Below are 115343 nucleotides of genomic sequence, written 5' to 3'. Positions count from 1 at the left end.
GTGATACATGTCGGCAGTCGCAAAGCCGGCGGCCAATGCGGAGGGTGCGGCGATGGAAAGCCGCGAGGCGGCGGTGTGTTCGCTGCTGGTCTCCCGTGGGCGGCTGAAGGAGTCGGATTTCGCCCGTGCGCGCCGCCTCCACGAAGAATCCCCCGACGGCACGTTGACCGCGCTGATGGCGCGCCTGGGTCTGGTGTCCGAGCGCGATCTGGCCGAAGCGTGGTCGGAGTTGCTGCACACGCCACTGCTGGCGGCGCGCGATGCGCCGGAGATGCCGCCGGCGGAGCTGGATGTGTCGGTGCGCTTTCTCAAGCAGCAGCACGTGGTGCCGGTGCGGGTGGGGGAGGAGGGGTTGGGGCTGGTGGTGTCCGATCCGGCCGATCCGTACCCGTTGCAGGCGATGCAGCTGGCGGCGGGGCGTCCGGTGGTGATGCGCATTGGACTGCGCTCGGAGATCGATGACCTGATCGAGCGTTACTACGGTTCGGGCCGGTCGGCGATGGGCACCATCGTGGAGAATCTCGACGGCAGCGCCGCCGTGGAAGACGACGTGGAGCATCTGCGCGACCTCGCTTCCGAGGCGCCGGTGATTCGCCTGGTCAATCTCATTCTCCAGCGCGCGGTGGAACAGCGCGCGTCGGACGTGCATATCGAGCCGTTCGAAAATCGCCTGAAGGTGCGTTACCGCATCGATGGCGTGCTGCATGAGGTGGAAGCGCCGCCATCGAGTTCGACGGCCGCCGTGATTTCCCGCGTGAAGATCATGGCCAAGCTCAATATCGCCGAGCGGCGGTTGCCGCAGGATGGTCGCATCCAGCTGCGCGTGCAGGGCAAGGAATTGGATCTGCGCGTGTCGACGGTGCCGACCAGCTTCGGCGAGTCGGTGGTGATGCGTATCCTCGATCGCGAATCGGTGGTTTTTGACTTTGCCTCGCTCGGTTTTACCGACAACTTCCAGCAGCGCTTTGTCGATGTGCTGGAACGGCCGCACGGCATTCTGCTCGTGACCGGCCCGACCGGTTCGGGCAAGACCACCACGCTGTACACCGCGCTGTCGCAGATCAATACGCCGGACGTGAAGATCATCACCGTCGAAGATCCGGTGGAATACCAGATCGAAGGCATCAACCAGATCCAGGTGAAGCCGCAGATCGGGCTGGATTTCGCCGGGGCGCTGCGCTCCATCGTGCGCCAGGATCCGGATGTGATCATGATCGGCGAAATGCGCGACCTGGAAACCTGCCGCATCGCGATCCAGTCTGCATTGACCGGCCACTTGGTGTTGTCGACCTTGCACACCAACAGCGCCGCGGGCGGTATCACGCGTCTGCTCGACATGGGCGTGGAGGATTACCTGCTCGGTTCCACCGTCAACGGCATCCTGGCGCAGCGACTGGTGCGCCGGCTCGATCCGGAAACGGCGATTCCCTATGACGCACTGCCGGAAGTGATCGAGCAGTTCGAGTTGCACAAGTACACCAACGAGCGCCCGATCCGCTTGTGGAAGCCGGGCACCAGCGCGGCCAATCCCACCGGATATCGCGGCCGTCGCGCCATCATGGAATTCCTGGTGATGACCGATCCGCTGCGCCGCCTGGTGATGCAGCGCGCGGATGCGGGCGAGATCGAGAAGCTCGCGCGCAGCGAGGGCATGCGCACCATGTACGAGGACGGCATCGCCAAGGCCGTGGCCGGCGTGACCACCCTCGAGGAGGTGTTGCGTGTTACGCAGGAAGGTTGATGCGGCGGTGACGCCATGACCCAATTCCGCTACCGCGCCGTCAGCGCCGCCGGCGAAGTGCTGCAAGGCCAGATGGAAGCGGCCAGCCTCGAGGAGGTGGTGAGCCGGCTGCAGGATCAGGGCCACACGCCGCTCGATGCGCGCGCTGCCGACAGCGGTGCGGCGGGCGGCGGCATGGCCGGCTGGTTCAAGCGTGGTGCGTTCACCGGCGATCAGTTGGCGCAGTTCACGCATCAATTGGCGACGTTGCTCGGTGCGGGGCAACCGCTGGATCGCGCGCTCGGCATCCTGATGGATCTGCCCGAGGGCGCCAGCGCCAAGCAGTTGATTGAGCGCGTGCGCGATCGCGTGCGCGGCGGCACGCCGCTCTCGCAGGCGTTGGACGATGAGCACAGCGTATTCCCCAAGCTCTACATCAGCCTGGTGCGCGCCGGTGAAGCGGGCGGTTCGCTGGAAGACACGCTGCGTCGCCTGGCCGATTATCTCGAACGCTCGCAGCAGCTGCGCGGCAGCATCATCAACGCGCTGATCTATCCCGCGTTCCTGATGGTCGGCGTGCTCGGCTCGCTGCTGTTGCTGCTCGCTTACGTGGTGCCGCAGTTCGTGCCGATCTTCGAAGACATGCAAGTGCCGATTCCGCTGATCACGCAGATCGTGCTGGCGGTGGGCGGCACCTTGCAGACATGGTGGTGGGCCATCGCCATCCTGATCATTCTCGGCGTGTTGATCGCGCGCTCGCGCCTGCGCGACCCGGCCGCGCTGCTGGCCTGGCACACGCGCCTGCTCACCATGAAAGTGATCGGCCCGCTGATGCTCAAGGTGCAGACCGCACGCATCGCGCGCACGCTCGGCACTCTGCTGAAGAACGGCGTGCCGTTGCTTACCTCGCTGGGCATTGCGCGGCAGGTCACCGGCAACAAGGCGTTGGATCTCGCGCTGGCGCAAGCGTCCGAGCAAGTGAAAGAGGGCGCCGGTTTGTCCTTCGCGCTCGCCCAATCGCAGCGCTTCCCGCGCCTCGCGCTGCAGATGGTGCAGGTGGGCGAGGAGGCGGGCCAGCTCGACACCATGCTGCTCAAGGTGGCCGACACCTTCGAGCTGGAAAGCCGCCGCGCCATCGATCGATTGCTCGCGGCGCTGGTGCCCGCGCTCACCATCGTGATGACGGTGTTGGTAGCCGTCATCATGGCGGCCATCCTGCTGCCCATGCTCGATCTCACCAGCCACATTCAGTAATCGACTTTCGAACGACGATGAGGATTCCCATGCGACAGAAGACACACGGCCGTCACGCGGCGCGCGGTTTCACCCTGCTGGAAATGCTGGCGGTGATCGTGCTGATCGGCATCATCGGTGCCGTAGTGGTGACCCAGGTCGGCAAGAACGTGGACAAGGGCAAGTACGGCGCGGGCAAGGCGCAGCTCACCACGCTGAGCCAGAAGATCGAAAACTACGCGCTCGACAACGGCGCGCCGCCGCAGCAACTGCAGGACCTGATGGTGAAGCCCGCGAACGCGCGCAACTGGCAAGGCCCGTACGCGAAGGAATCGGAACTGCATGATCCGTGGGGCCATGAGTTTGGCTACAAGGCCCCGGGCGATCACGGCGCCTTCGATCTCATTTTCTACGGCCAGGACGGCAAGCCCGGCGGCGATGGTTACAGCGCCGACGTGGGCAACTGGCAGTAACGCATGACAAGGAAGCCGCCACGCATCGCACGGCATCGCACCTCGTGTGCGGTGACCAGCGTGCGCGGCTTCACGCTGCTCGAAATGCTTGCCGTGATCCTGTTGATCGGCATCGCGGCGGCCGCCGTGGCCGTGTCGGTCACGCAAGGCCTGGCGAGTGCACGCGTCAACGCCGCCAGCGGCGAACTGGCCGCCGCGCTGCGCGGCGTGCGCACCCAGGCCATCGTGCACGGCAACGAACACACCTTCGACGTCGACACGCGTCACAACACCTATCGCGCCGACAACGGCCCCTCGGTGCGCCTGCCCTCGGGCATGACGCTGGGCATCACCAGCGCCAAGGAAGACCAGGTCGACAGCACCACCGGCCGCATCCGCTTCTTCCCCGACGGCAGCTCCACCGGCGGCCACATCACGCTGCAGCGCGATCGACGCCAGTGGCGCGTGAATGTGTCGTGGCTGACCGGCGCGGTCAGCGTGGCGGATGTGAGTGCGAAGCGATGAAAGGGCGGGCGCGCGGGTTCAGTTTGCTGGAAGTCGTGGCGGCGACGCTGTTGCTCGCCATTGCGTTCACGGCATTATTGAAAGTGGCGGGTGGTTCCATCCAGCTCACGCGCAATGCCGACGACCACAGCCAGGCCGCGATGTGGGCGCGCTCGCTGCTGGATACGGTGGACATCACCACGCCGCTGCAAGCGGGGCGCACGGAAGGACGCTTCGACGACAACTATCGCTGGCGTCTGGTGGTGACGCCGTGGAATCCCGCGCCAACCGGACAGAACGTCGCCGTCCGCGTGATGAAGCTCGACCTTGACGTGATCTGGGGGCCATCGTTGCGCGAGCGTTCCGCGCATTTCAGCACTTTGCGCGTGCTCGGCCCGGTGAAGACGTCATGACGCCGTTTCCAGCCCATGGTGCACGTGGCTTCACGCTGCTGGAAGTACTGGGCGCCCTCGCGCTGTTCGCGCTGCTGTTGCTGGGCGTCTATTCGGGCGTGCGCACGGCCACGCACACGGTGCGTTCGGGCGAAGCCTCGATCGAGCGCATGGATGAAGTACGTTCGGCACAACAGTTCCTGCGCCGCGAAATCGCGCAGGCGCGTGCGGTGCCGCTGGAACGTACCGACAAGGGTGATCCGCTCTATTTCAAGGGCGACGCGCACGAATTTCGCTTCGTGGCGCCGCTGCCGGGTTATCTCGGCAAGCTGGGGCCGCAGCTGCAGCAGTTGAAGCTGGTGTCCAATGGCGATGGCACCTCGCGGCTCGAAGCGAGTTTCGCGGTGATGCCGCCTGATGGCAGCGCGCCCAAGCCGTTGGGTGAGCCCGAGGTGTTGGTGGATCGCATCCGCGAAGGCAAGTTCAGCTATCGCGCGCCGGATACGCAGGATCACGCCGGTCAATGGGGCGACAGCTGGGACGATACGCGTGCCATGCCGCGCATCGTGCGTGTCGCCTTGCAACTGGATGGCGGCACCAGCTGGCCCTTGCTGGATGCGCCGCTGCGTGTCGATGTAACAGCAGTGCAAGGGCAGGCCGTCGATCTGCTGCAGGGCCTGCAGCGACGGAACGTGCAATGAGCGCGGCCGTGCATCGCCAGCGTGGCGTCGCCCTGCTCGTGGTGCTGTGGGCGTGCACCTTGCTCGCCATTCTGGTGGGCGGCTATGCGGTATTGGCGCGCACAGAAGGTCTGCAGGCGCGGTATCAGTTTGCGCAAACCCAGGCGCACTACGCCGCCGAAGCCGGCGTGATGCGCGCGATCTATGCCCTGGAGGATCCGCAGCCGGACCAGCGCTGGGTGTCCGATGGGCGTGCCTATCCGTTTGCCTTCAACGATGCCAAGGTCACCATCAGCATCATCAGCGAGACGGGCAAGGTCGATCTCAACGCCGCCTCGCCCGATGTGCTGCAGAACCTGTTTCGCGCGGCCGGCATGTCCGACATGGATGCGCAATCACTGGCGCGCAATATCGTGGACTGGCGCAGCTTCTCCTATTCACCGCCGGGCACGGTGCCCAATGCCGCCTACGCCAATGCCGGGCTGGACTATGGTCCCCGGCATGGGCCGTTCGGCACCGTCGAGGAATTGCAGATGGTGCTGGGCATGAATCCCAAGGTGTATCGCGCGGTGGCCTCGCAGGTCACGTTGTGGTCGGGCCGTCCCACGCCCGATCCGGCGAGTGCACCGCCGCTGGCGTTGGCCGCCATTCCCGGCATGACGCCGCAACAGGCACAGGCCATCGCGGCATCGCGCTCGGCCGGTCCACAACAGCCGGGCCTAGCTGCTATACAGGGAGTGACGCATAGTATTCGCGCGGAGGCCACGCTGGCCGACGGTACGCGTGCGATCCTGCGCGCCACGGTGCGGATACAGGGCATACGCCCGGGCGCACTGCCGTATACCGTGCTGCGTTGGCAGGAGGGAGAGGGCGAGTGAATACGACAACGCAGCCGCTGCAGTTGCAGTTCGACCGCGCGCGTCGCGCATGGCGTGGTTCGCCCATGCCGCGCTTCTTCGCGTGGTGGGGCGGCGAGCTGCTGGCCTTGCTCCCGGCGAGCTGGCGCAGCCGTTTTGGCGGGGGCCTGGCGTGGCACCTGCTGCAACTCGACGGCGAGGAGTGGACCCTGCGCAAGGCCGGTGGGGCTCAGGAGCTGGCGCGCTGGAACGCTCAGCTCGATCCTGCCAGCCAACAGGTGGCGATGGCCGATGCACTGCGCGGCGTGGACACCGAAGACTTGCGCATGGCCTTGTGCCTGAACCCTGCGGACGTGCTTCGCCCGCGCCTGAACCTGCCGTTGGCGGCGCGCGACAATCTGCAGCAGATCGGTGCGTTCGAGATGGATCGGCAAACACCTTTCCGTGTCGAACAAGTGCGCTACGACGTGCGCGAAGTGCGCGTACCGGCGCCGCCGGGACGCTTCGCTGCGGAACTGGTCGTGGTGCCTCGTCATACGCTCGATCCCGTGCTGGCGAAACTGGCCGCATCGGGCCTTCAGGTGGATGCGGTCGACGTGTCGCTCGGTGCGGACCGTCTCGGCGCGAACCTGTTGCCCGCGGAACTCGCCTCTCGCCGCACGCATCCGCGGCAACGCTTGAATCTCGCGCTGGGCGCGGCGGCCATCATCTTGCTGTTGCTGTCGCTGATGCAGTTCCTGCACAACCGCGAGGCCGCACTGGAACAGATGCGCAGCGAGGTGGAAGGCATGCGTGCGGATGCGCAGCAGGTGTCCGCCTTGCGCCAGCAGTTGCAGGACAACGCCGGCGCCGCCGGTTTCCTCGCGGAACGCAAACTGCATAAAGTGTCTGCGCTCGGCGTGCTGCAGGACATCAGTCAGCGCCTGCCCACGACGGCGTGGCTGGAGCGTCTGAGCATCGACAACAGCGGGCAGGTCGGTTTCCAGGGGCAGAGCCCGCAGGCGGCGCGCCTGGTGGATGCGCTCAAGGGTTCGCCTGTCATCACCGATGCGAACTTCCAGGGCACGATTCAGGTGGACCCTTCCACCGGCAAGGAGCGCTTCTACATGGTCGCGCAACTGCGCAAGCCCGCCGAAGCCAAATCCAAGGCACCGGCCACGGCAGGAAGCGCCCCATGAAGCTGACCACCCTCAAGCCCCGCGAGAGCCGCATCGCCGCGGTGCTGTTGCTGTTGGTGGTGCTGGTGATCGCGTATTTCGCGCTGCTGCACTGGTGGTTCGTGGCGCCGTTGCAGGCGATCCACAGCGAGATGGACGACCTGCGCGACACGCATGCGCGCTACGCCGCGGCCATTGCCGAGAAGCCGCAGCTGCAACAACGCATCGCGGCGATGGGTGCGGGGCAGGCGGCCAGTCATGCGTTTTTGCCGGAAGACGATCCGAACGCCGCCGCCGCGGGCTTGATGCAGCGCGTGGTCGATGCGGTGGCCGCGCATCCGCAAGGCGGCGCGTGCGATGTCACGCAGAAGATGCCGGTGACCAATCCCCCCGCCGCGCCCGATGAGCCGTATCGCAAGGTGGCGGTGAGCATCAGCCTGCGCTGCGATGTGCAGCCGCTGGCCGAGACGCTGCACGATCTGGAGCAGGGCACGCCGTATCTGTTCGTGGATGACCTGAGCATCTACCGCAACCCGGTGGCCGCGATGCAGCAGGCCGCGGCGCCGCTGGAAGTGCAGTTCACCTTGTCCGGCTACGTGCGCCAGCCGCGCGCGAGCAGCGATGCCCAAGGCGGTGCGCCATGAACGCTGCCGCGCAACGTCGCCTGACGCCGCTGCTCGGCGGAGTGGCCGTGCTGTTCGGCGCGCTGCTGTTGGTGTTGCTGGTGGGCGTGGGACGCGGCGTGTCGTGGGGCCCGCAGCGCGCCGCCGCGACGTTGCCGCCCGCGCACGATCAAGGCCTGCCGCCGCCGGTGCCGCTCGCGCAGTTCTCCGCCGTGTGGACGCAGCCGCTCTTCAGCAACGACCGCAAGCCGTCGCTGCATGCAGCGGCAGGTGGTGCGAGCCTGGGCGACATGCAGCTCACCGGCATCATCCTCACGCCGCCGCTGCACATGGCACTCCTGCGCGACAAGAGCGGCGAGCACGAGGTGCGCGTGCGCCAGGGCGATGCGCTGCCCGATGGCAGCTGGCGTCTGGTGGATCTGCGTCCGCGCTCGGCCGTGTTCGAATCGAGCAGCGGCCGCACCGAGTTGCAGTTGCCCGCCGGTGCGCCGATAGATATTCCCAAGGCGGAAGGCAACGCGCCGCCGCCGGCACCGCCGGCGCCCGCCATGGCCGTGGGCCCCGTGCCCGCGCCGCAGAACGGGCCGATGTTCAACGCCGCCAATCCAACCAACACACCCAATCCGGCCTTGCAGTCGCCCAACGCGGTGGACGCGCAGGCCGATCGCATCCGCTTGTTGAAAGAAGCCATCCAGAAGCGCCGCGCCCAACAGCAGGCGGCGACCCCCGAGGGAGCCCATTAACGCCATGTCCATCCAGCGCACGTCGCGGTTGACCCGCATCAGTACGCTCACCCTGGCCCTGTGGCTGGCCGGTTGCCAGACGCTGCCGCCGCCGGCCAAGGACGACGGTGCCTTGCAGCGCGAAGCGATGGCGGGCACCGAGAAGCCGGTGCCGGCGCCATTGCCGCTCAACACGCGCAGCGCCGCGCTCGACCAGAACGCCACGCAGAAGCCGCAGCTCAGCGAAGGCAGCGGCCAGTTCGTGCGCACCACCGGCTTGGCGCAACCGCGCAAGGTCGCCAGCGGCGATGGCGCGGTCACCTTCAACTTCGAAAACCAGCCGGTGCAGGCGGTGGTGAAGGCGATCCTGGGTGATCTGCTCAAGCAGAACTACACCATCGTGCCGGGCGTGCAGGGCAACGTGTCCTTCTCCACCTCCGAACCGGTGGACAGCAGCCAGGCCATCCCCATCTTGGAAACGCTGCTGTCGTGGACCAACAACGCTCTGGTGATGCGCGATGGCCAGTACGTGGTGATGCCGGCGAAGGACGCGGTGGCCGGCAACCTCGTGCCCAGCCTCAACGCGGTAGCGCCGCAGGGCGGCCTGCAGGCGCGGCTGTATCCGCTGCGCTACATCTCCGCCGGCGAGATGCAGAAACTGATCAAGCCGTTCGCGCGTACCGATGCGGTGCTGCTGGCCGATCCCTCGCGCAACCTCATCGTGCTCTCCGGCACGCCGGCCGAACTGGACAACTACCAGCGCACCATCCACACCTTCGACGTGGACTGGCTGCGCGGCATGTCGGTGGGCGTGTTCTCGCTGCAACACGCCAACGTGGGCGAGCTTGGGCCACAACTCGACCAGATGTTCGGCCCCAAGGGCGACACGCCACTCGCTGGCATGGTGCGTTTCCTGCCAATCGAACGCACCAACGCCATCGTGGTGATCAGCAGCCAGCCCACCTACCTGCAGGAAGTGGGCGACTGGATCACCAAGATCGATCGCGGCGGCGGCAACGAACCGGAGTTGTTCGTGTACGACGTGCGCAACATCAAGGCGTCCGATCTCGCGCAATACCTGGGCCAGATCTACACCAAGGGCGGCGGTGGCGGCGGCGATGCGGGCAGGGTCGGGCCGGGTCTCAACGGCGCCACCTTGGGCACCGACAACGCTAACGGCAACGCCAGCGGCCTGGGCAGCACGGCCGGCAGCTTCGGCAGCTCGCCCACCGTCAATGGCGTGGGCGGTGGCTTTGGTAGCGCGGGCGGTTTCGGCAACAACGGCACGGCCGGTGGTTTTGGTAGCACCGGAACGACGGGCACCACTTCCGGCTTCGGCAACACCGGCACCAGCGGTGGTGCGGCCGGCGGCATGTCGTCGTTCGGCAGCAACACCAATGGCAACAACACCAACGCGGGCCAGCAGTACGTGTCCGAAGACGGCTCCATCCGCATCGGCTCGGTGGATGCGAACAACCAGCTGCTCGTGCGTGCGCGTCCCTCGCAGTGGAAGGAAATCGAGCAGGCCATCAAGCGGCTCGACAACGTGCCGCTGCAGGTGCAGATCGAGATGCGCATTTTGGAAGTCGATCTCACCGGCGAGCTGGAGTTTGGCGTGCAGTGGTACCTGCAAGGCCTGGCCGGCAGCACGCCGACGTATGACAGCAACGGCAACGTCAACGGCGCCACCAATATCCCGCCCGGCGCGCATCGCCAGATCTCGGTGGGCTCCGGCGGCAACCAATACCAGGGCGAACCGCTGTTCTATTCGTTCCTGAGCAGCAACGGCAAATTCCAGGTGGCCATCCGCGCGCTGGAAACCAACGGCAACACGAAGACGTTGTCCGCACCGTCGCTGGTCGTGCTGAACAACCAGGTCGCACACATCCAGGTGGGCGATCAGGTGCCGATCAATCAGACGTCCATCGTTCCCGGCCTGGGCACCACCACCACCACGTCCACCGCCAGCAGCGTGAGTTATCTGCCCACCGGCGTGATCCTCGACGTGCAGCCGCGCGTGAATCCCGGTGGCCTGGTGTATCTCAACGTGCAGCAGCAGGTGAGCAACACCACCGGCGCGGCCAACTCGCAAGGCAACTTCACCATCCAGCAGCGCGCCGTGGGCACGCAGATCGCCGTGCAGAGTGGCCAGACCGTGCTGCTCGGCGGCCTGATCCAGCAGAACGAAAACAACACCGACACCGGCGTCCCCGGCCTCAACCGCATCCCCATCCTCGGCCGCCTGTTCGGCACCACCAGCCACAACCGCAACCGCACCGAACTCATCGTGCTCATCACCCCGCGCGTGATCACCAGCAGCGAAGAGGCCAAGCAGGTGACGGATGAGTATCAGCGGAAGTTTGAGTCGCTGGCGCCGTTGCGTGCGGCGGGCGCCGCTGCGGGTGCACCTGCGGGGGCGACGAATACGACGGTGCATCCGTAAGCTGCGCCTCTTCTCCCTCTCCCCTTTTCGAGGAGAGGGCTGGGGTGAGGGGACAATCTCGCCAAGCCGCTCCAAAGAGGGAGGCTTTTTTTCCCCGCTCGCCATCCCCAAAGACAGCCCGCGAGTCCCTTCCCTTCTCCCCGGTATCATCTCCGCGATGAGTACCTCGCCTTCCTTTCCCATCACCCCGCTCCTGCCCGAGATCGCCGCCTCTCTCGCGGCACACCCACGTCTCGTGCTCGAAGCGCCGCCCGGTGCCGGCAAGACCACGCAAGTTCCGCTGGCCTTGCTCAATGAACCATGGCTTGCTGGCAGCAAGATCCTGATGCTGGAGCCGCGCCGTATCGCTGCGCGCGCGGCCGCGCAGTTCATGGCGAAGCAGATGGGCGAGGAGGTGGGGCAGACGGTCGGCTATCGCATCCGTTTCGAGGCGAAAGTCAGCGCGGCGACGCGCATCGAGGTGGTGACAGAAGGCATCCTCACGCGCCTGATCCAGGACGATCCCGAGCTCACCGGCATCGGCGCCATCCTGTTCGATGAATTCCACGAACGTCATCTCGCCGGCGATCTTGGTGCGGCGCTCGCGCTCGATGTGCAGGGCACCTTGCGTCCCGAGTTGCGCATCGTGGTGATGTCCGCCACGCTCGATGGCGAACGCATTGCACAGTGGCTCGATGCGCCGCGCATCAGCAGCCCTGGCCGCAGTTTTCCGGTGCGCGTGGAATATCCCGCTGCACGCACGCAGGAAACGACCGAACATCAACTCGCGCGCATCGTACGGCAGGCGCTGGAAGAGAACGAAGGCGACGTGCTCGCGTTTCTTCCGGGACGTCGCGAGATCGCCCGCACGCAAGCCACGCTCGAATCGTCACTGGACGAGAACATCGCCATCGTCGCGTTGCATGGCGAACTCTCGATGGCCGAACAGCAGGCGGCGCTGAGTCCGGCCGAGCACGGCACGCGCCGCGTGGTGCTCGCCACCAATGTGGCCGAATCCAGCGTCACGCTGCCGGGCATTCGCGCAGTGGTGGACAGCGGCCTCGCGCGCGAACCGCGCTTCGATCCGAATTCGGGATTCACGCGACTGGAAACGGTGAACATCTCGCAGGCCTCGGCCGATCAGCGCGCCGGTCGCGCGGGTCGCGTCGCCGAAGGCACGGCGTATCGCCTGTGGCCGCAGAGCAAGCGGCTGGATGTATCGCGCACGGCGGAAATCGCGCAGGCCGAACTGTCCGGTCTCGCGCTGGAACTTGCTGCGTGGGGCATCACCGCGGAGAGCGGGAATCATCTGCCTTGGCTCGATGCGCCACCCGCCGGCGCGCTTGCGCAGGCGCGTGAACTATTGGTGCAGCTGGGCGCGCTCGCGGTGGACGGACGCATCACGGCGCTCGGACGCGAGATGCTCGAACTCGGCGCAACGCCGCGGCTGGGTGCGGCGGCGTTGCGCGCCGAGCCCGAACTGCGTTCACTGGTGGCCGACCTGCTGGCCTTGATGGAGGCGCGTTCCCCTTTGCGTGGCGAGCAGGCGCGTAGCGATGACTTCCGCGCACGCGTCAGTGCGCTGCATGTATGGCGTGATCGCCACACCGCCGGTGCGCGGGGCGGTGCAGATGCCGGCGCGCTCGCTGCCATCGAGCAGGCGAGCAAAGGCTGGCGTCGTCGTCTCGACATGCGTTCGGCCGCCACCGGTGTGCCGGACAGTCATGCCGTGGGCGATCTGCTGCTGCATGCCTTTCCCGATCGCGTGGCGCGTCGCGACGACAGCAATCCGCTGCGCTACACGCTGGCCAACGGCCGTGGTGCGCGCCTGCACGAAAACACGGCCCTGCTGGGGGAGCCGTGGCTGGTGGCGCTCGATGTCCGCTTCGAAGCGCGCGACAGCCTGATCCTTGCGGCCGCGCCCATCGATCCGCGCGTGCTGGAGCGCGACTATCCCGCGCAGTTCAAGCGCGAACGCGCCCTGCGCTGGAACGACGAACGCAATGCCGTCGAAGCCTTCGACGAACATCGCTACGCCAATATCGTGCTCGAACGCCGCAGCGTGCCCGTGAAGCCCGAAGACGCGTTGCCCGCCTTGCTTGCCGCCGTGCGTGCAAAAGGCATCGACGCACTGCCGTGGAGCGAGAACGCGCGGCGCCTGCGCGCTCGCATGCAGGCCTTGCGCGGATGGATGCCGGAACTCGGTCTGCCCGATATCTCCGACGCCGCCTTGCTGGACTCGATGGAGCAATGGCTCGCACCATACCTCGATGGCAAACGCCGCCTCGATGCCTTGAGCGCAGAAGAACTCTCGCAAGCACTCGGCACCTTGTTCGACTATGAGCAGCGCCGGCAGCTCGATGCCAACGTGCCCGAAAGCCTGACGGTGCCCAGTGGCATGACGCGCCGCCTGGAATACGCCGAAGGCGAAGCGCCCGTGCTCGCAGTGAAGCTGCAGGAACTGTTTGGACTTGCCGACACGCCGCGCGTGGCGAACGGGCGCATCCCGGTCACGCTGCACCTGCTTTCACCCGCCGGGCGTCCCATCCAGGTCACGCAGGACCTCAAGGGCTTCTGGGAGCGCACGTATCCCGAAGTGAAGAAGGAACTGAAGGGCAGGTACCCGCGTCATCCGTGGCCGGATGATCCATGGACGGCCGTTCCCACGCATCGCGCCAAGCCGCGCGGCACATAAAAAAGGCTGCCGACCTCATGGTGCGGCAGCCTCTTTTATCGATGAGCTTGAGTATCGATCAGCGACCGATCTCGCGCAGGCGCTTGCCGCTCATCAGGTTGCGTTCGATCTGCTCCAGCGTCACGCCCTTGGTCTCGGGCACCAGCCAGAACGTGAGCAGGATGAACACCGCGTTGAGCGCGGCATAGAGCCAGAAGGTGTTCGCGTTGCCGATGCCGTTGAGCAGGCTGAGGAAGCTGATGCCGACGAGGTAGTTGCAGGCCCAGTTGGTGAAGGTGGAACAGGCGATGCCGAAGTCGCGGCCCTTGAGCGGCTGGATCTCCGAGCACAGCGTCCAGATCAGCGGGCCGGCGGACATGGCGAAGCCGACGATGAAGGTCAGCAGCATCGCCACGGTGAAGATCTGCGCGCCCTGATCGTGGATGCCGTTGTGCATCATCAGGCCGACCACGCCCAGGCCAACGGCCATCACGGTAAAACCGGTGTAGAGGATGGGCTTGCGGCCCCAGCGGTCGATCAGCGCAATGGCAATGAAGGTGGCGAGTACGTTGGTGAGCCCAACGAGCGCGGTGAACCACATCTGTGCCGACGTGTCGTAGCCCATTTCCTTGAAGATGCGCGGCGCGTAGTACATCACCACGTTCATGCCAGTGAACTGCTGCATCAGCTGCAGCAGCACGCCCAGCCATACCGAGCGACGGAAATTGCGGTTCTCGGTGAACATGTGCCAGCCGCGCTGCGGCGTCTTGAGCTGCTCTTCGATGTCGGCTGCTTCACGCGCCACCACGGCGCTGTCGCCGCGAAGGCGCTGCAGAACCTCGATCGCTTCGTCGCGACGGCCGCGCATCATCAGCCAGCGCGGACTGTCGGGCAGGAACATCACACCAAACAGGAACAGCGCGCCGGGAATGGCGATGATGCCGAGCATCCAGCGCCATGCGCCGCTGTAGCTCAACGCGGTATCGGAGAGGAACGCCACCAGGATGCCGGTGGTGATCATCAGCTGATAGGTGGAAATCATGGCGCCGCGAATGTGTTCGGGTGCGACTTCGGCCAGGTACAGCGGTGCGGTGAACGTGGCCAGGCCGATGGCGAGGCCCAGCACCACGCGCGCGGCGATCAGCGTTTCCGGCGACCATGCCGCGCCCGACAGCAACGAGCCCAGCACGAACAGCACGGCGCCGAGGATCAGCGAGCGCTTGCGTCCCAGCGTGGCCGACAACCAGCCCGCGCCCACCGCGCCCACGGCGGCGCCGAACATCATCGAGCTGACGATCCATTCGATGGTGTGGTCGCTGACCTTGTATTCGGCCTGGATGAATTGCGTGGCCCCGGAGATCACGCCGATGTCGAGACCGAACATGAGTCCGGCCAGCGCGGCGAGTACACAGGTGAAGATGACGGTGGCCTTCGATTGCGCCGAGGATGGCGCGATGACTTGGGCATTCATTGAAAAACTCCCCCGCAGGCGGTGATGATGCTTCTATGGGCGTTCGTGGTGAGGCCGCTATCCCTCAAGCGGCGGCGATGACGTGTGGCGGCGGACCCGCGAAGCGCGGTTCCGGCATGCCACGAAAACCCGCATCGGCGAAGAACAATGCACCGGCGTAGGGCTGCGAAGCAAGCGCGGCGTCGTCCAGTCCGATGCGCGCGCTGGTGATGTAGAGCGTGGAGAAATCGGTGCCGCCAAAGGCGGGCTTGGTCGGCTGCGATGTCGGTACGTCGATGATGTGATCGAGCTGGCCCTGCGCCGTGTAACGTACCACGCGACCCAATCCCCATTGGGCATTCCACAGGCCACCATCGCGGTCGACGGCGGAGCCATCAGGCTCGCCGCGCGAATCGTCCAGTGTCACGAAGGTACGGATGTTGGAGACATTGTCGCCGTAATCGCAGCACTGGATGGCGCGCGACGGCGAGTCGCAGAAATACATGGTGTTGCCGTCGGGACTGAACGCCACGCTGTTGCTGATCGCCACGCCCGGCAAAGGCAGGCGCTCCAGCGACAGGTCGTGGTTCAACCGATAGAAACCGCCCACCGGCTGCTTGGGACCCGTGGCAGGTTCATGCAGCGTGCCGAACACGAAGCGCCCCTGGCGATCGCATGCGCCGTCGTTGAGTCGTGTGGCCAGATCGGCCTCCACGTCGGTCACGGGAACCATCGCTTGGGTGGACGGGTGGAAGAAGGCGAGGCGCGAGGCGAGGCCGAGCAGCAACCAGCCGTCTGCCTCGCACAAGGCGAAACTCGCCAGCCGTTCCGGCATCGTCCACTGATGCAGTGCGCCGTCGTGCGGACGGTAACGCCACAATGCGGACGCGAGGATGTCGGTCCAGTACAGCACCTGTCCACGATCGCACCACGTCACGCCTTCGCCCAGCGTGTTGTGCACCTGCATGGCCACTGCGGCGCGCGCATTCATACCCAACCTCCATCGACGATGAAATCCTGTCCGGTGCACATGCGGCTGTCGTCGGCAGCAAGGAACAAGGCCGCGCGCGCCAGATCATCCGCCATCAGGTAGCCGGGCATGCATTGCACGCGCGCAATCTCCGCTTCGCCGTCGGCGTCGAGCCAGAGACGGCGCTGTTTTTCCGTGATCACCCAGCCGGGCACCAGCGCGTTGATGCGGATGCCGTCGCGACCCAGCTCGCGCGCCAGCCCGTTGACCAGGCCATGCACGGCGGCCTTGGCCATCGCATACATCGGGTAGCCTGCGTTCTTCTTCATCCAGCCGGTGGAACCCAGGCAGATCACCGAGCCGCCGCCGAGCGAACGCATGTCGTCGCGCACGGCCTGCGTGGCGAAATACTGGTGGCGAAGATTGATCGCCATGCTCTGGTCGAACTCGGCCGCCGTGGTGCTGCCGAAGGTATGGCGCACGTCGTTGGCCGCGTTGTTCACCAGCACGCCGATCGGTCCGTGTACGTCGCGGGCCGTGGCGATGGCGGCTTCCAATGCATCGAGTTGGGTGACGTCGCAGCGCACGAACAGCGGGCGATGCGGGCAGGTCTCGAGGCCTCGCACGAGCTGCTCGCCGCTCGCTTGATCGATGTCGATGAACGACACGCGCGCACCCTGTTTCGCGAAATGCTCCACGAATGCCGCGCCGATGCCGGTGGCGCCGCCGGAGATGAAGACATGGCGCTCGGCCAGGCTGGGGTAGGTTGCAAACGTCATGCTCACCACTCCGCCACGCTGCCGTCGGCATGGCGCCAGATCGGATTGCGCCAGCGATGGCCCACCGCTGCACGTTCCGCCACGTAAGCCTCGTTCACCGAGATGCCCAGGCCCGCACCATTGGGAATGGCGACGAAGCCATCCTTGTATGCAAACACGTTGCGGTCCGTCACGTAGTCGAGCAGATCGTTGCCGGCGTTGTAGTGGATGCCCAGGCTCTGTTCCTGGATGAAGGCGTTGTGGCACACCGCATCGAGCTGCAGGTTGGCCGCGAGCGCGATGGGGCCGAGCGGGCAGTGCAAGGCCAGCGCCACGTCGTAGGCTTCAGCCATCGCCGCGATCTTGCGCGTTTCGGTGATGCCGCCCGCGTGCGAGGGATCGGGCTGGATGATGTCCACGCCGCCCATCTGCAACACGCGCTTGAAGTCGTAGCGTGTATACAGGCGCTCGCCGAGTGCGATGGGGGCGGGCGAAATCGCCGCCAGTTCCGGCAGCGCTTCGAGGTGATCCGACAGCACCGGCTCCTCGATGAACATCAGCTTGAACGGTGCCAGCTCGCGCATCAGCACTTTCGCCATCGGCTTGTGCACGCGGCCGTGGAAATCCAGACCGATGCCCACGTGCGGTCCCACCGCATCGCGAATGGCCTGCACGTTCTCCAGCACCTGCTCGACCTTGTCGTAGGTGTCGACGTATTGCAGTTCTTCCGTGGCATTCATCTTCACGGCGGTGAAGCCGCGCGCCACGGCTTCCTTGGCAGCGCGTGCCGTATCAGCCGGACGATCGCCGCCGATCCACGAATACACGCGGATGCGATCGCGCACCGGGCCGCCGAGCAACTGATGCACGGGCTGGTTGAGATCCTTGCCCTTGATGTCCCACAGCGCCTGGTCGATGCCGGCAATCGCGCTCATCAGCACCGGGCCGCCGCGATAGAAGCCGCCGCGATACATCACGTTCCACAGGTCTTCGATGTGGCGCGGGTCCTTGCCGATCAGGTAATCGGACAACTCGTCGACAGCAGCCGCGACGGTGTGCGCGCGACCTTCGACGATGGGCTCGCCCCAGCCGACGATGCCTGCATCGGTGTCGATGCGCAGGAACAGCCAGCGTGGAGGAACGAGGAAGGTAGTGAGACGGGTGATCTTCATGCATGCGATCCTTTGGCATCGGAGTGGCGGCGCCAGGCGTCGGCGAACGCGCGTGCGCGCGTCGCGACATCACTGGCGGGGCGACCGGGTGCGTAGAGAGCGGAGCCGATGCCGAAGCCGCCGGCGCCAGCCGCCAGCCATGGCTCCATGTTGTCGGGCGCGATGCCGCCCACGGGCAGCACCGCGAGATCCTTGGGCAACACCGCGCGCCATGCCTTGAGCACGGCGGGGCTGGCTTGCTCGGCAGGAAAGAGCTTGAGCGCGTCGGCGCCTGCCGCGAGCGCCGCGAACGCTTCCGTGGGGGTGGCGACACCCGGAACACAATGGAGGCCGGCCTGCTTGGCCGCGCGAATCACGTTGACGTCGGCATGAGGCATCACGATCAGGCGGCCACCCGCGTCGGCCACGTTCCCGACGTGGGCGGGATCGAGCACGGTGCCTGCGCCAACCAGATAATCATCCCCCAGCGCATCAACGAGACGGCGGATGCTCTCGAATGGCTGCGGCGAATTGAGTGGCACTTCGAGCATGCGAAAACCGGCGTCGACCAGCACGCGACCGATCTCGACGGATTCGTCGGGCGTCAGTCCGCGCAGGATGGCGACCAGGGGAAGGGGATCGAGCCAGGACTTCATGAATTCATGCCGTTGCTTGCGTGGAGATCAGGCCGGCCGCATCGGCGATGCGCCAGAGGCCGTGGGACGTGGTGGCGTCCGGTGCCTGGTGAATGGTGAGCCCGAAGATCGAGGCGGCCCTGAGATAGCGATCGCACAACGCGCCTTCGCCCACCATGTGTATGCTCGATGAGGCATCGGCCCAACCGGCGGCCACCGCGATGCGCAGTTCGTCGCCGATGAGTAGGCCGGAGAGATAGTCGGTCACGGAGGCCGGCGGCAAGGATCCATCGAGCATCAGGCTGCGCGCCGAGAACAGGCGCGACAGCGCGCCGGCCGCGCCGCTCTCGCGAGCGGCATCAACGCCACGGCGAAACGCCTGCTCGTCATCGACCGCGGGCGGCAAGGCGGCGCCGAGTATCGAATGCTGGGTCAGCAGTGCGAACAGTTCGCCCGTCATCACCGTGGCAAAACCAGTGACATGGCCGTCACGCAGCGATACCCATTTGCTGTGCGTGCCCGGCAGCAGCAGACAGCCGCGGCGCGCGACATCCGGCGCCTGTGCCAGCACGCCGACCACCTGTGTTTCCTCGCCACGCATCACATCGGGACGCGAGGGATCACGCAGGCCGGGCACGAGATGCAGCGTTCGTCCGGCGGCGTTCAAGGCGGTCAGCGCACCGGCAAGGCGATCGACGCTGGTGGGCGTATCGAGATACGGCACTTCCAGCCAACCATGGCGACTGCCGACCATGCCGCAGGCCAGCACCGGCAGCTCAGGCCAGTGCTCGACCGCCTGCGCGAACGCCGCAGGAAAGCCGCCTTCGGGAAGATGGCGTATGCCGTAGGGCAGTGCGCGTTTCTCCAGGACCTGGCCCTGATCGTCATAGCGGTAGGCCCGCAGCTGCGTGCTACCCCAATCCAGGCCGATGAGACCCTTGGTCACGCGCTGGCCTTCTTGCGCGCCTTGCTGCGGCTGCGCTGCAGATTGGTCTGCGAGTCCGCGATCATCGCCTGCATGGTCTTGCGCGCCACTTCCGGCTGCTTGCGCTTGATCGCCTCGAACACTTTCTGGTGATAGGGCAGCGAGTACTTGAAGTCGCCGGCGCTGCGGGCGGACAAGGTGAAGAACGTGCCAAGCGCGGTTTCGATCACCGAGAACAACGACTGCATCAGCTCGTTGCCGGTGGCATGCAGCACGGCATCGTGGAACATCAGGTCGGCCGTGGACCATTCGTCCAGGGTCTGTGCGGCATCCATGGCGTTGTACGCCTCTTCGATGTGCGCCAGCTGCACGGTGGTGCGACGCCGTGCGGCAGCGGCGGCAGCGGCGGGCTCGATGATCTCGCGCATCTCCACCAGCTTGTCGACGAAATCGTCGGTGGGCATGGAGGCGCAGCGCCAGGCCAGCACGTCGGCATCCAGCTGGTTCCAGTAACGCTCCTCCAGCACGCGGGCGCCCACGCCGGTACGCGACTCGATCAAACCCTTGGCCGACAGCACCTTCAGCGCCTCACGCAGCGCGGTGCGGCTGACCTGCAGGCTTTCGGCCAGGGTTTCCTCGCGCGGCAGGACGTCGCCGGGCTTCACCTTGCCACTGACGATGCGCTGCCCGAGTTCGTGCATGACGTGCCCGTACAGGCTGCGAACTGCGATCGGCTTCTTCATGAAATCCTCTGCCCCTTGCTGCTGGCGATGAGCGGTCCGTGCATTCGGGCATATAGGTAGCGCCCGATCCGATTGTCATACAAACGGACTATAAGCAACTTGTTCCATCCGTGCCAAGGTGTTTTTGCATGGATTTTTTCCCGCGTGAGCCGCGACCTTGTAGGCGCAGGCGGGAACATGCGATGACGCAATGCGGAATGTGCGCCTCTGCGCCGTGCTTCGTGCATGGGTGCGGTTGTACCGGCGCACCGCATGAAAGCGCCGTTTTGCGTTTTTGCGACGCTGCCACTTCGTGCGATGCCGCAACGCACCAGGGAAATTTTTCGTGCCGATGAACACTTGCACGATAATCATACAATGTGTTTGCATGCGGCCCATCGTGATACGCCGAAGGGGACACCAGGGACATGCAGCGTGCAGGTTTGATGGCTTCGATTCTTGGCCTGGCGACATCGTCGATGGTTGCGCATGCAGCGGATGCAAAGCGCGAAACCTTCGGCAGCCTGCCTGATGGCACGACCGTGGATGCGGTGGTGCTGAGCAATGCGCACGGCATGCAGGCGCGCATCATCGCGCTCGGTGCGAGCATCCAGTCGCTCGCCACGCCCGACCGCAACGGCAAGAGCGCAAACATCGCGCTGGGCTACGCCTCGCTGGCCGACTACGTGGGCAATCCGCAGTATTTCGGTGCCACCGTGGGCCGCTATGCCAACCGTATCGCCAAGGGCAAGTTCACGCTGGATGGCCACGCCTACAGCGTGCCGGTGAACAACGGCGTCAATTCGCTGCATGGCGGCAGCAAGGGCTTCGACAAGGTGCTGTGGACCGTCGCCGACGTGAAGCACGACGCAGACAAGGCCAGCGTCACGCTCAGCTACGTGAGCCCCGATGGCGACATGGGTTATCCGGGCAAGCTCACCGTCACGGCCACCTACACGCTCGATGAAGAGAACCGCCTTTCCATCGACTACCGCGCGACCACCGACAAGACCACCATCGTCAACCTGAGCAATCACGCCTATTGGAATCTTTCCGGCGAAGGCTCGGGCAGCGTGATGGAGCAGCGCCTCACCCTTGCCGGCGATGCCTATCTGCCGGTGGATGCGGGTTCGATTCCCACAGGGGAAATCCGCAAGGTCGCCGGTACGCCATTCGATTTCCGCCAGGCCAAGCCGATCGGCCGCGACATCCGCACCAACGATGCGCAGCTGCTCAACGGGCGCGGCTATGACCACAACTGGGTGATCAGCAAGGACGAGGCTCCTTCGCTGCGCATGGTGGCGCGCGTGGAAGATCCGGTGTCCGGTCGCGTGCTGACGCTCAAGTCGAGCAAGCCTGGCTTGCAGTTCTACTCGGGGAATTTCCTCGATGGCACCACCGTGGGCACGGGCGGGCACGTCTATCGCCAGGGCGATGCGTTCGTGCTGGAACCGCAGCTCTATCCGGACACGCCAAACAAGGCGTCATTCGGTTCGGCACGGCTGGAGCCGGGCCACGAGTACCGCAACCTGATCGTGTACGAATTCACCACCGAGTCGGCGCGCGGAGCGCACTGACCCATCGAGCATTCGAATCGAGGGCGCCCGAGAGGGCGCTCGTAGGGTCGCTTTGTCTTCAGAACAAGGTGGCCGCGCAACCAAAGCGTCGCCTGCATGAGGCGCGGCGCCACCGAGGGAGAGCTGATGAAGTACGCATTGTTGGCAGTGGCCATGGGCCTGGCGACCACGTTTGCCGTGCCGGTCCACGCGCGCGACACATCGGAACGCTGGACGCCCGCCGAAGCCAAGGCCTGGTACGCCAAGCAGCAGTGGCCACTGGGCAGCAACTACCTTCCGGCAAACGCCATCAACCAACTGGAGATGTGGCAGGCCGATACATTCGATCCGGCGCGCATCGACGAGGAATTCGGCTGGGCGCAGCAGGCGGGCATGACGACCATGCGCGTGTTCCTGCACGACTTGCTGTGGCAGCAGGATGCGGCGGGCTTCAAGAAGCGCATCGACACCTTTCTCGCCATTGCCGACAAGCACGGCATCAAGCCGATCTTCGTGCTGTTCGATTCGTGCTGGGATCCGGAGCCGAAACTCGGCCCGCAGCATCCGCCGATTCCTGGCGTGCACAACTCCGGCTGGGTGCAGAGCCCGGGCGTGGCAATGACCGATCCCGGCCAGTATCCGCGCCTCGAGCAATACGTGAAGGACATCGTGGGAAGCTTCGCCAAGGACAAGCGCATCCTGGCATGGGACGTGTGGAACGAACCCGATAACCCGGGCGGCGGCAACTACGACGCCAAGGAGCCGAAGGACAAGGAAGGCCACGTCGCCAAGCTGTTGCCGCAGGTGTTCGCCTGGGCACGCAGCGCCGCGCCGGTACAGCCGCTCACCAGTGGCCTGTGGCATCACGACGACTGGGCCGATCCGGCCAGGCTCAACGCGGTGGAGCGCACGCAGGTCGAGCAGTCCGACGTGATCAGCTTCCATGACTACAGCTGGCCGGAAACCTTTGCCGGTCGCGTGAAGCAGCTGCAGACGTATGGACGTCCGTTGATCTGCACCGAGTACATGGCGCGCGGCAACGGTTCCACCATCGACGGCATCCTGCCCATTGCCAAGAAGGCCGACGTAGGCATGGTCAACTGGGGCTTCGTGGTCGGCAAGTCGCAGACCAACATGCCGTGGGATTCGTGGCAGCGCCCGTACACCATGGCCCCGCCCACGCTGTGGTTCCACGACCTTTTCTACGCCGATGGCAAGCCGTATCGCCAGCGCGAGATCGACATCCTTCGTTCGCTGTCGCACGCGCCGCGTGGCGCGGTGCCGGCGGATGCCCTGACGTTTCCGATGCAAGCGGTCGGTGCCGGCCGCTGAGGCGGCGCCGTCTTTCCCACCTTCAAGCGCCGTCGCGGAGAACGACGGCGTCCTGAATAACGATGCCGCCGGCGCAGCCGGCGGGCCATGACCTCTGAGGGGAGGCTTTCCATGATTCGCACACAGATCCACAAGACCTTGTTGGCGGCCGCCATTGCGGCCTCGTTCGGCGTTGCCCACGCCGCCGACGTGCCGCCTGCACCAGCCGACGCACCGCAGACGACGGACACCACCGCCAATCCGCCTGCCAACGCACCCAAGAAGGCGACCGCCACCGATGCGCAGCAGAAGGACGCGGTGAACCTGTCCGGCGTGGTGGTGACACCGCTGCGCGAAAGCTTGCAGAGCGCGCAAGCGCTGAAGCAGGACTCGCGCATGATCACCGACTCGATCGTGGCCGAAGACATCGGCAAGCTGCCCGACAACAGCGTGGCCGATGCATTGCAGCGCATTACTGGCGTGCAGGTGGCGCAGGGCTTCCAGGGCGAAACCAGTTCGGTGGTGATCCGCGGTCTGCCCAATGTGATCACTACGCTCAATGGCCGCGAAATCTTCAGCGGCGTGGGCCGCGCATTCGCTTTCCAGAACCTGCCGGCCACGGCGGTGAAGACTGTGCAGGTCTACAAGACCAGCGAGGCGAGCCTGCCTGATGGCGGCATTGCCGGCCTGGTCGATATGCAACTGTTCCGTCCGTTCGACTTCGATGGCGCCAAGGTGGCCGCGTCGGTCAACGAGACGCACAGCAAATACGGTGGCCACACCGACCCCACCGGCAGTTTGCTGCTCAGCGATCGCTGGAAGACCGATATCGGTGAATTCGGCGCACTGGTGAACGTGGGTTACGACCGTCAGCACTACGCTTACAACGCCGTGTGGGACGACTTTCCGAAGGTGTTGACCGACGGTTCCGGCACGCCGGTGCGTACCTCCAGCGGCAACCTGATTTCCGCGCCGAATGGTTTCGGCGCCGACTACAACATCGGTGATCGCACGCGCCAGGAATTCAACTACGCGTTGCAGTGGAAGCCCAACGACAGCACCGAGGTCTACGTCGAAGGCCTCTACGACTGGGATTCGGACAACTACAACCAGCCGTTCTTCTTCAGCTTCCCGGTGGGCTCGGTCGATCCGCAGAACATCAAGGTCACCAACAACTGCTATGCCAATCAGTTGACGGGTTCGACGTACTACGGCCAGACCATCTGCGATGCCGCCAGCGGCAGCTGGACCGGCAACACCTACGCCGCCACCAGCACACAGGCGCACCAGGAATGGGGCCATGACATCCAGAACTCGATCGGCGCGAAGTGGCACGGCGATCGCCTGAACCTGTCGACGGACCTGTCGTTCAACTCGTCCTCGTTCCACGAGCAGACGTTCATTGTCGACACCTTCCTCAAGGCGCCCATCACCACCATCTGGAACGGTGCGCAGAACTGGCAACTGGCCGGCAATCCGGCGAACGATCCGTCGAACTACTACCTCAACGGCCTGTTCCAGACGTGGAACAACCAGCGCGGCAAGCAGACAGCATGGCGTGGCGACGGCAACTACGACATCAACGGCAGCTTCTTCCAGTATGTGGATTTCGGCCTGCGCTACTCGGACCACAAGGCGCAGTACAACGGCAGCGTCGAAATCTCCACGCCGCCGCCGGGTGGCACGGGCGACATCTCGCTCAACCCCAATCCCGCCAACCAGGTGATTGCGCGTTTCCCCAGCGGCTACTTCTGCAGCCAGCCGACCACCAATGCCATTCCGGTGCCGTGGCTCAGCGGTTGCTTCAACTACCTCACCAACAACGCCGATGCCATCCGCACGCTTTACGGTTTGCCGACCGGCCTGGCCGCGGAAAATCCGGGCCGCTTCTACCATATCGACGAGAAGTCGTACGCCGGCTACTTCCAGTTCGGCTATGGCAACGAACTGTGGGGCATGCCGTTCGATGGCTTGATGGGCATGCGCATCGAGCGTGTGAAGCGCAACCTGGATGCGTTCTCGTATGACGCTTCAACCAACGTCTATACGCCGCTCAACGACAGCACCAGTTCGCCCGTCTACCTGCCCAACCTGAGCTTCAACCTGCACATCAAGGACAACTTGCAGTTGCGCCTGGTGGCGGCCAAGACGCTGACGTATCCGGATTTCGGCCAGCTCAACCCGTCGCTGTCGCTCAACCCGGGCACGATCAACCGCGCAGGCGTGGCGAGCAGCGGCAACCCGGACCTGAAGCCGATCCGTTCGAACAACTACGATGCCGCGCTGGAGTACTACTTCGCGCCAGCCAGCTACGTCAGCGGCAGCCTGTTCTATCGCGATATCAACGGCTACATCCAGAACTACGTCACCGACGTGACCATCGGTGGCCAGCCGTATCAGCTCAACTCGCCGCAGAGTGCCGGTTCGGGCCATCTCGACGGCGCGGAAGTGGCATACCAGCAGTTCTTCGACTTCCTGCCGGAACCGTGGAACGGTCTGGGCGTGCAGCTCAACTACACCTACATTGAAGGCTCCACGCGCTCGCCGCAGTTCATCGGCGGCCCAGTGGTCACCTCGCCGCTGCAGAACGTGTCGAAGAACAACGGCAATGCCGTGCTGATGTACGAGAAGTACGGCTGGTCCGCACGACTGGCGTACAACTACCGCAGCCGCTTCATCGACGGTTTCAACCAGCCCACGGTGGCTGGCGTGAACGACGAGATCAAGCCGGCCAACCAGGTGGACTTCTCGCTGGGCTACGACATCAACCGTTACTTCACCGTGGTGTTCAACGCCACCAACATCTTCGGCGCGAACCTGCATCAGTACTGGGGCGATGGCGATACGCGCCCGCGCGACATCCGCTACCAGGACCGCACCTACGGCCTGGGCGTGCGCTTCAAGATGTAAGTCTCTTCCCCTTGGCGGGAGCGGTGGTGACATGCCGTTTCCCGCCTCTTTTTGGGAGGCAACTCGACAAGCGCCACGGCAGGCGTGAACAGGGAATCCACGTATGAGTCGCTCGATATTCGCTTTGTCCACCCTGGCCCTTTGCATCGCCGCCGCCATGCCAGGCTCGGCGGTGGCGCAGGACAGTCCCGACCCGGCGGTCGGTACGCATCTGGCCGATGCGTCCGGCTACGTGTCGATCACGCGCATCGAGCACGGTTCGCCGGAAGACATGGGGCGTCTGCTGATGGCGTTCGAACAGGACGGCATGGCGGGCATTCCGCTGTGGGAAAGCCGCGACGGCGGCGACCACTGGCGTTTCCTGATGAACGTCACCGACCAGACGCATGCCGGCGACAAGCACTGGCAGCTGCGCTGGCAACCGCACATCACGGAGTTGCAGCGCACGAGCGGCGATCTTCCCGCCGGCACGCTGGTGCTCTCGGCCAATGCCACCGGCAACGATGCCAAGGGCCATGTCGCCGAGGAAGACCTGCAGGTCTACACCTCCACCGATGCCGGCAAGACGTGGCGCTATCGCAGCTCCGTCGTCAAAGGCGGCGGGCATCCGGAGGACAAGGACAACAAGGGCGTGTGGGAAACCAACATCCACGTGCTCGACGACGGCCGCATGGTGGCCTACTACTCCACCGAGCAACACAAGGCCGATGGCTACAACCAAGCGCTGGCGCACAAGGTGTCCGACGATGGCGGCAAGCGCTGGGGCAAGGAAGTGCTGGACGTCGCCATTCCCGGCGGCGTGCAACGCCCGGGCATGGCCGTCGTTACCCGATTGGGCGATGGTCGCTATGCGATGACCTACGAGAACATCGATGGCCCGAACAACGGCCAGGTGTTCATCAAGTTCAGCCGCGACGGACTCGACTGGGGCGACCCGCAACGTCATGGCGAGCCGGTGATGACGCTCTCCGGTTTCTGGCCGGCCGCCTGTCCGGTGGTGACGTGGTTCCCGCTCGGCAGTCCGGAAGGCGTGATCGTGGTGTCTGCCGAACGCGGTGGTGGCGGCGCGGAAGAGGGCGGTCGCGACCTGTACTGGAACAACGCTTCCGGTCGCGGCCCCTGGTGGGAAGTGCGCGCGCCGGTGCAGAAGCGCACGGGCAACATCCACGCCGGCTGGACGCAGGCGCTGCTGCTGCGCGATGACGGCCGCATGCTGCATGTCACGACATCGTCGTCGCCCGAGGCACCCACCAGCGTGCAGCACAACGAGATCCTCTATAACTCGACGGCGCTGAACTTCAACCGCTATGAAGCCGAGGATGCGCAATTCACCGGCGCTGTTGCCGTACCGGATCGCAAGGCTTCCAACCTGCGCAAGGCGCGACTGGGCGCAGGCACGGAAGGCCGTTTGCGTTTCGTGGTGAACAGCAATGGCGGGCAGCATGCGCTGGTGCTGCGGTTTGCCGATCTCGGGCTCGCATCGCAGCCGTCCATCGTCGTCAATGGTGCACGCGCGACGAACGCCAGCATCACCAGGACGGATGACGGCTGGCAGCTGGAGCAGCTGTCCGCATCGCTGTTGCCGGGTTTCAACACCATCGATGTGGACGGTGGCGCGCACGTGGTCGATGTCGACTATCTGCAGATCGATGGCGACGCCGCCACGGCGGGCAAGCCGTGATGACGTGTCGCCGCGTGAACCCGATGCTCGCCGTCGTTGCCGGTGTCTTGCTGGCCACGATGGCGCAAGCGCAGACGCCTGCCACCATGCATCCGCTGTTGCCTTCCGGCCCGGATCCGTGGGTCACGCAACGCGATGGCGTCTATTACTACACGAGCACCGAAGGCGATCGCATTTCGCTGCGCAAGACCACCGATATGACGCGCCTCGCCGATGCTTCGCCCGTGGTGGTGTGGCGTCCGCCGGCCGTAGGTGCGAATTCCCATTCGATCTGGGCGCCGGAACTGCATTTCCTCGACGGCAAGTGGTACCTCTACTACTCCGCATCCGACAAGGCGCATGACGATGATGCGCATCGCCATGTGTGGGTGCTGGAGAATGCCTCTTCCGATCCCACGCAAGGCGAGTGGATCGACAAGGGCATGTTGAAGACGCACCTCGCCGGCATCGATGGCACGGTGTTCGATCATGCCGGCAAACGCTACTTCGTCTACTCCGCGTACGTGGGCGACCGCAGCGATCTGATCATCGCGCCGATGAGCAATCCCTGGACGCTGGGCGAACCGCAGGTGGATATCGCGCAACCCACCCATGCATGGGAAATGCAGGGCGGCCGCAAGATTCTCGAAGCGCCGGAATTCATCGAAGGACCGAAGGGCGAGGTGTTTCTTACCTATTCCGCCAGCGCCTGTTGGTCTGATGGCTATTCACTCGGCCTGCTGAGTGCGAAGGCCAACGCGAACCTGCTCGATCCTGCATCGTGGCGCAAATCACCCACGCAAGCGCTGAGCAGTTCGGCGGCGCGCGGGTTCTATGCGCCAGGCCATAACGGCTTTTTCAAATCGCCCGATGGCAAGCGCGACTGGATCATCTTCCACGCCAACGGCGGACCGGATTGGAAATGCACGGCGCGTCGCGCGCCGTACATCATGCCGTTCTCGTGGAAGGCGAACGGCGAGCCGGATTTCGCGAGCGGCAAGTGATGTGCCGCGAAGGGTAGCCGCGCCCTGGGCGCGGCACCTGTCTGCTTACTTGCCTTCCGGAACAAGGTTGGCGAGCTTGCCCTTCTTGTCGAACTGGCAGGTGAAATTCTTCTTGCCATCCATGCCGGCGTCGGCAATGCCGGCGATCGTGTAGCCGGAATCAGCGGCCTGGATCGGTTGCAGCTGGACGTAGTCGTTCTTCACGTCGAATTTCTTTGCCGCGGCATCCAGGCAGCGAGTGGTCAGCTTGCCGGGATTAGGGCGATCGGAAGCGAAGGCGTGCGAACTCAGGACTAACGTGAGGGACGCGGCCAGGAACAGGGCAGAGTGGCGCATGTATCTATCTCCTACGAGGCCAAAGGTATGGCCTCGTCGAGTGTGCCTTGCATTTCCTTGCGGCAGGATGAATCGCCATCGTCGCGCATTGACACGATCACGATCGCGTCAATGCGATGTCAATCCACTCCGAGATTGAAGAGCGCGCGCTGCTCCGAACCTTTTCACCACTCCGCTACGCTGCCATCGGCATGGCGCCAGATCGGATTGCGCCAGCGATGGCCCACCGCTGCACGTTCCGCCACGTAAGCCTCGTTCACCGAGATGCCCAGGCCCGCACCATTGGGAATGGCGACGAAGCCATCCTTGTATGCAAACACGTTGCGGTCCGTCACGTAGTCGAGCAGATCGTTGCCGGCGTTGTAGTGGATGCCCAGGCTTTGTTCCTGGATGAAGGCGTTGTGGCACACCGCATCGAGCTGCAGGTTCGCGGCGAGCGCGATCGGGCCGAGTGGGCAATGCAGGGCCAGCGCCACGTCGTAGGCTTCAGCCATCGCCGCGATCTTGCGCGTCTCGGTGATGCCGCCCGCGTGCGAGGGATCGGGCTGGATGATGTCCACGCCGCCCATCTGCAACACGCGCTTGAAGTCGTAGCGCGTGTACAAGCGCTCGCCAAGCGCAATCGGTGCCGGCGAAATCGCCGCCAGTTCCGGCAGCGCTTCGAGATGATCCGACAGCACCGGTTCCTCGATGAACATCAGCTTGAACGGTGCCAACTCGCGCATCAGCACTTTCGCCATCGGCTTGTGCACGCGGCCGTGGAAATCCAGGCCGATGCCCACGTGCGGTCCCACCGCATCGCGAATGGCCTGCACGTTCTCCAGCACCTGCTCGACCTTGTCGTAGGTGTCGACGTATTGCAGTTCTTCCGTGGCATTCATCTTCACGGCGGTGAAGCCGCGCGCCACGGCTTCCTTGGCCGCGCGTGCCGTATCAGCCGGACGATCGCCGCCAATCCACGAATACACGCGGATGCGATCGCGCACCGGGCCGCCGAGCAACTGGTGCACGGGCTGGTTGAGATCCTTGCCCTTGATGTCCCACAGCGCCTGGTCGATGCCGGCAATCGCGCTCATCAGCACCGGACCGCCGCGATAGAAGCCGCCGCGATACATCACGTTCCACAGGTCTTCGATGTGGCGCGGGTCCTTGCCGATCAGGTAATCGGACAACTCGTCGACAGCAGCAGCCACGGTGTGCGCGCGACCTTCGACGATGGGCTCACCCCAGCCGACGATGCCTGCATCGGTGTCGATGCGCAGGAACAGCCAGCGTGGAGGAGCGAGGTAAGTGGTGAGGCGCGTGATCTTCATGGGGTGGAATGTCCTTGATGATGACGGGGCCACGCGCGGACAAACGCCTGCGCGGCGGCGCCGACCGTGGCCGCGTCCTGGCCGGGTTTGTACAGCGCAGAGCCCAGGCCGAAACCGGTTGCGCCAGCGTCGAGATAAACCTGCATGCCGTCAGGCGTGATGCCGCCCACGGGTAGTAGCGGTGTGCTGGCGGGAATCACAGCGCGCCATGCCCGCAACACCGCGGGAGTGATCAGTTCGGCAGGGAAGGCCTTGAGTCCATCGGCGCCGGCCGCGAGCGCAGCGAACGCCTCGGTGGGCGTGGACACGCCGGGCAGGCAGAACAGGCCGGCGCGCTTGGCTGCCGAAATGACGGCGGTGTCGGCGTGCGGCATGACGATCACGCGACCGCCGGCAGCGGCGACATCTTCCACCGCTGCGGGCGTGAGCACGGTGCCCGCGCCGATCAGGCAACGTTCGCCCAGCGCCGCGGACAGCAAGCGGATGCTCTCCAGCGGCTGCGGTGAATTGAGCGGCACTTCGATGATGCGCAGGCCAGCGTCGGCAACGGCGGTGCCGATGGCCTCCGCTTCGTCAGGACGAAGGCCACGCAGGATGGCCACCAGCGGCAACGGATCAAGCCAGTCGCGGAACAGCATCAGTGAGTCACTCCTACAAGGGAAGCGTCGGTTTCCAGCAGCTTCGCCGCGGTGGCGAGACGCCATAGGCCGCATGCGGCGGCGTCCTGTGCTGCATCGACAAGATGCACGCCAAACGATGCGGCGGCGCAGTGGTAACGCGCGCGCTGTGCGGCGTCGCCGATCAGCAGCGGCGGCACATCCGTGCGCAGCCAGCCTTGCGCGGCGGCGATGCGCCATTCCTCGCCAATCATCAGGCCGGACAGATAGGACGGCACCGAGGCCGGTGCGAGTCGACCGTCGAGTACCAGCGTGCGCGCGGAAAACAGGCGCGACAGCACACCGGATGCCGCACTGTCGCGGGCGGCATGTACGCCGGCATCGAAGGCGTCGACGTCATCGTCGCTGCCGGCAGCATCGGATACGCCGGCGCCGAGAATCGAATGGTGCCGCAGCAGCGCGAACAGTTCGCCCGTCATGAGCGTGGCCACGCGCGTCACGCGGCCGTCGCGCGTGGTCACCCATTTGCTGTGGGTGCCAGGCAGCACCAGCGTGCGTTCGCCGATGTCGTCATCGGCCAGCGCGCCGAGTATCTGGGTTTCCTCGCCGCGCATCACGTCGGGGCCATGGGCGTCGCGCACACCGGGCACGATGTGCAGCAGACGGCCTTCGCCGGTGTCCACTGCGCGGATGCCGGCGACGAGCGCATCGAGATGGGCGGGCACGTCGACGTAAGGCACTTCACGCCAGCCCTGGCGACTGCCGACCATGCCGGAGGCGATCAGCGGCAGTTCCGTCGGCCAGCCGGCCAATACATCGTTCAATGCCGCGCCGAAGCCGCCCTCGGGAAGCTGGCGGATGCCCCAGGCACGATGGCGCTGCTCGAGGACCATGCCATCGGCATCGAACAGGAAGGCACGCAGGCTGGAGGTGCCCCAGTCGAGGCCGATCAATCGCATCATGGACTCAGTTCTCCGACGCGCGGCCCTTCTGCATGTTGGCCCGCGATTCCTCCACCACGGCCAACATCGCGAGGCGCGCCGCTTCGGGGTCGCTGCGACGGATCGCTTCGAGCACCTTGCCATGGGCCGGCAACGCGGCCTTGAAGTTCTTGGCGGTGCGCGCCGACAGCACGAAGAACGTACTGAGCGCGCTTTCGATCACCGTGAACAGCGAGATCATCAATTCGTTGTTGGTGGCGTTGAGTACGGCCTCATGGAAGGCGAGGTCGGCGGCCGCCCAGGCTTCCAGGTCGACGGCGGCGTCCATCGCCGCATAGGCCTCGTCGATGTGCCGCAACTGTTCGTAAGTGCGCTGTTTCGCAGCGGCGGCCGCAGCGCCCGGTTCGACCAGTTCGCGCATCTCGGCAAGCTTTCGCACGAAGTCTTCGGTGGGCATCAACTCGCAGCGCCAGGCCAGCACGTCGGCGTCCAACTGTTGCCACGCGCGCGCATCGCGCACGCGGGTGCCGACCTTGGTGCGCGATTCCACCAGCCCCTTTGCGGAGAGCACCTTCATCCCTTCGCGCAACGCGGTGCGGCTCACCTTGAGCTGCTCTGCCAGAAGCTCCTCGCGCGGCAGCAACTCGCCGGGCTTGAGGCTGCCGCCAATGATGCGCTGGCCGAGTTCATGCACCACGAGGTCGTAGAGGCTGCGGGTCGTCGGCGTTGCGCCCTTGGGGTGGCGCGCGCGGGCAGAGGAAGGCGGAGTGGAGCGTCTGGTCATGGAATGCGCCTTGGCGTGGCAGTCGACTAATTATCGTACAAGAAGCGTCATGGCAGAGACTTTCGACCGACGTCATTCACGGCTATATAGTAGTATAAATTGAGTTGAGTGCAAAATAATTTTCGGCTCGAAGTGGTGCGTCGCCGCATGACCTACTTGAGCATCTCATCGTCATATTCCAGCCATTACATGGCTTTGCACGTTACTTGTCGTGCCTTGAATGTTGCGGTGCGCTAAGACTGGCGCTCGGATTGGTCCGTCAATCCGTATTGTCAATCATCATACCATATGCTCATATGCCGATCCGCGCCAACGATCCCCCGGGGCTGGCGCAGCGCATGCGGCTCCCTTTGGCGACGCCGCGCGATGACGATGACCGCCGCGATGACGCGGTGGCACGGCGACCAAACAAGAACAGCGTCTTTGGGAGAGGAAGACATCATGCAGACGAGAAAGCTCACGGTGGGTATCCGCAGTGCGTTGTTGTGCGCCGTCGGCGCCGCATGCGGTTTGGCGGGGACCGATCTTTACGCGCAGACGGCGACGTCCGACGCGGCAGGCGCGCCGGCAGCGTCGGCCACGCAGGGTGGTGACGCTGCCTCCACCGATGCACAGAAGAACGTCAAGAACCTCAATGCCGTGCAGGTGACCGGCCAGCTGGAGTCGCTGTTGCGCGCGCAGGAAACCAAGCGCGACGACATCGGCGTGGTCGATTCGGTGTCGGCGGCGGAAGCGGGCCAGTTCCCGGATCAGAACGTGGCCGACGCGCTGCAGCGCGTGCCTGGCGTGTCGGTGAATCGCGGCGGCGGCGAATCCTCGCAGATCACCGTGCGCGGCTTCGGTCCGCAGTTCGTCAACGTGCTGGTGAACGGCCGCGACATGGCATCGTCCTCGACCGACCGCGCGTTCGACTTCGACGTGCTGCCGGTGGAATTGCTGCAACAGGCCGTGGTGCACAAGACCGGCACGGCCGACCTCGACGAGGGCGGCATCGGCGGCACCGTGAACCTGGTGACGGCGCAGCCCTTCGACTTCAATGGTTTTCATGCCTCCGCCAGCGCGGGCGGCGTGAACGACGACTCGGTTGGCGGCAAGGTGACGCCCAAGGTGTCGGGCATCATCGGCGACACCAATGCCGACCATACCTTCGGCTGGCTGGTTTCGGCGGTGTACTACAAGCGCGACCACTCGACCCAGTCGGTGGATACGTCCGGTTGGATGCACATGGGTTTCCCGTGGGTGAACCCGAACTACACGGACGTCTATCTGCCGCAGAGTCTGCAAGGCTCGGTGACTGATGAGAAGCGCACCCGCCGCGCACTCAGCGGCGCGATCGACTGGAAGCCGATCGACGACCTCGCCGTGAAGTTGGACGGGCTGTACTCCGAGTACAAGGTGGACTACAGCTACAACGCCTTCGGCCTGTACACCAACCCATACGTCATCGACTCGATCACGCCCGGCGCGAACAACACCGCCCAGCACTTCAGCGAGAACGCGACGGGCGGCATGTCGAACGATTACATCAAGGAAGGCAACCCGCGCGACTCGAAGAACCTGCAGTTCGGAGCCAACCTGAACTACCAGATCGACAAGGACACGCAGATCGACCTCGACTCCTCCGTCTCGCGCGCGTGGAACAAGCAGTCGGCGAATGGCTATTTCGTGGTGATCGGTACGCGTAACCTCGGCGTCAATCCGACCTGGACCAACAACGGCGACAGCCAGTTGCCCAGCTACACGGATTTCGTCTCGCCCACCAACGTCAATGATCTGCATGCCCACGTCACCAACCAGGGTACGCAGAGCCCGAACGTGAGCAACGACATCTTCGAGAATCGCCTGCACCTTTCGCACACGTTCCAGGAAGGCGTGCTGTCGCGGCTGGACTTTGGCGTGGAGCAATCGTCGCAGACCAAGATGATGGACACGTACAACACGCCCAACAGCTTCGGCTGCGCGGAATACTGCGGCTACGTGGCCACCATCCCGGCCTCGGCGATCGGCGCCCATGTGCAGAACTTCGGCTCGCTGGTCGGCGGCGTTTCGCCGGGCTTCCCCGGGCAGTGGATCGACTACGACGTCAACAAGCTGTTCGCTTATCTCGCCACGCCCGCCGCGTACAACCAGTTGCCGAACCCGGACGCCTTCAAGGCGCAGTTGGATGCCAACGGTGGCGGCTTCACCGCGATCCCCGATCCGCAGAAGTACAGCCGCATCCACGAACTGGTGCGCGCGGCCTATGTGATGGGCACGCTGGACGGCAACATGGGCGAGATGCCGTGGGAACTGAACCTGGGCGTGCGTTACACCAAGACCGACACGACGTCGGAGGCGTATTCGGTGCCGCTGGTGTCGCTGGTGGTGAACCCGAACGACCCCACCAACGCGATTCCGACCTACGGTGCGATCTCGCCGATCAGTGCGCACGGCAGCTACAACAACTGGCTGCCGTCGGCGAACTTCCGACTGAACCTGCGTGACGATTTGATCTTCCGCGCCGCAGCGTCCAAGACGCTCACGCGTCCTGACCTGAGCAATCTGTCGGCGGCGGTGGGTTATGACTTCCGTCCCACCGACCAGACCATCACCAAGGGCAATGCGGAGCTGAAGCCGTATCTCTCCAAGAACTTCGACATGGGCCTGGAGTGGTACTTTGCCGACACCAGCTACGTGGCGCTGGATGGTTTCTACAAGAAGGTGGACAACTTCAGCACGCTGGTGACCAGCACCACCTCGCTGCTCGGCTTCCCGTTCCTGCTGACCGAACCGGTGAACCTCAACAGCGCCACCATCAAGGGCGCGGAGTTCACTTTCAACTACCAGTTCACCCATCTGCCTTCGCCGTTCGACGGCCTGGGTGTGGCGACCAACTACACCTACGTGACCAGCAGCGCATCGGCCAGCGCCAGCCAGATCAGCACCACCGGCAAGTTCGCCATCCCCGGCATCGGCAATTCGTCCAACGCCAGCCTGTTCTACACCAAGGGACCGGTGGAATTGCGACTGGCGTACAACTGGCGCCAGGCTTACCTGAGCTCCATCGCCGGTGCGCAGGGCCAGCCGACCACCGTCAAGGCTTACGGGCAGCTCGACTTCAGCGGAAACTACCACTTGAACAAGAATGTCTCGTTCTACCTGCAGGCGACCAACCTCAACAACGAGAAGATCTACCAGTACCAGGTGTACCTCGATCGCGAGAGCTACGCCGAAGCCGATGGCCGCACGATTTCCGCCGGCGTGCACATCGACTGGAACTGAGACGTTTGAACCGCGGTTCGCTGCGCATGCATGGATGCGCGCAGCAAGCCGTTTCGCGCGGCCGCGTTCGTGAGGACGCGGCCGTTCGTATCATGGGGGCATGGGCATGATCGAATGGAACAGTGCGGCGTTGGCGGTGGGCATCCGCCCGTCGTTCGGCGGCGGCATGGCGTATCTCGATGCGTGGCACGACGGCGCCCGCCTTTCGCTGATGCGTCCGTTGCGTGCACCGGCCATGTCGGATGATGCGTTCGAGCCGAACCGGCTGGCGTGTTATCCGCTGGTGCCGTGGAGCAACCGTATCGATCACGGCGGCTTCGCGATGGACGGTGCGCGCGTGGCGCTGGCACCGAACCGCAACGATGATCCGTATCCCATCCATGGCACAGGCTGGCAGCGCGCATGGCAGGTCGAGCAACAAGCGTCGGAAGACGTCGTGCTCGCGCTCGACGATGCGACACCCGGCGCCTACGCCTATCGGGCGCAGCAGCGCTACACCTTGCAAGGCGATACGCTGCGCGTGGCACTTTCGGTACGCAACGATGGCGATGCGGCACTGCCGTTCGGGCTCGGCTTGCATCCGTTCTTCCTGCATCACGGTGGCGCGCGTCTGCGCGCGTCGGCCACGCAGGTGTGGCTCAACGACGGCCATTCGCCGATGCCGGTCGAACGCGCCGCGGTGCCGGCGACCTGGGACTTCCGCGATGGCCGCGCCCTGCCAGGCGAAGAGCTCAATCACTGTTTCGTGGGATGGGATGGTCAGGCGACGATCGAATGGCCGGGCCTGGGATTGGCGCTGGACATCGCCGCCGACATGGACGCTTTCATCCTCTATACGCCGGTGGGTGCCGACTTCTTCTGCTTCGAGCCAGTGGACCACTGCATCGATGCCGTGCATCGTCCGGGTGGTGCGCTGGCCAACGGTATGACGCGGCTGGCGCCGGGCGAGCGGCTGATGCGGCACGTCGCGTTTCGCGTGCGCCCGTTGGCGGTGGATGCCTCGCCCCTTTCTCCTTTCGCTCCCTGATGTCACGAGGTCGAACTCCATGAATGCAAGCGCCTACGACTTCACTGCAACCGGCCAGCCGCGGCTGCAGGGCAAGCGCGCGTTGATCACCGGCGCGGGCAGCGGTATCGGCAGCGCCATCGCCGAACTGTTTGCACGTGAAGGCGCGGATCTTGTTCTGCTCGATCTCACCGCTGCGCCGGCGAAGGCGGTCGGCGAACGGTTGATGGAAACGACCGGGCGGCGCGTCATGGCGGTCGGTGCGGACGTATCGTCATCCACGCAGGTGGATGCGGCCTTTGCCGAAGCGCTGGATGCCTTTGGCGGTTTGGACATCCTGATCAACTGCGCCGGCGTCAACGTGTTCGGCGATCCGCTGCAGACCAGCGAGCAGGATTGGCGGCGCTGCCTGGACACCAACCTCACGGGCGCGTGGCACTGCATTCGTGCAGCGCTGCCGTCGATGCTGGCGGCGAGCTACGGCCACATCGTCAACATCGCCTCGGTGCATGGACACAAGATCATTCCCGGTGCGTTTCCGTATCCCGTGGCCAAGCATGGGCTGATCGGATTGACGCGTTCACTGGGCATTGAATACGCCGCGCGCGGCATCCGCGTGAACTCGATCTCGCCGGGCCTGATCATGACGCCGGCGGCCGAGCGCTATTTCCAGTCGTGTCCCGACCCGGAAGCAGAGCGCCGCCACCAGGCAGAACTGCTGCCGTGCAAACGCATCGGCCGACCGGAGGAGGTTGCCTATGCGGCGCTGTTCCTCGCTGGCGACGAGGCGCGCTTCATCAACGCCACGGACGTGCTGATTGACGGCGGTCGCAGCCAGATCTACCACGACTGAGCGCTGGAGCCGTCGAGCGTCGACGGCTCAATCAGATCGACCGGTCAAGCGCGCTTCCATCGCTTCCAACGCGACACCGGCTGTTTCCGGCACGCGTCGCAGGATGAATATGAAGCCGGCCGCGCAGATCAAACCATAGATCCAGAAGCTGCCGGCCGGCCCCAGGCGCGCGTTGAGCCAGGGGAAGGTGTAGGTCAGCACGAAGCACGCGGTCCACAGCGAGAACACGCCCAGTGCCACCGCCTGCGCGCGAATGCGGTCGGGGAAGATTTCGGCGAGCAACACCCAGGTCACCGGCGCCAGCGTGGTGGCGTATACCGCGATGGCGGCCAACACCAGTATCAGCACCGGCAGGCCCATCACGTGCAATGCGTAGGCGCCGCCAATCAGCGCATAGATGATCGCCAGCGCGCTTGCGCCCACCAGCATCAGGCGGCGGCGTCCCCAGCTGTCGACCAGGCGCAGCGCAAGCACGGTGAACAGCAGATTCACCGTGCCGGTGGCGACGATGGATTTCAGCGCATCGTTCACGTCGAAGCCGGCGGAGGCGAAGATGTCCTGCGCGTAGTTGAAGATCACATTGATGCCGCACCACTGCTGGAACACTGCGAGCACCACGCCGATCAGCAGGATCGGCCGCACGTCCGGCGCCCACAGCGACGGACGTCGTGCATCGCTGGTGGGGTGTTCGTGATGCGAGGCGCGTATCGCAGCCAGCACATCGCGCGCGTAGTCGACGCCGCCAATGCGTTCGAGCACCGTCGCAGCCTGCGCGTCGCGCCCGCGGCGACTCAGCCAGCGCGGCGATTCGGGTATCGTCAATGACAGCAGCAGGAAGAACACGGCAGGCACGCCGCCGGACAGGAACATCCAGCGCCAGCCGTGCTGCACGTTCCACGACTGCAGCAGCGTCGCGGCATCCATGCCCGGCGGCACCGGGCGCGCGATCCACAGGTTGACCAATTGCGCGAGCAACACGCCGATCACGATGGTGAGCTGGTTGATGGCAACCAGCCGACCGCGAACGGCGGTCGGGCTGACTTCGGCGATATACATCGGCGACAAGCCGGATGCCAGGCCGATGCCGATACCGCCGACGATGCGGAACACGGCGAACACCGAGGCATCGTTCGCTGCCGCGGCGCCGATCGCGCTGGCCACGAACAGTACGGAAGCGATGATCAACGAAGGGCGTCGGCCCAGGCGGTCGGCGAGCATGCCCGCGCACATCGCGCCAACAATGCAACCGATCAAGGCCGAACTCATCAGCCAGCCGGACATGGCCGGGTTGTGCACGCCGAAGTACGTCTCGTAGAACGTCTTGGCGCCGCCGATCACCACCCAGTCGTAGCCGAACAGCAGGCCGCCGAGCGCCGCCACCAGACAGATAAGCCAGAGGTAGGCCGTGGGTGCCGCAGCGACACGGTCAGGCAGCGCGCCTGGCATCGAGAGATCGTTGTGCATGGGAACATCGGCTCCGCGGGTTGGGCGTGCGCCCGGAGGGGCGCGGCGCTCGTGTGATGAGCGATCAAATTGTCATACAAGTAGGCAAAATATCAACCTGTATGCCTATTTTCACGCTGCAGCACACATTGCTATTTGTACGACAATATGTTTGCATCCCCGGCTAGATCCGTTCGGCCCGATGCGCGCCGAACCTCCATGCAGATCGCCGCACGCGGCAACAGCGGCCATTGAGAGGAACCTGCCAGGTGATGCGACATTCCAGGGGCAAGAGGTGCGCTGCGGTGCTGGCGCTGGGTTTGTTGTTCGGCACAGTTGCCCCGCTGCCCTTGGCAGCCGCGCCTGCTGCAAGCAAGGCAGCGAGCGTCGCACCACGGATTCGCTACGACGCCGCGCACCAACTGTTCCGCATCGATGCGGGGCAGGTCACCTATGCCTTCGGTGTTGACGCTGACGGCATGTTGCAGACCGTCTACTGGGGCGCGCGGCTGGCGACGGATGATCCGCTGGGTGCGGCGCGCGTATCGCCGGGCCACTCCTCGTTCGATTCGCCAGGCAGCACGTCGCCGCAGGAATATGCCGGCTGGGGCGGGCGCATCACCATCGAGCCCGACCTCAAGGCGCATTTCGCCGACGGCAATCGCGACCTGGTGCTGCACTACGCAAGCCATCGCATCGACGGCGACGCGCTCGACGTCGAACTGCGCGATATCCGCCTCGACGTATCGGTGTGGCTGCGTTATACGGTCGATCCGGTCACGGGCATCATCGGCCGCTCCGCGCGCATCGAGAACCATACCGCGCAAGCCATGACCGTCGACCAGGCGTCGGCTGCCAGCTGGAACCTGCCCGCAGGCGATGACTACTCGCTGCGCTACCTCACCGGCAGCTGGGCGCGCGAATGGCGACTGCAGACGCGCGCGATCGTGCCGGGCGCCACCGAGCTCGGCAGTCGACGCGGCACCACCGGCGACCAGAACAATCCATGGTTCGCCATCGAGCGCGGCGGGCAATGGAATGAAGAGCACGGCGAGGTGTGGTTCGGCGCGCTGGCCTGGAGCGGTTCGTGGCACATCCGCGTCGATCAGGACGTGCTGCACCAGGTGCGCGTCACGGGTGGCTACAACCCGTTCGATTTCGCCTATCGCCTGGCGCCGGGACAAACGCTGCAGACGCCGGTGTTCTACGCAGGCTACACGTCCGATGGCATCGGCGAGGCATCGCGACTGATGCACCGCTTCGAGATGAATACCGTGCTGCCCCAGCGCGCCGACACCAAGCTGCGGCCGGTGTTGTACAACTCGTGGGAGGCCACCGAGTTCAAGGTCGACGAGGCGGGGCAGGAGAAGCTGGCCGAAGCGGCGGCCAAGCTCGGCGTCGAGCGTTTCGTCGTCGACGACGGCTGGTTCGGCGCGCGCAACAGCGATCATGCGGGCCTCGGCGACTGGACGGTCAATCGCGAGAAATTTCCGCATGGCCTCAAGCCGCTGATCGACAAGGTGCAGGGACTGGGCATGAGCTTCGGGCTGTGGGTCGAGCCGGAGATGATCAACCCCGACAGCGACCTCTATCGCGCGCATCCGGATTGGGCGCTGCATTTCAACGACCGCCCGCGCAGCGAAGGCCGCAACCAGCTCGTGCTCAACCTTGCGCGCAAGGACGTGGCCGATTACGTGTACGGCGTGCTCGATCGCCTGCTGTCGGAGAACAAGATCCAGTTCCTCAAGTGGGATTACAACCGCAACTGGACCGAACCGGGCTGGCCGGATGTTGCGCCGGAAGAACAACAGAAGGTCTACGTCGCCTTCATCGACAACCTGTACGACATCATCAGGCGATTGCGCGCGAAGCATCCGGGCGTGGAGATCGAATCGTGTTCCGGCGGCGGTGCGCGCGTGGACCTGGGCATCATGGGGTTGACCGACGAAGTGTGGCCTTCTGACAACACCGATCCCTCCGACCGCTTGTCGATCCAGGACGGCTTCACCTATGCCTACGCGCCCGGCGTGATGATGGCCTGGGTCACCGGCTCGCCGAACTGGGTGAACAATCGCAAGAGCTCGCTGGATTTTCGCTTCCTGTCCTCCATGCAGGGCGGACTGGGCATTGGCGCGAACATCCTCGAATGGACGCCGGAAGAAAACGCCACCGCGCAACGCTACGTGGCCGAGTACAAGCGCATTCGTTCAACGGTACAGCGTGGCCGGTTGTATCGCCTGCTGTCGCCGCGCGACGAGGCACGACAGTCGGCCACCGAATCGGTGTCGTCCGATGGCACGCAGGCCGTGCTGTTCGCCTTCCAGCGACAAGGCTACGAAGCCGAGCGATACCCCACGCTACGCCTGCGCGGGCTGGACCCGAAGGCACGCTACCGCTATCGCCTGATCCACGGCGAAGCCGCCGAAGGCACACCCGTCGAGGCCAGTGGTGCGTACTGGATGAACCAGGGCATCGATCTGAAGATCCAAGGCGATCTGCAGGCAGCCGGCGTGGTGTTCGAGCGGGTGAGGGCGTGATGAGCCGTTGCGCTCGCGAGAGGCGATGGCAAGGCGTGCGATAGCGAGTACCCACGCGCCCGGTTTGATCGCTGCTGGCGCGCGTGGCACCCTCACACTTCATCCCCGGACGGCTGGCCGTCCGAAGACCATGGAGTGATCATGCCCCGCACGTTCCTCGCCTTCGCGCTCGCCGCGAGCCTCACCACCGCCGCGCTGGCCGCGGTTCCTACTACCGAACAGGCGGGCCTTGCGCAGATACGCGAAAGCGACCTGCGTGCGGACATCACCTTTCTCGCTTCGGATGCGTTGCAAGGGCGACTCTCGCTGCAGCCGGGCGATGATGCGTCCGTGCAATGGATCGCTTCGGAATTTGCGAAGGCCGGATTGAAGCCCGCGGCCACCGATGCGCAGGGGCAACCCAGCTTCCTGCAGACCGTGCCGCTGATCGAATACCGGCCGGACGCGAAGGCCACGCTGCTCACGCTCAAGCGCGGCGGCAAGAACACCGAGTGGAAAGATCCGGAAGTGTCTGGTTCGTTCCCGACCGATCAGGACGTCTCGGCTCCGGTCGTGTTCGCCGGCTACGGCATCACCGCGCCGGAACTCGGCTATGACGACTACGCCGGCCTCGACGTGAAAGGCAAGGTGGTCGTGGTGTTCGACCACGAGCCGCAGGAGACCGATCCCAAGTCGATCTTCAACGGTACCGGCAACACGCGTTACGCCACCGGGTACGTGAAAGCGCTGAACGCGCAGGCGCATGGCGCGGTGGCGGTGCTGCTGGCGCCCGAACCCGCTCACAACCATCCCTCGCAACTGGAAGTGCGCAAGCGCATCGGGCATCAAGCCGAACACGCCGCCAACCCGATTCCCGCGCAGGCGCTTGCAGACAGCCCCGTGCATATCCCCAGCATGGTCATCTCCGCCGAGGTGGAAGAGGCGCTGCTGAGCACCAGTGGGAGCACGCCGAAGGCATTGCAGTCGGGCATCGATGCGGATCTCAAGCCGCGCTCGCAGGCGCTGCCCGATACCTCGATCAGCCTGCACCTGAAGAACAGTTCACGCCGCGAAGCCACCACGTGGAATGCCGTGGGCCTGCTCGAAGGCAGCGATCCGAAGCTGGCGCCCGAGACCATCATCATCAGCGCGCATCACGATCACGACGGCCAGGCCGGCGACAAGATCTGGCACGGTGCCGATGACAACGCGTCGGGCACGGTGGGTGTGGTGACGCTTGCGCGCGCATTTGCAGCGAACCCCACCAAACCGAAGCGCTCGATCCTGTTCGCGGTGTTCGCCGCGGAAGAACGCGGCCTGTTGGGCGCGTATTACCTCGCCGCGCATCCGCTGCGTCCACTCGACACCACGCGCGCGATGATCAACTTCGACATGATCGGCCGCGATGAAAAGCCCAGTCCGCAAACCGAAGGGCTGATCACTATTCCCGCCGATACCGGCAACCGCCTCAACCTGATCGGCGCGGCATACAGCCCGGATTATCAGAAGACCGTGGTCAAGGCGAACGGCGACGTGGGCCTGGTGCTGGACGATCGATTCGATCACGAGTACGCGCTGAACGTGTTCTTCCGCTCCGACCAGTTCCCGTTCGTGCTGCACAACGTGCCGGCCTTCTGGTGGTTCACCGGCTTCCATCCGGATTACCACCACCCGAGCGATACGGCCGAGAAGATCGACTATCCGAAGATGGCCAAGATCCTCAAGCTCGCCTACCTCAGCACGTGGCAGTTCGCCAACGAAGCCACGCCGCCGCGCTTCGTGTCGCATCCGGGCAGCCAGAACACGCCGTAAGCACACTGGGCCCTCGCACGAAAACACCCCGGCATGCCGGGGTGTTTTCGTTTACGGGGTGAACGACACGCGCTGCTGCGCGCGATCGATCAACGCCTTCTCGATGGCGGGCCAGCGGTCATGCGCGGTGCCGTGCTCGCCCAGTTGCGCGGCGGTGAAGCCGGTAGGCGCGAGATCCTCGCCGTAGATCACCATCAGCTCCTTGCGCTTCTCGGCATCGGGCAGATGCACGAGGCGCACATACATCGCGTTGGCCGGGCGGTGATAACCCTTGGCCGCGAGCAGGCGGCGCTGGTGGTCGCCATCGGAGTCCTTCTCGGCCGGTTGCTGCGCGTTCTGCACCCAGGTGTCGAGATAGAAATCCAGGCCGTTGATGGTGATGTGCCGCGAGCCCGAGTAATCGTGATGCATGTCAGGACGCTCGGGTACGTAAGCCTCGAACTGCACCCAGTACAGGCGCTGGATATGTTTGTCGGGCGTGGCATCCACGAAGACGTGCATCTCGCAATCGTCGAAGCCCAGCAGCATCCAGCGATCCGAACCCACGTACGTCGCCGTGGCCGGCAGATCGATGCGAATCTTCGGATCGTGCGTCGAAGTGACGGTCGTGCCGCGCACCGTACGCTCCGGTTCCGCCGCGTGTGCTGGCAGCACACAGGCCAGTGCCAGCGACAGCGTTGCCATGGTTTTCCACATGATTCACCTCATCGTTCCGTGTCGGGATCCAGCAGGACGTGCGATGACGGCATCGCCGCATCCCAGCATGAGGTTGTGTGGCAACAAGCGTGCCATAGACCGGATGGCGGGTACATGGCGTGGGGCGGGTATGGCAATCGATCAAAGCGCTGTCCGCGGACGCGCAGCGGACGTCCGTGCGTATGATCAGCCCTTGCCCGCGCTCGTTTGCTTGGCCAACTGTTCGCAGTTGTTGCCGTAGGTACGCAGATCCTTGCGCACCGCATCGAGCGGCATCCAGAAACCGTAGCGCACCGCGCCGCCGCGGTCGGCCAGCCACGCGGCCATCAGGTGGGCCGACAGCAGCTGGTTGAGCTGCGCCATGGGCAGCGGCTGGCTGACCACCACCGACTGCTCCACGGCCGATGCATTCACGCGGTCGCCGCTGTTGATGGGCTGGTCGTTGATCTCGAAGTACGAATGCGTGGCGCGTGCCACCATCTGGCGGGCGCGATCAGCGCCGATGGCGTAGTACGCGGTGATCGTGAGCCCATCGGGGCGACACTGCAGGGTGATGCGATGCTCGCCTTCGCGCGTCATCTGCGTGACCGAGATGGAAGCGACGCTGGTGATCGGGCTGTTGACCGCCGTGGGCAACAGGCGCCCGTTGTTCGAGAGACCGTTGGCCAGCATCTGATCGGCGTTGAGCCAGGTCACTTCACCGCCGGGCGTGGTGCCGAAGACCTGCGGGTTCACGCCCATATCATGGAGATAGGCGGCGACATCGGTAGCCGGCGTCACCGTGGTGGGCAGCGGCTGCGCACCGAAGCGATCGCTGCCGGTCGGCGCCCAGCGAAACAGGCCGCCCGCATAGGCGTACGCGCAGGCATTCACGCACTGCGACGACTTGGGCACCACGGGCTGGCGCGCGGTCTTGCGCGGCGAGCCAAGATGCGTGGTCATGTTGCCCGCGCGAAACAGGCGGCCCAGCGCGATGCCTGCCGCCACATCGCCACCGGGCGAGTTGAGATAGATGTCGCTGTTCGGCGGAATCTTGCGCGACTGGATCATCGACTGCACGCGCTGCGCGGCGCCGGCATCGATGGGGCCATACAGATACACCTGCGGCACCTTCGCCACCGAGATGGTCATGCGGTCATCGTTGACCTGCACGGCGAGCTGTTCGCTTCCGGCCGTTTGCGAGCTGTTGCGCGACGGGCTTTCGCCATGCGCCTGCCATGGGCTGACGCCGGCCAGCAACACGCTGGCCAGCAGGATCGATCGGCGAAACGGGAATCGGACGTGGCGCTGAGTGGAAACGGCTTGCACGCGTTGGATCCTGCAACAGAAGGCGGCAAGTGTGCGTCAAGCCGGATGTCCCGCGGGTGAAGAGGGTGTAAGGCGGTGTCCGTACGGCCCGGACAACCCGGACGTCCGGCCCGTTGTCCGCGGACGCTGGGACCAGTGTCCATCGTGTGCGCAAGTACCTGATATCGCGCGCGTCCACCGCGTAACGTGGCTTGGCATGCCGCTTGCTCTCAAGAGGTAACGGTCACGCACAGCGTGCGTGCTGTCCATGTTGCGTCCGCGGGAGCAGAGGGCTACGCGGATCGCCGAAAAGAACACCAGCCAGGAGAGCTGACTTGAATATCTTGCGTGCGTCCTTGTTCGTCACGTTGTTTCTCGCGATCGGCACGCCGGTCGATCGCGTTCGCGCCGACGATGCGCCGGCCAAGACGGCGGTGGCCACCACGCCGGACAAGTCGATGATCTCGCGCGACGAGGTTCGCCGCATCCTCGACAGCAATCGCATGATCCTCACGCCACAGGGCGTCGACGAGAAGATCAAGCTGCACATCAACGGCATCGACCAGTGGATTTCCGTGCGCGGCAAGGATCGCCGCAATCCCATCCTGCTGTTCCTGCACGGTGGCCCGGCCTCGCCGGCGATGCCCGAGGGTTACACCTTCCAGACGCCATGGGAGGATTACTTCACCGTCGTGCAGTGGGACCAGCGCGGCTCGGGCAAGACCTATCGCGCGAATACCGAAGCGGCGATGGCGCCGGGCATGACGGTGGACGGCATGACCGACGATGCGGCGCAGGTCGCCCAGTACCTGCGCGAACACTACAACAAGAAGAAGATCTTCCTGCTCGGCCATTCGTGGGGCACCGTGCTCGGCGTGCATCTCGCACAGCTGCATCCGGATTGGTTCTACGCGTACATCTCGGTGGGCCAGGTGGTGAACGGCAGGCGCAACGAGGCCATTGGCTATACCTACGCGCTGGGCCGCGCCAGGGCCGAGAACAACACCAAGGCCATCGCCGAACTGGAATCCATCGGGCCGTATCCGGGCGACACCAAGCTCACCATCGATCGCATCGGTGTGCGCGGCAAATGGGAGATGTACTACGGCGGCCTGGCCTGGCGCCGCAAGGATTTCCAGTTCGACGTGGATGCGGAAGAACTGTCACCCGATTACACGCGCGAAGACCTCGACGCCATCGACAAGGGCAGCCTGTTCTCGCTCCATCACCTGCTCGATCCGCTGCTCGACGTGAACTTCGACAACGTCACGCACTTCGCCTGTCCGGTGATCGTCTATGCGGGCGCGCATGACTACACCACGCCACACGAAACTGCCGAAAAGTGGTTCGGCGATCTGCAGGCGCCGTCCAAGCACTTGGTGATCTTCGCCGACTCGGCACACATGATCATGCAGGAACAGCCTGGCCGCTTCCTCGTGCACCTGGTGGACGATGCACTGCCGCTGGCGCAGAAGGTGGGTGATGCGGCGCCGGCGGAGGTGACGCGCGATCACTGAACGCAGCAACGAAAGAGGCATCGTGCGGAGTGCGCACGACGCCTCTTTCACCTGTGAGCCTGATCAGGTTCCAGCGTGCTTGGCCGCTTCCTCGATCAGCGCGGCCACTTCCTTCGGATGCGATTCGTACACGGAGTGGCTGGCGCCCTTGATCTCGATGGTGTGGCTGCCGGCGCGCTTGGCGTACATGCGTTCCAGGTCCGGGTTGATGATGCGGTCGGACGTGGCCACGGCGTACCAGCTCGGCTTGTCCTTCCATGCCGGATGGCCGGCCGGTGCGGCGAAAACGGAGGCTGCGGTCAGTTCCTGCGCATTCGCTTCGAACTGGGCCTGCTGCGGCGGCAGGTCGGCGGCGAAGTCGGCGGGGTAATGGGCCGGGTCGAGATAGAGGAAACCATCGGCCGTCTTCTTGATGTCGGTGGTCTGGCTGGTAGCGCTGGGGAACTTCTTGCCATTCGCCACTTCCGTTTCGCCCTGATCGAGCGCGTGGGCGGCGATGTAGACCAAGCCGACCACCTTCGGGTCGTTGCCGACATCGGTCACCAGCGCACCGCCGTAACTGTGGCCGACGAGAATGGTGGGACCATCCTGCATGTCCACGATGCGTTTCACTGCTGTCACATCGTCGCTGAATGATGTGAGCGGATGCTCGGCGACGGAGACGTGATAACCATCTTTCACGAGGATGTCATAGACCGGCTTCCAGCCATTGCCGTTGACCCATGCACCATGCACGAGGACGATGTTGTGCACCGGCTCGGCGGCCAGTACGGGAGCGGTGGCAACGACACCGAGCAGCAGGGCGGCGGCCAGCAGATTGCGATGGAAAGAGCGCTTGTTCACAAGGATGTCCTCTCGACGGGGAAGTGGGGTTGGCGCCAGGGCGTCATCGAATGCAGGGGGATTGCGAGGCTTCGGAGAGCCGGCGGCAATGACGACGTTTCCCCGATGGACAAAGCCTAGCCCAGACGAAGGCGGTGATTTATGAAGTTTCCAGCGACCATTGAGAGGCTTAGTCGATGAGACCGTTGCCCACCGAACTCCTGCGCAGTTTCGTCATGGTGGCGCAGACGGCCAGCTTCACGGCCGCATCCGAACACCTGTGCCTGTCACAATCGACCGTCAGCCAGCACATTCGCCGGCTGGAGGACCTGGTCGGCGTGCCTTTGTTCGAGCGCGACACGCGCAACGTGCGGCTGTCGCAGCAGGGCGATGCCTTGCATCGTTACGCCGTGCGCATTCTCGAACTGATGGACGAGGCGATGACCACCGTCTGCGGTCCGCCGTTGAACGGTACCGTGAGGCTTGGACTTCCCGAGGATTTCGCTTCCTCGCGACTCGCCGGTGCACTGGGAAGTTTCGTGCGGCGTAATCCCGATGTGGATCTCGTCATCCGTACGGGGTTGAGCGGCGACCTGTTTCGCGAACTCGACGAGAACAAGCACGATCTCGTCTTCGCCAAGCGCCTCAGCGGCAGCCAGCGCGGCTATGTGGTGAAGAGCGAACCGCTGTACTGGTGCGGCAGCGCGTCATCGTCGCTGCGTGGTGATGCACCGTTGCTTCCTTTGGCCGTCCATCCGGAACCGAGCATCACGCGTTCTCGCATCTTCGAGGCGCTGAAGACGGCCAACCGTTCCTATCGCGTCGTGGTGGTCAGCAGCAGCATCATGGTGATCCAGGCTGCAGTGATGGCTGGCTTGGGCGTGAGCGCCTTCACCGGCTATGCCATGCCCGAGGGCATCGTGCGCCTTGACGATGATCTGCCGCCGCTGGGCGTGCTCGACTACGTGATCGATCGGCAGGTGTCGATCTCGCAGGCCGCCCAGGCGCTGGAGCGCGTGCTGGCGGATGCGGCGAAGGAGTTTTGAGCAAGCCTTCGCCGCCGCTGTTCAATCGAGATGCCGGTGGAAGAATTCGTAGGTGCGGTTGTTCGCGAGTGCAGCGGCTTGCGCATCGTAGTGCGTGCCGGTGTGGCGGGCGAACGCGTGGCTGCAGCCGGGATAGCTGTAGATGGTCACGTTGTCCTTGTGCGCAAACGCAGCCTTGATCTGCGCTTGTGCGGGCTTGGAGATGAATTCGTCTTCCTCGCCCAGATGCATCATCAACGGCGCCTTGATGGCCGGCGCTTCGGCCAGATACTTCTCGGTACCGCCGCCGTAATACTCCACGCCCGCATCCACACCTGAGCGCGCGGCGGTGAGGAAGGTCATCAGGCCACCCAGGCAGTAGCCCATCACGCCGACCTTGCCGGTGCATCCTTCCAGGTTGCGCGCCGCGGCGACCACGGCAGCGACGTCACGCGCGCCGGCATCGAAATCGTAGGCTGCGTATAACGACAGGCCTTTTTTCCAGTCCGATTCCGACCATTCGTTCAAATCCAGTCCCGGCTCCATGCGCCAGAACAGGTCAGGGCACACGGCGATGAAGCCTTGTTCCGCCAGTTCGCGGCAGGATTGGCGAAGGTCGTTGTTGATGCCGAAGATTTCCTGCAGCACCACCACAGCGGGTGCAGGCGTTTTGTCGGGATAGTCGATGTAGAGGCGAAAGCTGCCCTCGTCGGTGGAAAGAGTGTGGTACTCGCCCATGGGATTCTCCGGGAGTGAGTCGCCCTGCCGATGCGGCAGGGCGACGTGGGCCTGGCCATCAGGCGATGGCGCGAACCCTGAAGGACTTCGTCGCACGCACGGCCAGCACGATGAAGACGATCAGCACGACCAGTTGCGTGGCACCGAACAGCTTCTGGCGAAGGTCTGGCGGCAGGCTGCTGAGTACCGACCACTTCGCGAAGATCTGCGCGACCAGCACGAACACCAGGAAGTACTCGCTGATGACGATGCCGATGGGGAACTGCGCGGTCCAGAAGCCGGAGCGGCCGATGGAACGGCGCGCCATGATGGTCCAGGCCAGCACGATCAACGCAATGATGCCCACGATGATGGCGGGCGTGACGCCATGAAACGGAAAGAAGAAACCCGTGACGGTGGTGATCACGGCTGTCCAGAGGAAGGTCGTGATCGCGCCCGAGCGATAGCGGCCGATCATCAGGTCGCGAATGGCCCAAAGGCCTGCAACGATCGCCACCAGACTGATCAAGGTGTGGAAAGCGGTGAGCCAACCCAGTGCGGTATTCATGCATGCGCTCCGTTGTAGTGTCGCGGGAACAAACGTGGGCGCGGCTCGCGCTGGGGCGATGCGTCGCGATGCCGGCCATAGGCTATTGCACTGTTGCTGTGCTGCGAGGTCCGGCGCCCCTTCGCCGGTGAACGGCGTTGTGGCCGCACCCATCTACTATGCGCCCGGTCTCGGCGCCGCCTCAACCGGCCATTGGTATATCCGTGGCGCCCGGCTGCTCGGCGGAACGCGCAAGCGCCCCGGGATGGTGGCCCTGGCACAGTCCCGCGGCCATGGACAGTTCTTGTAAAGCGCCGGGCGCAAAGGGCATATTGGCTGGGCAGCAGTTCGCCGTTGGGAGAAGTCATGCGGGTCCGCCTCGAAGATGTAGCGCGCGCGACGGGTGTCTCGCCAAAAACGGTTTCCCGCGTCCTCAACGAAGAATCCTCGGTGAAGGAATCCACCCGCCAGAAGGTGCTGGCGGCGATGGAATCGATGAATTACCGCCCCAGCCCCGCGGCACGCGGGCTGGCCGGCAGCCGCTCGTTCCTGGTTGCCATGCTTTATGACAACAACGACAACCCGGCCTCGACCTATCTGGCCGAGGTGCAGGACGGCGTGCTCGATGCGTGCGATGCGCACCGCTACAGCATGATGGCCTGCCCGCTGCGCATGCGCGGGCAGGATTTCATCCGCCGCGTGGATGCGCTGGTGTTCGATCACCACATCGAAGGCGTGATCATGACGCCGCCGCTCACCGACTACGCGCCGCTGCTGCAGCGTTTGAAGGAGCACGGCGTGCCGCATTCGAGCATTTCGCCGGTGCATCGCGAAGCGTCCATCGGCGTGTGCATGGACGAGCAACAGGCGGCGAAGGCGATGGTGATGCATCTGGTGGAGCTGGGCCATCGCCGCATCGCGCACATCGTGGGCATCGCCAACCACGGCGCCAGCCGCTGGCGCATGGCCGGCTACAAGGATGCGCTGGCAGCCGCCGGGTTGCCGTTCGATCCGCAATACGTGGTGCAGGGCGAATTCTCGTTCGGTTCGGGCGTGCTCGCTGCGCGCGAACTGTTTGCGCTGCCCGAGTTGCCCACTGCCATCTTCGCTGCCAACGACGACATGGCCGCCGGCGTGATGTGGGCAGCCAACGAGCGCGGGCTGAAAGTGCCGCGCGATCTCTCCGTCTGCGGCTTCGACGACACGCCGCTGGCCACGCAGCTGTGGCCGCCGCTGACCACGGTGCGCCAGCCCAGCCGTGACATGGGCAAGCTGGCGGCGCTGCAGCTGATGGAAGTGCTGCGCGGCCGTGGGCCTGGCCTGCTGGTGCAGGTGCCGTACGCGCTGCAGCTGCGCGAATCGACGGCGGCAGCGCCGTAAGTTCTCTAGAAACTTCATTTCTCGCCAACTCTTCCCGCCACGCCACCGTCATTCACGCGAAGGCGGGAATCCAGCGCCTTTCCGCGGCGCCCAAAAGGCACTGGATTCCCGCCTTCGCGGGAACGACGGGAAGGAGCGCCGGATGATGGGGCCAGCCCAGGCTGCTCAGAGCTCGCCGCAGTTCCCCGCTTAAATTCGGCCGAGTGTCTCTGCTTAAGCAATTGTTTTAATTGAAATCTTCGCAAGATCGTTGAGTTTGCGGCCCGGCTACCGGGCTTGTTGCATCGCGAATTGACAGCGCTGTCATTTCTGTCAGGCTCCGGACCGACTGGCTCCAAGGGGGAGCCATCCCCCCTGTCTGATGGAGAGAGCCGTGCGGGCTTCCGTTCGTCGTTTGCGTTGTGTTCCGACCGTTCTTGCCGTGGCTCTGGCGTGCACCGTGGGTGTGGCCTGCGCCGACGATGCGTCGACCGTGCACCCCGATAGCTGGCCGCGCGCCACCTGGCCGTTCCCCAAGGACGCAGTGCTGGAACAACGCGTCGCCGCGTTGATGGCGAAGATGACGGTGGAGGAAAAGGTGGGTCAGTTGATCCAGGCCGACATCCTCAGCGTGACGCCGGACGATGTGCGCAAGTATCGCCTCGGCGCCATCCTCGCCGGCGGCAATTCCAAGCCCAACGGACAACTCACCGCCACCGTGGCGCAATGGCAGGCGCTGTCCGATGCGTTCTATCGCGCGTCGATGGATACGAGCAGCGGCCATCAAGCGATCCCGCTGCTGTTCGGCATCGACGCCGTGCACGGCCACAACAACGCCGTCGGCGCCACGTTGTTCCCGCAGAATTCGGCGCTGGGCAGCGCGCACGATCCGGAACTGATCCGCCAGATCGGCGAAGCGACCGCGGCCGAAACGCGCGCCACTGGCATCAACTGGAGTTTCGCGCCCACGCTCGCTGTGCCGCAGGACGTGCGCTGGGGTCGTTCGTACGAAGGTTATTCGCAGGACCCGAAACTCGTGGCGCAATACGCCACTGCGATGGTGGAAGGCCTGCAGGGCAAGGTGGGCACGCCGCAGTTTCTCGATGGCGCGCACGTGCTCGCCTCCGCCAAGCATTTCATCGCCGATGGCGGCACCAAGAACGGCAAGGACCAGGGCGATGCGCAGGTCAGTGAAGCGACGCTGCGTGAAATCCACGCGGCGGGTTATCCGCCGGCCATCGATGCAGGCGTGCAGACCGTGATGGCGTCGTTCTCGAGCTGGAACGGCACCAAGATGTCCGGCAACAAGGCGCTGATCACCGACGTGCTCAAGCAGCGCATGGATTTCCAGGGCCTGGTGGTGGGCGACTGGAACTCGCACGGGCAAGTGCCGGGCTGCGCGAACGACGATTGCCCGGCGTCGTTCAACGCCGGCCTCGACATGCTGATGGCGCCGGACAGCTGGCGCGGCCTGTATGAGCACACGCTGGCCGAAGTGAAGTCGGGCGTGATTCCACAGGCGCGACTGGACGACGCGGTGGCGCGCATCCTGCGCGTGAAATTCCGCGCGGGGTTGTTCGACCAGGGCGCGCCGTCGACGCAGCCCATCGCGCAGAAGGCGGCCGATGTCGTCGGCAGTCCGGCCCATCGCGCCATCGCACGTCGTGCGGTGCGCGAATCGCTGGTGCTGTTGAAGAACAACGGCGGCGTGCTGCCGCTGGATCCGCGCAAGCACATCCTCATTGCCGGCGATGGCGCCGACAACATTTCGCGCCAGAGCGGCGGTTGGACGCTCAACTGGCAGGGCACGGGCTTGAAGAACGAGAACTTCCCCGGCGCGCAGTCCATCGGCGCCGGATTCGTGGAGCAGGTGAAAGCGGCAGGCGGCTCAGCCGAGATCGAAACGGACGGCCATTTCACTACCAAGCCGGACGTGGCCGTGGTGGTGTTCGGCGAAGATCCTTACGCGGAATTTCAGGGTGACATTCCCAACCTGCTGTTCCATCCGGGCGACGATCATGAACTGGAATTGATTCGCCGCCTGCGCGGCCAGGGCATTCCCGTGGTGGCCGTATTCCTCAGTGGTCGTCCGCTGTGGATGAATCGCGAGATCAATGCGGCCGATGCCTTCGTCGCCGCGTGGCTGCCAGGCAGCGAAGGTGGCGGCGTCGCGGACGTGCTGTTGCGCAAGCGCGACGGCAGCATCGGCAACGACGTGCATGGCAAGCTGGCCTATGCGTGGCCGAGCACGGCCGTGGTGGGACAGGGCAAGCCGCAGTTCGCGCTGGGCTACGGCCTCACGTATGCCGATCACGCGCAAGTGACCAAACTTTCTGAGACATCGGGCATCAGCGGCGAGCAGATTCCGGTGGGCAACTATCTCGATCGCGGCAAGGCCGTGCACGGCTACACGTTCACGCTGATCGGTGCGCGTGGCGCGTCCATCACGGGCGATGTGTCGCCGGCCACCACGACGGACGGCGCGTTGCACATGGCGGCGCTCGACTACAAGGCGCAGGAAGATGCACGCCGCTTCACCTGGGCTGCGGACAACGCGCAGCTCGCCATCCATGCACGCGCGCCGCTCGATCTCGATCGCGAAACCAACGGCGACGTGTTGTTGGTGACCACGCTGCGCGTCGATGCGCTGCCGACACAGGATGTGTGGGTGGGCATGGCATGCGGTGCGCATTGCCAGGGCCATGTGTCGCTGGGCAAGACGCTGGCGACGTTGCCGCGGGGACAGTGGACGCGCGTGGGTGTGCCGTTGAAATGCCTGCGCACCGCGGGCGCCGACATGCATCACATCGACCAGCCGTTTGCGTGGGGCGCCGGCAAAGGCACGGACATCGCCATCGCCCGCGTAGCCCTGGGAACGGATGTCGATCAGGTGGTCGAGTGCGCCAAGTGAGCGAAGCAGGACAACCGGCAGCCGGGCGCTCGCGCGGCCGGGTGAGGTTGGCCCCGGTGAGGTTCGAGAGAGGGGGCGCGTCAGCGATAACCAAGCCCCGGCGGCTGAACTGCCATTTGCCTTTGCATCAAAAACGGTGGTTCGGCTGGTCGCGTCACCAGGCAAAAGTGAGCTGCAGCAAGGGTTGCGAAGGCTTTTTGGACTTGCTGCCACGCGTCAAGCTTCTACCGGGCAACCGTTCTATGATCCACATGACAGCGCTGTCATCAACCTAAATGACAGCGCTGTCATCGGGGAAGCCAACAAACCAGTCGCCGTCGAGGGCGGTGACGAACAACAATCCGAATGAATTGAGGGGAAGCCAAATGAAGTTGCGCTATTCGGCGTTGTACATCGCCATGTCCCTGGTACTTGCGCCCGGCGCAGTGCTGGCGGCGGATCAGGATGCAGCGCCGCAGAGCGCGCCTTCGCAAAATGCCACGCCGCCTGCCGAGCGTAAGGTGAAGCAGCTCGACGCGATCGAGGTGAGTGCGACCAAGAGCGAGACGCTGCTGCAGAAGACGCCGGTGGCGGTGAGCGCGATCACGCCCGATACGCTCGACAAAGAGCGCGTGATGACTGTGCAGGATCTCACCAAGCTCGTGCCGGGCCTGCAGGGCACCAGCCAGGGCGACCACGGCGTGGTCACGCTGACCTTGCGCGGCATCGGCAACGACAGCGCGAAAACCGAATACGCCGATCCGGAAGTGGCCACCTTCGTCGATGGCGTGTATGCGCCGCGCGCCGAAGCGGCCTCCGGCCTGCTGCTGGACATGGATGGCGTCGAAGTACTGCGCGGCCCGCAGGGCACGCTGTGGGGTCGCAACTCCACCGCGGGCGCAATCAGCTTCCAGACGGCCAAACCCGATATCACCGCGGGCTTCTACGGCAATGCGCAGGTGGAAGCGGGCAACTTCAACCAGCTGGGTGCGCGCGCCGCGTTCAACCTGCCGATCAGCAGCACCTTCGCCATGCGCGTGGCCGTGGTGCACGAGCAGCACGATGGTTACGTCGATTACCAGAATCCGTCGAGCGAACTGCCCAGCGTGGCGCAGCAGCAGGCGGCGTACCTTGCCTCGCCCGCGTCGGGCGGCACGCTGACCAATTTCAAGCCGATCGATCCCAGCCAGTACGTGCAGGGCGGCAAGAAGTACAACTCGCAGGATCAGTCCGCCGCGCGCGTGAGCGCGTTGTGGCAGCCCAGCGATTCGTTCAAGTGGAACCTCTCCTACGAGTACTTCCTTGATCGCGGCACGCCGGACCTCAGCCTGATGCAGACGCCGCGTCAGGGCCAGGATTTCTGGTCCGCGCTGATCGACACGGCGCCGTACCTGGACCGCACGTCCAAGACGGTGCGCAGCCGCATGGACTGGAACATCAACGAGGGCATGGAGCTGAGCTATATCGCCGGCTACAACCGCTACTCGGGCAAGAGCGACTTCGACCAGGACGTGGGCGTCAGCGTGCCCACCAGCTTCACCACCAACGGCGTGTATCAGGACGACCGCACCAACTACTCCAACTACGAAAGCTGGAGCCAGGAAGTGGACCTGAAGTCCACCGGCCCGCAGACCGTGGACTGGATCGTGGGCGCGTACTACGGCTACGAAGACAACAACATCCGCTTCGACATCCCCATCATGAACGGCACCAAGTACGGTTCCGTGAACTGGCAGGGTTCCTTCATCCAGCCGAAGGAAACGGTGGAGTCGTATGCGCTGTTCGGCCAGGCCACGTGGCACATCAGCGATCACTGGCGCCTGACCGGTGGTGCGCGCTGGTCGCATGACGACAAGGAAAACAAGGGCGGCATCAACTGGGGTTGGAACTACGATCCCACCGTGCCGCAGCTGCCGATCTCGCCGGGCGTGTATCCGGATCCGTCCAACGGCTTCAGCATCTCGCAGCGAAACACCGCCAAGTACAGCAAGAGCAAGCCGACCTGGCTGGTGCGCGTGGATACGGACGTCGGCGCCAACGGCCTGCTGTACGCCAGCGTGTCCACCGGCTACAAGTCCGGCGGCACGCAGGACGCGGGCACGCTGTACAAGCCCGAGACGCTGACCAACTATGAAATCGGCAGCAAGTTCAGCTTCCTCGATGGCCGCATGACGTGGAACTCGGCCATCTATTACGAAGACTTCAAGAACTTCCAGCTGTCTGCGCCTATCGTCTATCCGGACGGCAACCACGGCCTGGGCTTCTCCAACGTGGGCGGCAGCACCAAGGTGTTCGGCATCGAATCGGAGCTGGCGTATCAGACCAAGGACGACCGCGCCAACCTGATCTTCTCGGCCATTCCGAAGAAGGAACTCGGCACGCTGGTCTACGCGGGCAGCAACGACTACCAGGGCCTGCCCGCGTGTCCGCCGGCGTCCAACCTAGCCAACTGCGCGAACGTCACCGGCAACGACTTGCCGCACGCGCCGAACGTCTCGCTCACCGCGATCTACGAGCATGACTTCCATCTCGGCAACGGTGGCCGCCTCACGCCGCGCATCAGCGCGCAGTACCAGAGTTCGCAGTGGCTGAGCTACTTCAACCTCGGCGAAGGCGACCAGCAGAAGGCGTACACGCGCGGCGATCTCTCGCTGCGCTACACCGAGCCGGGCGACAAGTGGTGGGTCAATGCGTACGTGCAGAACATCTCCGATGGAAAGATCCGCACCAGCGCCGGCCGCTTCCTGATGTCCGATGGCTCGCTGCAGTACGTGTCGCAGTACCTCGCGCCGCGCACCTACGGCCTGCAGTTCGGCGTCTGGTTCTGATGACGTAGGGCGGCCCCATGACGAACACGCCGCCCGTGGTTTGCCGTTCTTCAGGCGATGCTCCCGGGAGCATCGCCGCCTCTCCCCTTGAATGGCTTTTTTGCCGGGTCCGCGTGGGGCGGCCCGGCAGTTCTTTCTTACTATCGTCTGCGGTTGCATCGCCGCGACGCGCTGGCGATCCCGCCAGCCGGGAGACACCATGGCTCGTCTGAAGAAAGTGCTGATCGTGGGCGGCGGCACCGCCGGCTGGCTCGCTGCGTGCTACCTCGCCAAGGCGGTGAACGCCGTCGATCCGGATGGCGTGCAGGTGCACCTGGTGGAATCGCCGGACATCGGCCTGCTCGGCGTGGGCGAGGCGACGTTTCCCTCCATTCGCGGCACGCTCTCGGCCATCGGCCTGGACGAGCGACGTTTTCTCGTGGGCGCCACGGCGACCTACAAGCAAGGCATCCACTATCGCCATTGGGTGCGCCCGCCCGGTACGCCTGGTGCGGATCACTTCTTTCATCCGTTCAATGCACCGAGCCAGCGCCCTGGTGGCCCGGAGTTGTTGCCATACTGGCTGCTCGGCGCCGCGCCGGAAGGCATGCCGTTCGCCGATGCGGTGTCGATGCAGACCACGCTGGTCGATCACTCGCGCGGACCCAAGCGTTTCAAGGACCCCGATTACCAGGGGCCGATGAACCACGCTTTCCATTTCGATGCCGCGTGCTTTGCGCGCGTGCTCGCCGAACACGGCCAGGAAACGCTGGGCGTGAAACGCCACATCGCCACGGTGGAGCGCACGGAGCTCGATGAGCACGGCGCCATCGCCCGCGTGGTGACGAAGGAGCTCGGTGATCTCACGGCGGATCTCTACGTCGACTGCACCGGCCTCAAGGGCATGCTGATCGGCAACGTGATGCAATCGCCGTTCCGCAGTCGCGCCGACGTGCTGTTCGCGGATCGCGCCGTGGCCATCCAGGTGCCATACGAAAAGCCCGATTCACCGATTCCTTCGTACACCATTTCCACCGCGCAGGAAGCCGGCTGGATCTGGGATATCGGCTTGCAGAAGCGTCGCGGCGCGGGCTACGTGTATTCCTCGCGACACACCGACGTCGAGCGCGCCGAAGCGGTATTCCGCAAGTATCTCGGCCCGGCTGCCGACGACCTCAAGGCGTTCCACATCAAGTTCGAAACCGGTTATCGCCCGGAACACTGGCGCAAGAACTGCGTGGCAGTCGGCCTGGCCGGCGGTTTCGTGGAGCCGCTGGAATCCACCGGCATCGCGCTGATCGAGCTGGCGACCTATCTGCTCACGCACCTGTTGCCAAGCGACACGGACGCGATGGAACTGGCGGCGCGCCACTTCAACGAGATGATGATCGCGCGCTATGACCGCATCATCGACTTTATCAAGATGCACTACTGCCTCAGCCAGCGGCGCGATTCCCAGTTCTGGATCGACAACACCGATTCGGCCAGCATCCCGCGGACGCTGCAGGACAAGCTGGCGCAATGGAAGCAGCGACCGCCGCATCGCCTGGACTTCGTCAGCGACCTGGAGATGTTCCTCGTCTCCAGCTGGCAATACGTGCTCTACGGCATGGAGTTCAAGACAGACTTGTCGGCCATGCGCAGCGCCTACCCGCGCGTGGACGAAGCGCGACAGGAATTCCGCAACATCCAGCTCGCCGCGTCGCAGGCGCTGCACGATCTGCCCGACCACCGCGCGCTGGTGGAGCAGATGTGCCGCGAGTATCGCGAGCGTGCGGGGCTCGAGGGCGCGGTCGCGTAGTAGCGGAGCGACCGCGGTTCAATGCAAGCACGCCAGCGCCGCAGCAGGGCGCTGGCGTGCACTGGCTCATCGCCCGTAGTGAACGTCGCCGATGGCGTGGTCCACGGCCGCTTCGGCCTGATCCACGTGCATCAAGGCGCGATGCTTCAGCTCGCGCGACTGCGGGTCATCTTCTTCGCGATCAATGTCGTTGTGCACCTTGGCCAGCAGCTGCGCGGCCTGGTGCAGGCGTCCCGGCTGATCCATGCCCGTATCCACGGGCGGATGATCATCGAGATTCTTGCCGTCGTCATACGCAGCGTGTTTGATCTCGCCGATCGCGCGATCAATTTCCGAGATGGCGATATCTTCCTGGCTGCTCACCGCAGCATCGCCCGGGCGATGCGAGAGCATCCAGCGCGCCGCGCGCAAATCGGACAGCGCGTGCAGGTAAGCCGGGTGGCGACCCGGCATATCGGCGTGGGCAGCCAACGGCAACAACACGGCCAGACTGGTCGTCAACATCATGCGCTTGTACAGCAATTTCATGCGGCCCTCTTGGGTTGGAAAGTGGCCGCATTATTCGGTGATGCCGCTTGCGCAGGCCTTGCTTGAAGAACCTGCGTTTAGCCAGCGGTTGGCGATGCGCGAGACGTGCTCAGGGCAGCGTGGCGACGCCGGCCGTGCCGAACGTGCGGATGGTTTCGTCGATGGCGAAATCCACGGCATTGATTGACGCGTCACCGCGATAACGATCCCAATCCCGCTCCATCGCGCGCAGTAGCACGCGCCGCGGCGTGTCGCCGCTGTCGTTGGGTGAATGATCGGCGCCGCTCCCATAGGTTGCGGGAAGCTTCGCTTGCATGAGCAGGCACAGCGCCTCCTCGATGTCGTAGGACGTACCGCCGTGCGCATAGATCAGGCTGATCGCTTGCGCAGCCTTCGCGCGCTTCTTCCAATCGTCGGCGTGGCCACTCAGCATCATGTGCGTGCCGTCGTAGCCCACCACCGCGGGCAAACTCGCATCCTTCATGGTGGCAAACATGATGGGAGGATTCTGCATATTTCCACCGAGCGGGCCGAGCGCGATCACCGCGACCTTCACGGCGGAATAGGGAAAGCGCAGGCGCGTGAGGCCTTCCAACCGCTCGACGTTGTGTGCCTTCGCCTCTTGGGCCTTCCAGGCGGCAATGGTCTCCTGCTCCTTGGGTTCCACCTCTCGCTTCCAGTACGCCATGAACGCGGGGAAGTGCGACTCGCCCTGCTTGAGTGCGGCGACCAGGGCGGTGCTGTTGTCGTAGGTGTAGGCAAGCCGGTACAGGTCGGCATAGCTGCGGATGTCCGACACCATCGCGTACCCGGGGAGGAAGCCGCCGGTGTTTAGCTCTTTGACGTCGCCCAGCGGCACGGACGCGCGCAAGTCAGGGAAGTTCGCATTGTCACGATGCAACAGATAGAACAGAAAGTCCGCATAGGGCGAAGCGACGAAATCCAGCGTCGGAGTCATCCGGGGCGCATCGGTCGCTGGCGTCGCCTGGACGGCGCCCGCGATCAGCATCAGAACGACGGCGAGAAAACCAAGCGTGTTGCCAGCTTTGCGTGCGCGCATGTCAGTCCCTCATTGGCGTGGCAGTACGACAACCCCTGGAGCCAGGCACATCCATCCGACCGGATTCGTTCGATCCGGTCAGAGTCGCGAATACCAGAGGCATCGCGTCCATCCTTCTGAGTTCAGGCGACGCAACAAAGGGGGACGTCGTCGCCAGATGGCTGCATCAAACCCCAGTCGTTCGCGGGTGACAAGGGGGCGATATCGGCCACGCATTACGCGCTGTGCGCGGACGCGTGGCGAACCGCTGCGCCGGCATCACACGTATCGATCGGCCAACGCATCGGTGGCGTTCACCAGCACGTCCACGATTGCCGGATCAGCCGCGCTGTGTCCTGCGAGCACGATATGAAACGCTGCTTCGGGCCACGCCGTGGCCAGATCGTGCGCGCTCTTCACCGGACAGATGATGTCGTAGCGGCCGTGCACGATGGTGGTTGGAATGTGGCGCACGCGATCGACATCGCGCAGCAGCTGGTCCGGTTCGAGGAACACCTTGTGACGAAAATAGTGTGCTTCCGCACGCGACACGCTGACGGCGACATGCGGCTCGCCCTGCGTGCTCGGCTCGTCGGGGTCGTGCAGCAGCGTGGTGCTGCCGCCTTCCCAGTCGCCCCAGGCCATGGCGGCGGCGACGCGCACGGTTTCGTCGTCGCTGTCCAGGCGACGCCAGTAGGCTTCCACCATGTTGTCGCGTTCGTTCTCGGGAATATGAGCGACGTAGCGTTCCCAGCGCTCCGGAAAGATCCAGCGCGCGCCGCCATCGAGTTCGTTGAACCAGCGCAGCTCGCCCGGACGACCGAGGAAGATGCCGCGCAACACCATCCCCAGCACGCGTTCCGGATGCTTCTGCGCATAAGCAAGCGCCAGCGTCGAGCCCCACGATCCACCGAACACCACCCAGCGTTCGATGCCGAAGTGCTCGCGGATCGCTTCGATATCGCTCACCAGATGCCAGGTGGTGTTGTCACGCAACTCCGCATGCGGCGTCGACTTGCCTGCGCCGCGCTGATCGAACAGCACGATGCGATAACGCGCGGGATCGAAGAAGCGGCGGTGATACGGCGACACGCCCGCACCCGGCCCGCCGTGCAGGAATATCACCGGCAGGCCATTCGGATTGCCGCATTCCTCGATGTGCAGCTCGTGGATGTCGTCCACGCGCAGCCGCTGGGTGCGATAGGGCTCGATCTCGGGGTATAGCTCGCGCATGCTCGTGTCTCCTGGCGATGCGGCGAGCATAGCGAGAGCGAAGGCCAACGGAACAGCGCCCTCGTGAAACGTTTTCCACAAGGGCGTTTGCCAGCTGTTCTTCAGGACGTGGGACGACAGCCTGCGCTGCAGGCCAGGTAGGCCGCGCCATGGGGATAGTCGATGGTCATGCGGAAGTGCCGGTACACGTTCGCGCCAAGTGCGCCAGCGACAGGACCGTCCATCATGTTGAGCCAGTTGCCTGGCCGTGCAGTGAAATTGGCGTCCGGCCGCTCGGTGAACCACACCGGCCCCACGTCCCATCCGGCGACCACGAGATGCGGCACTTCGATAAGGCGTGCGCCTTTGCCAGGGCCACGCGAGCCCAGATCGTCACCGTCGTTCACCACGCGCCAGGCCGGGTGCTGGCCATGCCAGCGTTCGAGCTGGCTGGTCGTGATGTACGACGTGACGCCGAAGCCACTCGCCGTCACCTCCGTGCCGGCGATCTTGCCGGCTTCAGTGGGATGCGCGGTGGCGCCTGTATCGAGCAGCAGATCCAGTGGCTTGCCATCGACCTGCACGCTGATGCGCGCAAAGCCGCTCCGTGGCGTGCCTTTGGAGTTGCGCAGCATGCCGAGCGTGGCGCGATGCATATCCGCACTCGATCGCCAGTCGCTCGCTTCCCGCCACAGCTTTTGCGCCGGATAGTCGAACGTCCAAATCTGGCCGGGCAGATAGCCCGAACCAAGCAGACCGTCCATCGAATCGGCCGGTTCTTCGCTGGTGATGACCGCAGGCGCATGGCAAGGCGTAGCGCTGCGAGTGGGCAGCCCCTGGCCTTCGCGATAGTCGAGCGTCGTGACGACTTCAAGAGACTCGTCATCCACCGTGCAAGGCCTGGATGTCAGCGCAGCACGCGTGACGCCCGCCTTGAACATCACGAACCAGCCACCGCTACCGCCGCCACCGGTATCGACCAGCAATCGCAGCACATGCCCATTGGCGAGCGTAGGCGTCGCATAGAAATGCCCCGCCTCATACGTCGCAGGCACTTCCACTCGCTGCTGTGCGTTGGCCGTTGCGCTTGCAACGGCCAACATCACACCGAAAGAAACTGCGTGCTTCGCCATGCCACATCCTTGTGCAATGAATGGATGGCTGGATCGTAGCGGATCAGAGCTTGTAGTTGAGACCGAACATCACCGTGCGTCCCCAGGTGTTGTAGTCGAGCGGACGGCCGACTTCCACGCCGTTCGGCAGTCCGGAGATCTGCGCGGTCTTGTACGCCGAGTTGGTGAGGTTGTAGACCTGCAGCAACACCGACAAACCGTTCCAGTTGCCCTGGGTGAAGTTGTAGCCGGCCTGGAAATCCGTCTGCTTGTCGGCCAGTATCTTCTGATAGCCCAACTGGTCGAACAGCGCGATGGCTTCGCCGGTGAACGACGAGCGATAGCGTTCGGAAATGCGGAACGACCAGCCGTACTTCTCATAGTAGAACGCCAGGTTTGCCACCTTGCGCGAGAGGCCCGGCAGGGTGGAAGGCGCGCCGGGAATCGAGCTCACCGAACTCACCGGCACGGTGCTGTTGGTCAGCGAGAAATTCGCCTGCATGCCGAAGCCGTCGAGCGGACGGGCGATCAGTGCGCCTTCGAGCGCACCGGACAATTCCAGGCCTTCCATGCGGCCGCCGGTGCCGTTTTCCGGCGTGGTGAACGAGCCGATGTTGCTGGTTGGTACCAGCGTGGGATCGTTGTTGACGTACTTGGAGAAGTCGTAGTCGAGCACGGTCTGGTTGTAGATGTAGTTCAACAGGTTCTTGTTGAACACCGCCACGGCCACATAGCTGGACTTGCCGAAATACTTCTCCCACGACAGGTCGGTGCCCACCGCCACATAGGGCTTGAGCTCGGGATTGCCGCCGCTGCCGGTCCACAGCACCTGGCCGGCCGCGGGGCCGTCGGTGACCTGGTACACGCCGGCGGAGGTGGCGACTTTTTCATCGTCGATACGTCCGCGCGTCATGGTCTTGGCGAAACCGAAACGCAGGTATTGCTGGTCGGCGATTTCGGCCGCCAGATTCAGGCTGGGCAGCACATTGTTGTACGTGGTGCCGCCGCTGATGTTGCCCACCAGCGTGTTGCCGTTGGTCTGCAGCGCGGTGGACGATTGGTCGGTGTGCACGAACTGCACGCCCACGTTGCCGCGCAGCGGCACGCTGCCCAGCATGGTGTCGATGTTGAACTTCACGTACGCCACCGGCACTTTTTCCTCGACGCTGTAATTGCGCGCCCAGTCGCCCTGGCCGTTGCCATCGGTGAGATAGAACTGGTTGTTCAACGCCGCCAGCACGTTGTAGTTGAGGATGGGCCCGATGCCGCCGTAGTTGATCGAGGTGGGGCCGTACAGATAGCCCGGATTCACCGGCGCGGCATAACCCGGCTGATAGGTGCTGCCAGTGGAGCCGTTGCCGTTGAGCCACGCGAATTGGACGTCCGCCGACTTGGTCTTCTTGCGGTCGGAGTAGTTCACGCCCACGTCAACGGTGCTGAAGATCCAGCCCACCGGATGCGAGACTTGCAAGCGAATGGCCTTGATCCTGTCGTTCTGGTGATCGAACTCCTGGCGGCCGTTGTAACCGTAACCATCGGGGTCGGTGAACTGGATGCCCGAGGGATCGGCCAGGTTCACGCCGGCGTTGAAGTCCGGGAACCCATAGTTGAGCGGCGTGGCGAACTGCACCGTGGTGGTGCCCTGGTCGGGAATGCCGGCGAACAGGTAGGCGTCGTGCAGATCCTTCTTGGCGCTGGAATAGGACAGGTCCGCCACACCCTGCCAACCGCCGCCGAATTCGAACTGGTTGTTCCAGCCCACCGAGAACAGCTTGTCGTGTTCCTTGGTGTATTCGTTCTGCAGGATGGGACGGATGCCGTCCATGGTGCCGGTGGTGACCACCGGATACGGCTGCGACGGCACCACGCCCACGTTGCTGTAGACGGCAGGGCCGGCGTTGTCGTACGGGCCGCTGGCCCACTGCACGCCGTTGGTGGTCTTCTTCTCGTTGAAGGTGGAGTAGTAGGTGTCCAGCGTGCCGTGGTACCAGTCGTTCGGCGCCCATTCGAGCACGGCCATCAGGCCGTTGCGCAACTGGTTCTCCGACTGCGCGCGCAGCTGCATGCCTTCCTGCGAGAGCACGCCGTCGGGCAGGCCTGGCGAATGCGGTCCGCCCCACGCATCTTCAATGCTGCCCGGACCGTTGTTGAGGCTCCACCACCACGCCTGGTACTGCTTCTCCTGGATCGGCGAATCGAGTTGCGCAAAACCGATGGCCAGGCCCAGCGTGTGATCGAGGAACTGGTCGACGTACGAAAAACTCGCGCGATGGCCCAGGTCGCCCACGCCCGAGCCCGGATTGTTCTTGCCGTTGGTGGTGTACTCGCCGCGCAGGTTGGCCACGATGGTGCGCGTGGAAAGATCCAGCGGCTTGAGCGTGTGCAGGTCCACCGTGCCAGACAGGCCTTGGCCGATCAGGCTCGCGTCGGGCGTCTTGTATACCGCCGCGCCGCTGATGAGTTCGGCCGGATACTGGTCGTATTCCACGCCGCGGTTTTCGCCGATGGTGGCCTGTTCGCGACCGTTGAGCGTGGTGCCGGCAAAATCGGGCGCCAGGCCGCGAATGGAAATCTGGTTCGCGCGGCCATCCACGCGTTGCGTGGCCAGGCCGGGCAGGCGCGCCAGGCTTTCGGCGATGCTCGCATCGGGCAGCTTGCCGATGTCTTCGGCGGAGATGGCCTCGATGATGTTGTCCGAATTCATCTTGGCCTTGATCGAATTCTCGATGCTGCCCGCGATGCCGGTGACGGTGATGGCGTCGAGCGTGGCGGCGCGATCCTCCGATTTCGGCAACGGGTTCTGCTCGGACTTCGCCGGCTTCTTCGCTGGCGTGGCCTGCGGCGTGGACGATGTGTCTTGCGCCTGCTGTGCGCGAGCCGGCTGCGCACTCGCCAGGGCGAGCAGCGCCGTGGCGCAGGCGATGGCGAGCGGGCGCTTGGCCCCGTTGATGCGTGTAATGAGAACCTGCGAGCGGCGACCGTTCATGCCCTTCCCCATGTGTCGTTATTGGAATGGCTGTGCTCCCCAGCACAGCAGGCGGAAACGCACCTCGCCTGACCGGCAAATTCTTGCGGTCACGCGATTGGGCGGTAGGTTTCTGCGTGGGGCGGGAGCATGAGCGAGAGAAATTGCTGCGTCATCATGCGACGCAGCAAGCTCGGTCATGTTGCTGAAGGAGGGCGCGCCTCTCGTTCAGCGTGTTGGACAAAGCGTGATCACTTTCCCGGCGAGGACGTGCACCCGGCGATGATGGGCGCGGCGTTCGGGTCGGCCATCAAGTCGTAGAGATCGCCGTGGTTGCCCTTGGTCCACCACGCGTAGTGGCCGGCGACGTACTTCACGCCGGACCCGGCCAGCGTGTCGACGAACAACATCGCCTTGTCCTTCACCAGCAGCAGGGCAAAGCTCTGTCCGCCCTGCGTGTTGTAGTAGGTGACCTTCAGCGACTTGCCGCCCTGGCACTGGTAGTTGCGCACCAGCGTGGCATCGATCGGAACCTCAGGCACGTTCAGCGCGTCGGCCATGGCGACCGTCGCGGCCAGCGATGCCATCGCTCCCATGGCCGCGCGCGCGGCATGACGATGCAGTGTGTTCATGGCTTACTTCACCTCGTCGTAGACGTATTCGTGCTGGTCGTCGCGCAGCACCAGCTTGCGCCTGTCGGCCGTCCCGGCGACCACGAATTCGAAACCGTCGGTACCCGGCGAGATGGTGACGAACGACAGCGAACCATCGTCGTTCCGGCGCGACGCCACCTCGCTGTGCCACGCGCCAAAATTGAATACCGCGTTCTTGCCGTTGCGATCCACCTGGATGCTGCCCACCGACGGATTGCGGTAGTCGTTCGCCAGCTTCGCCACCTCCGCCGGGTCGGCCGGCACGGTGAGGCGTTTGCGCTCGGCGGCAATCTGCGCCTTGAGGCGTTTGACGCCGGCATCGATGTCGCCCTGCGCCAGCGGCTTGCCGTCGAACAACACTTCCAGCAGGCGCCGCTGGAACGGCCCGCGAATGAACACGCCGGCATCGGCGTTGGTGAGGATCACCGCGCCCACGCCTTGCTCCGGCAGCCACATCATGTCCGAGTGAAAGCCGGCCAGGTCGCCGCCGTGATGCACCACCGGCACGCCCCAGGTGTGATCCACCATCAGGCCCATGCCGTAAGTGGCGGTGGTGCCCAGCGCTACGTTGGGCTTGCGGCGTTCGAGCAAGGCCTGGGTCGAGACATAGCGCTCGCCGTCAGGCAGCACGCCGTTGGCCAGCTCCATCTGCACGTAGCGCAGCATGTCGCTCACTGCGCTCCACGCCGCGCCCGCGGGGCGCGCGGCGCGAATCGAATCGTTGATGCCCATGCCGGCGACGGCGGTGTGGCCATCCACATCCAGGCCATGCGGCGTGGCATGGTTGCCGAGTAGCGCGCGGTCGTAGTCGAAGGTGGTGATCTTCATGCCGAGCGGATCGAACACCTGCTTCTGCATCGCCAGGTCGTAGGCCGCGCCCAGTTCCATATCCGGATACAGCACGTGGCCGCCGATGTAGCCCGCGGCCGCCGCCATCAGGTTGGAATACTGGAACAGTTCGCCGAACTTGCTGGTGGGCTGCATGCCGGACAAGGCCCGCAATACCGTGGCGGGCGTGGCATCGCGACTGTTGAGCAGCCACTCCATGTCCTGCCGCGGCATGCCGGTGCAGGCGCAGATGAGGTGGCGCATCAACACCTGTTTCGTCGTTGCTGCATCGCCCAGCTTGAAGGTGGGCATCACCTGCACCACCGGCGTGTTCCAGGTGAATTTCTTCTGGTCCACTTCGCGCGCCAGCATCAGCGTGGTCAGCGCCTTGGTGTTGGAGGCGATCATGAAAAGCGTGTCGGCGTCGACGGCTTCCGGCTTGTTGATCTCGCGCACGCCCAGGCCGCCGGCGAAAACCACCTTGCCGTGATCGATCAGGCCAATGGCCACGCCCGGCACGTCGTATGCCTTGCGTGCGTCGTCCACGAAGGCCTTGAGCGTCTGCACGCGCGCGGCATCGAGTGGATGCGCGCTCTTGCCCGCGAAACTTTCCCGCTTGTAGCCCTTGGGCAGCAGGCGATCGGAAATGGCGCGCAGTTGCGAGGCGCGCTTCTCGCCCACGGCATTGGCCACGTCGTAGATCAGCACCGTGTATTGCTCGCCATGGCGATAGGCGATGGCGGTGACGCCGCGCTTGTCGTTGGCGGACGTCTCGTAGTTGTAGACGCGGATCTGGTCCCAGTCGTCGCGCGGGGCGACATCACTGGCCACCTGCAACGGCCAGGTCTTGGTGGGCGCGTAGGCTTTCCATGCTTGCGCGACGGCGTCATCGGGCGTGGCGGCCTTCACGTCGACCAGCACGGCCTGCGAGCCTGCTTCGGGCGGGTTGAGCGTCACCTTGTTGCCGCTGGCGTGCAGCGTCCAGTCGGCGGGCACCATGAACTGCGTGCCGGCGGAGGTCGCCTTGGGTGTGTCGGCTTTTATCGCGGCGCCTGCGGCTGGCGCCGCAGGTGGCGGCGTGGCGCCGGCCAGCGCCGAGGTAGTCAGTACGAACAGCCCGACGAACGCAACGCAACGCATCAACATGGAGGTACCTCGCAAGGAGAGGGAACACTCGTGCTGGACGTATCGCACCGGCATGGCGCGACACGGCGGGTGATGCCGACGGCTCCGGCGAGTCTACACAGGTTGCGATGTCATGCCAGTGCGTGGGGGCCGCGGGAAGCCTGCCGCAGGCCCGTGCGATGTCCTCGCGATCAGGCGCAGCCGCCGCGTTGAAACATGCTCAGTTCAAGGCGGCGGCGCGCATGCCTTCGCCGCGCACACGGCCGGGACAGCGGCCGCTCACGCGCTTGAACAAGCGACGGAAGGCCGCTTCGCTGCTGTAGCCCAGTTGCTGCGCAATGCCCGCCACGGATTGCTGGCGGTCGCGCAACAACTGCTCGGCCACGCTGACGCGCCATTGCGTGACGTACTGGATCGGCGGTTGCTTCATCAGCTGCGTGAAGCGTTCGGCAAACGCCGAGCGCGACATGCAGGCCAGGGCGGCCATCGACTGCATGGTCCAGGCTTTTCCCGGGTGGTCGTGCACCGCTTGCAACACGCGTGCAATGCGCGGATCGGCCAGCGAGGCGAACAGCCCTTGGCGTTCTCCGGTGGTGCGCGAGTATTCGCAGATCGCCAGCGTGAACAGCGCATCGGCAAGCTTGTTGAGCAGCACGTGGCGGCCGGCACAGTCGGCATGCACTACCTCGGCCATGGTCGCAGCCAACTGGCGGAAGGGTGCGCTGGCACTGGCGGCGTGGATGACCATGCACGAAGGCAGGGCGAGATTGAGCGGGTGTTGCGCGGTGCCGGTGAAGCGGAATTCGCCGCAGATCAAACCGGTGTGGTGCAGCTCGTCGGGAACCGTGCCGCTCAGTCGATGCGCCGCGCCGTGCGGGAAGATCACCAGGTCGCCGGTTTCCAGCGTCACGGCCCCGTCGAGTTCGTCGCTCTCCACCTGGCAACGGCCGGTGCCCACCAAGTGAAACAGGCCGCACTCGTAACGCGGTGCATCGGCATACCACGAGCCGCATCGATGCAGCTCGGCCACCACCTGCACCTGCAGCATCGACCGGTTGAGCAGCGATTCCAGCGCCGGCGCTACCAGTTGCGGACGGGGGCCGGCGGGTAGCGACGGGTTCGGTTCGATGTACATGGGCTTCCTTCCGGCGGCAGTCTCATGAAGAACTTCGCCGCCGGTGGCTTGCCGGTTACATCGCTACGTTCCAGGCAGGGCCAGCCGGCCAATGAGCCCCTCGTCCAGCCACTGCGCCAGCAGTGCCGCCATGCGGGGCAGGGCGGCCATGCCGTGGCGTTCGGACAGGCGCTCGCACAGGTGTGCGAAGCTTTCGCCGTTCAGGGCGCCCAGCAGGGCGGGAAGTTCGCCGGTCGCCACCTGCCGATAGTGCACGTCCAGCGCCGGCCGCCAGACCAGCAGATGGCGCGGCCGACGCCAGCGACGCAGCGCCGGGCGCGGCTGGCCACGGTCGGCCGCGCGGCGGAACGCATCGACGTTGCAGGTGCCGCGCAGCAGCTTTGCGTGCGGCAAGGGATGCAGCCGCAACGTTGCCCATGCGTCGGGAGCGATGCCGGCAAGATCGCCCGTGCTCACGGTGACATGGTCGGCCGCATCGAACGCGCTGGAAATGGCCCAGTCCAGCTGCGCCATCTCGGCCAGTTCGGGGCGGTCGCACCAGGGCGAGGTGTGCGCGAGAAACGTCGCGAGCCCGTCGCCATGCCAGCGGATATTGAAGTGCGTGGACGGGTGCGCGGCCACGTAGTCGTCCAGCAATCGTGGGAATTTGCGCCCGGCCAGCAGGGCAAGGCCCGGAAACTCCGTGGCCAGCGCCTCGCGCAGGCGAATGCGGTAGCCATGCTGGTAGATGGCAAGCCGGCTTGCCTCGTCGGCCTTGTCGTCGCCGTGCAATGAACCCGCCAGGGGCGAGGCGCCCACCAGCATGGCGCTGGCCAGTTGCACCTGCATGGCGCGCAGGTCGTTCATGCGGCTTCCTGCATCAGCGCGTCGGCAAGCGAGCGCGCATGGTCGAGTTCCGCGATCAATTCGGCGAGCGGCGGAATATGGTCGTCGCGCTCGATCATGGTGGAGACGCGGCCAAAGCGGCGCACGGCTTGCACGTAGAGATCCCACACCGCATCCACCACCGGCGCGTCGTGCGTGTCGATCAACAGGTCGCCGCCGTGTTCATGGCCGGCCAGATGAAACTGCTGCACGCGCGAGGAGGGCAGGCCATCGAGGTAGTCGAGCGCGGAGAAGCCGTGGTTGTGCGCGCTCACGTGCACGTTGTTGATGTCGAGCAGGAGCAGGCAATCGGCGCGCTCGGCGACGGCGGCGAGAAACTCCCATTCGGTCAGCTGCGACTGCGCGAAGCTGATGTAGCTCGACACGTTTTCCAGCAGGATGCGCCGGCCGAGCTTGTCCTGCACGCGACGCACGCGATCCACCACGTGGCGCAAGGCTTCCTCGGTGTATGGCAGCGGCATCAGGTCATGCAGGTTCACGCCCTGCACGCCGGTCCAGCACAGGTGATCGGAGATCCACGCGGGCTCCACCTGTTTCGCCAGTGCGGCGAGCTGGTCGAGATACGCCATGTCCAGCGGATCGGTGCCGCCGATGGACATCGACACGCCGTGCATCACCAGCGGAAAGCGTTCGCGAAAACGTTCCAGCCAGCGCAGCGGGCGTCCGCCGGGCACCAGATAGTTTTCCGACACGATCTCCAGCCACTCCACGTTGCCCGGTTCGTCGATCAACGTTTCGTAGTGATCGACACGCAGGCCGAGACCGAAGCCGAGATAAGGCAGCTGGCGGGAAGATGGCATGGCGTTGCTCGCAGTAAAAAATGCGGGGCTTCCGGGCGATGCCGAAAGCCCCGCGATCACGCTCAGGAGGCCTTGGCGGCTGCCTGGGCGGCGTCACAGTCCTGCTGGCTCTTCTGCATGGTGAAGCCCTGGCCCTTGCAGGCGTTCTGGCCCTTGCAGGCATTGCTGGCCTGCTTGCAGGCGCCGTGGCCCTTGCAGGACGACGAGTTCATGCACTTCACGCTGGCGGTGTCGGCCGTCTTGCCGCCCGCGGTCTTCTCGGCGGCGGAAGCGGACATCGTGGTGACGGCGAACAGACCGGCAACCATCATTGCCATGGCGGCACCGTTGAGCTTGTTGGTCTTCATGGAAACACTCCTGTCATGTCATGACGGCCGCCGATGGCGGCGCGGATAAACAACGTCGGGCCCGGACACCATGGCCAAGCACTGCCGACCTGAGCATTCTCGACACACCGGTGGCCGACGGCTGTCCCCACGCGTCTGCCTTTTGTGCCCATTCGTCCGGCGATGGGCACGCCACGCAGGACCGGACGGCGGGCAAGAAAGCATGGACGACCAGCCATGGCGGCAAACCGGGGCGCTTCGCATGATCAACGCACCTCGCTTTCACGGAACCTCTCCCCATGCGCCCCTTCATCGCCGACAAGGCAACGCATCTGCTCCAATGGCTGCATCGCATCGAGTGGCTGGGACCACTCGTGGTGCGCGTGGTGTTCGGCTACTTCTGGCTGGAAACCGGCATCGCCAAGGTGCACAACCTTGACGGTTTCACCCAGCGCTTCGTGGGCTGGGGCATTCCCTTTCCGGCGTTCAGCGCAGGACTTTCCGCCTGGACCGAACTGGTCGGCGGCCTGCTGATCCTGCTCGGCCTGTTCACGCGCCTGGTGTGCATTCCCATGCTCATCAACATGGCCGTCGCCGTGATCCTGGTGGTGTCGGCCAACCTCACCGGCCTGGACGACTACGTGGAGGCGGACGAGATCGTCTACAGCCTGATCTTCTTCTGGCTGCTCATCAGCGGGCCGGGCAAGGCGAGCCTGGACACCCTGGTGGCGAGGGCGCTGGGCATTCGCACGGCATCCGCCGCCGCGTCGCCGGCGCGCGCCGCCATCCCGCTCGTGGCCGACTGACGGCGTCGCACAGGAATCATCGTGAACATCAAGACTCAAGCGTCCCGGTGGATCGTCGGCATCGCGTTGTCGGTGTCGGCCGGCGTCGCTGGCGCCGACGAAGTGCCGTTCAACCAGGCGGCCTATGCGCAGGCTGTCGCCGCTGGCAAACCCGTGGTGGTGTATCTGCACGCGGACTGGTGCCCTACGTGTCGTGCGCAGCAGCCCATCGTCGATCGCCTGTCGAAGGAGCCGAAGCTCAAGGACGTGACGATCTTCGTGGCTGACTTCGACAAGGAAACGGCGCTGGAGAAATCGCTGAAGGCCAGCCAGCAATCCACCTTCGTAGTGTTCAAGAACGGGCACGAGGTGACGCGTTCCACGGGACAGACGGCGGAACCCGCCATTCGCGCGGTGCTCGAGCAGGCGCTCTGATGGATTTCGGTCTGGGCACGTACGCGCTGGGTTTCGTGGCCGGCATGGCGACGCTGTTGTCGCCCTGCGTGCTTCCCATCCTGCCCATCCTCATTGCGTCGGCGTTGTCGCGGCATCGTTGGGGCGCGGCGGCGCTGGCGTTGGGCTTGAGTCTTTCGTTCGCGTTGACGGGGACGTTTCTCGCCACGCTGGGCGCCTCCATCGGCTTGGATCCAAGCACCTTGCGCATCGCCGCGGCCGTCCTGATGGTGGTGTTCGGCCTGGTGATGGTGTTGCCACCGTTGCAGCGCGTGTTTGCACGCCTCACCGCACACGTGGGCAACAAGAGCCAGCAGGCATTGGGCTCCGTGCGCGGCGAAGGCGGCTTCAGTCAATTCCTGATCGGCCTGCTGCTGGGCCTGGTGTGGAGCCCGTGCGTTGGCCCCACGCTGGGCGCGGCCACCACGCTGGCGGCGCAGGGCACGCATCTGCCGCAGATTGCCTTGTTGATGTTGGTGTTTGGCCTGGGCGCGGGCTTGCCGTTGCTGGCGCTGAGCACGGTGTCCGGCGCCGCCATGACGCGCGTGCGCGGCTCGCTGATGTCGGTGGGCGGCGTGGCCAAATCCGTGCTTGGCCTGTGCTTCGTAGTGATTGGCGTGCTGGTGATCAGCGGCCTGGATCGCCGCTTCGAAGCGCTGGTGCTGGCGATCAGTCCCGACTGGCTGACGCGCCTCACCACGTCGCTGTGAGGCGCTTGTACTGCGCTAGTGCCACTTCACCGATTGCAGCAGGTCGGAAAGCCCCACCCACAGCAACTGCATGCCGATGCAGAACGTGACCAGCGCAAACAGGCGCATCACGATCTTGGTGCCGCCCGATCCCAGCCACCGTTCCAGCGTGTCCGCAAAGCGCATGCAGATATAGATGCTGGCGCACAGCACCACCAGCGCGGCGGCCACGCCCAGCAGATGGACGGGCGAGAGGCCTTCCTGTGGCGAGCTGGTGCCCAGCGCGATGGCCACCGAGATGGAACCGGGGCCCACCATCAGGGGCAGCGTCAACGGATAGAAGGTCTTGGCGGCGAGCGAACCGGTGTGCGCCGAAGGGTTCACTTCCTGGGCCTTCTCGTTGGCGGCGGCATCGTCGTCGGGCTTCTGCAGCAGGTTCCAGCCCGCCACCGCGATGATCATGCCGCCGGCCAGACGCAGCACTGGAATGGAAATGCCGAAGAAGGTCAGCACGTAGGCACCCATCAACAGCGACACCAACAGGATGGCGAAGCTGTTGGTGGTGATGCGCCAGGCCAGGTCGGTGCGCTCGGCGGGCGTGGTGCCGGGCACCATGCTCAACACGATGAAGGCCGAGCCGATCGGGTTGATCACGGGGAACAGGCCCGTGATGAGCAGCAAGGCGGTCTGGGTGAAATCCTTGAGCATGCGCGCAGCTCCCTGATGCAGGCTTGTGGTGGGAAAACGTAGCACGTCGCTGGGCGACAGCGCCCCTCATGCCTGCGTGTTTGCCTCGTCCTGTGTCGCGAAGCGGTGAAGAATGCCGCCCAGGCTGCGCAGGTCCTGGCTGTTGTGGCTGGCCACGCGATGCAGCGCCTGCGCCGAACCGCCGCGCAGATAGCCCAGCCACGCGGCAGGCGCTTCGGAGCCGGGCAGGTCATCGTCGCGCACCACCTGCAGCAGCTTTCGTTCGGCGGTGGCAAGCCGGCAGTTCTCCCAGGCGCCACGCCAGCGACGCCGCACCGGGTGCAGCAGGTCGATGTGCGCCAGCCCTTCGAGCGGACACATGCGCTGGTGCAGCCGAAAGCGCGTCTTGAGCAGGGGCGAGTCGTACGACTTGCCGTTGTAGCTCACCAGCACCGCGTCCGGGCGTAGCCATGAGGCAAAGCAATCGAGCATGGCCGCTTCGCCGCCCAGCGTGCTGATGAGCAACTGCCGTTCGCGAAAGCGTCCTTCATGCCAGTCGCCCACGCCGATCATGAAGGCGCGCGTGCCGGTGCCACCAGCGAGTCCGGTGGTTTCCGTATCGAAGAGCACCAGCCGTTCCGCTGCGATCACTTCATCGACACGCGCAAACGCGGCGTGGAACGCAGGCGGTTCGGGCGGCCATGCGCTGCTCGTTTCGCATAGCTGCAATCCGGGCGCGATGGTTTGTCCGGGCAGTGACGACGATTCGTTGTTCGTCCTGCGTCGAGGCGTGGCTGCAGCGCTGTGCGCGCGCTGGCGGACACCGAGCAACTGGGCGATGTTGTCCGGCAGCGCGGGACGCGGCTTCGACGGCGTGGTCACCGGCGCCGGTGCGGGCGGCGACACGCCGGCCTGCCGACGCAGGCCGCGCAACTTGTCGGCAAGCGCGCTCACAGCGCCACGATCAGGTCGAGCACGCGCGCAGCGAGCGATTTCAGCGAGCGTTCGTTCTGTTCGTCGATGGCAAGCACGGGACCTACGCATGCGGGACAGCCGCCGCGACAATCGCAGCGATGTACCAATTCGCGTGCCAGGCGCACAAGATCTTCGCGACGTTCGAACAACGGCGCGCTGAGCCCCACGCCGCCAGGGAATGCGTCGTAGAGATACAGCGTAGGGACGAACGGGCCGGTCATCGACGGCTCGCCTTCGCCGAAGCCCGAGCGCAGTTGCGCACGGCCGTTGGCATCGGGCGTGGCGAACCACGCGCCGTCGCCACTGCCCACGGCTTTCTGCAGATCGCGCGCTTCCGCCATCACCGCAACCGTGGCCACGATATGCAGCGCATGCGCGGCAGCGAGAAAGCCATCCAGGGCTTCCTGCCGATGATCGAAGGCCTGCTCCAGCGCGCGCTGTGGCAACTGCCACCACACGGCGGTGGTGTGCAGTTCCAGATCGGGAAGATTCACCGGCCCGTAGCCGATGTTCTCGTGCGTGTAGTAGCGAATCTTCTTGTAGCCGGCCACGCGACGCGCCACGTGCACTTCGCCGTGATGCGCGCTGCCGTTGCCGGCGGGCGAGCCGTCGAAGGCTTCCAGCACCTTGAGCTTGGTGTAGTCGATGGCGTCGGTGTAGTAGTCGACGTGGGTGCGCGTGACGAAGGCCTTGCGGTTATTCCAGTCGAGTTTCTCCACCTGGTAGGGCACCGACTGGATCATGTGGATGGCGCCTTCGTACAGTGTGAGCGAGGCCGCGCTGAAATCCACTTCCGCCACGATGGTCTGGCGGCCGTCGGTGCGATCCACCACCACGAAGTTGCCGTCCGCCACCGAACGCAGCGACACCGCGTTGGCGGGATAGCTGTCGGCAATCCATTCGAAGCGTTCGCCCTCCTGGTGAAGCACGCCTTCCTCAGCCAGCACCTGCAGCCACGGCGTGGCGTCCTGCGGGCCGAACAGTTCGCCGTCCTTGAACGGCAACTCGAAGGCGGCGCAGCGGATATGGTCGAGCAGGATCAACGGTTGATCGGCGGCGATTCGCGCGTGTTCCGGCGTCGCGCCCTGGAAGAATTCCGGATGACGCACCAGGTACTGATCGAGCGGATCGCTGCTCGCCACCAGCACGCCCAGCGATGCCTGCTGCCGGCGACCCGCGCGCCCGAAGCGCTGCCATGTCGCCGCCACGCTGCCCGGATAACCGTTGAGCACCACCACGTCGAGCGCGCCGATATCCACGCCCAGCTCCAGTGCCGACGTGCTGACGATGCCATCCACAGAACCCGCGCGCATCTCGCGTTCCGCCGCGCGCCGTTCGGTGGGGAGGTAACCGCCGCGATAGGCGCGGATGCGCGGTGGCTTGCGCGGATCGCTGTCGAATACATCCTTCAAATACTTGGTGAGCACTTCCACCATCAGGCGCGATTGCGCGAACACCAGCGTCTTCAGTCCGGCGCGGATCGCGGTGCGCGCGATGCGGTTCGATTGCGAACGTGCCGACGCGCGCAGGCCGAGATCCGGATTCACCACCGGCGGGTTCCACAGCAACACATGCTTCTCGCCCACCGGCGCGCCGCTGTCGGTGATCGCAGTGACCGGCTGCTCGATCAGCGCGCTGGCGTGCTCGGCCGGGTTGCCGATGGTGGCCGAGCACAGGATGAATTGCGGCGACACGCCATAGAACGCGCACACGCGCTGCAGGCGTCGCAGCACATTGGCCACGTGCGAACCGAACACGCCGCGATAGGTGTGCACTTCGTCGATCACGATGTAGCGCAGGTTCTCGAAGAACTGCGCCCACTTGGTGTGATGCGGCAGGATCGCCTGGTGCAGCATGTCCGGGTTACTCACCACGATGTCGCCATGCAGGCGGATGGCCTGTCGCGCATCGCCCGGCGTATCGCCATCGAACGTGAATGCCTTCACCCCCAAGTCGCCGGCCTGATTGAGTTCGAGCAGCTCTGCCACCTGGTCCTGCGCCAGCGCCTTGGTGGGGAACAGGAACAGCGCCTTGGCGCGCTGGCGTATCGCCGCGCTGATTACCGGCAAGGTGTAGCACAGCGATTTGCCCGATGCAGTGGGTGTGGCGATCACCACGTGCTCGCCCGCCGCAGTGGCATTCCACGCCTGTGCCTGATGCGCATAGAGCTGGCTGATGCCGCGCGAGCGCAAGGCATCTGCAAGTGCGGATGGCATATCGCCGGGAAGCGGTGCGAACTGGCCTTCGCGACCCGGCAACACGAACGAACCGGTGATGCGATCGCCATAGCGCTTGGCGAGCCGTCGTGCCAGTTGATCGCCACCGGATACCGGCGCGGCCAGTGCGCCGTCGTTGCGCACCGCGCGTTGGGCCATGGGGTTGGGCAAGGCGTTCATCGGTGCGCTCCATCCGGGGACGGCATTGCACCTGCAGGCCGTCTCAATCCCTGAGACGGCGCAAGCCAGTCCACATTCGGCATCATCATTGGTCAGGTCACAGATAGAGCTAGCCAAGCTACCTGCCGGTAGAAACTTACGTTGATCTCGTCCTAGCGCGAATGGATCACCGTCCATGTGGCTGTTTCACTAAGCATCACGGTATCGCGCCAGCGCGACCGTCGATGCCAGGGGGAGCACATAGGAAGAGCCAACACGTTTGTGTTGCGCCTGCTGCCGAAAGGAAACGGGGAAAATGATGAAGCAAAGGGCGCAGTGCGGTGTTGCACGTTGGTGGCTGCTTCGCTTGGCAGTATTTTTGGTACTTGCAATGCCTTATTTGGCAACGGCGGGAACTTACTTCAATACACCGTTCTACTTTCAAGGCTACGACGCGAAACAAAATCTCGTTCGCTACAACTATGACAAGTTCGACGACGCAGTCGACAACGCAAAGAAATATTTAGTTTCCAGCTATCCGGCATCCAACCCCGCCGTATGCCTGCCACAGTCCGCGTACGAAGATGACGCTTTACGCATCGCTTCAGGCTACATCGCCAAAGTCTCCTATGCATCGACCGACCCTAAGGTCTCCTGTCCAACTAATGTCTTAAATATCCAGTTGACCCAATACAACAACGATCCAGAGAAGAACACCGGGGATGCCGGGAACTGCGATGGTGGCATTGGCGTTAGCGGTGGGGATGGCGTCGTTACGTGTGCTGGCACGACGTTTATTGGTGACCCCATCAATGTGGCCGCCGGCAACAAGTACGTCCAGGAGACAGATGTCGAAGTCTCGCCGTGGCTTACGTTTCGACGGTTCTACAACAGCCAAAGTGGAATCGTCCGTCAAACGACACTGGGTTCTCAATGGCGTCATTCGTTCGATCGCGCATTGTCGTTCCTCAACACCATGCCAAACGGAAAGGGCACGTCGTACATACTGGTTCAACGTCCCGACGGCCGTAGCGAGCGTTTCCGCGCAGGGACCAACGGTAGTTGGGTCACCGACCCAAACATGGCCGACACGCTGACCTCCGATAGCACGGGCTATACGTTGTTTGTCGCTGGGCCAAATCAGTTCGAGCGGTACTCAACAGCGGGCCAGTTGCAATACGTCATGGACCAGTCTGGCCAGTCCGCCACGCTCGCTTACAACGGCGCCCAGTTGCAATCGGTGACCGACCCTCAGGGCCGTACTTTGCGCTTCACGTATGACGGCAACGGTTTTCTTCGCACCCTGACGGTGCCAGACGGTGGCGTGCTCACCTTCCCCGCATCGATCACATCGTCCTACCTCTACGACGAAAACAGCCAGCTGCTGGGCGAGTACGGCGACACCATGCGCGACTACCTCTGGCTGGATGGCATCCCCGTGGCGGTGAGTGATACCAAGCTGCGCGGTGGCCTATCGCTCTCGTTTCAGACCACCACCAGCTACGTGCATGCCGATGGCTTGAATACCCCGCGCGCCATCACCGATGCCAGTGGCAAGGTGCAATGGCAATGGAGTTATACCGGCAATCCGTTTGGCGAGCAGCTACCCACGAGCAGCACGGGTTTCGTTTACAACCTTCGCTACGCAGGTCAGTACTACGATGCGGAGAGCAGGTTGATGGACAACATCCATCGCACCTATGAGCCGGCAACGGGGCGGTATTTGCAAAGTGATCCAATTGGCTTGGCGGGTGGGTGGAGCACATATGCCTATGTGGGCGGTAATTCATTGAATGCGGCTGATCCGTTGGGTTTGTGGGTATACACGGGAAATCCCACTCAATGCGCCTTGTTCTCGGGCGGACTTCGGATGGCGCGTGATGCTGCAACTAGCCCGGATCTGGACGCGGCGCAGCAGGCAACTCTGGCTGGCGCCGTCAATGCTTATGGGCGGGAGGGAGATTCGTCTGTGCGAATAGTTTTCAACCAGGAAAACAATTTCACTGGGGCGGTGACTGGGCTGCGTAAAAACGGGGTCAGGTTCACTTCTATCGTTTAGGGTGTGGTGAGTCCAGTGACATTCGAATTACAACGTCAATCGCTACTACGAGTCCACGACCGGGCGATATTTGCAGAGTGATCCGATGGGACTGGATGGCGGGTTGAGCACTTATGCCTATGCGGCTAGCAACCTCACGATAGTGGCCGCCTCAATCCCTGAGACGGCCCGGTGTGGAGCGGCTTAGAACACCCAGGTCAGACTCATGCGAGCGGACTGGTCGCTGGCGTGGCTGGCGAACTGGCCGTTGTAGCTGGCATCCACCGTCACCTTGCGCGACAACGCAAAGCTCAGGCCGCCGTTGAAGGCAGCGGCATTGCGCGCCACCGGCACGCCGTCGACGGCGTAGGCCACGTTGCCGTTGGCGAAGCGCATCGTGCTGCTGGTGGCCGTGTCGCCCCAGGCATGCTGCCAGCCCAGGCCAAGATGCGCCCGCAGGCCGCCGCTGGCATCGAGCGCGAACACGCTGCGCAGGCCGAGCGTGGCGTAGGTGGACGAATCGGTCTGCGCATTGGCGTCCAGCGCTGCCGCGCCGTTGCCTTCGCTCGCGGTGTCCGTGTGCAGTCGCACGTAGGCCACGTTGAGGAACGGCGAGAACGTCGCAGCCGGCGTGCCGAACGCGTAGCTCGCATCCACATAGGCCTGTTCGGTGTTGGCGTCGTACTCGCTGTCGTAGCGGTTGTTGAACGCATCGAAGGACACCGAGCGATGGCTGTCCACGGTCTGCCAGGTATAGGCTACTGCGCCTTGCAGCTGGAAGGCGTCCGCATGCATGCCGCCGTAGATGCCGAGGTGCGTGCCGGTGGTGTGCGACGACGAACCCAGCGTGTCGACGTTCGCGCTGTTCTCGCCGAAGCCGGCCACAGCGCCGATGCGCGCCTGAGAGCCGAGCGCCATGTCCGCGCCGACCAGCAGGCCGCTGCCGTTCGCCTGCAGGCGCGAGGCGTTGCCGTTGGCGTCGTGATCGCCCCAATGGCCCCAGCCGGACGTCCACGCGGATACGCCGTTGTCGTCGGTGGCGCTGGTGCCGGTGGCGGCGTTGCTGAGGCCGAGCAGGTGATCGTTGATGGCATCGCGCACGTAGCGGCTGTCGTCCATCAGGGCCGTGCGCGTGCTGGCGTAGATCTCGCCGGAGAGCTGGTCGTACGCGTGGCGGGCCGTCGCCGCATCGGCCATCACCACCGCGTTGTACAGCGCGCTGTTCCAGCCCAGCGCCTCGACTGCGCCGGCGGTGGCGCGTTCATTGGGCGTCTGCGCCACGCTGGTGAACGTCACGTCGTTGCGTTCCAGCGACAGCGTGACGCTGTTGGCACCGTACGCGAGCATCGGCGTAAGGAAGGCAAGGTTGCTGCTCGCCGAGGCGAACTGGCCGCTCACGCCCTGCGTGGCGGTGAGAATGGTGTAGTCGGTGCGCGGCGCCCAGTTGCCGGTGGCGCCGAGCACCACGGTGCTGCCGGCAATGCTCGCCTTGCCGTTCACCGTGAGCAGGTCCGCCTGGCCGGTGGGCGCCGCATCGATCACCAGCGCACCGTTTGCACCCTGCGTGTAATTGCCCTGGATGGTGAGCGTGCCGATGGAGCCGCCCGGCTGCACCGAACCGTTGTTGGTCACGTTGCCCACGATGGTGCCGTGGCCGCGCAAGGTGCCGCCTGCTACCACCTGCACGTTGCCGCCCAGCGTGGCGGAAGCATTCGTTGCATCGCCCACTTCCAGCGTGCCCGCCTGCACCGTGGTGGTGCCGGTGAAGCTGTTCTTGCCGTCGAGCACCAGCATGCCGGTGCCGGACTTGGTCAACGTACCCGTGCCACTGAGCACGCCGTTGTAGACGCCATCGCTGGCCTGGTTGAACACCAGCGCCGCGTTGTCGGCGATGTTGCCCTGCAGGCTGGTGGTGTCGCCCTGCAAGGTGCCTGCGGTGATGGTGGTGCCGCCGCTATACGTGTTGGTGCCAGCAAGCGTAAGCGTGCCGGCACCGATCTTGGTGAGCGTGCCGGTACCAGTGATGACGCCGCCAAAGGTGCCATCGCTTACCTGGTTGAAGACCAGAGACGCGTTGTCGACGATGTTGCCTTGCTGACTGACGGTGTTGCCCGGCAGCCTGCCCGTAATGCTCGGCAGGCTCGTGGTATCGCCCTGGAGCGTACCGGCGGCAATCGTCGTAAGACCGGTGTAGTTGCTGGTGCCCGTCAGGATCAACGTGCCGGTGCCTGCCTTTGTCAGGCTAGCCCCGCCATATTCGGGTCCACGAAAGAGCTGCTCGCCAATCGAGCCGCTTTGCGTAGCGATATCGTTGCCGTCAACTTCTACGGTGCCACCACCGACGAGATTCAGGCCATTGGCGATGGTAATGCCGTTTCGATAGACAGTCGTGCCGCCCAGAAGGTCAATAGTGCCCGTGCCAGCGGCTTTGCTGTTGCCAAGTATCAGCGTGCTCCAAACTACGGTGTCGCCGCTGTAAGTGCTTGCTCCATTGAGCACCGCGCTTCCCTGACCCTGGCTGATTCCGATGGTCACCTGGTTGAAGTGGGAGATGGACCCGCCGTAGGTGAAAGTGTTGCCCTGGCCCGGCGAGATCAGCAGTGTGCTCGTGCCGGTGCCGCCATCGATATCGCCGTTCACCACCGCCGAGCCGCCGAGAATCTGCAGGCTGCTGTTGCCGCTGCCGAGATCGACCGCGAGGTTGCTGCTGTCGGCCGTGATGGTGCCGTAGTTGACGATGGTGGCGTTGTTGCCGCCCGTATACACCGCGGCGCCTGCACCGCCGCCTTCCAGCGTGCCGCCGGCGAGATTGTTGATGGTGACGGTGAACGCGTTGGCGGCGCCCGTCACGGCGATGGCTGCATCACTCTGGCCGCGGATCAGGCCGCTGTTGGTGATGGTGGTGTTGCCGTAGATGCCTTGCGTGGGAATCGGTGCGTCGGTGGTCGGATCCTTGTCCAGGCCGGCCAGCGTGATACCGCGGCCGGTGCCCGTGTTGACGGTGTTGTCGGCATTGGTCGCCGAGTTGTCGCCTTCGATGGTGCCCGAGTTGACGATGGTGCCGCCGCCCACGGTGACGCCTTCGCTGGTGTCGTTGTACGCATGCAGTGATTTGATGGTGCCGGTGTTGGTGATGTTCACCAGGCCATCCACATCCACGCCGTCGCCGTCGCCATTCACGCCGTTGCCGGTGATGGTGCCGTGGTTCACCACGGTCACCACTTCGTTGGCGTTGAAGCCGTCGATGTTGATGCCCGAGCCGTTGTCGCCCTGAATGGTGCCGCCGAAGTTGTTGGTCACCGACAACATGTAGGCGCCGCTGGTGGTCACATCCTTGTTGCCGCCGGTGATGCCGTGGCGAGCGCCTTCGATGGTGCCGGTGCCAGCCACGCTGGCCGAGCCGGCGTTGGCGTTGACGATGGTGATGCCGCTGTTGGACTGCGCATCGACGCCATCGCTGCCATCGGTGCTGCCCGGCGCATTGGTCGACTTGATCAGGCCGTCGTTGTAGACGAAGCCGTTGACGCCGGGACGCACCGCGTCCGCCTCGAATGCTTCGATGTCGCCGGTGGCGTAGTTGTAGAGCGCGTTGCTGCCGGTGGTGATGGCATTGAAGTCGATCGCCTGTGCACCGGCCTTCGAGGCATTGAGCGAGGTCAACCGGCCGTAGTTGGTGAACACGACGTTGCTGCTCGCCTTGTTCATCTGGATGACGTCGTTGTCCGCCGTCTGCATCACCGCACCCACACCGTTGGTGACGGTGAGCGTGAGGTTGCCGGTGTTGTCGCGGATGGCGCGGCCGGTGCTCGTGTCGAGCAGGGTGCCGTTGTTGGTGATCGTACTGCTGCCGGTCACGGCGATGGCGGCCGAGGTACTGGTCACCGACAGCGTGCCGGTGGCATCGATGGTGCCGGTCTGCGTGGCTGCAAGGGTCTGCGCCGTGTTGGACGTTTGTCCGGCAGTGATCTCGAACGTGGCGGCGTGCGCGGTATCGACCAGCGCGAGCAGGATTCCGGTAACGAGCAGCTTCTTTTTCATGGATCCTCCGTGACGTAATTGTCCCAGTGTAGCGAGGTTGCTGCGTAACGCTCATGACAGCAGGGTTAGGCGGTTCCTTCCTTAGCATTGTCTTAGGCTGCGGATTGCGGAATCCTGCGGAAGTTATCCATACGCCGGCGCCGATTGGCAAAAGAGCCAGTCGATACAGCCGTTTAAGTGTTTCCTAAGCCGGCTGGCGGATAATCCGGGCGTACATCGCCAGAAGGGCGAAGGAGCGTCACCTCGTGCACATTCTTCTGGTTGAAGACGACGCGCAGCTCGGATCGGCGATCCAGCGCGCGCTCGAACGGCTGAGCTATACGGTGTCGTGGCTGCGCGACGGCCGTTCGGCGCTCGCGGCCATGCGCGACCGCACCGCCGATCTCGTGCTGCTCGACCTGGGCCTGCCCGGTCGCGATGGCATTGAGGTGCTGGTGGAAGCGCGCCGCGCGCACGTCGACACGCCGGTGCTGGTGATGACGGCGCGCGACGGCCTCACCGCGCGCGTCGATGGGTTGGACGCGGGCGCAGACGACTACCTCACCAAGCCGTTCCACGTGGAAGAACTCGCTGCGCGCATCCGCTCGCTCACGCGTCGCATGCGCGGGCTGGCGGTGAACCGCATCGAGGTGGGCGTGTTGAGCCTGGACGTGGGCACTTCGGAGGTCACCTTCCGTGGCCAGCCGGTGGACCTCACGCGCCGCGAGTTTGCCTTGTTGCAGGCGCTGATGGAAAACGCCGGCCGGCTGGTGCGGCGCGAAAGCCTGGAGAACTCGCTGTACGGTCTGGACCACGTAGTGGGCAACAACGCGCTCGAAGTGCTGGTGCATGCCTTGCGCCGCAAGCTGAGCTTCGAGACGGTGCGCAACGTGCGCGGCTTCGGCTACATGATTCCGCAGGATCCCAAGTGAGCCGCAGCAGTCTGCGCTCGCGGCTGCGCTGGCTCATTCTCGGCGTGATCGCGTTGGTCCTGCTGCCGCTGGGCGTTTACAGCCTGCGGCGCACCACCAACGAAGTGAACGAGCTTTCCGACGGCCGCCTCGCGCAATCGGCGCGCACGCTGCAGACGCTGGTCAACGAGATCGGCCTGCCGGCGCTGCAACGTCACAATGCCGAAGCGGGCGTGGTGGTGCCCATCACTGCCAAGTCCACGCAGGAACTGGTGCTGCACGGCCATACCTACGAGTCGGAAGTGGGCTTTCAGGTGTTCGACCGCGAGGGCCGGCCGCTGCTGGTCACCGGCAATCTCACCGCGTTGCCGCCGCCCGATGCCACGCATGCGGGTTTCAAGAACCTGCGCTTCGGCAATTACCGCTGGCGATTGTTCACGCTGCCGCCCACGTCCGATGGCGTGGTGGTGCGTGCGGCCGAACGCTACGACAGTCGGCGCGACATCAGCACGGCGCTGTGGATCGAACACGGTCTGCCGCCGCTCATCGCGCTGCCGGTGCTGGCCTTGCTGGTCGGCTGGGCGGTGCGGCGCGGCTTGCGGCCTCTGGACGCGCTGGCGGAGAAACTCGCCGTGCGCCAGCCGGGCAGTCGCGATACGCTCGACGTGGCCGAAGCGCCGCGCGAACTGGAACCGGTGCTCGATGCGCTCAACAGCCAGTTCACCCTGCTGGAGGAGGCGCTGGAACGCGAGCGGCGTTTCAGCGCCGACGTGGCCCACGAACTGCGCACGCCGCTGGCTTCCACCATGATCAACCTGGAGAACGCACAGGCCAGCCGCGACACGCGCGAAGCCGACGTGGCGCTTTCGGGTGCGCGCGAAAGCCTTGCGGCGCTGGCGCGTCGCGTCGAACAGTTGTTGTCGCTGGCGCGCCTGGAGGCGAGCTCGCGCTCCGATGGTCATGCGGATGTCGACCTGCTCGCCGTGGCGCGCAGCGTCATCGAGGAACTGTCGCCGCTCATCGGCAACTCGGACGTGGAACTGGACGTGACGCTCGCCGACGGTGCGCTGATGGTGCGCGGCAACGAAGCGGCGCTGGCCGCATTGCTGCGCAACCTGCTGGAGAACGCGCTGCGCCATGTGCCCGAGGCTGGCCATGTGCAGCTGGTCATCCGGCGCGAGTCGGACCACGCCGCCATCGACGTGATCGACGATGGCGAAGGCATTCCGCCGGAACGTCGCGCGGCCGTGTTCACCCGCTTCCATCGCGAGGCGGGCAGCCGCGGCGAAGGCTACGGGCTGGGCCTTTCCATCGTGCAGCGGGCGGCGCAATTGCACGACGCCTCCATCGAACTGCTCGATTCACCCTATGGGCGCGGCCTGCGCGTGTTCGTGCGAATACCGTTGAGCGACACGCACGGTTGAGGCGTTGCCTGTCTTCCAGGCTTTACAAAGTGAACGCTAAGGCATGTTCGGTAGGGTATGGAATCCCTCCTTATGCATGGATCGTCGGTGCCTGCTCCGTTTGCCACGCGTCACGCTGGACGACTGCCGCGGATGCGCATCGCCGCCGCCATGCTGCTGGCCGCATGTATGGGCGGTTGCGCCACGTACCACGCCAAGCCGCTGCCGGAACAGGCCGCGTCGGCGACGTCGCTGTCGCAGCTGCAAGGTTTTGATGCGACCGCACTGCCGCTGGACATGGCCACCGTCGAGCGACTGGTGCTGCTGAACAATCCGGACCTCAAGACCCAGCACGCACGTCATCAGGCCGCACAGGCGCATCGACGGCAGGATGGCGTGCTGCCCAATCCCAGCGTCGGCGGCAGCGTGGGCTATCTCCTCTCGGGGCCGGGCGACGCCACGGCATGGACGGCATCGATCAGCCAGGACATCGCCTCGCTCATCACCCTGCGGCCACGTCGCGAGGCGGCCAAGGCGAATGCCGATGGCGTCGATGCCGGCCTGCTGTGGGAGCAATGGCAGACGCTGGGCAAGGCGCGACTGCTGGTGATCGACCTGGTGGAAGGCGAGCAGCAGCTGGCGCTGCAACACCAGGCGATGGAATCGCAGACGCAACGCGAATCGCGCATTCTCGACGCGGTCCACGCGGGCAACATGGAACGCGTGACGGTGGCGTCCGACCTCGCCGCCGCCGCCGAGGCCCGCACTGCATTCGACGACCTGCAACGTCGACAGCTCGACCTGCGTCAACAGCTCAACGCGCTGATGGGCCTGAAGCCCGATGTCGTGCTGCCACTCGCGTCCACCTTGCCGTCGGCGAGCGTGGATGCCGCAGCGATGCGCGAACAGTTCGACAGCGTAAGTCGCCGCCGCCCCGACCTGGTGGCCTTGCAACTGGGCTATCGCGCGCAGGAAGCCACGCTTCGCGCAGCGGTGCTGGCGCAGTTTCCGCCGCTCGCCATCGGCTACGACGCCTCGCAGGACAATAGCCGCGTGCGCAACGGCGGGCCTGCGGTGAACTTCACGCTGCCGATCTTCGATCACAACCAGCACAACGTCGCCATTGCGCGTGCCACGCGCGAGCAACTGCACCAGCAATACACGGTGCGCCTCGCCACCGCGCATGACGACGTCGACGCCTTGCTTGCCCAGTACGTGCAGCTCGACGCGCAGCGGCAGACGCTCGCACCGGCCGCGGACGATGCTGTACGTGCCGCCTCGCAAGCCGATCGTGCTGCGCAAGCCGGGCTGATCGACGTGCGCAACGCCACCGATCTTCGCGTCGCCGCCATCAACCGTCAGCTGGCGCAGCTCGCCATCGAGCAGGCCATGCTCGAACAGCAAGCCGCGCTCGAGTTGCTGGTGGGGCGCGGCATGCCGACTTCTCTCGAACAGGACGTGATGGCCCCATGATTCAACGACCGCACTGGATCGCTGCGGCACTGGCCGCCCTCACGCTCGCGGCGTGTTCCGCCAGCGAAGCACCCGATGACGCTGCGGTGAGTGCCGCGGTGGTGACGGTGCCGCTCAAGCAGGGCAGCGTTCCCGAAACGGTGGCGGCGTATGGCAGCGCAGGGCCGGCCGCCGATGCCGCGCAGGTGATCAGCGTGCAGGCGATGGGACGCGTCACGCACTGGAACGTCACTGTCGGCGCACCGGTCAAGCGTGGCCAGTCCTTGCTTGCCTTCACGCTGGCGCCTTCAGCCGTGGCGGCGTACCAGCAGGCGGCGACAGCGCAGAGGCTCGCGCAGGCGGAGCGTACGCACGTCGCGCAACTGTTCTCGCAGCAACTGGCGACACGCGATCAGCTCGATCAGGCGGAGAAGGCCGAGAAAGACGCGCAATCCAACCTGGACGCGTTGGTGCAACAGCAGGGCCGCAGTGCGACGCTGGATGTCACCGCACCGTTCGACGGCACCGTGGTCACCGTCGATGCGCAACAAGGCGACAATCTGCAGCCCGGCGCCGCGCTGCTCACGCTGCATCGTGGCGACGGCCTGGTCGTGACAGCGGGCGTGGAACGCGATGCGATGGCGCGCGTGCAGGTAGGCGCCAAGGCCGAGCTCATGCCCATCGATGGCGGCACGGCCGTGCATGGCACGGTGCGCCGCATGTCGCATGCACTCGATCCGCATACGCACCAGCTCACGGTGGAGATCGTGCCCGACGGTGCGCTGATCAACGGCGAGGGCTTTCGCGCCGACATCGTCGTCGGCCAATGGCAAGGCTGGCTGCTGCCGCGCGACGCGGTGCAGGGCGATGAGGAAGATCGCCACGTGTTCCAGGTGGCGAACGGCAAGGCAGTGAGTGTGCCGGTGAAGGTGCTGGGTGAATCGGCCGACGTTACCGTGGCGAGCGGCGCGCTCGACGCCAAACTTCCGCTGGTGACCGAAGGCGCCACGCAGCTGGACGACGGCATGGCCGTGCGCTTGCCGGCGGAGCACGCCAAGCCATGAGTCTGCCGACGTTATTGGCACGGCACGCGCGTGCCATCGTCATCGTGGCCTTTGCGCTCGCGCTGGCCGGATTGGCAAGCGCGTTCACCTTGCCGGTGGGCCTGTTCCCGCAGGTATCGTTTCCGCGCGTGGTGATCGATCTCGATGCTGGCGACCGGCCCGCAGACCAGACTGCGCTGCTGTTGACGCGTCCGGTGGAAGAGGCCATTCGCACTGTGCCCGGCGTGGCCGGTTTGCGTTCGGAAACCACGCGTGGCTCGGCGCAGATCTCGGTGGATTTCGGCTGGGGACGCGACATGATCGCCTCCACCCTGCAGGTGGATTCGGCCATCGCCCGCGTGTTGCCCAGCCTGCCTGCCGGTGCTACGTACAACGTGCGCCGCATGGACCCCACGGTTTTCCCGATCATTTCGTATGCGCTGAAGTCCGACACGCTGTCGCCCGTGGCGTTGCGTGATCTGGCGCAGTACCAGATCGTGCCGCTGCTGGCGTCGGTGGAAGGTCTTGCGCGTGTCGACGTGCAAGGCGGCGAGACGGCGGAAGTGCAGGTGGAAGCCGACCCGCGAAAACTCGCGCAATACGGTTTGAGCCTGGACGATCTGGTCACCGCCGTGAATGGCGCCAATCAACTGGAAGCGGTGGGCCGCCTGCAGGATCGCAACCAGCTCTACCTCGTGGTGGCGAACCACTCGCTGCAACGCATCGATGCCATCCGCAACATCATCCTGAAGAACGATCCGCACGGCTGGGTGCGGCTGGCCGATGTCGCCACGGTGCACGAGGGTTACGTGCCGCAGTGGATCAAGGTGAGCGAGGACGGCAAGCCGGCCGTGCTGTTCAACGTGTACGAGCAGCCGGATGGCAACGCCGTGCAGATCGCCAGCGAAGTGCGCGCCCGGCTCGCGTCGTATCGGCTGCCCAAGGGCGTGACGCTCACCTCCTGGTACGACCAGAGCGAGTTGGTGGTCGAATCTGCGCACAGCGTGCGCGATGCCGTGCTGATCGGCCTGGTGCTCGCTGCCGCCGTGCTGCTGGTGTTCCTGCGCAATCTTCGCGTGACCTTGATCGCTATGCTGGTGGTGCCGGTGACGCTGGCCGTCACGGTGCTGCTGCTGCAGGTGTTCGGCATGAGTTTCAACATCATGACGCTCGGCGGCATCGCCGCCGCCGTGGGCCTGGTGATCGACGACGTGATCGTGATGGTGGAACACGTGGCGCGGCGCGCAGGTGCGTTGCAAGGTGGCGGCGAGTCGGCGGTGCTGCCCGCAGCGCGCGAATTCCTCGCACCGCTCACCGGTTCCAGCCTCGCCACGCTGATCGTGTTCATTCCGCTGGGCTTGTTGAGCGGCGTCACGGGCGCGTTTTCCAAGGCGCTGTCGATCACCATGGCCAGTGCGCTCGCCGTGTCGTGGCTGGTTTCCGCGTTCGTGGTGCCGCCGCTGTTGCGGCGTTGGATCGACTTCCGCCATTGGCACGATCCGGGCCTCGATCACGAAAGCTGGTTGTCCCGCTCGCACCAGCGGCTCTATGACGCGTTCGCGCGTCGCCCGCTGTGGCTGCTCGCCTTCGCGCTTCCGCTGCTGGTCGTGGGCGCCGTTGCGTATACGCACGTCGCCACGGGTTTCATGCCCGCGGTGGACGAAAGCGGCTTCGTGATGGACTACTACACGCGGCCAGGCACGTCGTTGCCCGAAACCGCGCGACAGGTTGGCCAGGTGGAAGCGATCCTTCATTCGATGCCCGAGGTGGATACGTTCTCGCGCCGTCTCGGCACGGGCCTCGGCGGCGATCTGGGCCAGTCGTACCACGGCGATTTCTTCGTGCATCTCAAGCCCGGTCATGCGCGTTCCACCGAAGAGGTGATGAGCGACGTGCGCGAGCATGTCGAGCACGAAGTGCCAGGTGTGGAAGTGGAGTTGGCTCAGTTGATGGAAGACCTCATCGGCGATCTCACGGCGGTGCCGCAGCCCATCGAGATCAAGTTGTATTCGGCCGATCCGAAGACGCTGGTGCCGCAGGCGCAACGCGTGGCCAAGGCCATCGCCGATATTCCGGGCGTGGTGGAGATCAAGGATGGCGTGCAGCTGGCGGGCGATGCGCTGAACGTGCAGATCGATCCGGACAAGGCCACGTTCGAGGGCATGACCGTGGCCACGGTGACGCAGGCGATCAACAGCGCGCTCACCGGCGTGGTCGCCACGCAGCTGCCGCAGGCCACCAAGAGCGTGGGCGTGCGCATCCGCATGCCCGATGCCATGCAGTGGCGCTTGCCGCAGCTGCTCGCGTTGCCGGTGCGGGCGCCCGATGGCCACGTCTTTCCGCTGAGTCGCGTGGCGTCCATCGTCACCGAGAACGGCCAGCCGCAGATCTCGCGCGAAAACCTGCAACCGATGGTGGCCGTGACCGCGCGCATCGACGGTCGCGGCATGGGTGCGGCCGTGGCCGACGTGAAGAAGCGGCTCGCACAGCCGGGCATGCTCGATGCGGATACGCGTTATGAACTCGGCGGGCTTTACCAGCAACAGCAGATCGCCTTCCTGGGTCTTGGCAAGGTGTTCCTGATGGCGCTGGTCGCCGAATTCGTGCTGCTGCTGTTCCTGTACGGACGTGCCGGGCTGGCGCTCGTGGTAATGGGTTGCTCGTTGTTCTCGGCCACCGCGGTGTTCATTGCGCTGTGGTTGTGCGGCGTCGACCTGAACATCACGGCGATGATGGGCATGACGATGATCATCGGCATGGGTACGGAGATGGCGATCTTCTACGTGTCGGAATACGTGACGCTGTCGCGTGACATGCCGCCGTTGCAGGCGCTGCGAGCGGCCAGTCGCGACCGCCTGCGTCCCATCACCATGACGACGCTCGCCGCCATCCTCACCTTGTTGCCGCTGGCACTGGCGTGGGGACAGGGCGCGGGCATCCAGCAGCCGCTGGCTATCGCCATCATCGCCGGACTCGCATTGCAATATCCGCTGGTGTTGCTGGTGATGCCGACGTTGATCGGCGTGGTGGCCGGTCATGCGCGGCGCGCTGGCTAGCCGCGCGAGCGCCCGATGTTGCCCTAGTTGGGCACGCCCACGGCATGTTCCATCGGCGGCTCCGGGCCGGCGGGCGTCGCCGGCGCCGCGGCTGGCGCGATGAAGTCGGCGGGTTCGCTGTAGACCACGCGATTGCGACCATCGCGCTTGGCCTGAAAGAGCCCGTTGTCCGCGTCGATCATCATCTGGCGCAGGTCATAGCCGCTGCGGTCGGTGGATGCCACGCCGAAGCTTGCGGTGATGACCACGAGCCGCGTTTCGCCCCACAACGGCGTGGCCGCGATGGCCTGGCGGATGCGTTCGGCGCGCTCGCGCGCCCGTATGGCGCTGCAGTCGGGCAGGTAGATCGCAAACTCCTCGCCGCCAAGGCGGCCGAAGATATCGCGGCGATGCAAGTGGTGCTGGCAGGCGGCCACGGCGCGCTTGAGCACCAGGTCGCCAATCACGTGGCCATGCGTATCGTTCACTTCCTTGAAGTGATCCAGGTCCACCAGCACCAGGCACGCGGCGCGCGTGGCCTTGGCGGCGGCGCGCAAGGCCAGCTCGGTTTCGTCGACGAAATGCTGGCGGCTATGGATGCCGGTGAGGCTGTCGCGCGTGGCCAGGCGCTTGAAGCGCATTTGTGAGCGCTTGATGCGCAGCAGCCAGAACGCAATGGACGCCACGATGGTGATCAGCAGCGCGATGTACAGCCGGCTCGTTTCCATGTCCTTGTGGTCCAGCTCGCGCTGCAACTGCAGGATCTCGTTTTGCTTGTTGAGCGAATCGACTTCCATCTTGTTGGCCAGCAGCTGCTGTTTGACCGTTTGATAGGCGATGGCGCGCGCGCTGACGTCGTTGAGGTAGCCCTTGTCGGCTTCCATGTATTGCTTGTGGAAGTCCAGCGCGGCACGCGTGTTGCCGAGCTTGTCTTCCACCTGGTACAGCACTTGATAGGCCGGTCCCAGCGAATCGGAAAACTTGTCCTTGACGGCTTCGGTGACGGCCTCGCTCGCATATTTGCGCGCTGCCACGAGGTCGCCAAGTTGCAGGTACGCCTGGGCCAGCGTCACGTTGACGGCGTTCATCAGTACGCGATAGTGGTACGAGACGAACTCGTCGTAATGCGCCTGGAGCAGCAGGATGGCGTCCTTGGGCCGGCCCTGTTCGATGGCGTATTTGGCCTGGTCGTTGCGCAGCGAATTGGCATACAACGCCTGCTTGGCCTTGATGCAGGTGTCGATGCCGCGATCGTATTCGGGGTCGGTGCCTCGCACCTTGCCCGCGCGGAACAGCACGCGCAGCTTGAACGCCATGCCCTGGCACGCGCGGTCGCGCAGCTCGGGATCGTCCAGGATGCGTTGCGCGTAGTCCGACGCCAGTTCGTACTGACCCGCCGCAGCGAGGAATTGCGCGGTTTCTCCCAGTGCCTGGTAACGAGCCTCCGCCGATTTCGCCGACGGCAGCAGGTCGACGAGCGTGCTTAGCTGGGTGAATGCCTCCTCGTAGTGCTGGCCGAAGCCGAGGATGTTCACCAGCGTGGCCAGCGCGCGAACCTGCAGCGTGGGATCGCCCGAGCGCGTGATGATGTCGTGGAGCTGGGGTCGGGCGAGGTCGTAGCGGCCATCGAATGCCGACTGCCATGCATCGAGATAACGCAGGTGCCATTGCTGGCCAGGGGAAAGCTCAGTCGCACGCTGGTCGAGCTGGCTGAGCAAGCGAAGGAATTCGCCGTGGTCGGCGGTCTTGAGCTTGTCGGCGCGTTCCAGCATTTGAACCGAGTCTTCCGCCGGCGTGGGTACGGCCGCGATGGCCGCACCCACCTGCCATCCTGCCAGCAGCGCTGTCAGGATGATCGCCCGGCTGAAGTGGCCGGCGCGGAACATCGTCAGGCCAGGTCGGCGGCGTGCGCGGAAGAGTGGCCGGCGCCGTTGCCGGGCTGCTTCGCCTGCTCCTCGCTTTCCTCGCCTTCTTCGCCTTCCTTCTCTTCCTCATCCTCGTCTTCGCGACGCGGCACGGTCTGGAAGCAGTAAGAAGGCGCGACCTTCAGCAGCGCGTGCAGCTCTTCCACGTTGCGCGCCAGGATGGCTTCGCTGGCCGCAGCTTCCACCTGGGCGTCGGCCAGGGCCAGGGCGACTTCGTCCTTGGCGGCCTGAAGCAAACGCGCATCGCTGCCAAGCTTTTCCAGAAAATCGATGACATCGGACATGTGGTATTCCCCCTGACGGTTGATAGTACGGCGACAGCTTGGTTGATGTCTTGCGCGTGGACGGCAAAGCGGCGCTTTTCCGATGAAGGAATAAGCGCGAGGGCGTCTCGCAGCGATCTGGTTTGGTTCCCCGATATCCCCTGCGCGAACGGCCGGTGCACATTTGCCACTGGTTCGCGCAACTACGGATCATAGTCCGGTTTTTTTCCGAAAATGTGCATGTCGGAAACGGCGTCGCGCCCATGCCGCTCCTGCGTTCCGCCGTGCCGGCCGCAGGCGGATCTCCCCGAGTGGCTTCCGTGCGTTGCGCGGGCGGCGGCGAGCGTATCCACCGCGTCGAGATCGGCGGGGCGCTTGGATCGATTCGAGCGTTCCATCGTCAACGGCGCGGCTTTGACGGAAACAGGGGCGCCCCGTGGGGGAAGGGCTGGCGCCCGGAGGTTATTCGGTGCAGGCGGGCGGGCCCACGAACGACATGACCTCCGCCAGAAAGGCCTCGGTGTGCTCGCCGTGCAACCGATGCCCGGTGCCGATCTGGCGGAAAGCGGCATGGGGAATCTGGGCCGCCAGCAGCGGCAGGCGCGCGGTGACGAGCCCATCGTCGTGGCCGGCCAGGAGCAGACACGGTGCGCGCAGGGTGGACAGCCGCGACCACCACGCCGGCATGGGCGTGCGCAGTTCCGGCAGCACCGTGCGCGCTGCGCGCACGTCGAACTGCCGCAACAGCATCAGGCGCAGCAGTCGGCCCATGCCCAGCAGGCGCAGGGCACGCCGCCAGGCGGCGCCGTCCTGTGCCGCGGCCATGGCCGTCGCGTCCGCGATATCGCGTGGCGGCACCGGCGCGGCTTCGATGACCAGCCGGCGGATGCGTTCGGGCTGGCGCGTGGCGAGTTTCAGCGCCAGATGTCCCCCCAGCGAATGACCGATCAGGTTGATGGCGCCTAGCCCCAGGGCGTCGAGCAGGGCGCTGAGGTCGTCCTCGAAATCCGCCAGGGCATAGGTGGGCGTCCAGTCGCTGCGCCCGTGGCCGCGCAGGTCCGGCGCAATGACCTGGAAGCCCTGCCCGGCGAGTGCTTCGGCGGTGTTCGCCCAACTGGCGGACTGGCTGGCGAACGCGTGGATCAGCAGGACGGGTTCGCCGCCCTGCTCGCCATAGGTGCGATAGGCCAGGCGATGGCCGCGCAGGCGCAGGAAGCGATAGATCGATAGGCGGCTATCCAAGACCGGGCTCCGCAGCGTGACCAGCGCAATGTCGCATGGCCTTCCTGGGCGGCGATAGCTGGCCGAACTTCACTGGCTTGCTTCAGGTTGGGATGGCTATGATCGCCGCATCGACGCGGCATGGCCGGCGCAAGGCCGCCATGCTCATGGAAGGCTCATGCATAAGGAGTAGCGAGCGATGAAGCAGCGAATGTTGTCCACTGCGGCCTGCGTGCTGGCCGCCATGCTTGCGGCACCGGTCTGGGCCCAGCAGGGCGCCGCGGCGAATCCGGCTGATTCGTACCGCGAGCCGTTGAACGTGCTGGCCAAGAGCCAGGATCCGACGTCGCCATCCACGCCACCTGCATCGTTGCCGGTGTTCGCGCCGCAGCCTTCCGCTGGTCAGCGCCTGTCGCAGAATGCGCTGACGTTTGCGGCACGCTCGGCGGTGGTCGTGGCGGCGCAGAAGAAAGGCGTCTATACGGCCGTGCCGTCGCCCTCTTATCAACCTTATCGCCCCGGAACGTCCGTGCCCGAGCCGGCCACGACAGAGCACCTGTGTCCGCCACTGGGCACGCCGAATCTGCCGGACGTGTGCCGCGATCGCGGGGCCGTCGTCACGATGAATCGCAACGGCCTGGTTTCGTCCACGGGCACGCCGTTCTAAAACGGTAGCCGGTCCCCGATACGGCAGCATGGGGGTGCGATGCGGCGCCACTCATTGGCTGGCTGATGCATCGGTGCCGGTCTTCAATGTGGCGAGTGCATCGAGCAGCGCCTGTCCCTTGGGCGTGCCCAGACCCGTGCAGGCGTCCCAGCCCTTGGCGGCCTTGAACTTGCCGTTGTTGCCCCGCGTGATGTCGTGGAACGCGGCGAGGCCGATGCCGTAGAGCGCTTCGTGCGGATCGCCAATGCTTTGTCCCAACTGCTGGTTGAAGCGCGCGATGAGCGCGGCCCACAGCGGCGCGACGGCGCTGGTGCCGCCGATCACCTCGTTCTGTCCATCCACGCGTATCTGATAACCCGTGTTGGGATCGGCATCGCCGGCGACGTCCGGCGTGCCGCGCCCCGCGTAGCCGTTGGTGCCCTTGGGCACCTTCATCGACTGCTGCCACGTGGGCAACGCGAAACTCGCGCTCACGCCGCCGCCGGTGGCGCCTTCATTGCTGGCCAGCTCGTTCCACACCGTTTCGCTGGTGATCGCCGTGCTGCTGGCGACGAGTTTGGTGCCGCCACAGGCGAGCGCGTAAGGACTCGATGCCGGGAAATCCACATGCGGCTGGTTGTCGCTCTCGCCATCGGTGTAGCCGCTGTCGCCGCACGCAACCGTGACGGTCACGCCCAGCGCCGCCGCATCCTGCAGTGCGCTCTGCATCGCATTGAGCGATGACGCGGACCAGCTGTCTTCCGGACCGCCCCAGCTGATGGAGATCACCGATGGTTGCTGGGTGGCGTCGTGCGCGGCCTGCGAGATGGCCTCATAGAAACCCTGGTCGGTATTCAGCGCGAAGTACACGGCGATGCTGGCGCCGGGAGCGAGTGCGCCGATCACTTCCACGTCGAGCATCACTTCACCGTCCGCATCGCCGCCGGGCTGGCTGGTGCCGCCCTGCACGGATACCACCTTCACCGTCGGCGCCTTGATGCCCAGCGATTGCATGTACTGGGTGAAGTCGCTTTGCGTGAAGCCGCCGCCGAGTTCGACCACCGCCACGGTCTGGCCGCTGCCGTCGAGCGCTGCAGGAAATTGATACAGCGTGCCGAGTTCAACCGGTGTGTACGTTTTGGCGGGCGTGGCGGCGGGACGACGAAAATGCGGACGCGCGATGGGTCGCTTGTCCAGGCCGAGCACGGCGATCACGCGCGAGGAGATATCGCTGGGCAACGAGGGCGGCAGGTGACAACCGATCATTTCCGGACCGCCGTCGGGCATCTGGTAGCGGCCCAGTTGCACGCCGAACGCCTGTTGCAGCGCCTGCGGTGTGCCGCGCAGATGCATCACGCGACGATGCAGTTCGCAACCTGTTTCGGTGAGGCCGTGATCGCGTGCGAAATTGCGAATGGTGTCCGCATCCGCAGGATCAGCGCCCCATTGCGTGCCGAAATCCGCACGGGACACGGCGGCGCGGTGTGGCCACGCAGCGGTCGCGGGATGACTGCCGCGGCGTCGCATCACCACCGTGACATCCATCGGATCGGCCCCTTCGTGCGGTCCGAGATAGCGCGCTTCGTTGGCGAGCGGCCAATGATGAGGGCGGGCGGCGGACATGCTCATGGGTGGCTCCTTGATGGCAAGCCGCAGAGACTGCACCTGCCCATGTTGCAGTGGGGTGTTTGTTCGTGAAGGCATTCATGCGTGGTGCGGTTTGGAGGTCTCGACGCCCGCGTCAACATGACTTTCCGGTACGGGCGCAAGGAAGCGCTAAAATGTGCGAATGTCCTGCCCGAGAATTCACCCATGAGCTATCCCGCCGTACGCATGCGCCGCATGCGCCGCGATGCCTTCTCGCGTGCGTTGATGCGCGAGCACACCCTGCTTCCCTCTGACCTGATCATGGTCGCCTTCATCATCGAGGGAGAAGGGCAGCGCGAACCGGTGCCGTCCATGCCGGGCGTGGCGCGTCTGTCCATCGACGAATTGCTCAAGCTCGCAGGCGAATGCGTGCGGCTGGGCATTCCCGCGCTGGCGCTGTTCCCGTCGCCGGGCGCATCGGTGAAGACGGAAGATGCGCGCGAAGCGTGGAACCCCGACAGCCTCATGCAGCGCGCCACGCGTGCGCTCAAGGCAAAGTATCCGGAGCTTGGCCTGATCGGCGACGTGGCGCTCGATCCCTACACCACGCACGGCCAGGACGGCTTGATCGACGAACACGGCTACGTGATGAACGAGCCGACCATCGAGGCGCTGATCAAAATGTCGCTGGCGCAGGCCGAGGCCGGCATGGATTTCGTGGCGCCGTCGGACATGATGGATGGCCGCATTGGTGCGATCCGCGATGCACTGGAAGAAGCCGGACACATCCACACGCGCATCCTTGCGTACTCGGCGAAATATGCATCGGCGTTCTATGGTCCGTTCCGCGATGCGGTGGGTTCGGCCGCCAATCTCGGCAAGGGCAACAAGCACACGTACCAGATGGATGTGGGCAACAGCAACGAAGCGCTGCGCGAGATCGAGCTGGACATCCATGAGGGCGCCGACGCCGTGATGGTGAAGCCGGGCATGCCTTATCTCGACGTGTTGCGTCGGGTGAAGGATGCGTTCGGCATGCCCACCTTCGTGTATCAGGTGAGCGGCGAGTACGCGATGTTGAAGGCCGCGGCGCAGAATGGCTGGCTGGATGAGAAGGCCGTGGTGCTGGAGTCGTTGACGGCGTTCAAGCGGGCGGGGGCGGATGCGATCCTGACGTATTTTGCAGTGGATGCGGCGAGGTGGTTGAAGGGGGAGTGAGGCTGCTTTCTCTTTTGAAACGGGCGCAGTTTTTCAGTTCGTCATCACGGTCTACCTCCAACGGGGGCAAGGGCCGGAGGCGTTTCAACAGCCGAATGGCTGGTCTTATTTTTGTTCGTCATCCCGGCGAAGGCCGGGATCCAGTGACGTTGCACTTGGTTATCGCGAATCTTTTGTTCGCTCCTATGCGGCGCTTCCGCGATCTGGCCGCCTGCGCGGCGGGCGTTTCGATCGGCTGCCGCCGCTCGAGTCACTTTTCTCTTGCTGGCCCAAGAGAAAAGTAACCCAAAGAGAATGGCCTGTAGAGCTAAGGGCTCATAGCGTTCTGTTGGATACGAGCCTTGCAGCCTTCGGAGCGCGGATCGTCACGATCTCTCTAATCGACGTTGCGGCTACACCGCAACGCGCCGATGCGAAGAGGACTTAAAGCGGAGTGTCGCTTCGCTCTTTTTGAGGCATGGCTGCCTGTGATACGCGTGCCTCTCCCTCTCCCACTCGGGAGAGGGAGAGGCAATCTTGCGTTGTCCGTCACGCACTTCGATACGTTCCAAGATCCGCCTGCACGCCCAGTTCGTGCATGAACGCTGCCGGGTCGAAACGCTCCTGCGCATATCGCGCCTGCATCGCTGCCTTGGCTGCGGCCATGTGCGATTCGTTGCTCCATTCCACCACGGTCATCAGGTTGAATTCGCCGGCGAGGTCGGGTTGGGTCAGTACGAGGTTCTGGCGGCAGCCGGGGAGTTTGTCCAGTAGTTGTTGGGTCAGGCGCAGGCGTGCCATGAAGGCCGGGAAGGCGTGAGCGGGGACGTTGAAGCGGTCGATGCGGTACACGGGGGCGTGATCGACGACGAGTGGCTGGCTCATGGCTGTCTCTGGCAAGGAAGTTCGTGGCACTCTAGGACCTCAACCAAACTTGAGGTCAAGAGGTGCCGCATGAGCAAGCTTCCCGGTCACGGGCTGCCCATGACGCTGGGCGTGGGCGAGGTGGCGCGTCGCAGTGGCGTGGCGGTGTCCACGCTGCATTTCTATGAAACCAAGGGATTGATTCGCAGCGAGCGTTCGGTCGGCAACCAGCGGCGTTATGCGCGGGCCGTGTTGCGCCGGGTGTCGTTCATTCGAGTGGCGCAGCGCGTGGGCATTTCATTGGCGGATATCGCGGCGGCGCTCGATGCCCTGCCGCCTACGGACGCGCCCAGTCGCGCGGATTGGGCGCGACTGTCTGCCGCGTGGCGCGCGGAGCTGGACGAGCGCATGGCGCAGCTGAAGAAGCTGCGCGACACGCTGGATGACTGCATCGGTTGCGGTTGCCTGTCGATCGACCGCTGCCGCCTGCGCAACCCGAACGATCGATGGGGCGGGAAAGGCGCGGGTCCGCAACGGTTGCTGGTGGACAAGGCGCGTTAGGCACGCTTTACGCGTACTGCGCTTGGCCATTGCCGAACGACCAGTTCTCCTTGGCCGTTTCCAGCAGGTTGATGAACACGTCCTGCGGGCGCAGGCCCGGATCCTTGCTCAGCAGTTCGACGGTGTGCTTGTAGAACGCTTTCTTCTGCTCGACGGTGCGCGTGTTGTTGCAGGCGATCTGGATGATCACCAGGTCGTCGGTGCGCGCAATGTCGAGATAGTTCGGGTCGTAGTCGAATTCATCGGCGTCGTGCTGGTGCACAACGATGAAGCGGTCGTTCTGGGGCACGCTGAACGATTCGATCATCGCGCGATAGATGCTGTTGCGGATGGCGGCGATGTGCTGTGCCGACTTGCCACGGCGAAGCGAAACACGGACGAGAGGCATGGGATATCTCCAGCGGGGGATCAGGGTTGGGAAACGTGACCGACCTGGTAACGCTGGCCGGTGGCTTGGGCGGGAAGGGCGTCGTCCCACAGGCGGAAGCTCACGCGCGTCCACGTGGTGGGTTCGAAGGCGTTAACGGCGGCGACGGCGCCGCGTTCGATGTCACGTTGCAACAGCACGCGCTGTTCCTCGCGCAACGCATCGAGCGCCGTGTACGGCGCGATCGACTCGATCTCACGTGTGGCAAAGCGCGCGTGTCGCGCCTCGGGCGAGAGATAGACGTCCCACGCCGGCCACACGCGAATGGACGGCCATCCGAATGCCTTCGCCAGATTGGCAAAGCCTTCGCTGCCCAGGAATCGCTGCATCGCGGCGCTGTCGCGCCAGACGTAGAACGGCGCGTACAGGTTTTCGTCCGACGCGGAACCGTGTTCTGCATGCAGATAGGTTTTCAGCAGCAGGCCCTCGAAGTGATCGAGCAGGTGGCCTTTGTCCGCAATGCGCTGGCGCACGATCGCCATGTCGTAGTCGGCCGGCAGGGTGAAGCTGTATTGCATCGCGATCACGAGCGCGCCTCCTCGTCTTTCCGTTCGCCCGGAGGTATCGCCACCGATGTTGCGATGGCGCCTCCAAGCTTGACGGGAGTTAGCGTAGGGCGGACAGTATCATCCTGAAAATCGGAAAATATCGAACCAATAGTCCATGAAAGCGGGATGATGGCCATGAGGCGAGTCAATTTCGACCTCGACGTGCTGCGCACCTTCGTGACGGGCATGGAGCTGGGCAGCTTCGCCCGCGCCGCGGATCGGCTGGGGCGTTCGACGTCCGCGGTCAGCGCGCAGCTGAAGAAGCTGGAAGAGCAGGCCGGCACGCCGGTGCTGCGCAAATCCGGACGCGGCATGGCGCTCACCGAGGCGGGCGAGACCATGCTCGCCTACGCGCGCCGCCTGCTGGAGCTCAACGACGAGGCCGCGGCCGCCCTGCATGGCGCGGAACTCGAGGGCTGGGTGCGCCTGGGCCTGCAAGAGGATTTCGGCGAGAGCCTGCTCACCGATGTGCTGGGCCGCTTTGCCCGCGCGCATCCGCGCGTGAAGGTGGAAGTGCGCATCGCGCGCAATGCCGAGCTGCTGGAACGCGTGGCGTCGGGGCGTCTCGATCTGGCCTTGGCCTGGGATGCCGGCGCCACCATGCCGCATGCCGAGCGCGTGGGCACGGTGCCGTTGCGCTGGATCGCCGGTGCGGGGGCGATATGGCCACGCGACGACGGCGAACCGCTGCCACTGGTGATGCTGGAAGCGCCCTGCATCATGTGCACCGCAGCCACCACGGCGCTCGATCGCGCGAACATTCCCTGGCGCATCGCCTTCACCAGCGCCAGCCTGGCGGGGACATGGGCCGCGGTGGCCGCGGGTCTGGGCGTGTCGTTGCGCACGCCTTGCGGCCTGCCCGCCAGCGTGCGTGCCCTGTTGCCGCACGAAACGGTCTTGCCGTCGCTGGGTGAGCTGGGCCTGTGTCTGCATCGCGCGGAAGCGGAGTCGTCACCTGCAGTGGAGCGACTTGCTGCGATCATCACCCAGCAATGGCAGGGGCTTGCGCTCGCCGCCTGATTGGCAGACGCGTTCGCTGGTTGTGCGATGGGGGTCGGTTTAGCTGGCGCCTGCGTGGAATAATGCGATTCCCCCGAATGGAGCGTGCGCGTGGATAGCCACCATTTCCTGCAGACGGCGCTGGTCTTCCTGGTGGCAACCGTCATCGCGGTACCGCTGACCAAGCGCTTCCGGCTGGGCTCCGTGCTGGGCTATCTGCTGGCGGGCATCGTCATCGGCCCGCAGGAGCTGGGCCTGATCTCCGATACCTCGGGCGTGACCACCATCTCCGAATTCGGCGTGGTGCTGATGCTGTTCGTCATCGGCCTGGAACTCTCGCCGCAACGCCTGTGGGTGATGCGCCGCCAGGTGTTCGGCACGGGCTTGCTGCAGGTGCTGGCCACCAGCCTGGTGATCGGCGCGGCGGCCTACTATCTGTTCGGACTCACCGTGAATGCGGCCACCCTCGTGGGCGGCAGCCTTGCGTTGTCGTCCACCGCGTTTGGTTTGCAGATCCTTGCCGAGCGCAAGGAAGCCGGTACGTCGTACGGACGGCAGGCGTTCGCCATCCTGCTGTTCCAGGATCTGGCCGCCATCCCGTTGATCGCCGCGGTGCCGCTGCTGGCCAGCGCATCGACCAAGCACGGCTTCGACGTGTACGCCGTGCTGCGCACCGTGGCCGCCATCGTCGCGGTGATGGTGGGTGGCCGCTATCTGTTGCGCCCGGTGTTCCGCTTCGTGGCGAAGGCCGACAACGTGGAAGTGTCCACCGCGACCGCGCTGCTGGTGGTGATGGGCACGGCCTGGTTGATGGAGATGGTGGGCGTGTCCGCCACGCTGGGCGCCTTCCTCGCCGGCGTGCTGCTGGCCGACTCCGAATACCGGCACGAACTGGAATCGCATCTCGAACCGTTCAAGGGTTTGCTGCTCGGCCTGTTCTTCATCAGCGTCGGCATGTCGATGGACCTGACGCTGCTGATCCACCAGCCGATGCGCGTGGCCCTGCTGGTGCTTTTCCTGCTGTTGATCAAGGGCGTCTTGCTGTGGCCGCTGGGGCGCATCGTGGGTGGATTGAGCGGCCGCGATGCGCTGCGCCTGGCGGTATTGCTGGCGTGCGGTGGCGAATTCGCCTTCGTGCTGCTCAAGCTCGCCGGCGAGGCGAATCTCATCACCACGGAGCAGCACAGCCTGCAGGTGCTGGCCATCACGCTCTCGATGGCGCTGACGCCACTGATGGTGACGCTGCTTGGCCGTCTGCTGCATCAGTCGCAGGTGAAGAAGGAGCGCGAGTTCGACACCATCGTGGCCGATTCGCCGCGCGTCATCATCGCCGGCTACGGACGCATGGGCCAGATCGTGGCTCGCATGCTGCGCGCGCAGAACATTGCCTTCGTCGCGCTCGACCATTCGGTGGAGCAGATCGACCTGGTGCAGCGCTTCGGCAACTGGACGGACATTTTCTACGGCGATCCGGCGCGCCCCGAACTGCTACGCGCGGCGCAGGCCGACCAGGCCGAGGTATTCGTGCTGGCGGTGGACGATCCCGAAGCGAGCCTGCGCACCGCACGCGTGGTGCGCCGCATGTATCCCAACCTGAGGATCATCGCGCGTGCGCGCAATCGCCAGCATGCCTGGCGCCTGATGGACCTGGGCGTGGAATTGCCCGTGCGCGAAACGCTCTATTCCAGCTTGAAGATGACGCGCCAGACACTGGAAGCGCTGGGCATGTCGCCGGAAATGGCGGCTGACCACGTCGAACGCTTCCGTCGCCAGGACGCCGAACTGCTCAAGCGCCAATACCTGGTGTACGACGACGATGCGCGCATCGTGCAGACCACGCGCGAGGCGCTGGTCGACCTGGAGCAACTGTTCCAGGCCGATGCTTCGCCGGAAGCCGCGCGCGAGCTGGAAAAGCCCACTGATGCCACGCCAGATGACGAAGACGTGACACGCTGACGTTCACCTGACGGGATTTCCTGCGTGCTGACAGCACGCCAACTTGCGGCAAATCCGCAACTCATTTCGCCGCGCATCGGGAAAGATAGACGCGCCTGAAGGTCGTGTCGTCGAGGGACGGGCCACCGGACGGATCGGGCCTGCCCGACGCCTACCTGATTTCGCATGGCACAGCGCGCGCCGCTACATCCCGTCGTCATTCGTTTCGGACGTTTGGGCGACACGATTCTGCTGCAACCGCTGTTGCACAAGTTGCGGCAGCGCTATGGCGGTGCGTGTCGCCTGGTGTCGCTGGGCGAGTGCTCACGCGTGCTGTACGAAGGCAGCGAGGATGTCGCCGAAGTGCGGCACATCCACAGCCAGCACGGCTCGCTATGGTTCAACCCTCAGCGCCTGCGCACGGCACTGTCGTTGCGCGAACTGCGCGAGTCGCCGTTCTACATTTGCGAGCCGGACGTGCGCACCCGCACCAAGGTGCGTCCCATGCTGGCGCTCGCCGGCATTCCTTCCGAACACTGCGTCTTCATCGAAGACTCGCCGCTCCAGCACGGCGAGCATTGGGTGGACTGGCTGATGCGCTTCGCGGACCAGACGCCAAAGGCCTTTCACGATGCGTTGTGTCACACGCATGCCTCGCCCTGCGCGCCCCATCTGGAACCCACGGCGATCGAACTGGGCGAAGCGCACTTGTGGCTGGCGCGCCGTCATCTGCAGGGACGTCCCTTGGTGCTGCTGCAGCCGTCGAACAAACGCACCATGCGCTGGAACGGCGTGCGCAAGCCCGCAGACGACGACAAGTCCTGGCCGGTGGAGCGATGGGCCGCATTGTGCCGCGCCATCGTCGAGACGATGCCGGAGGCATGCGTGCTGTTGTGCGGTTCGGCGGCGGAAGCCGGCTATCTGGCCACCATCGGCGACGCAGCGGCGCATGCGCAGGTGATCGTTCCGCGCGAAGGCCTGCCCTTGGGACATCTGCGCGCGCTGCTGCACATCGCGCACAGCATGGTGTCGGTGGATACCGGGCCGGCGCATCTGGCCGCTGCCGTGGGTTGTCCGCTGGTGGTGTTGTTCGGCAATCGCTGGCCGTCGATGTGGACGCCGCGCAGCGCGAGCGGCAGCGCCGTGCATGCCATCGGCGGCTTGCCGCACGTGCCCAGCGTGGACCGCATCGAACTGGATGAAGTGGTACAGGCGTGGCGGCAGTTGCCGTCACGCCCCGAGTCGATGGCTCGTCGCCTGGTGGAAGAGGCGCTTCAGTCCGCCGGCTGGGCCGGTTGCCTCAACATCTGCCGCACGCTGGGAATCGCCGAGCCGCTGCGCGCCGCCAGTTCGTGAGCGATGTCGATGTAGCCGATGGCGCGCGCCACGTCGGCAGGCGTGCGCCCGAACGCGTCCGCCGCCTGGCGATCGGCGCCGCGTGCAAGCAGCACGCGCGCCGGCGCAAGCAGCGCATGCATCGCGCACGAATGCAGTGCGGTGACGCCGCGCTGGTCGGCGTGTTCAAGCACCGCACCGGCATCGAGCAGCACCGGCACCAGGGCGCCGATGTGCGTGGGATCGCATTCGCTGCCCGGGCGCAAATGCGCGCCCAGCAACAGCAGCAGCGGTGTCTTGCCTTCCTTGTCGGCCACGCCCACGTCGGCGCCGCGCTTGAGCAAGGCGTCGAACAGGCGGCGCGCGCGCAAGCTGTCGTTATGGTCGAAGCCGTATTGCGCGGCGGCATGCAGCGCGGCATGACCGCGCGCGTCGACGGCATTCACGTCGGCGCCGCCATCCAGCAACTGTTCGGCGATCTCGGGATAACCCATCGCCGCCGCAATCATCAACGCCGTGGCTTCGCCGGGCAGGCGCTGGTCGACGGCGATGCCGTTTTGCAGCAGCAGCGCGACTAAGGCTTCGCGGCGCGCGCTCACCGCAGCGGCGAGCGGCGTCATGCCGTTGGTGGCGGCGAGCGTAGCGTCCGCGCCCTTGTCGAGCAGCAACGCAGCCACGTCGCGCTGGCCGGCGCCGCAGGCGTGCAGCAACGCCGTGGCGCCTTGGTGATCGCGCGTGTCGACGGCAAAGCCGAGATCGAGCAGGCGGTCGACGGCGGTCAGTGCGCCAGCCTTGGCGGCGGCGGGCAGATCGTCGGCGCGCAGCGGGCGTGAGGGGCGCGTCCACTCGCCCCAGTTCATCCAGCGCTCGATGGCTTCGTGTTCCAGAGAGAGGCCCAGCGGTGTTTCGCCGTTGGCGTCGATGGCTTCCGGATCGGCGCCATGGGCCACCAGCGAACGCACGAGTGGCAACGCACGCTCGCCATGTTCCAATGCAGCGAACAAGGGCGTGCGACCGCTGATGTCGCGCGTGTTGGGATCGCAGCCGCGCGCCAGCAGCGTCTGCAGCAACGCCTGGTGTCCGTAGGTGGCAGCCAGGTGCACGGGTGTGCGCTCGCGCGCATCGGCACCAAACGGATCGGCGCCGCGTTCGAGCATCGCCAACGGCAAGGCCGCGCCTTGCGCGCTGTCTTCCAGGCGCAGCAGCGCTTGCGCGAGCAGGCCGGCGCCGGCCGGCGTGGCGCCAGCATCGAGCAGGTCTTCCACCGCTTCGGTGGCCGCGGGCAACAGCGGCAGCAGCGCGTCGAACAGGCGACGGCCCAGCGGCGGCAGCGACGACTCGACGCTTTCAACGGTTTCCGCGTCGTCCACCAGTTGCGGTTGCAGGCGGGCTTCCGGATCGAGCGCGTGATCGAGCAGCCAGCGGCGCGCGGCGCTCTGGCCGGCGCCGGCCAGGTCCAGATACAGCTGCGCCAATTGCGACTGCGGCCATTCGCGCACGCGCTGGGTAAAGGTGGAGACGATGGCCCAGTGGCCGAAGCGCAGCGCGTCGAGCAGATGGGCGGGCGTGTCCGCACCGTCGGGCAACGCATCGATGCTGAGACTGGCGGGCAGCGGCGTTTCCGGATCGAGCAGGGCGACCAGATCCCAGCGTCCGGCGGCGGCGGCATAGTCGAGTGCGCTGCGGCCGTTGCTGCCGGCGGTCTTGGGTTCGGCGCCCAGGGCGAGCAGGGCGCGCACCACTTCGGCATGCGCCTGAGGCGACTGGCAGGCAAGCGTGAGTGCATCGCGGCCATGGCTGTCGCGCAGTCGGGCATCCGGTTGCGCTTCGGCCAGCAGCGTCACGATGCCCACGGCGCCCGCGCGTGCGGCTTCCATCAGCGCGGTGCTGCCGTGGCGGTCGGTGAGGTTCACGTCCGCACCGGCCGCGCGCAGTGCGCGGGCAATCTGTTCGTGGCCCTCGGCCGAAGCGGCCATCAAGGCACTGCGATGGCGCGCGTCCACTGCGTTGATGGCGGCGCGGTGCTTGAGCAACAGCTTCACGCCTTCGACGTCGTCGTCGGGAATGCCCGCGGCCGTGACCAGCGCGGGCTCGCCATCGGCAGGCGTGGGCTTGGCGCCGTGTTCGAGCAGGAACTTCGCCACCGGCCAGTTGGCCGCGCGGCAGGCCACCGCAAGCGGACTGAGCCCGGCCTTGTTGAGCGCGTTGATGGCAGCGCCGGCATCGAGCAGCATCGCCGCGACAATGGCTTCGCCACTGAGCACCGCGCCATGCAGCGGCGTGTTGCCTTCCGCGTCGGCGGCGAGAGCGCTGGCGCCGTTGGCCAGCAGGGTCATCACGGCTTCGGCGCGGCCATGCCAGCTGTCACGCGTGGCCGCGAGCAGCGGCGTGAGGCCGCCGCTGGCGCGATTGACGTCGGCGCCCTTGGCGATCAGCGCGCGCAGAAGACGCGTATCGGGCAGCAGGGCGGCGAGCATCAACACGGGGCGCTGGTCGCGATCGCCCGGCGCAGGCGCGGTGTTCGGATCGGCACCGGCTTCCACCAGCGCGAGAGCGCGTTCGATGTCGCCATCGCGCGTGGCCATCAGCAAGCCATGCGCCTGTTCGGGCGTGCCGGCGGTGCGCTCCTGCTCGGTGAGCTTGGGCGCGGGCTTCGGAATCGGTGCTGCAGCTGGCGCATCCATCACACCAGCGGCAGGCTGGCGCAGCGGTCGACGGCTTTCGCAGAGCAAGGCGCGCAGCGTGCGGTTGGCAATGATCAGGCAGCCCAACGGCATCAGCACCACGCCATAGATCACCAGCGCCGCCGTGCGCAGTTCGGAAGGCAGCACGCCGTAGAGGCCGGTAAGCGCAATGGCGATGAAGGCCAGCGCCAGCAGCGACAGCGCCGAGGGCAGGAAGTGGGTGAAGAAGCGTTCTTCGCGCGAGAGATGGCGACCGAAGGCGAGGCTGCGCACGGTGGCGGTGAAAATCCACGAGCCGTCGCTTTGCGCGGGATAGGCGTCGTCCCACACATACACCAGTCCGAACGCCGGCCACATGCGCCACAACGCCCCCAGCGCGACGACCAGCGCCCCGGCCAGCATCAACGCCGCGCCCAGGCTGGGCGACTGGTTGAGCTTGAGCATCGGCCAGGCCACCAGCAAAAACACCAACACCACATAGCCGGTGAACATCACCAGATACGCGGCGCCTCGGCGCAGCACGGTGCGGCCAAAACGCGGTTCCGGATCAAACCCGATCGCGTGGCATACCGCCGCCATGGTCAGCGCGTTGGCGACCAGCAAGGGGATCAGCGCCAGCGGATGGGCACCGAAGGCCGCGATGGCGGCGGCGACCAAACCAGGAACGAACCAGGCGAGGGCTTGCAGAAACGGAGGTGGGCGACGCGTTTTTGAGTAGGCCATAAGCGCGGAGTATAGGAATCGTGACAAAGCCAGAAGGTAATCCCGTGTTAACGGCTTCGGCTTGATGGACTTCAGCGATCGCGATGCGGATCGAGCGGCGCGCTGTTGTAGACAGGATGATTGGCCGTGGCCAATGTTTCGTTCGGCGGCAGTTGCAGATGCCAGCCTTGCGCCTCCAGATGCTTGAGCACCTGCGTGGCGTCTTCGTGGGGCAGCTTGCGTTCGCCGGTCAGTTCGACCTCGAGCACGTAGTGCAGGTCGCCCAGCATCAGGGCGAGCGATTCGGGAATGCATTCGAAGTCGTCGCGGCGACCGAGCCACAAATAGGTATCGGGCTTGCGCTGGCTGGCATAGACAAAACAGTGCATGGCGGCACCCGTCGGCAATCATGGGAAGGGCGCACCCGCAGGCGCGGTCTGAAAGGTTAGCACCGCTGGCGCCTGCATCGCGATTTTCCGCGCAGCACCTGTGCCAGCTGCGTTACACCCCCTATCTTCGTCAATCGGCGACGAACAGAGCGGATGAGCCGGTAATTCACGGGGAATTTTGCTGCAAGCGCACTTGTAAAGCTTGCGTTGTGTCGGCACAGTGCCGGCCGGGGGTGTCAAACGCGCGTATGAAAAACAGGGCGTGGACGTCAAGCCCCCTGCTACTACCCGAGCCAGATCAACGATAAGCAGGAGCATTGCTGATGCAGATGTCATACCGTCAATTTTCACGTGCGGGTCGTCCGCTCACGCTCGCTGCGCTGAGCCTGGCGATCCTTGGCACGCTTGCTGCACCGCAGCGCGCCCATGCGAGCGCGTTCCAGCTGCATGAAGACAGCGCCGCCGCGATGGGCCGCGCCTACGCCGGTTCCGCCACGGCTGGTGGCGACGTGTCGGTGGTGGCCAACAACCCGGCCGCCATGAGCGACCTGAAGGGCACGTACTTCCAGGCCGACGTGACCGCCATCAATTTCGGCACCACCTTCAGTGGTTCCGCGCACGACGCGCTGGGTCGCCCGATCAGCGGCGGCAACGGCGGCGACGCCGGCACCACCATGCCGGTTCCGGCTTTCTTCTTCGCCACCCAGCTGGGTGACAAGTGGCACGTGGGCGCGGGCTTCACCGTGCCGTTCGGCTTCCAGACCGAGTACGACCACAACTGGATGGGCCGCTACAACGCGCTCAAGTCCAAGTTCGAATCGCTGGACGGCACGCTGTCGGTGTCCTACGACGTGACCGACACCTTCGCGCTGGGCGTCAGCGGTATCGCGCAGAAGACCTCGGCCGAGCTGACCTCCGCCATCAACTACAACGCCGTTGGCCTGGGCCTCGTCCAGCAGGCTGTGGCTGGCGGTGCGATTCCGCCGGCAGCAGGCGCTGCACTGGCACAGCAGGTGGGCGCCATCGTGCCGCCGGGTTCGGATGGCGTCGCCCGCATCAAGGGTGACGACTGGGCCTACGGCTGGCAGGTCGGCATGCTGTGGCGCGTGACGCCGAACGACAAGTTCGCGCTGAACTACCGCTCCAAGATCTCGCACACGCTCGAAGGCACCGCCAACTTCACCGTGCCGGCGAACGTGCAGGCCGTGCTGAGCAACCCGACCGTGGCCGCGCTGCTGGCCGGTGCGGGCGGCGTGCCGTTCACTCACACCGACGGTACTGCGCCGTTCACCACGCCTGCCGTGGCGACCGCCAGCTACTGGCACCAGGAAGAGAAGTTCGGCATCGGCGCCGACGTGGCCTGGACCAAGTGGGACGTGTTCAAGAACTTGAACGTGTACTACGCCAACCCGGCGCAGCCGACCACCACGGAGCCGTTCAACTGGCGCAACAGCTGGTACGTCTCCCTGGGCGGCGAGTACTACGTCAATGACAAGCTCACGGTGCGCGGCGGCCTGGCGCTCGACACCACGCCGACCATCACCGCGACCCGCGATCCGCGCGTGCCCGATGGCACCCGTCAGCTGGTCTCGTTCGGCGTCGGCTACAAGGTCAACGAGCGCTTTGTGCTGAACGCCTCGTACGCGCACATCTTCGTCAACAGTGCACGTATCAACGCGAGCAGCGCCACCGGTGACGTGATCACCGGCGAGTCGGACGACTACGGCAACCTGCTGAGCCTGTCGGCGCAGTACAAGTTCTAATTGCGGTTCATCGCGACAGACGCTTGAACGAAAAACTCCCCGCGAAAGCGGGGAGTTTTTTTATGGGCCGATGTTGGTACAGGAGCGCATCACGTGCGCCACGGCAAGGCGACCGCTTCAGCCCACGCGCATCAACAGTTTCAGCATGCGCTTGAACTGCGCGCCATACGGCGGGTTGAGCATGCCGGTGCCGTTCAATCGCGCCTGCCGGAAGATCGGCTTCATGTGCGAGAACGTGCGGAAGCCCGCTTCGCCGTGATAACCGCCAATGCCCGACGGCCCGACGCCGCCGAACGGCAAGCCGTGCTGGGCGATGTGATAGAGCGTGTCGTTCACGGTGACGCCGCCGGCATGCGTGCGTGTCAGCACCTCGTCGATGGTCGAGCGGTTCTGCTCGAACAGATAGAGCGCGAGCGGTTGCGGATGATTGGCCACGTAGCCGATCGCCTCATCCAGCGAGTCGTACGGCAGCACCGGCAAGAGTGGGCCGAAGATCTCGTCCTGCATTACCGCCATGGTGTCGTTGACGTTGGTGAGCATCACCGGCGCCAGCAGGCGCTTAGCAGGAATGTCGTGGGCGTCGCTCATGGGTTCGAGCGTGGCGCCCGCGGCCACGGCTTCGTCGCGCAGCTTCGCGAGTCGCTCGTACTGGCGATCGGACACGATGGAGGAATACTGCTGCTGCAACCGCAGGTTCGGGTACAGCTTGCCCACCATGTCGCGCGCGGCGCTGACGAATTGCGCCATCTGCGCACGCGGCACCAGCACGTAGTCCGGTGCGATGCAGGTCTGCCCCGCATTCACCAGCTTGCCGAACACGATGCGTTCCACGGCATGGTCCAGCCGCGCGCCGGGCCCCACGATGGCCGGCGACTTGCCGCCCAGTTCCAGCGTGACCGGCGTGAGATTCGCCGCTGCTGCGCGCATCACGTGGTGGCCAACAGCGGTGGAGCCGGTAAACAGCAAATGGTCGAACGGCAGCGCCGAGAACGCCTGCGCCACGTCGGCATCGCCAGTGACCACCACGACTTCGTCGGAGGAGAAATAACGCGCCACCTGTTCGGCGAACAAGGCCGAGAAGCGCGGCGTGAATTCGCTCATCTTCAGCATCACGCGATTGCCCGCCGTGAGCGCATCGATCAGCGGACCCACCGCCAGGAACAGTGGATAGTTCCACGGCACGATGATGCCTACCACGCCGCGCGGCTGCGGCATGAGCGTAGTGCGCGCGGGCAGGAACACCAGGTTCGCCAGCTTGCCGCGCGGACGCATCCAGCGGCGGCCGCGCTTCAGCGAGTGCTTGAGGTTGGAGAGGCTGGGATAAAGCTCCAGCAACTCCGTTTCCTCCTGCGGGCGATGGCCGAAGTCCGCGTCGATGGCCTCGGCGAACGGCACCCGTTGTTCGTTGAGCATCTTCTCCAGCGTGCGCAGGCGCGTGGCGCGAACGTCCCACGGCGGCAACGGATCGCGCGCCTGCGCCTCGCGCATGCGCAGCAGGATGGAATGCAACGACGGGCTGGGCTCTTTCATGGTCATGCCTTCCGGGTCAGAACTTCGCGCGCAGTTCCAGGCCCCACATGCGGGGCGGCGAGATGGAGGCGAACGGCGTGCCGAACACCGAAGTGCTGATGTTGTTCACGCCGGTCACGTAACGCTTGTTGAAGACATTGTTGCCGTACAACGCCACGCCCCAGCGATCGCCTGGCGCGTGCCAATCGATGCGCGCGTCCGTACGCTGCTGGCTGCTGCCGATCTTGAAATTCGGACTCACGTTGCACGCGCCCTGATACTGCGAGTCGTCGTTGCAACGCGTGGCGCCGCGATAGGCCTGCGCCAGGTCGAATTCCAGGTCGCCGTTGGCCACACCGTGCACAGTGTAGGACAGCGAGAGCGCGCCGGAGAAGTACGGCGCGCCGGTGGGCTGGCCGCTCAGGTCCACGCCGTCTGGCGCCATCGCGTTGCGATACTTCGAATCGATATAAGCGCCCATGAAGTTCACGCGGAAGCCGTCGATCGGTTGCCACTGCGCCTGCAGCTCCAGGCCCTTCGCTTCCTGGTTGCTGCTGTTGACCACGTAGATCGGCAAGCCCGTGGCGGGGCTGTTCGGATCGAGCGCCAGCGACTGCATGTTGTCGTAGCGGTAGTAATACACCGAGCCGTTGAGCAGCAGGTTCTGGTCCGGGAACAGGCTCTTGATGCCGCCTTCGTAGTTGATCACCTTTTCCGGCTGGAACGTGGAGCCGACCTGCACGCTGTTGTAGCCACCCGCCTTGTAGCCCTTGGTGATGGAGACGTAGCCCATCACGTCCGGCGTGAACTTGTAGCTCGCCACCACGCGCGGGCTCCAGTTGTTCCAGGTGTTGCTGGCGTACACCGGCGTACCAATGGCGCTGGTGAAGATCACATTCTGCTGAAACTGGTCCAGCGTGCCGGGTGGCAGAATGCCCAGTCCATACAGGCCCGCGACGGTGGCGTCGAATGCCGGCGCGCTGCGCGGCATGTTGTACCAGCTGAAATCCTTCTCGTCGCGCGTATAACGCAGGCCGGTGGTGACATCGAACTTGTCGGTCACGTGCCAGATCACGTCGCCGAACGCCGCATACGCCTTGAAGTTGCCATCGTTGCTGATCGCTTCATGCCACGGATCGCCCAGCAGCGAGAAGGGCAACCCGGCCGCGGCCAGCATGCTGCTGATGTAGGCGAGTGGAGGCACCGGCTGCTGAAGAACGTTCAGCGCCAGCGTGTCGAGACTGTCGGTATTGATGTTGGTCTGGCTGGTCTGGCGTGCCTGCTCCTGGTAGTAGCTCACGCCCGCCACCCAATCCATCCGGTCGTTGTTGCCCGAGAGCTTGAACTCCTGGTACCAGCTGTTGTTGTGCTCGATGTTGGCTGTGTCGAGATAAGTAACGACGTGGTTGGTACCGTCGTAGTCGCCCAGGTTGAACGTGTCGAAACCGCGCCACGCGGTGGTGGACACCAGATCGCCCCAGCCGAAGGAGTGATCGATCTGCAACGTGGCGCCGTCGAAGCGCCGCGACTCGCGCCCGCCGATGGCGTCGTTGTACAGCGGCGCATGCAGCGGGTTGAGATACGTGGCCGGATCGGCCGGATAGGGTGCGCGTTCGTTCGTGTCGTTCGACAGCGGAATCAAGCCAATGGCGGGTTCGGGCGCCTGGTTGAGCTTTTCGTGATCCCAGGACAGCAGCACGCGCGTGTTGTCGGTGACGTTCCAACGGAACACGGCGCGCGAGCCCCATTCGTTGTCGCCGCCGTAGCGCTTGCCGGTGGCGGCGTCCTTGATCCAGCCGTCGCTCTGGTTGTCCAGCACGCTCAGGCGCAGCGCCATGTCCTTGTTGATGGGAATGTTCACCAGCGCATCGGCGTACTTGCGGCCGTCGTTGCCCACGCGTACGCGCGCATTGCCCTCGAACTTGTCGGTCGGTTCGTTGGTGACGATGGAAATCGCGCCCGCGGCCGCGTTGCGGCCGAACAAGGTACCTTGCGGGCCCTTCAGCACTTCGATGCGCGCGATGTCGTTGAAGGCCAGCAGCGAGCCGCCTGAACGCGCGGCGTAGACGCCGTTGACGTATACGCCCACCGCCGACTCGGTGCCGATGCCGAAGTTGCTGGTGGCGATGCCGCGCAGCTCATAGGTGGGCTGCGTGGGCTGTGCGGCGTTGATGACCAAGCCGGGCACGAAGATGTCCATCTTGCTGAGATCGGTCGCGGCCAGCGTGTCGATTTCCTTCGCCGTCACGATCTGCAGCGGAATCGGCACCGACTGCACTTCCTGCGAGCGGCTCTGCGCCGTCACCGTGATGTTGCCGAGCAGCTTGGCCTTTTCCGGATCGGCGCTGGTGCCGGTTTTCTGGGTGTTGCCGGCGTCCTGCGGCGGCGCGCCGTCATCGCTTGCCCAGACGTCAGCAGGCAAGGAACCAAGCATCAGAGTGCCGCCGATCAGCAGGCGATGCAGGCAAACGGACAACGGACGCAGACGCATGTTCATCAGCACAGTCTCCCCTCGATATGAAAAGGCCGCGGCCCGAAGGCCGCGGCGCTGCTACTCAATGGATCGCGACGCAGCCCCCCGACTGCGCCGCAATCCACGCCTTGATCAGTGCAACGCCCTCACGGTGCACTGTGCTTCGGCCCAGTTCCGGCATCATCACGCCCGGGTCGGCCGAATCCATCCGATAGGGCAGGATGGATTCGTCGGGCGAGCCGGGCACGACATCGAACAGATGATCGCCCGTGCCTCGCCCTGCGGCGACCGGTGGCTTGCAGATGCCGAGATGGCGGTCTTCGGGCGCGCTCACATCCAGCGTCAGGGCGGTGGTGTTGGCCGCGCCTTTCGGGTTGTGGCAGTGCCCGCAGTTGATGTCGAGATACGCCCGCGCGCGTGCGTCGAGCGAGGCGTGCTCGTCCATCCAGTTGGCGTTGCGTGGTGCGTCGGCCGGTGCCGGTGCGCCGCTGAGGTAACCCACCTTTATCAAGTGCGCGAGTTCGTTCTCCTCGCCCGTCGCGTAGTGGTAATCGCGATTGAGGTGGCGCGCCTTTGGCCCGATGGGATGGACCTTGCGCGTGACCCAGTCCTGCGCATGGCAGCTGGCGCACTGGCTTTCGTCGGGCACCACGTAGTTGAAGTCTTCGCGCGCGTCGCTGTCGGCAACCAGCGTGAGTGGAATCACCGCGCCGGTGCGTGCGATCTGTGCGTCGCTCTGGTCGTCCTTCCATACATAGGGAATGGCCGACCAGCCCGATTCGCGTCGCACCAGGATGCGCGTCTCGATCAGATGCACATGCGAAAGATCCAGGCCTTCACCGGCAAAGTCGCGCGAGCTGTCGTATGTACGCGCCACGTCGGTGAACTTGCCGTTCGCAGCGCGCGGGTAATAGAAGGTCTTGCTGATGATGGTGCCGACCGGGAAATCGAAGGTGTCGGTCGGGTCGTACTTGGCCGATACGCCCTTGGGCATCCAGATCGTGCG

The 115343-nt window shown here is 64.9% G+C and carries 90 protein-coding genes and 1 pseudogene (1 of these 91 only partly in view); 45 read left to right on the top strand and 46 right to left on the bottom strand.

Features of this window, described 5'->3' with window-relative positions; genetic code table 11:
- The first annotated feature begins 7 nt into the window (after positions 1–7).
- From gspE to hrpB, 12 genes are all read left to right on the top strand, one after another.
- Positions 8–1741 (top strand): type II secretion system ATPase GspE, encoded by a 1734-nt coding sequence (gspE, locus tag ABIC75_RS16570; RefSeq protein ID WP_354014999.1) that lies wholly within the window; start codon positions 8–10, stop codon positions 1739–1741.
- Between the two features lie 15 nt (positions 1742–1756).
- On the top strand, positions 1757–2974 hold the full coding sequence (gene gspF, locus ABIC75_RS16565) for a type II secretion system inner membrane protein GspF (RefSeq protein ID WP_354014998.1): 1218 nt from the start codon (positions 1757–1759) through the stop codon (positions 2972–2974).
- 29 nt (positions 2975–3003) lie between these two features.
- The gene (gene gspG / locus ABIC75_RS16560; protein WP_354014997.1) at positions 3004–3426 is read left to right on the top strand and encodes a type II secretion system major pseudopilin GspG; all 423 of its coding nucleotides are present in this window, start codon (positions 3004–3006) and stop codon (positions 3424–3426) included.
- 3 nt (positions 3427–3429) lie between these two features.
- Positions 3430–3930 carry a GspH/FimT family pseudopilin gene (locus tag ABIC75_RS16555; RefSeq protein WP_354014996.1) on the top strand — a complete coding sequence of 167 codons (501 nt, stop codon included), beginning with the start codon at positions 3430–3432 and terminating at the stop codon, positions 3928–3930.
- Positions 3927–4322 (top strand): type IV pilus modification PilV family protein, encoded by a 396-nt coding sequence (locus ABIC75_RS16550; RefSeq protein ID WP_354014995.1) that lies wholly within the window; start codon positions 3927–3929, stop codon positions 4320–4322. The genes ABIC75_RS16555 and ABIC75_RS16550 overlap by 4 nt, the downstream gene beginning before the upstream one ends.
- On the top strand, positions 4319–5002 hold the full coding sequence (locus ABIC75_RS16545) for a prepilin-type N-terminal cleavage/methylation domain-containing protein (protein ID WP_354014994.1): 684 nt from the start codon (positions 4319–4321) through the stop codon (positions 5000–5002). The genes ABIC75_RS16550 and ABIC75_RS16545 overlap by 4 nt, the downstream gene beginning before the upstream one ends.
- Entirely contained in the window at positions 4999–5859 is an 861-nt protein-coding gene (locus tag ABIC75_RS16540) for a general secretion pathway protein GspK (protein WP_354014993.1), read from the top strand. The genes ABIC75_RS16545 and ABIC75_RS16540 overlap by 4 nt, the downstream gene beginning before the upstream one ends.
- The gene (locus tag ABIC75_RS16535; protein WP_354014992.1) at positions 5856–7016 is read left to right on the top strand and encodes a PilN domain-containing protein; all 1161 of its coding nucleotides are present in this window, start codon (positions 5856–5858) and stop codon (positions 7014–7016) included. Before ABIC75_RS16540 ends, ABIC75_RS16535 begins: the two co-directional genes overlap by 4 nt.
- A complete protein-coding gene (gene gspM / locus ABIC75_RS16530; protein ID WP_354014991.1) occupies positions 7013–7639 on the top strand; it encodes a type II secretion system protein GspM in 627 nt (208 codons plus the stop codon). Before ABIC75_RS16535 ends, gspM begins: the two co-directional genes overlap by 4 nt.
- On the top strand, positions 7636–8361 hold the full coding sequence (locus ABIC75_RS16525; RefSeq protein ID WP_354014990.1) for a hypothetical protein: 726 nt from the start codon (positions 7636–7638) through the stop codon (positions 8359–8361). Before gspM ends, ABIC75_RS16525 begins: the two co-directional genes overlap by 4 nt.
- A gap of 4 nt (positions 8362–8365) precedes the next feature.
- Positions 8366–10783, top strand: a complete 2418-nt coding sequence (gspD, locus tag ABIC75_RS16520) for a type II secretion system secretin GspD (RefSeq protein ID WP_354014989.1) — start codon at positions 8366–8368, stop codon at positions 10781–10783.
- A 157-nt stretch (positions 10784–10940) separates the two neighbouring features.
- The gene (gene hrpB, locus ABIC75_RS16515; protein WP_354014988.1) at positions 10941–13457 is read left to right on the top strand and encodes an ATP-dependent helicase HrpB; all 2517 of its coding nucleotides are present in this window, start codon (positions 10941–10943) and stop codon (positions 13455–13457) included.
- A gap of 58 nt (positions 13458–13515) precedes the next feature.
- Here the strand turns inward: hrpB and ABIC75_RS16510 are convergent, their stop codons facing one another.
- The 8 genes from ABIC75_RS16510 to ABIC75_RS16475 form a co-directional block, all read right to left on the bottom strand.
- The gene (locus ABIC75_RS16510) at positions 13516–14907 is read right to left on the bottom strand and encodes a sugar porter family MFS transporter (protein WP_354014987.1); all 1392 of its coding nucleotides are present in this window, start codon (positions 14905–14907) and stop codon (positions 13516–13518) included.
- A gap of 64 nt (positions 14908–14971) precedes the next feature.
- Positions 14972–15877, bottom strand: coding sequence for an SMP-30/gluconolactonase/LRE family protein (locus ABIC75_RS16505; protein ID WP_354014986.1), 906 nt, complete (start codon positions 15875–15877; stop codon positions 14972–14974).
- A complete protein-coding gene (locus ABIC75_RS16500; RefSeq protein WP_354014985.1) occupies positions 15874–16635 on the bottom strand; it encodes an SDR family NAD(P)-dependent oxidoreductase in 762 nt (253 codons plus the stop codon). Before ABIC75_RS16500 ends, ABIC75_RS16505 begins: the two co-directional genes overlap by 4 nt.
- A gap of 2 nt (positions 16636–16637) precedes the next feature.
- Positions 16638–17786 carry a galactonate dehydratase gene (gene dgoD / locus ABIC75_RS16495; RefSeq protein ID WP_354014984.1) on the bottom strand — a complete coding sequence of 383 codons (1149 nt, stop codon included), beginning with the start codon at positions 17784–17786 and terminating at the stop codon, positions 16638–16640.
- Positions 17783–18421 carry a 2-dehydro-3-deoxy-6-phosphogalactonate aldolase gene (locus ABIC75_RS16490; RefSeq protein WP_354014983.1) on the bottom strand — a complete coding sequence of 213 codons (639 nt, stop codon included), beginning with the start codon at positions 18419–18421 and terminating at the stop codon, positions 17783–17785. The genes dgoD (ABIC75_RS16495) and ABIC75_RS16490 overlap by 4 nt, the downstream gene beginning before the upstream one ends.
- A gap of 4 nt (positions 18422–18425) precedes the next feature.
- On the bottom strand, positions 18426–19346 hold the full coding sequence (locus ABIC75_RS16485) for a 2-dehydro-3-deoxygalactonokinase (protein WP_354014982.1): 921 nt from the start codon (positions 19344–19346) through the stop codon (positions 18426–18428).
- The gene (locus ABIC75_RS16480) at positions 19343–20068 is read right to left on the bottom strand and encodes a FadR/GntR family transcriptional regulator (RefSeq protein WP_354014981.1); all 726 of its coding nucleotides are present in this window, start codon (positions 20066–20068) and stop codon (positions 19343–19345) included. Before ABIC75_RS16480 ends, ABIC75_RS16485 begins: the two co-directional genes overlap by 4 nt.
- Before the next feature lie 75 nt (positions 20069–20143).
- Positions 20144–20422, bottom strand: coding sequence for a hypothetical protein (locus ABIC75_RS16475; protein WP_354014980.1), 279 nt, complete (start codon positions 20420–20422; stop codon positions 20144–20146).
- A 71-nt stretch (positions 20423–20493) separates the two neighbouring features.
- On the opposite strand from ABIC75_RS16475, the gene ABIC75_RS16470 reads away from it, so the two are divergent.
- The 5 genes from ABIC75_RS16470 to ABIC75_RS16450 all read left to right on the top strand — a co-directional run bounded on the left by ABIC75_RS16470 (position 20494) and on the right by ABIC75_RS16450 (position 28488).
- A complete protein-coding gene (locus ABIC75_RS16470; RefSeq protein WP_354014979.1) occupies positions 20494–21624 on the top strand; it encodes an aldose epimerase family protein in 1131 nt (376 codons plus the stop codon).
- Between the two features lie 126 nt (positions 21625–21750).
- Positions 21751–22935: a 1,4-beta-xylanase gene (locus tag ABIC75_RS16465; protein ID WP_354014978.1), complete on the top strand. Its 1185-nt coding sequence runs from the start codon at positions 21751–21753 to the stop codon at positions 22933–22935.
- Positions 22936–23046: 111 nt separating this feature from the next.
- Positions 23047–25824: a TonB-dependent receptor gene (locus ABIC75_RS16460; protein WP_354014977.1), complete on the top strand. Its 2778-nt coding sequence runs from the start codon at positions 23047–23049 to the stop codon at positions 25822–25824.
- 103 nt (positions 25825–25927) lie between these two features.
- Positions 25928–27505 (top strand): exo-alpha-sialidase, encoded by a 1578-nt coding sequence (locus tag ABIC75_RS16455; protein ID WP_354014976.1) that lies wholly within the window; start codon positions 25928–25930, stop codon positions 27503–27505.
- A complete protein-coding gene (locus ABIC75_RS16450) occupies positions 27505–28488 on the top strand; it encodes a glycoside hydrolase family 43 protein (protein WP_354014975.1) in 984 nt (327 codons plus the stop codon). The genes ABIC75_RS16455 and ABIC75_RS16450 overlap by 1 nt, the downstream gene beginning before the upstream one ends.
- A gap of 45 nt (positions 28489–28533) precedes the next feature.
- On the opposite strand, the gene ABIC75_RS16445 is transcribed toward ABIC75_RS16450, so the two are convergent.
- The 5 genes from ABIC75_RS16445 to ABIC75_RS16425 form a co-directional block, all read right to left on the bottom strand.
- Entirely contained in the window at positions 28534–28824 is a 291-nt protein-coding gene (locus tag ABIC75_RS16445) for a hypothetical protein (RefSeq protein ID WP_354014974.1), read from the bottom strand.
- Between the two features lie 164 nt (positions 28825–28988).
- Positions 28989–30137: a galactonate dehydratase gene (gene dgoD / locus ABIC75_RS16440; RefSeq protein WP_354014973.1), complete on the bottom strand. Its 1149-nt coding sequence runs from the start codon at positions 30135–30137 to the stop codon at positions 28989–28991.
- The gene (locus tag ABIC75_RS16435; RefSeq protein ID WP_354014972.1) at positions 30134–30775 is read right to left on the bottom strand and encodes a 2-dehydro-3-deoxy-6-phosphogalactonate aldolase; all 642 of its coding nucleotides are present in this window, start codon (positions 30773–30775) and stop codon (positions 30134–30136) included. Before ABIC75_RS16435 ends, dgoD (ABIC75_RS16440) begins: the two co-directional genes overlap by 4 nt.
- Positions 30775–31716: a 2-dehydro-3-deoxygalactonokinase gene (locus tag ABIC75_RS16430; protein WP_354014971.1), complete on the bottom strand. Its 942-nt coding sequence runs from the start codon at positions 31714–31716 to the stop codon at positions 30775–30777. The genes ABIC75_RS16435 and ABIC75_RS16430 overlap by 1 nt, the downstream gene beginning before the upstream one ends.
- A 4-nt stretch (positions 31717–31720) precedes the next feature.
- On the bottom strand, positions 31721–32479 hold the full coding sequence (locus ABIC75_RS16425) for a FadR/GntR family transcriptional regulator (protein WP_354014970.1): 759 nt from the start codon (positions 32477–32479) through the stop codon (positions 31721–31723).
- A 441-nt stretch (positions 32480–32920) separates the two neighbouring features.
- Between ABIC75_RS16425 and ABIC75_RS16420 the strand changes: the two genes are divergently transcribed.
- From ABIC75_RS16420 to ABIC75_RS16410, 3 genes are all read left to right on the top strand, one after another.
- Positions 32921–35740: a TonB-dependent receptor gene (locus ABIC75_RS16420; RefSeq protein ID WP_354014969.1), complete on the top strand. Its 2820-nt coding sequence runs from the start codon at positions 32921–32923 to the stop codon at positions 35738–35740.
- Positions 35741–35846: 106 nt separating this feature from the next.
- Entirely contained in the window at positions 35847–36767 is a 921-nt protein-coding gene (locus tag ABIC75_RS16415; protein WP_354014968.1) for an aldose 1-epimerase, read from the top strand.
- 19 nt (positions 36768–36786) lie between these two features.
- Positions 36787–37599: an SDR family oxidoreductase gene (locus tag ABIC75_RS16410; protein ID WP_354014967.1), complete on the top strand. Its 813-nt coding sequence runs from the start codon at positions 36787–36789 to the stop codon at positions 37597–37599.
- A 27-nt stretch (positions 37600–37626) separates the two neighbouring features.
- Here ABIC75_RS16410 and ABIC75_RS16405 read toward each other — a convergent pair whose 3' ends face one another.
- A complete protein-coding gene (locus ABIC75_RS16405; RefSeq protein WP_354014966.1) occupies positions 37627–39063 on the bottom strand; it encodes a sugar porter family MFS transporter in 1437 nt (478 codons plus the stop codon).
- A 251-nt stretch (positions 39064–39314) separates the two neighbouring features.
- On the opposite strand from ABIC75_RS16405, the gene ABIC75_RS16400 reads away from it, so the two are divergent.
- Positions 39315–41579, top strand: a complete 2265-nt coding sequence (locus tag ABIC75_RS16400; protein ID WP_354014965.1) for an alpha-galactosidase — start codon at positions 39315–39317, stop codon at positions 41577–41579.
- Positions 41580–41720: 141 nt separating this feature from the next.
- Positions 41721–43370, top strand: coding sequence for a M20/M25/M40 family metallo-hydrolase (locus tag ABIC75_RS16395; RefSeq protein WP_354014964.1), 1650 nt, complete (start codon positions 41721–41723; stop codon positions 43368–43370).
- A gap of 51 nt (positions 43371–43421) precedes the next feature.
- Here ABIC75_RS16395 and ABIC75_RS16390 read toward each other — a convergent pair whose 3' ends face one another.
- Complete coding sequence (locus ABIC75_RS16390) at positions 43422–44066, bottom strand: hypothetical protein (protein WP_354014963.1); 645 nt, start codon at positions 44064–44066, stop codon at positions 43422–43424.
- A 186-nt stretch (positions 44067–44252) separates the two neighbouring features.
- Positions 44253–45374 (bottom strand): hypothetical protein, encoded by a 1122-nt coding sequence (locus ABIC75_RS16385; RefSeq protein ID WP_354014962.1) that lies wholly within the window; start codon positions 45372–45374, stop codon positions 44253–44255.
- Between the two features lie 314 nt (positions 45375–45688).
- Between ABIC75_RS16385 and ABIC75_RS16380 the strand changes: the two genes are divergently transcribed.
- A complete protein-coding gene (locus tag ABIC75_RS16380; RefSeq protein ID WP_354014961.1) occupies positions 45689–46870 on the top strand; it encodes an alpha/beta fold hydrolase in 1182 nt (393 codons plus the stop codon).
- Between the two features lie 63 nt (positions 46871–46933).
- On the opposite strand, the gene ABIC75_RS16375 is transcribed toward ABIC75_RS16380, so the two are convergent.
- Positions 46934–47713 (bottom strand): alpha/beta hydrolase, encoded by a 780-nt coding sequence (locus ABIC75_RS16375; protein WP_354014960.1) that lies wholly within the window; start codon positions 47711–47713, stop codon positions 46934–46936.
- A gap of 176 nt (positions 47714–47889) precedes the next feature.
- Here ABIC75_RS16375 and ABIC75_RS16370 point away from each other — a divergent pair, with 176 nt between their 5' ends.
- Positions 47890–48738: a LysR family transcriptional regulator gene (locus ABIC75_RS16370; RefSeq protein ID WP_354014959.1), complete on the top strand. Its 849-nt coding sequence runs from the start codon at positions 47890–47892 to the stop codon at positions 48736–48738.
- 21 nt (positions 48739–48759) lie between these two features.
- On the opposite strand, the gene ABIC75_RS16365 is transcribed toward ABIC75_RS16370, so the two are convergent.
- The gene (locus tag ABIC75_RS16365; protein ID WP_354014958.1) at positions 48760–49455 is read right to left on the bottom strand and encodes a dienelactone hydrolase family protein; all 696 of its coding nucleotides are present in this window, start codon (positions 49453–49455) and stop codon (positions 48760–48762) included.
- A gap of 58 nt (positions 49456–49513) precedes the next feature.
- Positions 49514–50002: a hypothetical protein gene (locus ABIC75_RS16360; RefSeq protein WP_354014957.1), complete on the bottom strand. Its 489-nt coding sequence runs from the start codon at positions 50000–50002 to the stop codon at positions 49514–49516.
- 345 nt (positions 50003–50347) lie between these two features.
- Here ABIC75_RS16360 and ABIC75_RS16355 point away from each other — a divergent pair, with 345 nt between their 5' ends.
- The 4 genes from ABIC75_RS16355 (at position 50348) to ABIC75_RS16340 (ending at position 58838) form a co-directional block, all read left to right on the top strand.
- Positions 50348–51361: a LacI family DNA-binding transcriptional regulator gene (locus ABIC75_RS16355; RefSeq protein WP_354014956.1), complete on the top strand. Its 1014-nt coding sequence runs from the start codon at positions 50348–50350 to the stop codon at positions 51359–51361.
- Positions 51362–51722: 361 nt separating this feature from the next.
- On the top strand, positions 51723–54251 hold the full coding sequence (locus ABIC75_RS16350) for a glycoside hydrolase family 3 N-terminal domain-containing protein (protein WP_436407936.1): 2529 nt from the start codon (positions 51723–51725) through the stop codon (positions 54249–54251).
- A 365-nt stretch (positions 54252–54616) separates the two neighbouring features.
- Positions 54617–57058, top strand: coding sequence for a TonB-dependent receptor (locus ABIC75_RS16345; RefSeq protein WP_354014954.1), 2442 nt, complete (start codon positions 54617–54619; stop codon positions 57056–57058).
- A gap of 199 nt (positions 57059–57257) precedes the next feature.
- Positions 57258–58838, top strand: a complete 1581-nt coding sequence (locus ABIC75_RS16340) for a tryptophan halogenase family protein (RefSeq protein WP_354014953.1) — start codon at positions 57258–57260, stop codon at positions 58836–58838.
- A 66-nt stretch (positions 58839–58904) separates the two neighbouring features.
- On the opposite strand, the gene ABIC75_RS16335 is transcribed toward ABIC75_RS16340, so the two are convergent.
- The 11 genes from ABIC75_RS16335 to bufA2 form a co-directional block, all read right to left on the bottom strand.
- Positions 58905–59366, bottom strand: a complete 462-nt coding sequence (locus tag ABIC75_RS16335; RefSeq protein WP_354014952.1) for a hypothetical protein — start codon at positions 59364–59366, stop codon at positions 58905–58907.
- 109 nt (positions 59367–59475) lie between these two features.
- A complete protein-coding gene (locus tag ABIC75_RS16330; RefSeq protein WP_354014951.1) occupies positions 59476–60426 on the bottom strand; it encodes a hypothetical protein in 951 nt (316 codons plus the stop codon).
- A gap of 258 nt (positions 60427–60684) precedes the next feature.
- The gene (pip, locus tag ABIC75_RS16325; protein WP_354014950.1) at positions 60685–61638 is read right to left on the bottom strand and encodes a prolyl aminopeptidase; all 954 of its coding nucleotides are present in this window, start codon (positions 61636–61638) and stop codon (positions 60685–60687) included.
- A gap of 101 nt (positions 61639–61739) precedes the next feature.
- Entirely contained in the window at positions 61740–62750 is a 1011-nt protein-coding gene (locus ABIC75_RS16320) for a hypothetical protein (RefSeq protein ID WP_354014949.1), read from the bottom strand.
- A gap of 43 nt (positions 62751–62793) precedes the next feature.
- Positions 62794–65715 (bottom strand): TonB-dependent receptor, encoded by a 2922-nt coding sequence (locus ABIC75_RS16315; RefSeq protein ID WP_354014948.1) that lies wholly within the window; start codon positions 65713–65715, stop codon positions 62794–62796.
- A gap of 230 nt (positions 65716–65945) precedes the next feature.
- The gene (locus ABIC75_RS16310; protein WP_354014947.1) at positions 65946–66326 is read right to left on the bottom strand and encodes an MliC family protein; all 381 of its coding nucleotides are present in this window, start codon (positions 66324–66326) and stop codon (positions 65946–65948) included.
- A 3-nt stretch (positions 66327–66329) separates the two neighbouring features.
- Entirely contained in the window at positions 66330–68321 is a 1992-nt protein-coding gene (locus tag ABIC75_RS16305; RefSeq protein ID WP_354014946.1) for a serine hydrolase domain-containing protein, read from the bottom strand.
- A 199-nt stretch (positions 68322–68520) separates the two neighbouring features.
- Entirely contained in the window at positions 68521–69435 is a 915-nt protein-coding gene (locus ABIC75_RS16300) for a helix-turn-helix transcriptional regulator (RefSeq protein ID WP_354014945.1), read from the bottom strand.
- Between the two features lie 63 nt (positions 69436–69498).
- Complete coding sequence (locus tag ABIC75_RS16295) at positions 69499–70281, bottom strand: DNA-binding domain-containing protein (protein WP_354014944.1); 783 nt, start codon at positions 70279–70281, stop codon at positions 69499–69501.
- Positions 70278–71120, bottom strand: coding sequence for an MNIO family bufferin maturase (bufB, locus tag ABIC75_RS16290; RefSeq protein WP_354014943.1), 843 nt, complete (start codon positions 71118–71120; stop codon positions 70278–70280). The genes ABIC75_RS16295 and bufB overlap by 4 nt, the downstream gene beginning before the upstream one ends.
- 62 nt (positions 71121–71182) lie before the next feature.
- Positions 71183–71467 carry a BufA2 family periplasmic bufferin-type metallophore gene (bufA2, locus tag ABIC75_RS16285; RefSeq protein WP_354014942.1) on the bottom strand — a complete coding sequence of 95 codons (285 nt, stop codon included), beginning with the start codon at positions 71465–71467 and terminating at the stop codon, positions 71183–71185.
- 278 nt (positions 71468–71745) lie between these two features.
- Here bufA2 and ABIC75_RS16280 point away from each other — a divergent pair, with 278 nt between their 5' ends.
- The 3 genes from ABIC75_RS16280 to ABIC75_RS16270 are packed head-to-tail and all read left to right on the top strand — an operon-like array spanning position 71746 to position 73394.
- Entirely contained in the window at positions 71746–72252 is a 507-nt protein-coding gene (locus ABIC75_RS16280; protein WP_354014941.1) for a DoxX family protein, read from the top strand.
- A gap of 21 nt (positions 72253–72273) precedes the next feature.
- Positions 72274–72666 carry a thioredoxin family protein gene (locus ABIC75_RS16275; protein WP_354014940.1) on the top strand — a complete coding sequence of 131 codons (393 nt, stop codon included), beginning with the start codon at positions 72274–72276 and terminating at the stop codon, positions 72664–72666.
- Positions 72666–73394, top strand: a complete 729-nt coding sequence (locus tag ABIC75_RS16270; RefSeq protein WP_354014939.1) for a cytochrome c biogenesis CcdA family protein — start codon at positions 72666–72668, stop codon at positions 73392–73394. The genes ABIC75_RS16275 and ABIC75_RS16270 overlap by 1 nt, the downstream gene beginning before the upstream one ends.
- A 15-nt stretch (positions 73395–73409) precedes the next feature.
- Here the strand turns inward: ABIC75_RS16270 and ABIC75_RS16265 are convergent, their stop codons facing one another.
- The 3 genes from ABIC75_RS16265 to ABIC75_RS16255 all read right to left on the bottom strand — a co-directional run bounded on the left by ABIC75_RS16265 (position 73410) and on the right by ABIC75_RS16255 (position 77431).
- Positions 73410–74081, bottom strand: coding sequence for a MarC family protein (locus tag ABIC75_RS16265; RefSeq protein ID WP_354014938.1), 672 nt, complete (start codon positions 74079–74081; stop codon positions 73410–73412).
- 66 nt (positions 74082–74147) lie between these two features.
- Positions 74148–75014, bottom strand: a complete 867-nt coding sequence (locus tag ABIC75_RS16260; RefSeq protein ID WP_354014937.1) for a ribonuclease H-like domain-containing protein — start codon at positions 75012–75014, stop codon at positions 74148–74150.
- Entirely contained in the window at positions 75011–77431 is a 2421-nt protein-coding gene (locus ABIC75_RS16255; RefSeq protein WP_354014936.1) for a DEAD/DEAH box helicase, read from the bottom strand. Before ABIC75_RS16255 ends, ABIC75_RS16260 begins: the two co-directional genes overlap by 4 nt.
- 295 nt (positions 77432–77726) lie before the next feature.
- On the opposite strand from ABIC75_RS16255, the gene ABIC75_RS16250 reads away from it, so the two are divergent.
- Positions 77727–79469: an RHS repeat-associated core domain-containing protein gene (locus ABIC75_RS16250; protein ID WP_354014935.1), complete on the top strand. Its 1743-nt coding sequence runs from the start codon at positions 77727–77729 to the stop codon at positions 79467–79469.
- A 37-nt stretch (positions 79470–79506) separates the two neighbouring features.
- Positions 79507–79656: pseudogene (locus ABIC75_RS16245) on the top strand (RHS repeat-associated core domain-containing protein); the annotation flags it as partial.
- Here ABIC75_RS16245 and ABIC75_RS16240 read toward each other — a convergent pair.
- Positions 79653–83486: an autotransporter outer membrane beta-barrel domain-containing protein gene (locus ABIC75_RS16240; RefSeq protein WP_354014934.1), complete on the bottom strand. Its 3834-nt coding sequence runs from the start codon at positions 83484–83486 to the stop codon at positions 79653–79655. The pseudogene ABIC75_RS16245 and the gene ABIC75_RS16240 overlap by 4 nt on opposite strands.
- Positions 83487–83731: 245 nt before the next feature.
- Here ABIC75_RS16240 and ABIC75_RS16235 point away from each other — a divergent pair, with 245 nt between their 5' ends.
- The 5 genes from ABIC75_RS16235 to ABIC75_RS16215 all read left to right on the top strand — a co-directional run bounded on the left by ABIC75_RS16235 (position 83732) and on the right by ABIC75_RS16215 (position 91330).
- Positions 83732–84397 carry a response regulator gene (locus tag ABIC75_RS16235; protein ID WP_354014933.1) on the top strand — a complete coding sequence of 222 codons (666 nt, stop codon included), beginning with the start codon at positions 83732–83734 and terminating at the stop codon, positions 84395–84397.
- On the top strand, positions 84394–85800 hold the full coding sequence (locus ABIC75_RS16230) for an ATP-binding protein (RefSeq protein ID WP_354014932.1): 1407 nt from the start codon (positions 84394–84396) through the stop codon (positions 85798–85800). The genes ABIC75_RS16235 and ABIC75_RS16230 overlap by 4 nt, the downstream gene beginning before the upstream one ends.
- Positions 85801–85932: 132 nt before the next feature.
- Entirely contained in the window at positions 85933–87252 is a 1320-nt protein-coding gene (locus tag ABIC75_RS16225) for a TolC family protein (protein WP_354014931.1), read from the top strand.
- Positions 87249–88295, top strand: coding sequence for an efflux RND transporter periplasmic adaptor subunit (locus ABIC75_RS16220; RefSeq protein ID WP_354014930.1), 1047 nt, complete (start codon positions 87249–87251; stop codon positions 88293–88295). Before ABIC75_RS16225 ends, ABIC75_RS16220 begins: the two co-directional genes overlap by 4 nt.
- Complete coding sequence (locus ABIC75_RS16215; protein WP_354014929.1) at positions 88292–91330, top strand: efflux RND transporter permease subunit; 3039 nt, start codon at positions 88292–88294, stop codon at positions 91328–91330. The genes ABIC75_RS16220 and ABIC75_RS16215 overlap by 4 nt, the downstream gene beginning before the upstream one ends.
- Before the next feature lie 23 nt (positions 91331–91353).
- On the opposite strand, the gene ABIC75_RS16210 is transcribed toward ABIC75_RS16215, so the two are convergent.
- The 3 genes from ABIC75_RS16210 to ABIC75_RS16200 all read right to left on the bottom strand — a co-directional run bounded on the left by ABIC75_RS16210 (position 91354) and on the right by ABIC75_RS16200 (position 94739).
- Complete coding sequence (locus tag ABIC75_RS16210; RefSeq protein WP_354014928.1) at positions 91354–93195, bottom strand: tetratricopeptide repeat-containing diguanylate cyclase; 1842 nt, start codon at positions 93193–93195, stop codon at positions 91354–91356.
- Positions 93196–93197: 2 nt separating this feature from the next.
- A complete protein-coding gene (locus ABIC75_RS16205; protein WP_354014927.1) occupies positions 93198–93518 on the bottom strand; it encodes a hypothetical protein in 321 nt (106 codons plus the stop codon).
- 441 nt (positions 93519–93959) lie between these two features.
- On the bottom strand, positions 93960–94739 hold the full coding sequence (locus ABIC75_RS16200; RefSeq protein ID WP_354014926.1) for an alpha/beta fold hydrolase: 780 nt from the start codon (positions 94737–94739) through the stop codon (positions 93960–93962).
- Positions 94740–94917: 178 nt separating this feature from the next.
- Here ABIC75_RS16200 and ABIC75_RS16195 point away from each other — a divergent pair, with 178 nt between their 5' ends.
- Positions 94918–95385 (top strand): hypothetical protein, encoded by a 468-nt coding sequence (locus tag ABIC75_RS16195; RefSeq protein ID WP_354014925.1) that lies wholly within the window; start codon positions 94918–94920, stop codon positions 95383–95385.
- Between the two features lie 51 nt (positions 95386–95436).
- On the opposite strand, the gene ABIC75_RS16190 is transcribed toward ABIC75_RS16195, so the two are convergent.
- Entirely contained in the window at positions 95437–96993 is a 1557-nt protein-coding gene (locus ABIC75_RS16190; RefSeq protein ID WP_354014924.1) for a S53 family peptidase, read from the bottom strand.
- Between the two features lie 183 nt (positions 96994–97176).
- Between ABIC75_RS16190 and hemB the strand changes: the two genes are divergently transcribed.
- Complete coding sequence (gene hemB, locus ABIC75_RS16185) at positions 97177–98169, top strand: porphobilinogen synthase (RefSeq protein WP_354014923.1); 993 nt, start codon at positions 97177–97179, stop codon at positions 98167–98169.
- A 528-nt stretch (positions 98170–98697) separates the two neighbouring features.
- Here hemB and ABIC75_RS16180 read toward each other — a convergent pair.
- On the bottom strand, positions 98698–99033 hold the full coding sequence (locus tag ABIC75_RS16180) for a hypothetical protein (protein WP_354014922.1): 336 nt from the start codon (positions 99031–99033) through the stop codon (positions 98698–98700).
- A gap of 69 nt (positions 99034–99102) precedes the next feature.
- Here ABIC75_RS16180 and soxR point away from each other — a divergent pair, with 69 nt between their 5' ends.
- A complete protein-coding gene (gene soxR, locus ABIC75_RS16175; RefSeq protein WP_354014921.1) occupies positions 99103–99573 on the top strand; it encodes a redox-sensitive transcriptional activator SoxR in 471 nt (156 codons plus the stop codon).
- A gap of 7 nt (positions 99574–99580) precedes the next feature.
- On the opposite strand, the gene ABIC75_RS16170 is transcribed toward soxR, so the two are convergent.
- Positions 99581–99961 (bottom strand): tautomerase family protein, encoded by a 381-nt coding sequence (locus tag ABIC75_RS16170; protein WP_354014920.1) that lies wholly within the window; start codon positions 99959–99961, stop codon positions 99581–99583.
- Positions 99962–99981: 20 nt separating this feature from the next.
- Complete coding sequence (locus tag ABIC75_RS16165; RefSeq protein WP_354015294.1) at positions 99982–100518, bottom strand: DUF4865 family protein; 537 nt, start codon at positions 100516–100518, stop codon at positions 99982–99984.
- A 165-nt stretch (positions 100519–100683) separates the two neighbouring features.
- Here ABIC75_RS16165 and ABIC75_RS16160 point away from each other — a divergent pair, with 165 nt between their 5' ends.
- From ABIC75_RS16160 to ABIC75_RS16150, 3 genes are all read left to right on the top strand, one after another.
- A complete protein-coding gene (locus ABIC75_RS16160) occupies positions 100684–101568 on the top strand; it encodes a LysR substrate-binding domain-containing protein (RefSeq protein ID WP_354014919.1) in 885 nt (294 codons plus the stop codon).
- Positions 101569–101658: 90 nt separating this feature from the next.
- Complete coding sequence (locus ABIC75_RS16155) at positions 101659–103503, top strand: monovalent cation:proton antiporter-2 (CPA2) family protein (protein ID WP_354014918.1); 1845 nt, start codon at positions 101659–101661, stop codon at positions 103501–103503.
- 165 nt (positions 103504–103668) lie between these two features.
- Complete coding sequence (locus tag ABIC75_RS16150) at positions 103669–104838, top strand: glycosyltransferase family 9 protein (RefSeq protein WP_354014917.1); 1170 nt, start codon at positions 103669–103671, stop codon at positions 104836–104838.
- On the opposite strand, the gene ABIC75_RS16145 is transcribed toward ABIC75_RS16150, so the two are convergent.
- Positions 104757–108224 (bottom strand): ankyrin repeat domain-containing protein, encoded by a 3468-nt coding sequence (locus ABIC75_RS16145; protein WP_354014916.1) that lies wholly within the window; start codon positions 108222–108224, stop codon positions 104757–104759. The two genes, ABIC75_RS16150 and ABIC75_RS16145, sit on opposite strands and share 82 nt — an antisense overlap.
- 71 nt (positions 108225–108295) lie before the next feature.
- Entirely contained in the window at positions 108296–108592 is a 297-nt protein-coding gene (locus ABIC75_RS16140) for a YcgL domain-containing protein (protein ID WP_354014915.1), read from the bottom strand.
- 323 nt (positions 108593–108915) lie between these two features.
- Here ABIC75_RS16140 and ABIC75_RS16135 point away from each other — a divergent pair, with 323 nt between their 5' ends.
- Positions 108916–110355 carry an OmpP1/FadL family transporter gene (locus ABIC75_RS16135; RefSeq protein WP_354014914.1) on the top strand — a complete coding sequence of 480 codons (1440 nt, stop codon included), beginning with the start codon at positions 108916–108918 and terminating at the stop codon, positions 110353–110355.
- 117 nt (positions 110356–110472) lie between these two features.
- Here ABIC75_RS16135 and ABIC75_RS16130 read toward each other — a convergent pair whose 3' ends face one another.
- The 3 genes in view from ABIC75_RS16130 to ABIC75_RS16120 are tightly spaced (at most 58 nt apart) and all read right to left on the bottom strand, a layout consistent with a single transcriptional unit that may run on beyond the window.
- Positions 110473–111885 (bottom strand): coniferyl aldehyde dehydrogenase, encoded by a 1413-nt coding sequence (locus ABIC75_RS16130; protein WP_354014913.1) that lies wholly within the window; start codon positions 111883–111885, stop codon positions 110473–110475.
- Between the two features lie 16 nt (positions 111886–111901).
- Positions 111902–114361 (bottom strand): TonB-dependent receptor, encoded by a 2460-nt coding sequence (locus ABIC75_RS16125; protein WP_354014912.1) that lies wholly within the window; start codon positions 114359–114361, stop codon positions 111902–111904.
- Between the two features lie 58 nt (positions 114362–114419).
- On the bottom strand, positions 114420–115343 hold the 3' portion of the coding sequence (locus ABIC75_RS16120; protein WP_354014911.1) for an SO2930 family diheme c-type cytochrome. It continues 222 nt past the right edge of the window; the window shows 924 of its 1146 coding nt (coding positions 223–1146); its start codon lies off the right edge, out of view; the stop codon is at positions 114420–114422.

The organism is Dyella japonica, from assembly GCF_040545895.1.
GTDB lineage: Bacteria > Pseudomonadota > Gammaproteobacteria > Xanthomonadales > Rhodanobacteraceae > Dyella > Dyella japonica_D.
The sequence above is the reverse complement of the archived record's forward strand: the minus strand, read 5'-3'. Positions and strand labels throughout refer to the sequence as shown.

Coding starts and splice junctions, on each gene's coding strand:
- gspE (WP_354014999.1), top strand. CDS start 8: ATGTCGGCAGTCGCAAAGCCGGCGGCCAATGCGGAGGGTGCGGCGATG.
- gspF (WP_354014998.1), top strand. CDS start 1,757: ATGACCCAATTCCGCTACCGCGCCGTCAGCGCCGCCGGCGAAGTGCTG.
- gspG (WP_354014997.1), top strand. CDS start 3,004: ATGCGACAGAAGACACACGGCCGTCACGCGGCGCGCGGTTTCACCCTG.
- ABIC75_RS16555 (WP_354014996.1), top strand. CDS start 3,430: ATGACAAGGAAGCCGCCACGCATCGCACGGCATCGCACCTCGTGTGCG.
- ABIC75_RS16550 (WP_354014995.1), top strand. CDS start 3,927: ATGAAAGGGCGGGCGCGCGGGTTCAGTTTGCTGGAAGTCGTGGCGGCG.
- ABIC75_RS16545 (WP_354014994.1), top strand. CDS start 4,319: ATGACGCCGTTTCCAGCCCATGGTGCACGTGGCTTCACGCTGCTGGAA.
- ABIC75_RS16540 (WP_354014993.1), top strand. CDS start 4,999: ATGAGCGCGGCCGTGCATCGCCAGCGTGGCGTCGCCCTGCTCGTGGTG.
- gspM (WP_354014991.1), top strand. CDS start 7,013: ATGAAGCTGACCACCCTCAAGCCCCGCGAGAGCCGCATCGCCGCGGTG.
- ABIC75_RS16525 (WP_354014990.1), top strand. CDS start 7,636: ATGAACGCTGCCGCGCAACGTCGCCTGACGCCGCTGCTCGGCGGAGTG.
- gspD (WP_354014989.1), top strand. CDS start 8,366: ATGTCCATCCAGCGCACGTCGCGGTTGACCCGCATCAGTACGCTCACC.
- hrpB (WP_354014988.1), top strand. CDS start 10,941: ATGAGTACCTCGCCTTCCTTTCCCATCACCCCGCTCCTGCCCGAGATC.
- ABIC75_RS16510 (WP_354014987.1), bottom strand. CDS start 14,907: ATGAATGCCCAAGTCATCGCGCCATCCTCGGCGCAATCGAAGGCCACC.
- ABIC75_RS16505 (WP_354014986.1), bottom strand. CDS start 15,877: ATGAATGCGCGCGCCGCAGTGGCCATGCAGGTGCACAACACGCTGGGC.
- ABIC75_RS16500 (WP_354014985.1), bottom strand. CDS start 16,635: ATGACGTTTGCAACCTACCCCAGCCTGGCCGAGCGCCATGTCTTCATC.
- dgoD (WP_354014984.1), bottom strand. CDS start 17,786: ATGAAGATCACCCGTCTCACTACCTTCCTCGTTCCTCCACGCTGGCTG.
- ABIC75_RS16490 (WP_354014983.1), bottom strand. CDS start 18,421: ATGAAGTCCTGGCTCGATCCCCTTCCCCTGGTCGCCATCCTGCGCGGA.
- ABIC75_RS16480 (WP_354014981.1), bottom strand. CDS start 20,068: ATGAAGAAGCCGATCGCAGTTCGCAGCCTGTACGGGCACGTCATGCAC.
- ABIC75_RS16475 (WP_354014980.1), bottom strand. CDS start 20,422: ATGATTATCGTGCAAGTGTTCATCGGCACGAAAAATTTCCCTGGTGCG.
- ABIC75_RS16470 (WP_354014979.1), top strand. CDS start 20,494: ATGGCTTCGATTCTTGGCCTGGCGACATCGTCGATGGTTGCGCATGCA.
- ABIC75_RS16465 (WP_354014978.1), top strand. CDS start 21,751: ATGAAGTACGCATTGTTGGCAGTGGCCATGGGCCTGGCGACCACGTTT.
- ABIC75_RS16460 (WP_354014977.1), top strand. CDS start 23,047: ATGATTCGCACACAGATCCACAAGACCTTGTTGGCGGCCGCCATTGCG.
- ABIC75_RS16455 (WP_354014976.1), top strand. CDS start 25,928: ATGAGTCGCTCGATATTCGCTTTGTCCACCCTGGCCCTTTGCATCGCC.
- ABIC75_RS16450 (WP_354014975.1), top strand. CDS start 27,505: ATGACGTGTCGCCGCGTGAACCCGATGCTCGCCGTCGTTGCCGGTGTC.
- ABIC75_RS16445 (WP_354014974.1), bottom strand. CDS start 28,824: ATGCGCCACTCTGCCCTGTTCCTGGCCGCGTCCCTCACGTTAGTCCTG.
- dgoD (WP_354014973.1), bottom strand. CDS start 30,137: ATGAAGATCACGCGCCTCACCACTTACCTCGCTCCTCCACGCTGGCTG.
- ABIC75_RS16435 (WP_354014972.1), bottom strand. CDS start 30,775: ATGCTGTTCCGCGACTGGCTTGATCCGTTGCCGCTGGTGGCCATCCTG.
- ABIC75_RS16430 (WP_354014971.1), bottom strand. CDS start 31,716: ATGATGCGATTGATCGGCCTCGACTGGGGCACCTCCAGCCTGCGTGCC.
- ABIC75_RS16425 (WP_354014970.1), bottom strand. CDS start 32,479: ATGACCAGACGCTCCACTCCGCCTTCCTCTGCCCGCGCGCGCCACCCC.
- ABIC75_RS16420 (WP_354014969.1), top strand. CDS start 32,921: ATGCAGACGAGAAAGCTCACGGTGGGTATCCGCAGTGCGTTGTTGTGC.
- ABIC75_RS16415 (WP_354014968.1), top strand. CDS start 35,847: ATGATCGAATGGAACAGTGCGGCGTTGGCGGTGGGCATCCGCCCGTCG.
- ABIC75_RS16410 (WP_354014967.1), top strand. CDS start 36,787: ATGAATGCAAGCGCCTACGACTTCACTGCAACCGGCCAGCCGCGGCTG.
- ABIC75_RS16405 (WP_354014966.1), bottom strand. CDS start 39,063: ATGCACAACGATCTCTCGATGCCAGGCGCGCTGCCTGACCGTGTCGCT.
- ABIC75_RS16400 (WP_354014965.1), top strand. CDS start 39,315: ATGCGACATTCCAGGGGCAAGAGGTGCGCTGCGGTGCTGGCGCTGGGT.
- ABIC75_RS16395 (WP_354014964.1), top strand. CDS start 41,721: ATGCCCCGCACGTTCCTCGCCTTCGCGCTCGCCGCGAGCCTCACCACC.
- ABIC75_RS16390 (WP_354014963.1), bottom strand. CDS start 44,066: ATGTGGAAAACCATGGCAACGCTGTCGCTGGCACTGGCCTGTGTGCTG.
- ABIC75_RS16370 (WP_354014959.1), top strand. CDS start 47,890: ATGAGACCGTTGCCCACCGAACTCCTGCGCAGTTTCGTCATGGTGGCG.
- ABIC75_RS16365 (WP_354014958.1), bottom strand. CDS start 49,455: ATGGGCGAGTACCACACTCTTTCCACCGACGAGGGCAGCTTTCGCCTC.
- ABIC75_RS16360 (WP_354014957.1), bottom strand. CDS start 50,002: ATGAATACCGCACTGGGTTGGCTCACCGCTTTCCACACCTTGATCAGT.
- ABIC75_RS16355 (WP_354014956.1), top strand. CDS start 50,348: ATGCGGGTCCGCCTCGAAGATGTAGCGCGCGCGACGGGTGTCTCGCCA.
- ABIC75_RS16350 (WP_436407936.1), top strand. CDS start 51,723: ATGGAGAGAGCCGTGCGGGCTTCCGTTCGTCGTTTGCGTTGTGTTCCG.
- ABIC75_RS16345 (WP_354014954.1), top strand. CDS start 54,617: ATGAAGTTGCGCTATTCGGCGTTGTACATCGCCATGTCCCTGGTACTT.
- ABIC75_RS16340 (WP_354014953.1), top strand. CDS start 57,258: ATGGCTCGTCTGAAGAAAGTGCTGATCGTGGGCGGCGGCACCGCCGGC.
- ABIC75_RS16335 (WP_354014952.1), bottom strand. CDS start 59,366: ATGAAATTGCTGTACAAGCGCATGATGTTGACGACCAGTCTGGCCGTG.
- ABIC75_RS16330 (WP_354014951.1), bottom strand. CDS start 60,426: ATGCGCGCACGCAAAGCTGGCAACACGCTTGGTTTTCTCGCCGTCGTT.
- pip (WP_354014950.1), bottom strand. CDS start 61,638: ATGCGCGAGCTATACCCCGAGATCGAGCCCTATCGCACCCAGCGGCTG.
- ABIC75_RS16320 (WP_354014949.1), bottom strand. CDS start 62,750: ATGGCGAAGCACGCAGTTTCTTTCGGTGTGATGTTGGCCGTTGCAAGC.
- ABIC75_RS16315 (WP_354014948.1), bottom strand. CDS start 65,715: ATGAACGGTCGCCGCTCGCAGGTTCTCATTACACGCATCAACGGGGCC.
- ABIC75_RS16310 (WP_354014947.1), bottom strand. CDS start 66,326: ATGAACACACTGCATCGTCATGCCGCGCGCGCGGCCATGGGAGCGATG.
- ABIC75_RS16305 (WP_354014946.1), bottom strand. CDS start 68,321: ATGTTGATGCGTTGCGTTGCGTTCGTCGGGCTGTTCGTACTGACTACC.
- ABIC75_RS16300 (WP_354014945.1), bottom strand. CDS start 69,435: ATGTACATCGAACCGAACCCGTCGCTACCCGCCGGCCCCCGTCCGCAA.
- ABIC75_RS16295 (WP_354014944.1), bottom strand. CDS start 70,281: ATGAACGACCTGCGCGCCATGCAGGTGCAACTGGCCAGCGCCATGCTG.
- bufB (WP_354014943.1), bottom strand. CDS start 71,120: ATGCCATCTTCCCGCCAGCTGCCTTATCTCGGCTTCGGTCTCGGCCTG.
- bufA2 (WP_354014942.1), bottom strand. CDS start 71,467: ATGAAGACCAACAAGCTCAACGGTGCCGCCATGGCAATGATGGTTGCC.
- ABIC75_RS16280 (WP_354014941.1), top strand. CDS start 71,746: ATGCGCCCCTTCATCGCCGACAAGGCAACGCATCTGCTCCAATGGCTG.
- ABIC75_RS16270 (WP_354014939.1), top strand. CDS start 72,666: ATGGATTTCGGTCTGGGCACGTACGCGCTGGGTTTCGTGGCCGGCATG.
- ABIC75_RS16265 (WP_354014938.1), bottom strand. CDS start 74,081: ATGCTCAAGGATTTCACCCAGACCGCCTTGCTGCTCATCACGGGCCTG.
- ABIC75_RS16255 (WP_354014936.1), bottom strand. CDS start 77,431: ATGAACGCCTTGCCCAACCCCATGGCCCAACGCGCGGTGCGCAACGAC.
- ABIC75_RS16250 (WP_354014935.1), top strand. CDS start 77,727: ATGATGAAGCAAAGGGCGCAGTGCGGTGTTGCACGTTGGTGGCTGCTT.
- ABIC75_RS16240 (WP_354014934.1), bottom strand. CDS start 83,486: ATGAAAAAGAAGCTGCTCGTTACCGGAATCCTGCTCGCGCTGGTCGAT.
- ABIC75_RS16225 (WP_354014931.1), top strand. CDS start 85,933: ATGCGCATCGCCGCCGCCATGCTGCTGGCCGCATGTATGGGCGGTTGC.
- ABIC75_RS16220 (WP_354014930.1), top strand. CDS start 87,249: ATGATTCAACGACCGCACTGGATCGCTGCGGCACTGGCCGCCCTCACG.
- ABIC75_RS16215 (WP_354014929.1), top strand. CDS start 88,292: ATGAGTCTGCCGACGTTATTGGCACGGCACGCGCGTGCCATCGTCATC.
- ABIC75_RS16210 (WP_354014928.1), bottom strand. CDS start 93,195: ATGTTCCGCGCCGGCCACTTCAGCCGGGCGATCATCCTGACAGCGCTG.
- ABIC75_RS16205 (WP_354014927.1), bottom strand. CDS start 93,518: ATGTCCGATGTCATCGATTTTCTGGAAAAGCTTGGCAGCGATGCGCGT.
- ABIC75_RS16195 (WP_354014925.1), top strand. CDS start 94,918: ATGAAGCAGCGAATGTTGTCCACTGCGGCCTGCGTGCTGGCCGCCATG.
- ABIC75_RS16190 (WP_354014924.1), bottom strand. CDS start 96,993: ATGAGCATGTCCGCCGCCCGCCCTCATCATTGGCCGCTCGCCAACGAA.
- hemB (WP_354014923.1), top strand. CDS start 97,177: ATGAGCTATCCCGCCGTACGCATGCGCCGCATGCGCCGCGATGCCTTC.
- ABIC75_RS16180 (WP_354014922.1), bottom strand. CDS start 99,033: ATGAGCCAGCCACTCGTCGTCGATCACGCCCCCGTGTACCGCATCGAC.
- soxR (WP_354014921.1), top strand. CDS start 99,103: ATGAGCAAGCTTCCCGGTCACGGGCTGCCCATGACGCTGGGCGTGGGC.
- ABIC75_RS16170 (WP_354014920.1), bottom strand. CDS start 99,961: ATGCCTCTCGTCCGTGTTTCGCTTCGCCGTGGCAAGTCGGCACAGCAC.
- ABIC75_RS16165 (WP_354015294.1), bottom strand. CDS start 100,518: ATGCAATACAGCTTCACCCTGCCGGCCGACTACGACATGGCGATCGTG.
- ABIC75_RS16160 (WP_354014919.1), top strand. CDS start 100,684: ATGAGGCGAGTCAATTTCGACCTCGACGTGCTGCGCACCTTCGTGACG.
- ABIC75_RS16150 (WP_354014917.1), top strand. CDS start 103,669: ATGGCACAGCGCGCGCCGCTACATCCCGTCGTCATTCGTTTCGGACGT.
- ABIC75_RS16145 (WP_354014916.1), bottom strand. CDS start 108,224: ATGGCCTACTCAAAAACGCGTCGCCCACCTCCGTTTCTGCAAGCCCTC.
- ABIC75_RS16140 (WP_354014915.1), bottom strand. CDS start 108,592: ATGCACTGTTTTGTCTATGCCAGCCAGCGCAAGCCCGATACCTATTTG.
- ABIC75_RS16135 (WP_354014914.1), top strand. CDS start 108,916: ATGCAGATGTCATACCGTCAATTTTCACGTGCGGGTCGTCCGCTCACG.
- ABIC75_RS16130 (WP_354014913.1), bottom strand. CDS start 111,885: ATGAAAGAGCCCAGCCCGTCGTTGCATTCCATCCTGCTGCGCATGCGC.
- ABIC75_RS16125 (WP_354014912.1), bottom strand. CDS start 114,361: ATGAACATGCGTCTGCGTCCGTTGTCCGTTTGCCTGCATCGCCTGCTG.